Below are 114,351 nucleotides of genomic sequence, written 5' to 3'. Positions count from 1 at the left end.
GCAGCACCGCGAGCTGGCCGAGGCCGCCGCCCAGCAGGTCCGCACCGAGGCCGAGAACTACGCCAAGGACCGCAAGGCCAAGGCGGAGGACGAGGGGCTGCGGATCGTCGACAAGGCGAAGAGCGACTCCGCCCAGCTGCGCGCCGAGGCCAACAAGGACGCCCAGAACAAGCGCGAGGAGGCGGACGCCCTCTTCGAGGAGACCCGCACCAAGGCCGCCCAGGCCGCCCTGGAGTTCGAGACGAACCTGGCCAAGCGCCGCGAGCAGTCCGAGCGCGACCTGGCCGCCCGTCAGGCCAAGGCCGAGAAGCGCCTGGCCGAGATCGAGCACCGGGCCGAGCAGCTGCGCCTGGAGGCCGAGAAGCTGCGCACCGACGCCGAGCGCCGGGCCCGCCAGACCGTCGAGACGGCCCAGCGCCAGTCCGAGGACATCGTGGCGGACGCCAACGCCAAGGCGGACCGCATCCGCAGCGAGTCCGAGCGCGAGCTGGCGGCGCTGACCAACCGTCGCGACAGCATCAACGCCCAGCTGACCAACGTCCGCGAGATGCTGGCGACGCTGACCGGCGCGGCCGTGGCCGCCGCCTCGCTGCCGAACGACGACACCATGGGCGTGCCCGCCCAGCAGTCGCGCTGACGCAGCCGCTGACGCGGTCGTACGACAGGCCCTCACCCGCCCGGGTGAGGGCCTGTCGTACGACCACCCGTCATCACCTCGGGGGCAATTACCGGGGGTACGCCCCGTCGGGCCGCTGGTGCCCGCTGCTGAGCTGGTTCCCCTCGTCGTCCGACACGGTGCCGTACCAGGAGGTGCACCAGACCGACACCGAGTCCGGCCAGTACTGCACCTCGAAGGGGTGCCCGGAGCCGTAGTCGCCGTACGAGGTGACGATGAAGGTCTCGCCGGGGCGCATCCAGTAGTCCTCGCCCAGCGGCTCCAGGGTCAGCTCCACCAGCCCCTCGCCGCGGTTGGTCACCGGCATCCGGCCGGTGACCTCCAGCGCGGAGAAGTCCCAGCCCGCCGCGTCCGGGCTCATCCGGCGGCCACCCGGGCGAGCAGCCGGCGGACGGCGGCGTCGAACGCGCCCGGGGACTCCATGGCGCTCAGGTGGCCCACGCCGGGGACGACGGTCAGCTCGTCGTCCGGGCGGGCCCGGTGCATCAGTTCGGCCTCCTCGGGCGCCACCAGGGCGTCCTGGGCGCCCGCGAGGAACGCCACCGGCACCCGGAGCCCGGCCAGCACCTCCAGGGAGTCCGGACGGGCCGCCATGGCCCGCTGGGCCCACGCGACGGAGGCGGGCGGCGCGGCGGCCACCATCGCCTGCACCCGCTCCACCAGGTGCTGGGAGTCGGGGCCCAGCTGCCCGGCCGCGACCTGCTCGTCCAGCAGCAGCTGGACGCTGCCCCGGGCGGTCACGGCGGCGGCGATCCGCTCCCGGTTGGCCCGCACGGCGTCCGGGTCCGCGGTGGCGCGGGTGTTGGCCAGCAGCAGGCCGGACAGCCGGTCCGGGTGGCGGCGGGCGAAGGCGAGCGCCACGTAGCCGCCCATGGAGAGTCCGCCGACCACCGCGCGGTCGATCCCGGCCGCGTCCAGCAGCAGCGCCAGGTCGTCGGCGACGAGGTCCAGCGAGGGTTCGTCGGTGCCCAGCTCGGTCCCGCCGAAGCCCCGCTGGTCGGGGGCGAGCACCCGGACCTCGTCCCCGGTCAGTCCGGGCAGCGCGTCCAGCTGGGCGGACCACATCGAGGCGTTCAACGGGAAGGCGTGCAGCAGCACGAGGGGTGTTCCGGTACCGCTCTCGCGGACGGACACTGCGGAGGGGAGCTGGCTCATGCAGCCACCGTATTGCGGCGCGCCCGACGGGCCCACTCAGCGGGCCGCGATATCCGCTTTGTCCTAGCCTGCCAGAGAGCAAGGGAGCGCCAATGATCGAGTTGCACGACCTGACGAAACGTTACGGCAAGACGCTCGCGGTGGACCGGCTCAGCTTCTCGGTCCCCCAGGGAGTGGTCACCGGCTTCCTCGGGCCCAACGGCGCGGGCAAGTCCACCACCATGCGCATGATCCTCGACCTGGACCGCCCCACCAGCGGCCGGGTCACCATCGACGGCAAGCGCTACGGGCAGCTCAGCGAGCCGCTCAAGTACATCGGCGCCCTGCTGGAGGCCAAGGCCGTCCACCCCGGCCGCACCGCCCGCGACCACCTGCTCTGGCTCGCCCAGAGCAACCGGATCCCGGTCGGACGGGTGGACGAGGTACTCGCCCTGGTCGGCCTCACCCCGGTCGCCCGCAAGCGCGCCCGCGGCTTCTCGCTCGGCATGGGCCAGCGCCTGGGCATCGCCTCCGCCCTGCTCGGCGACCCGGAGATCGTCATGTTCGACGAACCGGTCAACGGCCTCGACCCGGAGGGCATCCTCTGGATCCGCAACCTGATGAAGCGCCTGGCCGGCGAGGGCCGGACCGTCTTCGTCTCCTCCCACCTGATGAGCGAGATGGCCGTCACCGCCGACCACCTGGTGGTCATCGGCAAGGGCCGGCTGCTCGCCGACCTGGCGATGCCGGAGTTCATCCGGCGCAACTCCCGCTCCGCCGTCCGGCTGCGCACCCCGCAGCCCGAGCGCCTGCTCGACGTGCTGGCCGGCGCCGGCCTGCGGTACGAACCAGGCCCCGACGGCTCGTACGAGGTGGTCGACGGCGACATCGCCCGGCTCGGCGAACTGGTCGCCGCGCACGGCGTGGTGCTGCACGAACTCAGCCCCCAGCAGGCCTCGTTGGAGGAGGCGTTCATGCAGATGACGGCGGACTCGGTGGAGTACCACGCGGGCGACGGCCCCGGCCGGGACGCCGCCGGCGCACCCGGCGAGTGGGGCGCGGGCTGGAAGGCGGACGGCGCCCGGCCGACCGCGGCGGCGCGGCAGGAGGAGAACTGAGATGACGTCCTTCCCGGCGATCCTGCGCTCCGAGTGGACGAAGATCCGCAGCGTCCGCTCCACCGTCTGGACCCTCGCGCTGGCCTTCGTGGTCACCGTCGGCATCGGCGCGCTGCTGTCCCTGCTCACCAACAACAACTTCACCGAGTTCAGACGCCACGAGGTGACCCCGTTCGACGCCACCGGCACGGCGTTCTCCGGCATCATGCTCGGCGAGCTGGCCATCATCGTCTTCGGGGTGCTGGCGATCGGCAACGAGTACAGCAGCGGCATGATCCGGGTCACCCTGGCCGCCGTCCCCCAGCGCGGCACCCTGCTGGCCGGGAAGGCACTGGTGCTCGGCGGGCTGGCCCTGGCGGTCTCGCTGGTGACCGCCTTCGTCACCTTCTTCGTCGGCCAGGCGCTGCTCGGCTCGCACTCCACCACCCTGGGCGAACCGAACGTGCTGCGCGCGGTGCTCGGCGCCGCGCTCTACCTGACGATGCTCTGCCTGTTCTCGGCCGGCGTCACCGCCATGCTGCACAACCAGACCCTCGCCCTGGGCGTGCTGGTGCCGTTCTTCTTCCTGCTCTCGCCGATCCTCTCGGCGGTGCCGAAGGTCAAGACCCTGGCCCACTACTTCCCCGACTACGCCGGCTCGCGGATGCTGCTGGTGTACGAGCAGAACGGCCAGCCGTACGGGCCGTGGGCGGGCTTCACGATCTGCCTGGCCTGGACCGCGGCCGCGCTGGTCGGCGGCGCACTGGTGCTCAAGAACCGGGACGCGTGACGGCTCGGCGGACTCAGTAGCGCGGAGCGCCGCGGCCCCGGAGCAGGTTGGAGGCCCGGCGCTCCCGCGCTCCCCAGCACGCCCGGTGCCAGTGCCGCCGGTCGTCCACCCCGGCGCCGTGCATCGGCCAGGCCACCACGTGGCCCACCCCGGGCGGGATCTCCTGGTCGCAGCCCGGGCAGCGGTAGAACCGCCCTGAGGTCCCGGCGACCGTCTGCACCACCCAGTCGTCGCCCTGGTAGTTCTCGGTGCGGCGCAGCGAACCGCCGAGCGGGGCGGCGGCCGGTTCGGCGTTCTCGCGGTCGGCGGCGCTCTTGATCCGGTTGCGGCGGGGCACGGCGGTCTGCCTCTCTTCCGGGGGCTCGAAGTCGCTCCAGCCTAAGGGTGTCAAACCCTTTTATCGGCCTCTATCACGGCTTCGGCCGGCCCGTCCGGGGTTTTTGCCGAGATCCACCCGATCATCGGGGAAATCGGGGGTTCCGCGTGCCATTGGCACATGACATCGGATACCCACGAGTGGACAGGCGGGGCCCGCAGACCCTGCGTGCACCCGAGGAGGCCCCCAGGATGACCAAGACCAGCCCGCGCGCCGAGACCCGCCGCCCGGTCGGCGTGCGCCCGCCCGCCCCGGGCCCGGCGCTCACCTCCGTACCGCCGCTGGCCGTCACCGGCGAACCGCTGACCGCCGCCCAGCGCACCGGCGCGCTGCCGCCGGACACCGCCCCGGTACGGGTCGGCGCGTTCCTGCTGTCCGCGCAGTTCCCCGGGCAGAGCCACGGCGAGGTGCTGGAGCGCACCGTCCGGGCCACCGTCGAGGCGGAACGCGCGGGCCTGGACAGCGTCTGGCTGGCCGAGCACCACTTCGTCCCGTACGGAGTCTGCCCCGATGCCGCGACGCTCGCCGCGCTGCTGCTCGGCCGCACCCGCCGGATCGGCATCGGCACCGCCGTCAGCGTGCTCTCCACCAGCCACCCGGTGGCCCTCGGCGAGCAGGCCGCGCTGCTGCACCTCACCTCCGGCGGGCGCTTCACGCTCGGGGTGGGCCGCGGCGGGCCGTGGATCGACCTGGACGTGTTCGGCAGCGGGGTGGAGGCCTTCGAGACCGGCTTCCCGGAGCGGCTGGACCTGCTATTGCGCTGGCTGCGCGGCTCCCGGGTCGGCGCGGACGGACCGCAGTTCTCCTTCCCCGAGGTCGCGGTGGTGCCGCGGGCCACCGAGTCGGTGCGCCGACCGGGCCTGGGCAGCTGGCTCGGCCTGGACGAGCCCTCCGGCCCGGTGCGCTTCCCCCGCCAGCGCCAGGACGCCGACGGCCTCGCCGAGGAACGCGACCGCAGCGGACGGCCGCTGGCCGGCCCGCCCGTGGTGGTCGCCTGCACCTCCCCGGGCGGGGTGCGGCTGGCCGCCGAGCGCGGCCTGCCGATGCTGCTCGGCATGCACTCCGGCGACGACGACAAGATGCGGATGCTGGAGCTCTACCGCGCCGCCTGGCTGGCCGCCGGGCGGGGCGAGGAGCAACTGCGCCGGGTGACCCGCCAGCACGTCGCGGCCGGCGTGGCCCAGGTGGACGACCGCACCTCGGCGGCCCGGGCCACCCTGCTGAACGCGATGCCCGGCTGGTTCGAGTACGGGCTCGGCGCCCACCGCACCGTGGACGGCCGCGAACGCAAGATGCGCGACCCGCACCAGTACACCGAACTGCTCTGCGACCTGCACGCGGTGGGCACCCCCAAGCAGTGCGCCGACCGGCTGCTGGCCACCGCCGAGCGCACCGGGATCCGCCGCTTCGCCCTGCTCGCGGAGGGCAGCGGCGACCGCGAGGCGACCCTGCACAACATCGCCCGGCTCGGCTCCGAGGTGCTGCCGCAGCTGGGCTGACCCCCGGACCCGGACCGCCGCCCCTCCCCCCGCACCGGGGGACGGGACGGCCGGCTCCGGCCGGATCAGCAGTCCCGCAGCTCCTCGGACTGGTTGAGCAGCTGCTCCCGGACGGAGGTGAAGCGGTCGTACCGCGCCTCGTTGGCCTCCGACGGCACGAACACCGCCACCCGGTGACAGTTCTGGAAGGCCAGCCGGACGCCGAAGTGGCGCTGCAGGGCGCCCCGGATGGCATCGCTGGCCAGGGCGCGCAGCAGCTGGCCACGGGCCTGCTCGCTGGGCGGCGGCACCTGGTTGTCGGCGAAGTCGGTACCGTCGACCTTGGCCTGCGCGACCAGCGAGCTGATCAGGTCCCAGGCGTACGGCAGCGAGACGCGGACGCAGTCGACGAATTCCCGCTCGTCGACCTCGCCCCGCTCGGCCTTTTCCAGCAGGGCCGGTGAGACGTCGAGCGACATGGATTCTCCTCTCGCGGTCCACCCGCGCGGCGCCCGGGTGGTCGTGCGTAGTCCAAGCTCACAGGGAGGGTGGGCGAAATCGCAGGCGGTGTCCGGAACACCGTCGAACGGGGGGTTTCCGGCACCTGTTGCGAAGGCGGCGGCGCCACGGGACGTGACGTCCTGAACACCGACCGCGTCAGAACAGCGTGGCAGTCAACGGCGGAGCAGGCCGGTCGTTCCTACGGATTGCTCCGGAAATACGCCGTGGTGCACCAGATTGGCCTGATCCCGTCGGATCGTTCATCTGAAGTCTCCATCCCCGTTGACAGCGACCCCGCATCCGTAGCGTCACACACCGTAGCGACCCCAGGGGGGCGTACGCCAGAGCGCGGCGAGCGGCGTCGGGTCCGCCGAACCTCCATGTTCGCGGGGTTCGCGCTTTCTTCACCCGGTCGTCTCGGAATCGCATCAACTGGCCCCGGTGGGCTAGCGTGGTCGACCGTGCGTCTCGTAATTGCCCGCTGCTCAGTCGACTATGCCGGTCGGCTCTCCGCCCATCTGCCCTCCGCCACCAGGCTGATCCTGGTCAAGGCCGACGGCAGCGTCAGCATCCACGCCGACGACCGCGCCTACAAGCCGCTCAACTGGATGTCCCCGCCGTGCGTCCTCAAGGAGGCCGACGGGGTCTGGACGGTGGAGAACAAGGCCGGCGAGAAGCTCATCATCACGCTGGAGGAGGTGCTGCACGACTCCTCCCACGAACTCGGGGTGGACCCGGGCCTGATCAAGGACGGCGTCGAGGCGCACCTCCAGGAGCTGCTCGCGGACCGGATGGAGGTGCTCGGCACCGGCTGGTCGCTGATCCGCCGCGAGTACCCGACCGCGATCGGCCCGGTCGACATCCTCTGCCGCGACTCCGACGGCGCCACGGTGGCCGTGGAGATCAAGCGCCGTGGCGAGATCGACGGCGTCGAGCAGCTCACCCGCTACCTCGAACTCCTCAACCGGGACCCGCTGTTGGCCCCGGTCAAGGGCGTCTTCGCCGCGCAGGAGATCAAGCCCCAGGCCCGCGTCCTGGCCACCGACCGGGGCATCGGCTGCGTGGTGCTGGACTACGACGAGCTGCGCGGCATCGACGACGACAAGCTCAAGCTGTTCTGACCGGTCAGCCGGACGTGCTCGACGTCGGGCTGGGCTGACCGGTCGGACTGGCGGACGCGGTCGACGTCGGGCTCGGCTTGGCCGTCGTCGCGGACGGGCTCGGCGACGGCGAGTTGCCGGTCCCGCCACCGCTGCCGCCACCGGTCTGACCGCCGCCTCCCCCGCCGTTGCCGCCCCCGCCCGACCCGCCGGGCTTCGGCCCCGGCGGCTGCTCCGACGGCTGCGGCTGCCCCGGGACGGGCTGCTGCGACTGCTGCGGGGCCGCCGAGCCGGTGGCCCCCGGCGAGGAGCTCGGCCGCTTCGACGGCGTGGCGCTCGGCGAGTGCGAGGCGCTCCCGCTCGCCGAGGGCTCCGCACCGGCCCCCGTCGCCGGGCCGCCCGGCTCGGTGCCGCCCGCCCCGGCCGTGCCCTGGGAGGCGTCGGCGGAGGGCACCGGCATCGGCGCGTTGCCGGTGTCGCCGACCTGGTCCAGCTGACCGTGCGGGTCCTTCGCCTTGTGCTCCTCGGGCCCGGTGAGGCTCATCGCCACCGCCGTACCGAGCACCCCGAAGGTGAGCAGGGCCGCGGAGGCCACCACCACCTTGCGCCGCCGCCCGGCCCTGGCCTTGAGGCCGGCCGGCACCCGGGCGGCGATCTTCCGGATCACCGGCCCGCGGCCCGACGCCGCCGCGGCGGTCGCGGCGGCCGGCAGCTGACGGCCGTCGGCACGCAGCAGGTCGAGCATCCGGCCCGCAGTGGCGACCCCGCGCGGCTCCCCCGCGGTGGCCCGCAGGGTGAGGGCGGTCTCCAGTTCGGCGATCGCCCGGGAGGGCTGCTGGAGGCAGATCGCGAGCACGCCCGCCTCGTGGTGGAACCAGGCCTGGTCGACCGTCGATCCGGTCCGCCGGGCCGCCTCCAGGCCGAGCTGGAGGACCCGCTCCCAGGCGCCCCAGCGCAGCGCCAGCGCCAGGGCGGGGGCGGCCGCCCTGGCCAGGCGGACGACCGCCTCGTGCCGCCCGGCCGTACGGTCCGCGAGCAGCACGCCGATCAGGACCTCGGCCTCGGCGGCGATCTGCGCCAGCGACACCGAGCTGTGCCCGACCCACCAGGCGAAGTGCTGGGCGGCGCCGTCCACGCAGCCGCGGGCCGGCCAGTGCGGGGCGAGCAGTTCGAGCGCCCCGGCGGTCAGCCGGTGGTGCCCGCCGATGGACACCGCGAGCCCGGCGTCGGCGAGTTCGGCCAGCGCGCTCTCGCCCTGGCCGACGTCGATCAGCGCGGGCAGGTGCGGCGCGGTGGGGCATTCGCCGCCGAGCGCGACGGCCAGCCGCAGCACGGCCTGCGCGGACTCACCGAGCCCCTCGGCGAGCCGGACGGCGGGCGAGGCGGTCTCGGCGACCGAGGGCAGCGGCACGGTGCGCCGCAGCGCGTTCTCCCGGATCGCCGGGTCGGGGTCGTGGGCGGGCTCGTCGACCGCGCCGAAGACGTCCAGCCGGTCCTCCTCGGCGGCGACCAGCGCGTCCACCGCGACGTCCCGCTGCCGCAGCAGCGCGGCGGCCTGGACGAAGCGCAGCGGCAGCCCCTCGGACTCGAACCAGAGGTCGACCGCCCAGGCCTTCTCGGCGGCGTCCAGCGGCCGTCCGGCGAGCCGGGCGGTGAGGGCCAGGCAGGCGGGCCGGGAGAGGCCGGGGACGAGGTGGTCGCGCAGCCGGGAGTCGGCGGGCAGCGGCGGGCAGCCGGGGGCGACCGAGATCAGGAAGGCGCAGCCGGGGGCGGCGGCGAGCAGCTGCTCCAGCTCGTCGCCGGCGGGCTCGGCCTCGTCGATCACGACGACCGCGGCGACCCCGGCGAGGTGGGCGGCCAGCCGGGCCGGGTCGGGGCGGTAGCCGGGGGCGTGGTGGGTGGCCGCGAAGAGGTCCTGGAGCAGGTCGGCGGCGGTGCGGCGGTGGCCGCAGAGCTGGACGACGCCGCCGGGGGCGAGGTCGGCGGCGGCCTCGGCGACGGCGGACAGCAGGGTGCTGCGGCCCGAGCCGGCCTGGCCGACCAGGCGTATCGAGCGGCCCTCGGCTAGCAGGCCGAGGAGTTCGGCGATGTCGGCCTCGCGGTCGAGCAGCGGCAGGTCGGTGGGGCCGGCGCCGAGGGCGAGCGGGCCGACCGCCCGGCCGACGCCGCCGACCGGGCCGCGGGCGGGCTCGCTGCGTTCGATCCGGCGCGGGCGGGGCCGCCACTCCTCCGGACAGGGCCGGGCCTCGGAGCCGTCCGGGGCGCCGACGCCGACCAGCAGGGCGCCGGAGACCAGTTCGCCGCCGCGGGTGCGGGCGGCCTCCTGCCGGAACTCCCCGGATGGCTGTGCCACGTTCTGCTCCGCATCGTGTTCGGCCGCCGGCGCCCCGCGCCGGCCGGCACACGTCTCGGTCGCGGCCGCGGGCGGGCTGTGGGCAGCCGGCCCCGGGCGGCCGTCGTCTGACGGGCAGACTCTTGCACATCCGGGCCCGGCCGTGCAGTGCGGTCCGGTGCGGGGAAGGTGAAGGCCGGCGGGGCCGGTCGGGCCCGGCCCGGTCGCGGCGGGCGGCCCGAGGGCGCGTGAACAGGCGTGCGGAACGTTCCGCGAGCCGCTCCGTACGCCCCCGGAACGGGCGTCAGGAGGCCTGGACCTCGGGGATCCCGCCGTCGACGGTGAGGATGCGGTGCAACTTGGTGGCCACCAGCAGCCGCTGGAGCTGGGCGGGGACGGCCCGCAGCACGAGCCGGCGGCCGATCCGGCCGGCCCGCCGGTGGGTGCCCATGATCACGCCGAGGCCGGTGGCGTCCCAGAACTCCAGCCGGCCGAGGTCGAGCACGAGGTCGCCGAGGCCGCCGTCCACGGCCTGGTGCAGCCTTGCCCGCGCGTCGGCGGCGGTGCGCACGTCGAGGCGGCCTTCGATGGCCAGCGCCGTGTGGTCGCCGGTGATGCGCATGCTCTCCTCCTTCGCCTGGGTGGCCTGGTGCGGGGCGGGTCCGGCCCCGGCCGGCACGGACCGGGAGGCGGGACGGCCGCTGGATCGGAGTGGGACAACCCGGGCGGAACGCCTGCGTCGGCTCGGCTCGCGCCCGGCCCCGGTCGGAGTGCCGGGTTCCCTCATCTGACGGTGGAGCAGCGCCGCAGGTTGCTGTTTTCCGCCCTGATCTGAAGCAACTTCACTCGTCCGAGGGAATATACGCAGGAACTCTCCACACCTACGCTCGATTACCGCCCAAATCACCCGTCTGCGGCACCCGGCGTGAGGAAACTCACCCGCCCCGGTACGGCGGGCCGTACGATGCCCCGATCGCACGGCCCACCAGGGCGTTCAGCCCCGCGGGCTCACTTGCCCTCGTACGGGTAGAAGCCCCGGCCGCTCTTGCGGCCGAGGTCACCGGCGGTGACCATGCGGGCCATGATCTCCGGGGCGGCGAACTTCTCGTCCTTGGTCTCGGTGTAGATGTTGTGGGCGGCGTGCAGCAGGATGTCGACGCCGGTCAGGTCGGCGGTCTGCAGCGGGCCCATCGCGTGGCCGAAGCCGAGGCGGCAGGCGGTGTCGATGTCCTCGGCGGTGGCCACGCCCGACTCGTACAGCTTGGCGGCCTCGACGACCAGCGCGGTGATCAGGCGGGTGGTGATGAAGCCGGCCACGTCGCGGTTGACCACCACGACGTCCTTGCCGACGCCCTCGGCGTAGGCGCGGGCGGCGGCCAGCGTCTCGTCGCTGGTCTTGTAGCCGCGGACCAGCTCGACCAGCTTCATCATCGGGACGGGCGAGAAGAAGTGGACGCCGACGACCGACTCCGGCCGCTGGGTAACGGCCGCGATCCGGGTGATCGGGATGGCGGAGGTGTTGGAGGCGAGGACGGCGCCGTCCTTGGCGAGCTTGTCCAGCTCGCGGAACACGCCCTCCTTGACGTCCAGGTTCTCGAACACGGCCTCGACCACGATGTCGGCCTCGGCGACGGCGCCCAGGTCGGTGGTGGTGGTGATCCGGCCGAGCGCGGCCTCGGCGTCCTCGGCGCTCAGCCTGCCCTTGGAGACGAACTTCTCGTACGAGGCGCGGATGCCGGCCAGGCCCCGCTGCAGCGCCTCCTCGGTCACGTCCCGCAGCACCACCGGGTGACCGGCCTGCGCGGACACCTGGGCGATACCGGCGCCCATCAGGCCGGCACCGATCACGGCGATCTGCTTGCTGGACGCATTGCTCATGGCTGGGTCTCCCGATGCCGTCGCCGCCCTGCGGGCGGGCCCTGAAGGCGGCTCAGGGCAGGGATCACCCACCGGCAGCCGCTTTGCTCTGGCGGGGACTCTAGTGCCCAGACCGTCCGTGCCATAGCAATCGGGAGTGTGATCTGCAACCGACCTGGTCACCCGACCAGGATGGTCGTCAGATGGTCAGACCGAGGTCCTGGGCGAGGATCGCCGCCTGCACCCGGCTGCGCAGCCCCAGCTTCGCCAGGATCCGGCTGACGTGGGTCTTGGTGGTCGCCTCCGCCATCTCCAGCCGGCGCGCGATCTCCCCGTTGGACATCCCCGCCCCGACGCAGGCCAGCACCTCCCGCTCCCGCCCGGTCAGGCCCGCCACCGCCGTCCGGGCCTCCGGTCCGACCGGGCGCCCGGGACGGGCGAAGGCGCCGATCAGCCGCCTGGTCACCGAGGGCGCCAGCATGCCGTCCCCGCGCGCCACCGTGCGGATGCCCTCGACCAGGGTGTCCGCCTCCAGGTCCTTGAGCAGGAAGCCGGCGGCGCCGGCCCGCAGTGCGCCGTAGACGTACTCGTCCAGGTCGAAGGTGGTCAGCACCAGCACCTGGGCCGCCCCGGCGTCCACCACCTGACGGGTCGCCGAGACGCCGTCCAGCCGGGGCATCTGGACGTCCATCAGCACCACGTCGGGCCGCAGTTCCAGGGCCAGCCGGACGGCCTCCTGCCCGTCGGCGGCCTGCCCGACCACCTCGAACCCGGGCTCCGCCCGCAGGATCATCACCAGCGCCGCCCGCACCGCCGCCTGGTCCTCGGCCACCAGTACCCGGATCGTCATGCCCGTCCCTCGCTCTCCCGGCGGCGCGGCAACTCCGCGCGCACCCTCCAGTACCCGTCCCGCGGCCCGGCCTCGAAGCTGCCACCGAGCAGCGCGGCCCGCTCCGACATCCCCACCAGCCCGGCCCGGGCGCCGGGCAGTTCACGGCCCGGTTCGCCGCGGAACGGGCTGTCGACCGCGATCCGCAGCGCGTCCGGGCCGAACTCCAGCCGCAGCGCGACCAGTCCGGGCCCGGCGTGCTTGAGCGCGTTGGTCAGCGACTCCTGCACGATCCGGTAGGCGGCCAGCCCGACCGGCACCGGGAGGTCACCGCGCTCGCCGTCCTCGGTCAGCTCGAAGTCCAGTCCGACGCCCTGCCCGGCGGCCCGGGCCTTCTCCAGCAGGGCGTCCACCGCGGCGAGGTCGGGGGCCGCGTACGACTCGTCGGCCTCTCCCCCGCCGCTGTCCCGAAGCAGTCCGATCATGCGACGCATTTCGGCCAATCCCTGGACGCTGTTCTCCCGGATCACCGCCAGCACCTCGACCAGCGGATCGCCCTCGGGCAGGCTCCGCCGCCGGGCGGCCGACTGCGCGCCGGTGGCGTGGATCGCGATCGCCGACAGGTGGTTGGCCACCACGTCGTGCAACTCCCGTGCCATCCGGGACCGTTCGGCGACGACCGCCTCGCGCCGGTCCATCTCCGAGAGCAGCGCGGTCTGTTCGGCCCGCAGCCGCTCGCTCTCCGCCTGCTCCCGGTGCTTGCGCACCAGGTCCCCGGTCCACACCGGCGCCAGGAACACCAGCGAGCTGACCACCACGATCAGCAGCCCGGCCGAGGTCCCGGCCACGTACCAGGCCAGGCTGGACAGCACCAGCACGGTCGCGCCGCCGCTCAGGTGCAGCACCCGCGACATCCGGCTGGTGCCGTAGAGCACCGCCGCGTACAGCAGGTCGGTGTACATGATCGTCGTCGCCAGCAGGCTGCCGGCGAAGATGCTCCCCGCGAAGGCCAGCCCGCCCAGCGACACCGCCAGCACCGGCCGGGTGCGCCGGACCAGCTCCAGCCCCGCCGTCACCAGCAGCGGCGCCACCACGGCCCACAGCGGCACCCGGTCCGCCCGGTCGTACACCTTGAAGACGATCAGCACCGCACCGCCGAGCACCCCGCACAGGGCGATCAGCCGGTCCAGTTGCCGCGGGGGGAGGGACGGTACGAGCACGCCCCCATCTCACCATCCCCGGCCACCCGCCCGGCTCCGATCCGCGGAGGAGCCCACTACATCGAAAGGTGCAGGCCAGGACGGCACCGGGCGACGACGACAGCACCGCGCCCGCGCACGAGGCTGGGGGCACCGCCGAAAACGACCGGGAGCAGAAGTGATCGTCACCCTCATCGTCGCGGCCGAGATCTCCTGGTGGATCGTGCTCGGCCTCGCCCTCTCCGCCCGCTACCTGCTGCGGTGGCGCCGCGCCAGCACCGTGCTGCTGATCGGCCTGCCGGTGGTGGACCTCGCCCTGTACGCCCTCACCGTGCTGAACCTGCGCGGCGGCGCGCAGGCGAGCTGGATGCACGCCCTGGCCGCGAGCTACGCCGGCTTCTCGGTCGGCTACGGGCCCTCGCTGGTCGCCTGGGCCGACCGGCACTTCCTGCACCGCTTCGCCGGCGGCCCCAAGCCGCTGCCCTCCCCCAAGTACGGCCCGGAGCGGACGGCGTACGAGTGGCAGATCGCCAAGCGGACGGTCGTCTCCGCCGTGATCACCCTGGCGCTGATCAGCCTGCTCGTCCCGCTGTCGGCCGGCTCCGCCCACTTCGGCACCTTCGCCCAGTGGTACTGGAGGCTGGGCATCGCGGCCGTGGTCAACGTGATCGTGGCCGGCTGCTTCTCGCGCTGGCCCAAGGAGCCGCCGGCGGGCGTCACCGTGGTGGACGGCCGGGTGGTCGAGCAACCCGCCCCGGAGAAGGTGTCCCAGGACGCCTCGTAGGGTCCGTCGACGACGGGCCCTAGCGGTTCTCCCCCGGCACCCAGAGCACGTCGCCGCGCTCCTTGTTGGCCACCCGGGCCAGGATGAACAGCAGGTCGGACAGCCGGTTGAGGTACTTCGCGGTCAGCGGGTTGACGGAGTCCCCGTACGCGTCGATCGCCGCCCAGGTCGAGCGCTCGGCCCGCCGCACCACCGTGCAGGCCAGGTGCAGGTGGGCCGCGCCGGGCGTGCCGCCGGGGAGGATGAAGCTGCGCAGCTTCTCCACCTGCTCCAGGTAGTGGTCGCAGTCCCCCTCCAGCCGGTCCACGTAGGACTGGAGCACCCGCAGCGGCGGGTACTTCGGGTCCTCGACCACGGGCGTGGAGAGGTCGGCGCCGACGTCGAACAGGTCGTTCTGGACCCTGACGAGCACGGCCGCGACGTCCTCCGGCAGTGCGCCGACCGCGAGGGCCACCCCGATCGCCGCGTTCGCCTCGTTGGCGTCGGCGTACGCCATCAGCCGCGGGTCGGTCTTGGTGGTCCGGCTCATGTCGCCGAGCGCGGTGCTGCCGTCGTCCCCGGTACGGGTGTAGATGCGCGTCAGATTGACCATGCGGCCAGCCTAGCCGGGGAGGTCAGGCGACGTTGACCCTTTGCCCGGGCGGGGCCGCCTCCAGCCAGGCCAGGAAGCCGGTGAGCGCGTCCTCGCTCATCGCCAGCTCCAGCGGCGCCCCGTTGTGCAGGCAGCGCAGCACCACCGAGCCGGAGAGCAGCGCCAGCTCCTCCTGGCCCTCCGGGTAGCGCCGGCCCAGGACCTCGATCTCCCGGCGGGGCAGGACCTTGCGCGGCCGCGGGGCGTACGAGAAGACCCGGAACCACTCGATCGAGTCGCCGCTGTACCGCCCGATACCGAAAACCCACCCCTTGCCGTCGGTCGGGGGGACCGGGGCTGAGGTGGGTTTGCCGTTCTCGTCGAGGTCGGGCTGCGTCGAGGCGTCGGCGGGCATTTTGAGCCGGTAACTGCAGTCGAACGTGCCGCCGACCCGCTGGATCAGGCGGCGGCGTACGGCGAAGGCCATCAGGCCGATCACTCCCAGCGCCACGACCGCCGCACACACCACAAGCGCGAGGACCATGCTCACCTACCTCCTCGCTACCCGCGTTCCCCGTTTTGCGGCCGTCCCGGACGACCACGCTGACCTACCAACTACGACGACAGTCCCGGGGTCACGCTCAGGCGTCCCCGGGACCGTCGGTCGACCCCGCGAAGTCGGGGTCCGGCACACTCAGGCGTGGGCCTTGAGGCCGCGCGCCGCGAACAGCCGGACCTCGGCGCGACGCTCGGCGTGCGCGTCCAGGTCGGACTTGGCCGCCTCCAGCGCGCGCTCGGCACGCGCGACATCGATCTCGTCCGCCAGCTCGGCGATCTCCGCGAGCAGAGACAGCTTGTTGTCGGCGAAGGAGATGAAGCCGCCGTGCACCGCGGCGATGACGGTGCCGCCGTCCACCGTGCGGATGGTGACCGGACCGGTCTCCAGCACGCTCAGCACCGGGGTGTGGCCCGGCATGATGCCGGTGTCACCGGAGGCCGTACGGGCGACGACGATGGTGGCCGCACCGGACCACACCTTGCGGTCGGCTGCGACCAGCTCGACGTGCAGCTCAGCCAACGTGGGCTCCTAGGCTCATGCAACCCCCGATTACTCGGGAGTTTCGGTAAGAATAACGGCCCCGCGCCCCCGGCATGAAACCGGCGGCACGGATTTGACCGGAATCACAGCCGATGTGCCGCGAGGGGTGGTCCCCAGGCTCGGGGGCCACCCCTCACGGTCACTCAGCTGCTACCGGCCGCGACTACTTCTTCGCCAGCTCGGCGGCGTTCTTCTCGAGGTCCTCGATGCCACCGCACATGAAGAAGGCCTGCTCCGGGACGGAGTCGTACTTGCCGTCGGCGATCGAGTTGAAGGCCTCGATGGTCTCCGACAGCGGCACGGTCGAGCCCTCGACACCGGTGAACTGCTTCGCCACGTAGGTGTTCTGCGAGAGGAAGCGCTCGATGCGACGGGCGCGGTGCACCGTGATCTTGTCCTCTTCGGACAGCTCGTCCATACCGAGGATGGCGATGATGTCCTGGAGGTCCTTGTACTTCTGCAGGATCCCCTTGACGCGGATGGCCGTCTCGTAGTGGTTCTGCGCGATGTACCGCGGGTCGAGGATGCGGGACGTGGAGTCCAGCGGGTCGACGGCCGGGTAGATGCCCTTCTCCGAGATCGGGCGCGACAGAACGGTGGTCGCGTCCAGGTGGGCGAAGGTGGTGGCCGGGGCCGGGTCGGTCAGGTCGTCCGCGGGGACGTAGATCGCCTGCATCGAGGTGATCGAGTGACCGCGGGTCGAGGTGATGCGCTCCTGGAGGAGGCCCATCTCGTCGGCCAGGTTCGGCTGGTAGCCCACCGCGGAGGGCATGCGGCCGAGCAGGGTCGACACCTCGGAACCGGCCTGGGTGAACCGGAAGATGTTGTCGATGAAGAGGAGCACGTCCTGCTTCTCGACGTCACGGAAGTACTCCGCCATGGTCAGCGCGGAGAGCGCGACGCGCAGACGGGTGCCCGGCGGCTCGTCCATCTGGCCGAAGACCAGCGCGGTCTTGTCCAGAACGCCCGAGTCGACCATCTCGTCGATGAGGTCGTTGCCCTCACGGGTGCGCTCGCCGACGCCGGCGAACACCGACACACCACCGAAGTTCTCGGCGACGCGGTAGATCATCTCCTGGATCAGAACGGTCTTGCCGACACCGGCACCACCGAACAGACCGATCTTGCCACCCGTGACGTACGGGGTGAGCAGGTCGATGACCTTGATGCCGGTCTCGAACATCTCGGTCTTGGACTCGAGGTCCTTGAAGGCGGGCGCCTTGCGGTGGATCGGCCAGCGGACCTCGACCTGCTTGTCGAACTCCGCCTTGTCGACGTTCAGCACGTCACCGAGGGCGTTGAACACCTTGCCCTTGGTGATCTGGCCAACCGGCACGGAGATCGCGGCACCGGTGTCGGTGACCTGCGAACCGCGGACCAGGCCGTCGGTCGGCTGCATCGAGATGCCGCGGACCAGGCCGTCGCCGAGGTGCTGGGCGACCTCGAGGGTGAGGGTCTTCTTGCCCGTGCCGTCGGGGTTGTCCACCTCGACGTGCAGGGCGTTGTACATCTCCGGAATCGCGTCGACGGGGAACTCCACGTCGACGACCGGGCCGATGACCCGCGCGACGCGGCCCGTCGCCGTGGTCGGCTCAACAGTGGTGGTCATTCTCATTCGCTCCCGCGGCTAGCGTCGGCGAGGGCGTTGGCGCCGCCGACGATCTCGCTGATTTCCTGGGTGATCTCGGCCTGACGGGCCGAGTTGGCAAGCCGCGTGAGCGACTTGATGAGCTCGCCGGCATTGTCCGTCGCGCTCTTCATCGCGCGGCGGCGGGCGGCGTGCTCGGAAGCGGCCGACTGCAGCAGCGCGTTGTAGATCCGGCTCTCGACGTACCGCGGCAGCAGCGCGTCGAGCACGCCCTCCGCCGACGGTTCGAAGTCGTACAGCGGGAAGATCTCCGACTTGGCCGGCGACTGGTCGCTGAGCTGGACCTCGTCCAGCTTCAGCGGCAGCAGCCGCGCCGCGACCGCGTCCTGCGTCAGCATGGACACGAACTCGGTCGAGACCACGTGGAGTTCGTCCACGCCGCCGGTCTCGGCCGTGAAGGCCTCGATCAGCTCGGCCGCCACCATCTTCGCGTCGCCGTAGGTCGGCTTGTCCGAGAAGCCCGTCCACGAGTTCCCCACCGCCAGGTTGCGGAAGGTGTAGTACGACAGACCCTTCCGACCGACGACGTAGGTCACGACGTCCTTGCCCTCGCCGCGCAGGCGCTCGGAGAGCGTCAGCGAGGCCTTGATGGCGTTGGACGAGTAACCGCCGGCCAGGCCGCGGTCCGCCGTGATCAGCAGGACCGCCGCGCGGGTGGCGTTCGGGTTCTCGGTGGTGAGCGGGTGCTTGGCGTTGGACCGGGTGGCCACCGCCGTCACCGCCCGGGTGAGCTCATCGGCGTACGGAGCGGAGGCCGCCACCGCGCGCTGCGCCTTGCCGATGCGCGCCGCGGAGATCATCTCCATCGCCTTGGTGATCTTCTTCGTCGCGGTGACAGAGCGGATCCGGCGCTTGTAGACCCGAAGCTGTGCTCCCATGGGTCGTTACGTCCTTTCCCTCGCTACCGGACTCAGGCCTGCTCGGAGAGCAGCTTGCCGTCGGCGGTCTGGTAACCCTGCTTGAAGGCCTCGATCGCGCCGGTCAGGGCGTCGACGGTGCCGTCGGCCAGCAGACCGGTCTCGACGATGCCGGCGAGCAGGTCCTTGTGCTGCAGGCGGACGTGGTCCAGGAACTCGCGCTCGAAGCGGCGGATCTCGGCGACCGGGACGTCGTCCAGCTTGCCGGTGGTACCGGCCCAGATGGAGACGACCTGCTCCTCGACCGGGAACGGCTGGTACTGGCCCTGCTTGAGCAGCTCGACCATGCGCGCACCGCGCTCCAGCTGGGCCTTGGAGGCCGCGTCCAGGTCGGAGCCGAAGCCGGCGAAGGCCTCCAGCTCACGGTACTGGGCGAGGTCCAGGCGCAGACGGCCGGCGACCGAGCGCATGGCCTTGATCTGGGCGGAACCACCGACGCGGGAGACCGAGATACCGACGTTCACGGCCGGGCGGATGCCGGCGTTGAACAGGTCGGACTCCAGGAAGCACTGGCCGTCGGTGATGGAGATGACGTTGGTCGGGATGTACGCCGAGACGTCGTTGGCCTTGGTCTCGATGATCGGCAGACCGGTCATCGAGCCGCCGCCCAGGGCGTCGTTCAGCTTCGCGCAGCGCTCCAGCAGGCGGGAGTGCAGGTAGAAGACGTCACCCGGGTAGGCCTCGCGGCCCGGCGGGCGGCGCAGCAGCAGGGAGACGGAACGGTAGGCCTCGGCCTGCTTCGACAGGTCGTCGAAGATGATCAGGACGTGCTTGCCGTCGTACATCCACTCCTGGCCGATGGCCGAACCGGTGTACGGGGCCAGGTACTTGAAACCGGCCGGGTCGGACGCGGGAGCGGCCACGATGGTGGTGTACTCCAGCGCGCCGGCCTCCTCCAGGGCGCCGCGGACGGACGCGATGGTGGAGCCCTTCTGGCCCACGGCGACGTAGATGCAGCGGACCTGCTTCTCCGGGTCGCCCGAGCGCCAGTTGTCGCGCTGGTTGATGATCGTGTCGACGGCCACCGCGGTCTTGCCGGTCTGGCGGTCACCGATGATCAGCTGACGCTGGCCACGGCCGATCGGGGTCATCGCGTCGATGGCCTTGATACCGGTCTGCAGCGGCTGCTTGACCGACTTGCGGGCCATGACGCCGGGGGCCTGCAGCTCAAGGGCGCGACGGCCGGTGGCGGCGATCTCGCCGAGGCCGTCGATCGGGTTGCCCAGCGGGTCCACGACGCGGCCGAGGTAGCCGTCGCCGACCGGAACCGAGAGGACCTCGCCGGTGCGGCGCACGGTCTGGCCCTCTTCGATACCGCCGAACTCACCGAGGACGACGACACCGATCTCGCGGGTGTCGAGGTTCAGCGCGAGGCCGAGCGTGCCGTCCTCGAACTTCAGCAGCTCGTTCGCCATGACCGAGGGCAGGCCCTCGACATGCGCGATGCCGTCCGCCGCGTCAGTGACCGTGCCGACCTCTTCCACAGAAGCGGCGTCCGGCTGGTACGACTGGACAAAGTCGGCCAGCGCGTCCCGGATCTCCTCCGGACGGATCGTAAGCTCCGCCATCAGGCTTCCCTGCTCTCCTAGTTTGCGATCCTCGGCCCGCCGTTGAGGGCCGGCCGCAAGTACTCGACTCTCGGCCGGGTCGTATGAACCGGCCGTACGTTTTGCCGACTCCATGGGGAGCCGGTTTCCCGACCGAGGGTCGGATGGGCTGCTCGGTGCTGCTCGGTGCTGCTCAGCCTTCGAGCGACTGACGAGCGCCTTCGAGGCGGCTCGACACGGTGCCGTCGATGATCTCGTCGCCGATCTGCACCCGCACACCGCCGACGACCTCGGGGTCGACGTCGATGTTCAGGTGGACCTGGCGGCCGTACATCCGGCCCAGAGCACCGGTGAGGCGCTCCTTCTGGGTGTCCGACAGCGGCACCGCGCTGGTGACCAGGGCCACCATGCGGCCGCGGCGCGCGGCGGCGAGCTTCGAGTAGGACTCGAGGCCCTGCTCCAGGCTACGGCCGCGCGGCGCGTTGACGAGGGCGGTGACCAGCCGGACGGTGCCGGCGTTGGCGCGGCCGCCGAGCAGCTTGTTGATCAGCCCGGCCTTCGCGCCGGTGCCGGCCTTCGGCTCGGTGAGCGCGGCGCGCAGCTCGTGCGAGCCGCTGACCACCCGGCCGAAGCGGAACAGCTCGTCCTCGACGTCGTCCAGGGCGCCGGCCTTGTCCGCGGCGATGACCTCGGCGTAGGCGGCGAGCTCCTCGGTCGCGTCCACCAGGTCACGCGCACCCGACCAGCGGGACCGGACCAGGCCGGAGACCAGGTCGACGGTCTCGCCGGAGACCTGACCGGTCAGCAGCGAGGTGACCAGCTGGGCCTTGTCCTGCCCCGACCGGGACGGGTCGGTCAGCACGCGGCGCAGCGACACCTCGCGGTCCAGCACGGCCGTGACGGCGGTGAGTTCCTCGGCGAGCTTGGCCGCGTCCACCGAGGTGGAGTCGGTCAGGCTGTCCAGGTTCTGCCGGCCGGCGGCGAGCGCCTCGCGGCTGGCGCCGATCACTTGGCCGCACCCTGAGCCACGGCGGCCTTGGCCTCGAGCTCGTTCAGGAAGCGGTCGATCACGCCGCTCTGCCGGGCGTTGTCCTCGAGGGACTCGCCGACGATGCGGGAAGCCAGCTGGGTGGCCAGCGAACCCACGTCCTGACGCAGGGCGGCAGTCGCCTGCTTCTTGTCGGCCTCGATCTGGGCGTGGCCGGCGGCGACGATGGCCTCGCGCTGACGCTGGCCCTCCTCGCGCATCTCGGCGAGCTGGGCGGCGCCCTGCTCGCGAGCCTGCTCGACGATGCGGGCAGCCTCGTGGCGCGCCTCGGCGAGCTCGGCGCGGTACTGCTCAAGCAGGGCCTGGGCCTCCGCCTGGGCGGCCTCGGCGCGCTCCATGCCGCCTTCGATGGCGTCCCGGCGCTCCGACAGCACCTTCTCGATGCTGGGGAGGAGCTTCTTGCCGAGCAGACCGAAGACGATGAAGAAGCAGAGCAGGCCGATGATGATCTCGGGCCACGCGGGAAGCAGGGGGTTCATCTTCTCCCCCTCCTCCGCGAGCTGTGCCGCGAAACTCATATCTGGACCTTCCTCGAAAGGGTCTACGGCGTGGGAATTACTTGCCGGCGCCGAAGACGAACGGCATGACGATGCCGATGAGGGCGAGCGCCTCGGTCAGCGCGAAGCCGATGAACATGTTGGTGCGGATCAGACCGACAGCCTCGGGCTGACGGGCCATGGCCTGGACACCGTTACCGAAGATGAGACCAACACCGATGCCGGGGCCGATCGCGGCGAGGCCGTAACCGAGGGAGGCGACGGAACCGTAGACCTCAGCGAGGTTCTGCATTTCAGCTTGTCCTTTGCGGGGTGGTGGACCGGTGGTGGTTGGCCACCGGGCGTTCGGGAGGGGTGGCAGCCGGAGCTGCGTGGCTCAGTGCGCCTCTTCCAGGGCACCGGCGATGTAGCTGCTGGCCAGCATCACGAAGATGTAGGCCTGCAGGAACTGGACCAGCAGCTCGAAGGCGGTGAGGCCGACGGCGACCACGAAGGAGGCCGAGCCGTACAGCGCGCCCAGGGTCGGGCTGAGCAGGTACCAGGAGGCGACGGAGAACATCACGACCAGCAGGTGGCCGGCGAACATGTTCGCGAAGGCTCGGACCGCCAGGGTGAAGGGGCGCACGAAGATGTTCGAGAAGAACTCGATCGGGACCAGGATGAACATGACCCAGCCCGGGATGCCCGACGGCCAGCAGAGGTTCTTCATGCCGCCGACGAACCCGTGGGTCTTGAAGGTCAGCGTCATGTAGGTGATCCACACGACCGCGGCCAGACCGGCCGGGAACGCGATCGCCGCCGTCACCGGGAACTGGGCGAACGGGATGATCGACATGATGTTCATCAACCAGATGAAGAAGAACATCGAGACCAGCATCGGGACGTACTTCTCGCCCCGCTTGCCGATCGTCTCCAGCGCGATCGAGCGCTTGACGAAGTCGTAACCGATCTCGGCGACCAGCTGCAGCTTGCCGGGGACCAGGCGCGGCTTGGCGAAGGCGGCCCAGAAGAACACGACGATCAGGAGCGCGACGATGATCGACAGCAGCATCGGCTTGTTGAAGTCGACGCCGCCGACCGAGAAGATCGGCTTGAACTGGAACTCGTTCAGGCCCGGGGCCGGGAAGCCGCAGCCAGCGTCCCCGAAGTGGCAACTGCCTGAGGCGAGCGAGGACGTGAGTTCAGCACTCACCACGGACTCCTTCGTCGTGACGCATGGTTACGGCAACCTCGGTGTGTCGGCGTGGCCTGCGACCACGGAGCGGCACTGGAACTTGATGGGTTTCTCGCCGACCCCGCGCGACGGCGCGCTGCGCGACCACGGGATCATCGAAGACTGCGCGGGTCCGGGGGGCGATCCGTCCAATGTCCGGACAGACCTGGCCTCTTCCCGTACTCCGTTGTTGCGACGGACGATAGCAGCCCGTCAGTGCGGCATAAACACCGCCCCCCTCGTTGGGGGGACAGCTGGGCCTCGTCACTGTTGACGACCCTTGTCGGAGGGCTTGTCACCCTTGCTTTCCGAGGCGTGGGGGTCGACGTAGAACATCTTGGCCTTGAGTGCGCCGCGCACCTGGAAGCCGGTGAAGACCAGCACGCAGCCGATCAACGTGAAGGCGAAGGTCTGCCGGTTGAAGAGCTCGGTGTCCTTGAACACCGCGAGCACGATGCCGACCAGCAGGATCTGGGTGGTGTACACCATCAGCGCCGCGGCCATCATGATCTGCGGGTTCGACCTGGTCAGCCGCTCGAGCGCGAACTGGCCGGAGCTGAAGAAGGCCAGCACCAGGATGGCGCCGAAGAAAGCGCCGAGCAGGCCCTTCCCACCGGCGACGGCGAAGGAGATCGCCATGGCGATGATCCCGGCGACCGCAGTGGGAATCGCGGCGCCCCGGAGGATCTGGGCGTCGGTGGACGGCATGTCGGCAGCTCCGGCGGCATGTCGATGTGGCGGGGGACGGGCACAGATGGTGGCGGGGTGACACCGGACCGAGTGGCCGCCGCCGGACCGCCCGCGGTGAGCGGCGGATCCGTCGAGGGAGACCGACCAGGGACGGAAGTCCTCCACCTGTCAGGTCTTTCGGCGTGTTCTCGGTACTCGTGAACGGTATCACAAACTATTTGATGAGAGCTTTACCATGAATGTGTGGCTCCTGTCACACCGACGGCGCAACGAATCCGCCGTACGGGTGAGCCCATCTGGCGGGTCGTCAACTTCGCTGTCACCGGCGGCCGGTGGCCTTGTGGTGGTCGGTGGACGCGGTGGACCCCCGGCTGGCTTCACCCAGAAGTTGCTTGTCCTTCGCCGACAGTTCGGCCATCGGGGCGGACGGCGAGCGCCGCCGGTACCGCGGCGGGACGAAGGACTGCACCGCCCGGGGCGCCCGCGGCCGGAACCGCGGCGTCAGCAGGACCACCAGGCCGACCAGGCAGAGCCCGGCGAGGGTCAGCACCACCGTGCGGCCGGTGTTGGTCACCGAGAAGGCGACCGTGCCGAAGGCGATCAGCGCGGCCCAGAAGTACATGATCAGCACGGCCCGGCTGTGCGAGTGCCCGACCTGGAGCAGCCGGTGGTGCAGGTGGCGCTTGTCGGCGGCGAACGGGGACTGGCCGGCCCAGGTGCGGCGCACCACCGCGAGCAGCAGGTCGGCCAGCGGCAGCGCGATGACCGTCAGCGGCAGCAGCAGCGGGATGTAGATCGGCACCAGGGTGTGCACGGTGGCGGTCTGCGAGCCGGTCTCGCTGTTGATCAGGTCCGGGTCGACCCGGCCGGTGATCGAGATCGCCGCGACGGCCAGCATCAGGCCGAGCATCATCGAGCCGGAGTCGCCCATGAAGATCCGCGCGGGGTGCATGTTGTGCGCCAGGAAGCCCAGGCACATGCCGATCAGCAGCACGCTGAACAGCACGGCGGGGGCCGCGTCGGAGATCGTGTAGCCGTACCAGAGCCGGTAGCTGTACAGGAAGAAGGCCATCGCGGCGATGCAGACCATGCCGCCCGCCAGGCCGTCCAGTCCGTCGATGAAGTTCACCGCGTTGACCATGACGACGACCAGGGTGACCGAGATGACCATGCCCTGGGTCGGGCTCACCGCGACCGAACCGACACCGGGCACCGGGAGGCTGATCACCGTGACGCCCTGCCAGACCATCACGCCGGCGGCGATCATCTGGCCGCCCAGCTTGACCAGGGCGTCCACGCCCCACTTGTCGTCCAGCACCCCGAGCAGGAACATGATCCCGGCGCCGGACAGCAGCGCGCGGATGTCGCTGCCCCCGTTGAACACCTTGCTCAGGTTGTCCAGCTGGGAGGCGACCAGGATGCCCGCGCACAGTCCGCCGAACATCGCGATGCCGCCGAGCCGGGGAGTGGGCTCGCGGTGCACGTCGCGGGCGCGGACCGGGGGCATCGCGCCCGCCGCGATGGCGAACTTCCGGACCGGGCCGGTCAGCAGGTAGGTGACGGCGGCGGTGCAGAACAGCACCAGCAGATACTCACGCACCACTGGCCTCCTGCATCACTGTCGAACGGGGAGGTACCGAAGGTACTCCCCTGCCTTCCCGGGGTTCGAGGTGCGTCGCCACGGCACACACCTTATTGAGTCGGACGCCCGGGACGTGCATCGCGGTTCGCTCTCCCGGGTAGGAGATCCGAATCCCCGCGGCCGCCCGGGCCTCAGGCCCGCCCCGCGAAGGCCGCCGCCAGCTCCCGGACCTGCGCCGCGACCGGCCCGGGGGGCTCCCCGGCGAGCAGCCGGCCGATCAGTGCGGCGATCCCGGCCAGCTCCGCCTCCCCCATCCCCTGGCTGGTCACGGTGCCCGTGCCCAGCCTGATCCCGGAGGCGTCGGCGGGCGGCGCCGGGTCGTACGGCAGCGCGCACTTGCCGAGCAGCAACCCGGCCGCCGCGCAGCGCCGTTCGGCCTCCGCACCGGTCACGCCGAGCGGGCTGACGTCGGCGGTCACCAGGTGGGTGTCGGTACCGCCCGTCAGAGGGCGCATTCCGGCCTCTGCGAGCCCCCTGGCGAGCGCCTGCGCCCCGGACACCGTCCGCTGCGCGTACGCCCGGTAGGCGGGCGTCCCGGCCTCCGCGAGGGCCACCGCCTTGCCGGCCACCTCGTTCATCGCCGCGCCGCCCTGGCTGAACGGGAACACCGCCCGGTCGATCCGCTCGGCCAGCTCCGCGGTGGACAGCAGCAGGCCGCCGCGCGGGCCGCGCAGCAGCTTGTGGGTGGCGGCCACCGTGACGTCCGCGTACGGCACCGGGGAGGGCGCCACACCGGCCGCGATCAGGCCGGTGGTCTGCGCGACGGAGGCGATCAGATAGGCGTCCACCTCGTCGGCGATCTCCCGGAAGGCCGCCCAGTCCGGGTGCCGGGGGTAGGAGATCGAGCCCGCCACCACGGCCTTCGGGCGGTGCCGCCGGGCCAGCTCGCGCACCTGGTCCAGGTCGATCAGGCCGTCGTCCTCGCGCACGCCGTAGCCGGTGAACTCGAACCAGCGGCCGGAGAAGTTGGCCCGCGAGCCGCAGCTGAGGTGGCCACCGTGCTCCAGCGACATCGCCAGCACCCCGTCACCGGGCCGCAGCAGCGCCGCGTAGGCCGCGAGCATCGCCGAAGTCGCCGACCGGGGCTGGACGTTGGCGTGCGGCGCGGCGAACAGCTCGCGCGCCCGGTCGATCGCCAGCAGCTCCGCGGCGTCCGCCAGCGCGCAGCCGGTGTGGTGCCGGCGGCCGGGGTAGCCCTCGGCGTACTTGTCGATCAGCGGCCCGGTCAGCGCCGCCAGCACGGCGGGCGTGGTCAGGTTCTCCCCCGCCAGCAGCTGGATCGTTTCGGCGCGCCGCTCGGACTCGGCGGCCAGCAGGTCGGCGATCTGCGGATCCGCCCGGTGCAGCGCCTCGGACGCCCACGGGCGCCCCGTCGTCGCGGTCGGGCCGGTCGCGGCATCGGTGACGGTCATGGCAGGGCTCCCGGGCGCGGCAGGGACGGTGCCCCCAGCGTAGGACGGTCGCCCCCGTCCGGCCCGCCGAGAAGGGGCCGTTCGGCCGTCAGCGCGGCGCGGGCAGGCGTCAGCGCGGCGCGGGCACGCCCGTCAGCGCGGTGACCACCGGGTCGACCGCGTGGAATATCTCCTCGCCGCAGTTGCGGAACATGCCGATCGGAGCGCCGTACGGATCGTCCACCTCGTCGGACTCCGGGGTCGCGGCCAGCAGCCAGCCGCGCAGCGCGGCGGCGGCCCGCACCAGGGCGCGGGCCCGCTCGGTGACGTCGGCGCCGCGGCGCGGGTCGGGCAGGGTGCCCGGGTCGATCGTCCGGACCAGCCGGGTGAACTCCTTCATCGTGAAGGTGCGCAGGCCCGCCTCGTGGCCCATCGAGATCACCTGGGCGCGGTGGTCCAGGGTCGCGGTCAGCACCAGGTCGGCCTCGACCACGTGCTCGTCCAGCAGTTCCCGGCCGGTGAAGCCACCGCTGTCGGCGCCGTACTCGTCGAGCACGGTCGCCGCGTGGTCCTCCATCGGCGCGCCCACGTGGCCCCAGGTGCCGGCGCTCTCCACCAGGATCCGCCCGGCCACCCGGGGGCTGAGCCGGGTGTCCAGCTCACGCCGGGTGAGCCGCTCGGCGATCGGCGAGCGGCAGATGTTCCCCGTACAGACGAACAGGATCCGGAAGTGGTCCAGCGGCCTGGGACCCACGCTCAGGTACGGCGCTATGCCGGGCCCGTCATGGAGCGAGGCGGTGGGTGTCAACTTCCGGCCTCCAGGTCGGGGACGACCTCCCTCAGCTGCTCGATGCTGATCGCCCCGGCCCGCAGGAGCACGGGCACCTTGCCGGTGACGTCGACGATGGACGAGGCGGTGGCGTGGTCGGCGGTGCCGCCGTCCAGGTAGACCGAGATGGCGTCGCCCAGCTGGGCCTGCGCCTCGTCACAGGTCGCCGGGGACGGGCCGCCGGTCTTGTTGGCGCTGGAGACGGCGAGCGGGCCGGTGCTGTTCAGCAGCTCGATGGCGACCGGGTGCAGCGGCATCCGGACCGCGACGGTGCCGCGGGTCTCGCCGAGGTCCCAACGCAGCGAGGGCTGGTGCTTGGCGACCAGGGTGAGACCGCCGGGCCAGAACGCGTCGACCAGCTCCCAGGCCTGCTCGGAGAAGTCGGTGACCAGGCCGTGCAGGGTGGTCGGCGAGCCGACCAGGACGGGCGAGGGCATGTTGCGGCCGCGGCCCTTGGCAGCCAGCAGCTCGCCGACGGCCTCCGGGGAGAAGGCGTCCGCACCGACCCCGTACAGGGTGTCGGTGGGCAGCACGACGAGTTCGCCGCGGCGGATGGCCGATGCGGCCTCGCGCAGGCCGGTGGCGCGGTCCCCGGCGTCGGCACAGTCGTAGCGGCGGCTCATCGGTGCGGTCCCCTTCCGGAAAGGCTCATGACGTTCACGGCGGTGTTCACGACCCGGCCCCGCGGCCGGTCGTGCGGTGCTCGACGTTCACGACCCGACCCTGCGGGCCGTCGTGAAGCGGGGCCGGTTGTTCAGGTCGCGGTGGTCGGCCGTGTCCGTCCAACCGCGTTCCTCGTTGAAGATCCACGGCACCTGGCCGCCCTGCTGGTCGGCGTGCTCGATCACCACCGCGCCGCCCGGGCGGAGCAGCCGGGCGGCCACCCGCTCGATGCCGCGGATGGTGTCCAGGCCGTCCTCGCCGGAGAACAGGGACATCTGCGGGTCGTGGTCGCGGGCCTCCGGCGCGACGTACTCCCACTCGGTGAGCGGGATGTACGGCGGGTTGGAGATCACCAGGTCGAAGCGGCCGTCCCAGGAGCGGTCGTCCTCGAAGGCCTTGGTGGCGTCACCGGCGTGCAGGGTGACCCTGGCCCGGTCCGGGCTGGCCTCGATGTTGCGCCGGGTGTACTCCAGCGCCCCCGCGTCCAGCTCGAAGGCGTGCACGGTGGAGCGCGGCAGCTCCTGGGCCAGGGCGAGCGCGATGGCGCCCGAGCCGGAGCACAGGTCGACCACCAGCGGCTCGGCGACGTCCATGTCGCGCACCGCGTCTATCGCCCACTCGACGACCGTCTCGGTCTCCGGCCGGGGCACGAACACCCCGGGGCCGACCGCCAGTTCGAGGTAGCGGAAGAACGCCCGCCCGGTGATGTGCTGCAGCGGCTCGCGGGCCTCGCGGCGCGAGACCGCCTCCCAGTAGCGGGCGTCGAAGTCGGCGTCCTGCACGGTGTGCAGCTGGCTGCGCTTGACGTTGTGGACGTAGGCGGCAAGTTCCTCCGCGTCGAAGCGCGGCGACGGCACGCCGGCCGCGGCCAACCGCTGGGTGGCCTGGGCCACCTCGGCGAGCAGCAGGTTCATCCGTACGACCTCATGTTTCTGCGCTCCGGCTTCGGTCTTGCGTCGGGCTGGGGCGCGCCGGTCTCAGTTCTCTTGGGCCGCGGCGAGCTTGGCCGCCGCGTCCTTGTCGACGCAGGACTGGATCACGGCGTTCAGGTCGCCGTCCAGGACCTGGTCCAGGTTGTACGCCTTGAAGCCCGTGCGGTGGTCCGAGATGCGGTTCTCCGGGTAGTTGTACGTCCGGATCCGCTCGGAGCGGTCCACCGTGCGGACCTGGCTGCGACGCGCGTCCGAGGCCTCCCGCTCGGCCTCCTCCTGCGCGGCGGCCAGCAGCCGCGAACGCAGGATGCGCATCGCCTGCTCCTTGTTCTGCAGCTGGCTCTTCTCGTTCTGGCAGGACGCCACGATACCGGTCGGCAGGTGGGTGATCCGGACCGCCGAGTCGGTGGTGTTGACCGACTGGCCGCCCGGGCCGGAGGAGCGGTAGACGTCGATCCGCAGGTCGTTGGCGACGATCTCGACCTCGACCTCCTCCGCCTCGGGGGTGACCAGTACGCCCGCCGCGGAGGTGTGGATGCGGCCCTGCGACTCGGTGGCGGGGACGCGCTGCACGCGGTGCACGCCGCCCTCGTACTTCAACCGGGCCCAGACGCCCTGGCCGGGCTCGGCGCTGCCCTTGGTCTTCACGGCCACCGAGACGTCCTTGTAGCCGCCGAGGTCGGACTCGTTGGAGTCGATGATCTCGGTCTTCCAGCCGATCCGCTCGGCGTAGCGCAGGTACATCCGGAGCAGGTCGCCGGCGAACAGCGCGGACTCCTCGCCGCCCTCGCCCGCCTTGATCTCCAGGATGACGTCCTTGTCGTCGCTCGGGTCGCGCGGGACGAGCAGCAGCCGCAGTTCCTCGGTCAGCTCGTCGCGGCGCGCCTCGGAGTCCTTCACCTCGGAGATGAAATCCGGGTCCTCGGCGGCGAGTTCGCGCGCGGCCTCGATGTCCTCGCCGGCCTGCCGCCACTGCCGGTAGACCCGGGTGATCGGGGTCAGCTCGGCGTACCGCTTGGCCAGCTTGCGGGCGTTGTTCTGGTCCGCGTGGACCGACGGGTCGGCCAGCCTCGTCTCGAGGTCGGCGTGCTCGACGAGGAGCTCTTCGACTGCCTCGAACATGGGGTGGCCTTCTTCCCGGGGACTCGGAACGTGCGGGGGGTGCGGAACGGGGCGGAGCTGCGCGGTTCGCGCTGGGACGCGAACGGCGCCGGTCCCCTGCGCCCCCGACAACGAGTAGGGGGCACCGGGAACCGGCGCCGAGGGAGCGCTAGGCCTTCGCGCTGTGCTGCTTGCCGAAGCGGGCCTCGAAGCGGGCCACGCGGCCACCGGTGTCGAGGATCTTCTGCTTGCCGGTGTAGAACGGGTGGCACTGCGAGCAGACCTCGGCGCGGATCTCGCCACTGGTCTCGGTCGAGCGGGTGGTGAACTCGGCGCCGCAGGTGCAGGTCACGCGGGTGACCACGTACTCCGGGTGAACGTTGGACTTCAAGGGGTTCTCCTAGTTTTCGGGAGGGCACCGGGTCGGCGGCTGGGAATGCCGCACGTGAACCGGGACCGACGGACCAGTCTGCCAGGACCGGCCGCATCTTCCCAAACCGGGTCCCGCCGCGGCTTATTCCGGGGACGTCGGGCCGACGGCTCAGCGGGCCGCGGAGGCCTTCGCGGTGGGCTTCACGGACGGCTTCGCGGTGGGCTTCACGGACTGCCCGGCGGCGCCCGTCGCCGGGGCCGTGGGGGCCGCCTGGGCGGGGTTCTCCGGCTGGGCCGAGACCACCGCCTGCGGGAGGGGCTGGTCGGCCCTGAGCGCCGCCCAGAGGCTCCCGGCCTGCGGCTGCTGCTCGACCACCCGGTTGGGGTCGCTGGGCGCGGTCACCACCGGCAGGGTGACCATGCTCAGCTGGTCCGGCCCGATCCCCTTGAGCTCCTGCACCAGCCCGACCAGGGAGTTCACCGAGCCGAGCGCGGAGTCGGTGGTGACGCTCTTGGTCATGGTGTCGCCGATCGACCACAGCTTGACCGGGTTGGAGAACAGCCCGAGCCCGCCGGCCTGCTGGAGCAGCGACTTGACCATCTGCTTCTGCAGCTCGATCCGGCCGAGGTCGCTGCCGTCGCCGACGCCGTGCCGGGTGCGCACGAAGGCCAGCGCCTGCTGTCCGTCCAGGTGGTGCTGGCCCGCCGGCAGGTCGAGCCCGCTGTCCTTGTCGTGGATGGCCACCGTGGTGGTCACGGTGGCCCCGCCTATCGCGTCCACGACCCGGGCGAAGCCGGCGAAGTCCACCTGGAGGTAGTGGTCCATCCGCAGCCCGGTGAGCTGCTCGGTGGTCTTGACGGCGCAGGCCGCGCCGCCCGCCTCGAAGGCGCTGTTGTACATCGCGCGCTTGGCCGCCGGGACGGCCTTGCCGGCGCCGTCGGTGCACTGCGGGCGGTCGACCAGGGTGTCGCGCGGGATCGAGACGACCGAGGCCCTGGAGTGGTCCTGGTAGACGTGGACCACCATCGCGGTGTCGGAGCGGGCGGAGTCACCGGTGTCCCCGCCGGCCAGGTCGCCGTTCTCGCCGACCCGCGAGTCGGAGCCCAGCACCAGGATGTTGAAGGAGCCGTCGGTGGCGGCCGGGGGCCGGGCGTCGCCGAGCCGGGAGTCGATGTCGACGCTCTTGATGTTGCCGTTGAGCTTCAGGTACGCGTACGCCCCCGCACCGCCGCCGGCGACGACGAGCGCGGCGACCGCGCAGGCGGACCACCGCAGGACCTTGCGGCGGCGACTCGGGACCCTCTTGTGCTCGGCCATACGGTCCAGAGTAAATCGGACAAGAAGATCAAATAGTCCCAAGCTGTCCCAACTCTGGAACAAAGCGGCCACGGACGCACGGAACCCCGGACCGCTCGCGCGATCCGGGGTTCCGTGCTGTGCAGCCGGTCCGACTACGGTCAGTCGCCCGAGCCGGGGGTGGTCTTGGCGATCTGCATCAGGAACTCGGCGTTGCTCTTGGTCTGCTTCATCTTGTCCAGGAGCAGCTCGATCGCCTGCTGCGAGTCGAGCGCGTGCAGCACCCGGCGCAGCTTCCAGACGATGGCCAGCTCCTCGCTGCCGAGCAGGATCTCCTCCTTGCGGGTGCTGGAGGCGTCCACGTCGACGGCCGGGAAGATGCGCTTGTCCGAGAGCTTCCGGTCGAGCTTGAGCTCCATGTTGCCGGTGCCCTTGAACTCCTCGAAGATCACCTCGTCCATCCGCGAGCCGGTCTCGACCAGCGCGGTGGCCAGGATGGTCAGCGAGCCGCCGTTCTCGATGTTGCGCGCGGCACCGAAGAACTTCTTCGGCGGGTACAGCGCGGTCGAGTCGACACCACCGGACAGGATGCGGCCGGAGGCCGGCGCCGCCAGGTTGTAGGCGCGGCCCAGGCGGGTGATCGAGTCCAGCAGGATGACCACGTCGTGGCCCAGCTCGACCAGGCGCTTGGCGCGCTCGATGGCCAGCTCGGCGACGGTGGTGTGGTCCTCGGCCGGGCGGTCGAAGGTCGAGGAGATGACCTCGCCCTTGACCGACCGCTGCATGTCGGTGACCTCTTCCGGACGCTCGTCGACCAGGACGACCATCAGGTGGCACTCGGGGTTGTTGTGGGTGATCGCGTTGGCGACCGCCTGGAGCACCATGGTCTTGCCGGTCTTCGGCGGCGCGACGATCAGACCGCGCTGGCCCTTGCCGATCGGCGACACCAGGTCGATGATCCGGGTGGTCAGCACGCCCGGGTCGGTCTCCAGGCGCAGCCGCTCCTGCGGGTACAGCGGGGTGAGCTTGTTGAACTCGGGGCGGCCGCGGCCGGTCTCCGGGTCCATGCCGTTGACGGAGTCCAGCCGCACCATGGCGTTGAACTTCTCGCGGCGCTCGCCCTCGCGCGGCTGGCGCACGGCGCCGGTGATGGCGTCACCCTTGCGCAGGCCGTTCTTGCGGACCTGGGCGAGCGAGACGTAGACGTCGTTCTGGCCCGGCAGGTAGCCGGAGGTGCGCACGAAGGCGTAGTTGTCCAGGATGTCGAGGATGCCCGCGACCGGGATCAGGACGTCGTCCTCGCCGATCTGGGTCTCGACCGGACCGGCCTCGAAGCCCTCGCGGCCACGACGGCCCCGACGGTCGCGGTAACGGCCGCGACGGCCGCGACGGCCCTCGCCGAACTCGTCGTCGTCGTAGCCGCCCTGCTGGGCCTGCGGCTGCTGGGCCTGCTGGCCCTGGCCGCCCTCGCGGCGCTGCTGGCCGTCGCCCTGGCCCTGCTGCTGGCCCTGCTGGCCCTGGCGGTCGGTGCGCTCGCGGCGGTTGCGGCGGTCGCGACGCGACTCGCGGCCGTCGGCGTCCTGCCCGGCCTGGGCCTCGCCGGCGTCCTGGCGCTCGGTGCGCTCCGTGCGCTCGCCGCCGTCCCGGCGGTCACGGCGCTCGCGGCGGTCGCGACGGGTCTCGCGACCCTCCTCGCGGCCTTCGAAGGCGCGGGTCTCGGCCGGACGGTCGGCCTGCTTGGGCTCGGCCACCGCGACGGTGGCGGCCTCGGCGACGGTCTCCGCGGCCGCGACGGGCGCGGTCGGGGCGCCGGCGGCCGAGGTGGCGCGGCGGCGGGTGCGCTCGGCACGGGCCGGCGCGGCGGTCTCGGCGGCGGCCTGGACCGGGATCTCGATCTGGGCCTGCGGCTCGGCGGCCGGGGCCGCGGCAGCGGCGGCGGCGGCCTTGGTGCGGCGGGCCGGCTTCTCGGCCGGGGCCTCGGCGTCCGCCTTGGCGGCGGTGCGCTTGGCGGCCGGGGCGCCACCGGCGGCGAGCAGCGGGTCCCCGCCGCTCTTCTCCTTGATGGTCTCGATCAGCTGGCTCTTGCGCATGCGTCCGGTACCGGTGATGCCCAGGTCCGCGGCGAGCTTCTGCAGCTCGGCGAGGACCATTCCGTCCAGGCCCGCGGCGGCACTGCGGCGGCGGCGGGCCGGGGCAGCGGGGGCGGCGGTCGCGTCCGACGCTTCGGCGTCCGGGCGCGCGCCCATCAGATCGGTGGAGTCGCTCACTAAGGGTCCTTCCCTGGAGCGGACGTCGGCCTGTCTGGCTCGGCGACCGGTTGTGCTGTCCTGACCAACGCTCGACTGCGTCGGTCCGAGGCGGTGATCCCTCGAATGGCGGGAGCCCGTCGAGGGAGAGCTGCGAGGTGCGGTGCGTGAAGCACGGTGGTGCTGAGGTGGCGCGTGGGCCGGTCGTGGGTCGACCTCCCCAGAGGGCGTTGCGCCCACGCTGCCTGCGAATCCCGGGCCCCCGTCGCGTGACGGTGGCCCGCGCTCCGCCCGTCCTGGCCTCTAGGTGGGAGACCGCGGGTGGGAGTCAGGTGCCGTCACGGCTTCGGGATGCGACCGCTTGTCGCGCAGGCAGGCTGCGTACGCGCTGCGGTGGGCTCCCGGAGAATCGTCGCCCCGGACATCGCGGCGGTTCCACGGCAGTGGAACGCTGGGATCGGGACGCGGCGCACCTAGCCCCGGAGGGCACCTGGTGCAGCAATGAGGTTAACACTACCGACCCCCTCAGACATTCCCCGACCTCGAGCTTGCCAATCGTGTCCGGACGGCCCGGCTCCACGCCGGGCCGAACCGGCAGCTCAGACGCCCAGCGGGAGCACGGTGGCCCCGGTGCGGTCGACCTCGAGCCGGTGCGCGGCGAACGCCGGATCGCCGCCGTGGCCGTGGTGCCCGGCGAAGGAGAGCACCTTGTCGACGCCCGCCTCGTCGGTGAGCGCCAGCACGGTCGGGCCGGCCCCGGAGATGACCGCGGGGACGCCCTCCGCGCGCAGCGCGCCGACCAGCGCGGCGCTGTCCGGCATGGCGGAGGCGCGGTAGTCCTGGTGCAGCCGGTCCTCGGTGGCGGCGAGGAGCAGTTCGGGGCGCCTGGTCAGGGCCTCCACCAGCAGCGCGGAGCGGCCCGCGTTGACGGCGGCGTCGGCCAGCGGGACGGTCTTCGGCAGCAGGCCGCGGGCGGTCTCGGTGAGCACCTCGCCGGCCGGCACGAACACCACCGGGACGACCTGCCCGGAGGGCTCCAGGGCGACCGCCTTGGCCGACTCCTCGTCGGTCCAGGCGATGGTGAAGTTGCCGCGCAGGCAGGCCGCGACGTTGTCCGGGTGGCCCTCCAGCTCGGAGGCGAGGGCCAGCAGCGCGTCGTCGTCCAGCGCGGACGGGCCGCCGATGGTGACGGCGCGGGCGGCCACGATGCCGGCGCAGATGGCGGCCGAGGAGGAGCCCAGGCCGCGGCCGTGCGGTATCCGGTTGGCACAGACCACTTCGAGGCCGCGCGGCTGGCCGCCGAGCCGGTCGAAGGCGGCCCGCATCGAGCGGACCAGCAGGTGGCGCTCGTCCCGCGGCAGCGTCTGCGCGCCCTCACCGGCGATGTCGACGGAGAGGCCGGAGTCGGAGACCCGGACGACGACGTCGTCGTACAGACCCAGCGCGAGCCCGAAGGCGTCGAAGCCAGGGCCGAGGTTGGCGCTGGTCGCGGGAACCCGGACCCGGACGGCGGCGGCACGGAACGCAGGACCGGCCATGCGGTGGACTCTCCTGGGGAAATCGGGCGGCGCGGAGCGCGTCGTCGGTGCGAGGTGGGGAAAGGGCCGCGGGCCCCTCGGGCCTGGCGGTCGCTGTCGTCGGCGCGGCCCGTACCAGGACGGGCCCGGGGCATGTGCCACACGGCCGGACCCAGAGTATCGAAGAGAGGTTCCCCAGTGGTACACCCCGTGGGCCTTCGATCTGGTGTGTTGCCGGTTCTGGCCGGAATGCGCACCCCCCGCGGTCAGGGAACGGGGTGGAATCGGATCGGAATGCGCCGCGGAATTGACACAAAAGTGTCACCCGAGAACTTCGACGGGCCGACCCCCGAAAGGGTCGGCCCGTCGCAGTGTCAGGCCCCGCCGTCAGTCCAGCAGTCCGAGCCGCCGGGCCGCGGCCTCCGGGTCGACCGGGACGACCTGCGGCTGCGGCGCACCGGCCACCGCCCAGTCCGGGTCCTTGAGACCGTTGCCGGTCACCGTGCAGACGATCCGCTGGCCCGGGTCGACCAGTCCGGCCTCCGCCTTGGCCAGCAGGCCGGCCACCGAGGCGGCCGAGGCGGGCTCCACGAAGACGCCCTCCTGTGCGGCCAACAGCCGGTAGGCGGCGAGGATCTGACGGTCCGTCACCTTGTCGATGAGGCCGCCGGACTCGTCCCGCGCGGCGAGCGCGAAGTCCCAGGAGGCCGGGTTGCCGATCCGGATCGCGGTGGCGATGGTCTGCGGCTTGAGGACGGGCGCGCCGTCCACGATCGGGGCCGAGCCGGCGGCCTGGAAGCCCCACATCCGCGGGGTGCGGGCGGCCATCCCGTCGGCGGAGTACTCCCGGTAGCCCTTCCAGTAGGCCGTGATGTTGCCCGCGTTGCCGACCGGCAGGACGTGGATGTCCGGGGCGTCGCCGAGCATGTCGACGATCTCGAAGGCCGCCGTCTTCTGGCCCTCGATCCGCACCGGGTTCACCGAGTTGACCAGCGCCACCGGGTACTTCTCGGACAGTTCGCGGGCCAGCGTCAGGCAGTCGTCGAAGTTCCCGTCGACCTGGAGGATCTTCGCGCCGTGCACCAGCGCCTGGCCCATCTTGCCCAGGGCGATCTTGCCCTGGGGGACGAGCACGGCGCAGACCATCCCGGCCCGCACCGCGTAGGCGGCGGCGGAGGCCGAGGTGTTGCCGGTGGAGGCGCAGATGACGGCCTGGGCGCCCTCCTCCTTGGCCTTGGAGATGGCCATCGTCATCCCGCGGTCCTTGAAGGAACCGGTCGGGTTGGCGCCCTCGACCTTGAGGTAGACCTCGCAGCCGGTGCGCTCGGAGAGCACCTGGGCCGGTACCAGGGGCGTGCCGCCCTCCAGCAGGGTGACCACCGGGGTGGCCGCGGTGACCGGCAGGCGGTCCCGGTACTCCTCGATCAGGCCGCGCCACTGGTGGGTGTGCGCGCCTCGGACGACGTTCTCGGCAACGGCGTTCATGGCTGGTTCCTTATTCCCCTTCGACCCGCATGATGCTGGCCACGTCCCGCACGCTGTCCAGCGCGCGGAGCTTGTCGACCGTCGCCGACAGCGCGGCGTCGGTGGCACGGTGGGTGACCACGACGAGCGAGGCGTCGCCGTCGCGGCCCTGCTGGCGCACGGTGTCGATGGAGACGCCGTGCTCGGCGAAGACGGACGCGACCTGGGCGAGCACACCCGCCCGGTCGTCCACGTCCAGGCTGACGTGGTAGCGGGTGACCACCTCGTCCATCGGCTTGGCGGGCAGCTGCGTGTACACGGAGTCACCGGGACCGGTGGCCCCGGCCAGCTTGTTGCGGCAGACCGCGACCAGGTCGCCGAGCACCGCGGAGGCGGTCGGCGAGCCGCCCGCGCCCGGGCCGTAGAACATCAGCCGGCCGGCCGCCTCGGCCTCGACGAACACCGCGTTGTACGCCTCGCGGACGGACGCCAGCGGGTGCGAGAGCGGGATCATCGCGGGGTGGACGCGCGCGGTGACGGACTCGCCGTCGGCGGCCCGCTCGCAGATCGCCAGCAGCTTGACCACGCAGCCCATCGCCTTGGCGGAGGCGATGTCGGCGGCGGTGACCTCGGTGATGCCCTCGCGGTAGACGTCCGCCGCGGTGACCTCGGTGTGGAACGCGATCCCGGCCAGGATGGCGGCCTTGGCGGCGGCGTCGAAGCCCTCGACGTCGGCCGTCGGGTCGGCCTCGGCGTAGCCGAGCGCGGTGGCCTCCTCCAGCGCCTCCGAGTAGCCGGCGCCGGTGGTGTCCATCTTGTCGAGGATGAAGTTGGTGGTGCCGTTGACGATGCCCAGCACCCGGTTGACCTTGTCCCCCGCGAGGGACTCGCGCAGCGGGCGCAGCAGCGGGATCGCGCCCGCCACCGCGGCCTCGTAGTACAGGTCCACGCCGGCCGCGGCGGCCGCCTCGTGCAGCTCGGTGCCGTCCTTGGCGAGCAGCGCCTTGTTGGCGCTGACCACCGAGGCGCCCTGCTCGAAGGCGGACAGGATCAGCGATTTGGACGGCTCGATGCCGCCCACCACCTCGACCACGACGTCGATGTCGCCCCGGGTGACCAGGGCCTCGGCGTCGGTGGTGATCAGGTGCTCGGGCACCCCGGGGCGCACCCGGCCGGCCCGGCGGACCGCGATCCCGGCGAGCTCGACCGGGGCACCGATGCGAGCGGCGAGGTCGTCGGCCGTCGTCGTCATGATGCGCGCCACCTCGGAGCCCACCACACCACAACCCAGCAACGCCACCTTCAGCGGGCGCGTACGCATCATCCGACTCCGCTCTGCATTCTTCGTGCTTCGGTATTTCCGGCGGTTTTCAGGGGCCGCCGGAGACTTCGGTCCGTACCAGTCTCGGGGACTTTCCGCACGGATCTACGGTCGTTCCATGATCTGAGACGAGAATTTCGTCATCCGATATCCAGGCGCAGGAGATCCTCCTCCGTCTCGCGCCGGACGATCACCCGGGCCGCGCCGTCCTTGACGGCGAGCACCGGCGGCCTGAGGGCGTGGTTGTAGTTGCTCGCCATCGAGCGGCAGTAGGCGCCGGTGGCGGGCACCGCGATCAGGTCGCCCGGAGCCAGGTCGGACGGCAGGAAGGCGTCCCGGACGACGATGTCGCCGGACTCGCAGTGCTTGCCGACCACCCGCACCAGCATCGGCTCGGCTTCGCTGGTGCGCGACACCAGGGCCACCGAGTACTCGGCGTCGTACAGCGCGGTGCGGATGTTGTCGGACATCCCGCCGTCCACGCTGACGTAGGTGCGCAGGCCCTCCAGCGGCTTGACGGTGCCGACCTCGTACAGCGTGAACGCGGTCGGGCCGACGATCGCCCGGCCCGGCTCCACGCTCAGCCGGGGGGCGTTCAGGTTCGCGGCGGCGCACTCCCGGCGGACGATCTCGGCCAGCGCGGCGGCGATCTCGGCCGGCTCGCGCGGGTCGTCCTCGCTGGTGTAGGCGATGCCCAGGCCGCCGCCGAGGTCGATCTCGGGCAGCTCGACGCCGTGCTCGTCGCGGATCCCGGCCAGCAGGCCGACCACCCGGCGGGCGGCGACCTCGAAGCCCGCCATGTCGAAGATCTGCGAGCCGATGTGCGAGTGGATGCCGCGCAGCTCCAGGCTGTCGTGGCCGAGCACCCGGCGCACCGCCTCGGCGGCCGCTCCCCCGTTGAGGGACAGGCCGAACTTCTGGTCCTCGTGCGCGGTGGCGATGAACTCGTGGGTGTGCGCCTCGACGCCGACGGTGATCCGGATCAGCACCTGCTGGCGCACGCCCTGGCGGGCGGCGATCGCGGCCAGCCGCTCGATCTCCTCGTAGGAGTCGACCACGATGTGCCCGACGCCGGTCTTCACGGCGTGTTCCAGCTCGTCCACCGACTTGTTGTTGCCGTGCAGCGCGATCCGCTCCGGCGGCATCCCGGCGGCCAGCGCCACCGCCAACTCGCCCACGCTGCACACGTCGAGGTTGAGGCCCTCCTCGTGCAGCCAGCGCACGACCGCCTTGGAGAGGAAGGCCTTGCCGGCGTAGTAGACGTCCGCGTCGGTGCCGAAGGCGTCCCGCCAGGCGCGGGCCCGGCTGCGGAAGTCCTCCTCGTCCAGCACGTAGGCGGGGGTGCCGAACTCGGCCGCCAGCCGCTTGACGTCGATCCCGCCGACGGTGGCCACGCCCTCGGCGTCGCGGGCGACGGTGCGCGACCAGACCTTGGGGTCGAGCGCGTTGAGGTCGGCCGGCGGGGCCTGGTAGTGGCCCTCGGGCAGGACGTCGCCGTGCCGGGGGCCTGCGGGGTGTGCGGAACGACTCATGTCCGGGTTCCTTCGAGACCTATGGCGAGGGGCGGCGACGGTCCCCGTTGACCGTCAGCCGCCCCCCGCTGAGCGCTTGGGGGTGGTGCCTACATCCGCTCGGGCGCCGTCACGCCCAGGAGCGTGAGGCCGTTGGCGATGACCGTGCGCGTGGCGTCGGCCAGCCAGAGGCGGGCGCGCGTGAGGTCGGTGACCTCCTCGTCGCCCCGGGGCAGGATGCGGCAGTTGTCGTAGAAGCGGTGGTACTTGGCGGCCAGGTCCTCCAGGTACACGGCGACCCGGTGCGGCTCGCGCAGCTCGCCGGCCGCGGCCAGCACGCGCGGGAACTCGCCGAGGTGGCCGAGCAGGTCGGACTCCCACTCGGTGGCCAGCAGCTCCGGTTTGAAGTCCTCGGCCGCACCGCGCGTGATGCCCTGGTCGTCGGCGTTGCGCTGGACCGCGCACATCCGCGAGTGGGCGTACTGGACGTAGTAGACCCGGTTCTCGTTGGTCTGGCTGGTCAGGATGTTGATGTCCAGCGTGATCGTCGAGTCCGTGGAGGAGCGCGCCAGGGTGTAGCGGGCGGCGTCCACGCCGATCCACTCGACCACGTCGTCGATCGTGATGATGTTGCCGGCCCGCTTGGACATGCGGACCTCTTCGCCGTCGCGAAGCATCTTCACGAACTGGCCGATCTTCACCTCGATGTTGTGGCCCATGTCGTCGCCCGCGCAGGCCGCGATGGCCTTGAGGCGGTTGACGTAGCCGTGGTGGTCGGCGCCCAGCATGTAGAGCGCGACCTCGGCGCCGCGGTCCCGCTTGGACAGGTAGTACGCGGCGTCGGCGGCGAAGTAGGTCTTGTCGCCGTCGGCCTTGATCAGGACGCGGTCCTTGTCGTCGCCGAAGTCGGTGGTGCGCAGGAAGACCGCGCCGTCCTGCTCGAAGACGTGGCCCTGCTCGCGCAGCCGCTCGATGGCCTTCTCGACGGCGCCCGAGTCGTGCAGCGTCTTCTCCGAGAACCAGACGTCGAAGTGGGTGCCGAACTCGTCCATCGAGCGCTTGATCTCGGCCACCATGAGCTTGAGGCCCTCGGTGCGGAAGACCTCCAGCTGCTCGGCCTCGGGCAGGTCGAGCACGCCCGGGATCGCGTCGGTGAGCGCCTTGGCGATGTCGACGATGTACTCGCCGACGTAGCCGCCCTCGGGGACCTCACGGCCGTTCGCGGCGGCCTGCAGCGAGGCGGCGAACTTGCTGATCTGCACGCCGGCGTCGTTGAGGTAGTACTCGGTGGTGACGTCGGCGCCGGAGGCCCGCAGCACCCGCGCCAGCGAGTCGCCGACGGCGGCCCAGCGGACGCCGCCGATGTGGATCGGGCCGGTCGGGTTGGCGGAGACGAACTCCAGGTTGATCTTGAGGCCCTTGAGCGCCTCGTTGCGGCCGTACGCCTCGCCCGCCTCGACGATGGTGCGGGCGAGCGCACCGGCGGTGGCGGTGTCCAGGGTGATGTTCAGGAAGCCCGGACCGGCGATGTCGACCTTGGCGACGCCGGTGATCCCTCGCAGGCGCTCGGCCAGGGCCTCGGCAACGGCTCGCGGCGGCTTGCCGGCCGCCTTGGCGAGCTGGAGGGCCACGTTCGTCGCGTAGTCGCCGTGGTCCCGGTTCTTGGGCCGCTCGACCGTCACGTGCTCGGGCACGGCGACGGCCAGTTCGCCCGCCTCGACGGCGGAGCTCACTGCGGCCTGGATTGCCTGGGAAAGGTCTGCGGGGGTCACGACGCCAAGCGTAGGCGAGACGGGGTGCCCGCCCGCCACTCGGTTTGCCGGTTGAGACGGCGCGGGACGGCGCCCCCTGGGGTGTCAGCCGTGATCCGTACGCTCTGTTCGCTCAGGGCGAAACCCGCCGGACCGTTCCGCGGCCCGCATCAGCCGGCGGACCAGGGCCACCAGATCGGCGGGGTCGAAGGGCTTGCCGAGGTAGCCGTCCACCCCGACCGCCTCCCCCAGGTCGAGGTCCGCCGGGGTGCAGGCGCTCACGATCGCGATCGGCAGCCCGCTGGTGTCCGGGGTCGCGCGCAGCCGGGCCGCCGTCCGCAGGCCGTCCAGCCGCGGCATCACCACGTCCAGCGTCACCACGTCGGGCTTCACCCGGCGGATGACCTCCAGGCACTCGGCGCCGTCGGCGGCGGTCACCACCTCGAAGCCCTCGAGCTCCAGGTTGACCCTGATCAGCTGGCGGATCACCTCGCTGTCGTCCACCACGAGGACCCGCCCGGACACTCCCGACACCTCACCGAGGGTATCGGCGGCCCCGTCGCCCCGTCCGGCCTTTGGACACTTCCGCCCGTCGGGCGGCCGGCGGCACCCCGACGATCTTTCCGGAAACCCGTGCACGGACCCCGCCGGAAGCCTGGTAGTGTTCATCCCGTCGGAACGCGCGAGTGACCGACAGGCCAACCGGCCCCCGTAGCTCAGGGGATAGAGCACCGCCCTCCGGAGGCGGGTGCGTAGGTTCGAATCCTACCGGGGGCACTTCGCAGGAAGTGCAGTTGAGGCCCAGATCAGTGGAGTTGATCCACGGATCTGGGCCTTCGTCATGTCCGGGCACGGCTGCCCCGGGAGGGGTGCCGACGGGCCCGGGCCCCGGGGGGACGGGCCCGGACCCGTCGGGTCAGGGGGCGCTGCCCTCGACCTGGGTGTACAGGGCCGCGATGGTGTGGTCGAAGTAGGCGCTGTACGAGGTGTCGTCGCTCTCGCCGCCCTGCTGGTAGCCGCCGATCGCGCCGACCACGTCCCCGGTCGCGGTGTTGATCCAGGGGCCGCCGCTGGTGCCGGCCGGGTAGGACGGGCAGTCGATCACCCGCTGGTAGGCGCTGTGCTGGGCGGTGGTGTTGGTGCAGAGGCTGGGCGTCTCGGCGTCGGCCGGGTAGCCGTAGAGGCGGACGGTGGCGCCGAAGGACTCGTCGGTGCCGAGCTTGTTGCCGCCGACCACGTCCTCGACGTTGCGGCCGTTGTTGGGGGCGGTCTCCAGGATCGCGAAGTCCTCGTCCACGTCGCCGTTCTGGGCCCAGCCGTCGGCGGTGTGGACCGCGGTCACCTGCCAGGTGCCGTACGGCGCGGAGCCGTCGCGGTAGCCGGGGGCGAAGGTCACGCCGCCGGCGCTGCTGACGCAGTGCGCGGCGGTCAGCAGCAGGTTGCCGGTGGCGCTGTGCAGCACGCTGGCGGAGCAGAAGTGGTTGCCGGGCCCGACCGGACCGCTGAACAGGGCGCCGACGGTGGAGGACTCCCGGTCGTCGGCGGGGGCGGCGGCCGTCCTCCCGAGCGCGACGCTGCGCACGTCGGGTGCGGCGGACGCGGTCGGCGACGGAGTGTCCGTGGCGGTCGGTGTCGGGGTGTCCGTCGGGGTGGGGGTGTCCGTCGGGGTCGGGGTCGCGCTCGGGGTGGTGTCAGCGGCCGGGCCCGGCGAGGCCGGCGCCGCGCTGGCGGTGGTCGGGGCGGGCACGACGGCCCGGGTGCTGCGGGCCACCTTCCCGGCGGCCGTCGCGTCCGACAGGCCGAACCCGTGCGTCCCGGCGACCACGCCGGCCACCAGGAGGGCGGACAGCGCGGTGAACAGCGAAGGGGCGAGCAGACGGTGACGGCGTGACCTCGCGCGGCTGTGCTGGCCCATTCCCTGACTCCCCTGCCCTGGTCGGTGGCGCCTCGTTCGGTCAATGACTATGGCGCCTCAGCCTGGAAGGCTCGTTACCGTCGGCTTGGAGCTCGATGAGAAAGCGCCCACCGGAGCAGGAGCGTAACCGGAACGGGCTCCGCGATGAAGGCGGTGGAGGTCGAAGCCGGTGGATGTCGCGGCACGGCGGCGCCCCCGCGCTCCCCGGGCGGGTGGCCCGGGGAGCGCGGGGGCGCCGGGGTTGCGGTGCGCCGTCGCGGTCAGTCGGCCGGTGGCCGGTCCCGCCCCGCCTCCGCGCGGACGTCCGCGGCCGGCTTCACGTTGGCCTTCACGTCGGCCATGGCCGCGGCCCGCGGGCTCGGCCGGCCGTCCACGGCCGCCTGCGCGGCGGCCGGCGCCTGCGCGCCGCCCGGGACGGCAGTCGCCTCGGCGGGCGACGGCCGGTGGTCGATCATCAGGAAGGCGACCAGTGCGGCCAGCAGCAGCACGCCCATCGCGACCCAGGTGGCGACCACGTAGCCGTGCACCGCGCCCTGGGCCCGCACCAGCGGATCGCTGGTGATCCGGGTGGCCAGGTAGGTCGCGGTGGCACTGGCGGCGATCGTGTTCAGCAGCGCCGTACCGAGCGAACCGCCCACCTGCTGGGCCGAGTTGATGGTCGCCGAGGCCGCGCCGGCCTCGTGCGGGGCGACCCCGAGGGTGGCCAGGCTCATCGCCGGCATGAACACCAGGCCCATGCCGAAGCCGATCAGCAGCACCGAGGGCAGCACCATGGCGGCCCACGGGCTGTCCACCTTCATCTGGGTCAGCCAGGCCATGCCGCCCGCGGCCAGCAGCAGCCCGGGGGTGATCAGGTTCCGGGACGGCACCCTGGTCATCAGCCGCGCCGCCACCCCGGTCGAGCTCAGGATGATGGCCGCCGTCATGGGCAGGAAGGAGACGCCCGAGACCACCGGCGAGAAGTGCTTGATCGCCTGCATGTAGTAGGTGAGGAACAGGAACAGGCCGAACATGCCGACCATGGCCAGGCCCACCGAGAGGGCGCCGCCGCCGCGGTTGCGCTCGGCCACGATGTGGATCGGCAGCAGCGGGTGCGCGGAACGCCTCTCGACCAGCACGAACACGGCCAGCAGGGCCAGGCCCAGCAGCAGCGAGCCGATCACCAGGCCGTCGCTCCAGCCCCGGGTGACGGCCTCGGAGGTGCCGAACACGATGGCCAGCAGGCCGCCGCAGCCGAGCAGCGCCCCGGGCAGGTCCAGCTTGATCCGGCGGCCCTTCTCGACGTGGTCGCGGTTGAGCACCCGGAATGCCGCGAAGGCGGTCACCGCGGCGATCGGGGCGTTCACGAACAGGCACCAGCGCCAGTCCAGGTACTCGGTGAGCAGCCCGCCGGCGATGAAGCCGATCGCGGCGCCGCCACCGGCGATCGCCCCGAAGATGCCGAAGGCCGTACTGCGTTCCTTCGGATCGGAGAAGGTGGTGGAGAGCAGCCCCAGCGCGGAGGGGGCGAGCAGGGCGCCGAACGCGCCCTGGAGGGCGCGGGCGCCGAACAGCATGGCCGGGTCGACCGCCGCGCCGCCGAGGGCGGAGGCGAGGGCGAAGCCCAGCAGGCCGAGGATGAAGACGCGCTTGCGGCCGAAGAGGTCGCCCAGCCGGCCGCCGAGCAGCAGCAGGCCGCCGAAGGCGAGGGTGTAGGCGGTGATCACCCACTGCCGGTCCGCGTCGGAGATACCCAGGTCCCGTTGGGCCGACGGCAGCGCGATGTTCACGATGGTGATGTCGAGGACGATCATGAGCTGGGCGATGGCGATGACCGTCAGCGCCCACCAGCGGCGACTGTCGGCGGTCCCATGACCGATGGCGGCGGGTTGAGCAGACACTGGTCGAGCCTTCCGGAGGGGGTACGGAGAGGTCACGCAGTCGCCTTCCAGCCAAACGCCGACATCGGGGAATGGCAAGGAAAAACCTGACAAAATCGACCTTTGTCGGACAAAAGGACCAGGGCCCCGGGACTTCTGACCGAGTCCCGGGGCCCTGGTCCCCGCCGCGCGCCTCAGCGTGCCGGGAGCTCCACCCAGCGTGGCGGGAGCCCCGCTCAGAGCCCCACTCAGAGCGCCGCTCAGAGCGCCGAGAGCTCCTCGACCAGGTCGTCCAGCCCCAGCGAGCCCTGCGAGAGCGCCGCCATGTGCCAGGCCTTGAGGTCGAACTCCTCGCCGCGCGCCTCGTGCGCCGCCCGCGCCGCCGCCCGGCCCCGCAGCCAGGCGCGCTCGCCCAGCTTGTAGCCGATCGCCTGGCCGGGCATGCCCAGGTAGCGGACCAGCTCGCTGTCCAGGAAGTCCGCGGACAGGCCGCAGTAGCGGCCGAAGAACTCCCGCCCGTGCTCCGGGCTCACCGGCTCGCCCGGCCGGTACGGGGAGTCCGCCGGGAAGTCCAGGCCGACGTGCATGCCGATGTCGACGATGACCCGCAGCGCCCGCATCATCTGGGCGTTGAGGAAGCCCAGCCGGTGGCCCGGGTCGGTGAGGTAGCCGAGCTCGTCCATCAGGCGCTCGGCGTACAGCGCCCAGCCCTCCAGGTTGGCGCTCACCCCGCCGAGGCTCACCTGGTAGCTGGAGAGCCGGTCGGCGACGTACACCCACTGCGCGAGCTGGAGGTGGTGGCCGGGGACGCCCTCGTGGTACCAGGTCGACACCAGGTCCCAGACCGGGAAGCGCTCCTCGCCGAGGACCGGCAGCCAGGTCCGGCCGGGGCGGCTGAAGTCCAGGGCGGGCTGGGTGTAGTACGGCGCGGCGGCGCTGCCGGGCGGGGCGATCCGCGACTCGACCCGGGTGACCGGCTCGGCCAGGTCGAAGTGGGTGCCCTGGAGGTCCCGGATGGCCTGGTCCATCAGGCCCTGGAGGTACTCCCGGGCCGCCTCGGCGCCCTCGATCGCCGGGCCGTCCGTCTCCAGCCACTTCATCGCCGCCATCGGGCCGACGCCCGGGCGGACCTTCTCGGCCTCGGCCTCCATCTGCGCGAGCAGGTCGTGGAACTCGCTCCAGGCCCACGCGTACGCCTCGTCCAGGTCCAGGTCCGCGCCCGTCCAGTAGCGCACCCAGCGGGCGTAGCGCTCCCGCCCAGCGGTGTCCGGGGCGTCGGCGGCGGCCGGGCCGTACACGTCGCGCAGCCAGTCGCGCAGCGCGGCCAGCGCCTCGGCGGCGGCCACCGCGTGCACGGACAGCTCGGCCCGCACGCTCTCCGGGGCGTCCTGGACGAACTCGCCGAACCAGCCGCCCGGGACGTCCCCGGCCAGCCAGTCGCCGAACTGGCCGACCACCGTCTCGACCTGGCGCGGGCCGGACAGCAGACCGCGCTCGATGCCCTCGGCCAGCGTCCGCCGGTACTGCTCCAGCGCCAGCGGGAAGCGGGCCAGCCGACGGCCGATCAGCTGCCACTCGGCCTCGGTGCCGGTGGCCATCAGCGTGAAGGCCTCCCGCGTGTTGTGCACCGGGGAGCCCAGGTTGCGCACCGCGCGGTAGTCCTCCCCGGCGTCGTGCACGGCGAGTTCGGCGGTCAGCCGCTCGCGCAGCAGGCGGGCGCAGCGGCGCTCGGCCTCGTCGTCGGCGGCTCCGGCCCGCTCGGCCTCGTCCAGCCGGGCCAGGGTGCGGCGGGCGAGGTCGGCGATCCGCTCGGCGCCCTCCGGGGAGAGGTCGGGCAGCCGGTCGTCCTCGGGGTTGAGGCCGAGGTAGATGGCGGTCAGCGGGTCGAGGTCGGCCAGGGCCTGGACGTAACCGTCGGCGATGCGGCGGGGAGTGTCGCCGCCGGTGGTGATCAGTTCTTCAACCATTCGGACATCATGGCGGTGCCCGGGCCGATTGCAAGCCTCCGTCATCGACCGTTGACGGGCTGGGGTCCACGGTCTGACCCAGCGTGAGCGAGGCAAACGCCCGTTCGGAGAGATCCGGTGCGCGACAGGCCCCGATCGGTACCACGCCCATTACGCTGACGGCCATGGAAGCCCGCCCCACCTCGGCAACCGACCCGGCCGCCCCCGGACCGCGCCCGCGCCGCGCCGGCTACCGGCGGCTGCCGGTCGAACAGCGGCGCGAGCAGCTGATCGCGGTCGCCCTGGAGCTGTTCGCCGCCCGGCCGCCCGAGGAGGTCAGCCTGGACGACGTCGCCGAGGCCGCCGGCGCCTCCCGGCCACTGGTCTACCGCTACTTCGCGGGCGGCAAGCAGCAGTTGTACGAGGCCGCGCTGCGCACCGCGGCGGACGAGCTGACCGGGCGGTTCGCCGTCCCGTCGGCCGGGCGGCCCTCCGAGCAGCTGGCCGCGGCGCTGGACGGCTACTTCGCCTTCGTGGCCGAGCACGACGCGGGCTACTCGGCGCTGCTGCGCGGCGGTTCGGTGGTGGAGACGGCCCGGACCACGGCCATCGTGGACGACGTCCGGCGGGCGGCGCTCCGGCGGACCCTGCGGCACCTGGGGGTGCGGGAGGCCGGGCCGCGGCTGACCCTGCTGGTGCGCTCCTGGATCGCGGTCGTCGAGGGCGCGTCGCTGAGCTGGCTGGACGAGGGGCGCGCGCTGCCGGTGGAGGGGCTGCGGGACTGGCTGGTCGACCAGTTCACGGCGATGGCGGCGGCGACGGCGCTGCACGATCCGCAGACGGCGGAGGTGTTGGCGGGGCTGCTCGCGCTGGAGGGGCCGCGGGCGGAACGGGCCGAACGACTGCGGGCGGTGCTGGGCGGCGCTCGCCCGGACGGGGCCTGACGGCCTCCCGACCCCCGTGCCAAGGGTCGGGCCTCAGGCCGCGGGCCTCAGGCCTCAGGCCTTGCCGAGCACCTGGCGCTGCCGGCCGAGGCCGTCGATCTCGATCTCGACGACGTCCCCGGGGGCCAGGAACGGCTTGCCCGGGTGGCCCAGGGTGACCCCGGCCGGAGTGCCGGTCACCATCACGTCGCCGGGCTCCAGCACCATGAACTGGCTGGCGTAGCGAACGAGTTCCAGCACCGGGAAGATCATCTCCGCGGTGCTGCCGTGCTGCCGCCGCTCGCCGTTGACCCAGAGCCGCAGCGCCAGGGCCTGCGGGTCGGCCACCTCGTCCGCGGTGACCAGCCAGGGCCCGAGCGGGGTGAAGGTCTCCGCCGACTTGCCCTTGTCCCACTGGCCGCCGCGCTCGAACTGGAAGGCCCGCTCGGTGACGTCGTTGGCGATCGTGTAGCCGGCGATCACGGCGGCGGCCTCGGCGTGCGAGTCCAGGTAGCGGGCGGTGCGGCCGATCACGATCGCCAGCTCGGCCTCGTAGTCGGTCTTCTCACCGCCGCGCGGCACCAGCACCTCGTCGTAGGGGCCGACCACGGTGGAGCTCGGCTTGAGGAAGATCACCGGCTCCTCCGGGATCGCGGCCCCGGCCTCGGCCGCGTGGTCGCGGTAGTTGAGCCCGATGCCGACCACCTTGCCCGGCCGGGCCACCGGCGCGCCCACCCGCTGGCCGGCCAGGTCCACCACCGGCAACGCACCGGCGGCCACCTCCCGGGCCAGCTCGGCGGTGTCCAGCCCGGCGAGGAAGGCCCCGTCGAGGTCGCGGGCCCGTCCGGAGAGGTCGTACGCGGTGCCGTCCTGGCCCAGTACGACCGGGCGCTCGGCGCCCGGGGGTCCGACGCGGAGGAGCTTCATCGATCCGTCACCAGCCTTTCGTCGCAGCTCACCGGGGCGGCGCGGACACCGCTCCCGAGTCTGGCAACGAGGTATATCAACGGGCCGGGCCGGTGGACCAGACCGTCCCGATGGGCGGATTCCCATCAAATCGCACGAAGCCACGGGGGCCCGAATAGGTGGCCCGTACGGTTGACAGACCTCCCGGGCCGCCGGATCCACCGGACGGACGTGGTGTCCAACGTCCAGGGGCAGACCCGGCCGGGGGTGTTCCACACCGACCCGGGACTGGCCCTCGCCTCCTTCCACCGGCTCGCCGCGCTACCGGTGGAGACCGCCGTCTTCGGGCACGGCGACCCGATCGCCGCCGGTGCCTCAGCCGCGCTGCGGGCCGCCGCCGAGCAGCACCCGCAGGTCTAGCGAGGGCCCCTGGCCCGGGCCGAGCCGCTCGGCCTCCCGCCGCCAGTGCGCGAGGTCGCGGCGCAGGTCGGCCCGGGCCTCCGGGGCGGTGCCGGGCTGCTCGGCCAGCGCCTCCAGCAGGGCGACGGCGGCGGCCCGGCCGCCGTCCCGGGCCAGCCAGAGGGCCAGGTCGTGGCAGGTGCGCAGAGTGCGCGGGTCGGCCGGGCCGCAGGTCCGGGCGAAGTCGGGGACGAGCTGGAGCAGCATGTCCACCGCGTCCCCGGGCCGGCCCTCGGCGCCGTGCTGCCAGGCCTGGTCGGCCCGGCGGCGCAGCTGCTCCGGGCTGGGCCCCGGCCCCTGCAGCCCGGGCCGGACCGCGCGCAGCAGCTCCAGCACCTCGGCGGCGTCGGCGGGCCGGTCCGCGGGCCGCTTGGCGAGCAGCCGGGCGACCAGCTCGGCCAGCGCCGGGTCCGTGCCGCGCAGCCGGGGCGGGGTCTCGTCCATGTGCTTGCGCATGTACTCGTACGGCGAGTCGGCGCGGAACGGCCGGCGGCCGGTGCTGACCTCGTACAGCATCACGCCGAAGGCGTAGAGGTCGGCCCGGCCGTCCACGGTGCCGCCGGACCAGCACTCGGGCGCCAGGTACGGGACGGTGCCGACCACGCTGCCGGTGGAGGTGAGCCCGACCGACTGGGTGAGCAGCCGGGCGATGCCGAAGTCCAGCACCTTGGCCCGGCCCCCGCCGTCCTGGATCATGACGTTCTCCGGCTTGATGTCCCGGTGGATCACCCCGCTGCGGTGCGCGACGTCGAGCGCCTCGCAGACCTGGGTCATCCAGGCCAGCGCGAGTCCGTGCTCCGGCAGGCCGTCCTTGAGCACCGCGGACAGCGGGCGGCCCCGGACCAGCTCCATCACCAGGTAGTGGAGCTCCCCCTCGGCACCGGCGACCCGGCCGTAGTCGTGCACCGTGACGATGTGCGGATGGGACAGGTTCCCGGCCAGCTTGGCCTCGCGGACGAACCGGCCGACGGCCTCCCGGTCGGCCGCGTGCTCGGCCAGCAGCAGCTTGACCGCGACCGGCCGGTCCAGCACGGTGTCGGTCGCCCGCCAGACCTCGCCGAAGCCGCCCTTGCCCAGCCACTCCTCCAGCCGGAAGCGGCCGCCGAGCACCTCACCCTTGCGCATGCCCTCCCCCAACGTGCCCCCGCCCGAACGGCGTTCGCCGTCGGAGGGGTCACCATAGCGGCGGTCGGGGACGAACGGGTGAACGACGGAGGCTCATGCCTTGGGCTTCGGAAGGCCCAGCGGGTTGATCTCGGAGGTCTGGACGGCCTCGTTCTCCAGGCCCCAGCGCTTGAGCACCTGCCCGTACGTCCCGTTCCTGATCAGCTCGTTGATGGCGCCGTTGAGCGCCTTGACCAGGCCGTTGTCCTTGTGGGTGGTGGCCGCGATCTTGCCGAGGACGTCCGCGCCGCCGCCCGAGTAGGTGCCGACCACCTCGGTCTCGCCGGTCTGCACGGCGTGGAAGGCCAGGCTGGGGTTGGGGCCGGTGTAGACGTCGATCCGGCCGGAGGAGAGCGCCAGGTAGTACTCGGTGCCGGAGAAGTACTTGATGTCGATCGGCTTGAGGCCGTTGCGGACGTTCTCCTCGCTCCAGGAGATCAGCAGCTTCTCCTGGTTGGTGCCGGTGGCGACGCCGACGGACCGGCCGGCCAGGTCCTTGGCGCCGGTGACCTTGATCCCGCTGCCCTTCTTGGTCTCGAAGCCGAGGACGTCCAGCCGGTAGGTGGCGAAGTCGTACTTCTCCTTGCGCTCCTCGGTGACGGTGATGTTGGACAGGCCGGCGTCGTACTTGCCGCTGTCCAGGCCGACGAAGATGTTCTCCCAGGAGACCGGGTTGAACTCGACCTTGAGGCCGAGCACGTCGCCGATCAGCGAGGCGATGTCCGGCTCGATGCCGATGATCGTCTTGTCGTCGTTGGCGTAGAAGTCCAGCGGCGGGGTGGTGCCGATCGAGTCGACGACCTTCAAGGTGCCTCTCTTCCGGATCTCCTCCGGGACGAGTGCCGCGATCGCGTCGACCTTCGCCGTCGAGACCCGGTTCTGCTGCGGCGACAGGTTCACCACGGTGCCGTTCGGCGCCGTGCTGCCCTTGGCCGGGGCGAGTTCCGCCGAGGCGCCGTTCGCGCCGCTGCCGCAGCCGGCCAGGACGAGGGCGGCGGCGAGCGAGCCGGCGGCGGTCACGAGGGCGCGACGGGGTAGGGACATGGCGGAACTCCTGCTCGGGTGAAGGGGGTTCGGTTCGGGGAGATTCGGGCGGGGTGCTACAGCACCTTGGCCAGGAAGGCCCGGGTGCGCTCCTGCCGCGGACGGTCCAGGACCTCGGCGGGCGGGCCCTGCTCGACCACCACGCCGCCGTCCATGAAGACCACGGTGTCGGCGACCTCGCGGGCGAAGCCGATCTCGTGGGTGACCACGATCATCGTGGTGCCGCTGCGGGCGAGGTCCTTGATGACGTCCAGCACCTCGCCGACCAGTTCGGGGTCGAGCGCCGAGGTCGGCTCGTCGAACAGCAGCACCTTGGGCTCCAGGGCCAGCGCCCGGGCGATCGCCACCCGCTGCTGCTGGCCGCCGGACAGCTGCCGGGGGTAGGCGGCGGCCTTGTCGGCCAGGCCGACCCGTTCCAGCAGCGCCAGCGCCGCCGCCCTGGCCTCGGCGCGCGGGCGGCCCAAGGCGGCGATCGGCGCCTCGACCAGGTTCTCCAGCACGGTCAGGTGCGGGAACAGGTTGAAGTTCTGGAACACGAAGCCGATGCCGGTGCGCTGGCGCAGCACCTCGCGCTCCTTGAGCTCGTACAGCCGGTCGCCGGAGCGGCGGTAGCCGATCAGCTCACCGTCGATGGCGACATGGCCGCGGTCCAGCTTCTCCAGGTGGTTGATCGCCCGCAGCAGGGTGGACTTGCCGGAGCCGGACGGGCCGAGCACCACGGTGACCGAGCCGGCCGGGACGTCCAGGTCGACCCCGCGCAGCACCTCCAGCCGGCCGAAGCTCTTGTGCAGGCCGCGGACCTGCACCATCGGGGCGGCCCCGGCCCCGGCGCCGTCGGTGCGGTCGGCCGGAGGGGTCGGGTCGGCCTTGGTCAGCGTGGTCACGGGGTTCCTCCGGGGGTGCGAACGGCGGTACGAGCGTCGGTACGGGCACCGGCGCGGGCGTCGGTGCGGACGGGCAGGCTGCGCAGCAGCGTCCGCAGGCGGTGCAGCGGGCCGGGCGGCGGGGTGCGCCGGGAGCCGCGGGCGAAGTAGCGCTCGACGTAGTACTGGCCGATCGACAGCACCGTGGTCAGCACCACGTACCAGACCGTGGCCACCATCAGCAGCGGCACCACCCGGCCGGTCCGGCCGTAGATCACCTGGGCCTGGTAGAACAGCTCGCCGATGGCCATCACATAGACCACCGAGGTGCCCTTGAGCAGCGAGATCACCTCGTTGGCGGCGGCCGGCAGGATGCCCCGCATGGCCTGCGGCAGCACGATCCGCCAGGCCTGCCGCCAGCGCGGGATGCCGAGCGCGGCGGCGGCCTCGCGCTGGCCGGCCTCCACCGCGATGATGCCGCCGCGGATGATCTCGGCGGCGAACGCGGCCTGGTGCAGCCCGAGTCCGAGCACCGCGGCGCCGAGCGCGCCGAGCACCCCGACCGTCTCGAACTCGCCGAAGGTCGGGCCGAACGGGATGCCGAAGCCGAACCGCTTGTAGAGGTAGGAGAGGTTGAACCAGAACACCAGCTGGACGATCAGCGGGATCGAGCGGAACACCCAGACGTACGCCCAGGCGATGGTCCGCAGCACCGCGCTGCGGGACAGCCGCATCCCGGCCACCACGGCGCCGAGCGCGAAGCCCAGCACCGTGCCGTAGGCGGTGAGTTCGAGGGTGCGTCCGATCGCCTGGAGGATGGTGTCGGCGGTGAAGTAGAGCCGGAAGGTGGCCCAGTCCCAGCCGGGGTTGGTGGCCAGGCCGTGCAGGAACTGGAGCAGGACGACGAGGGCGGCCGCCCCGGCCGCCCAGCGCCACGGGTGCCGGGCGGGGACGGTCCGCAGGCCGGCCAGCTCGGCGGCGTCGAGGCCGGGGCCGGGGGCGGGGCTGGGGCCGGGCGCGGGGGCGGGTCTCGGCGGGGACGGCGGTGCCGGGGTACTGGTGGTCATCGGAGGACTCCTTCGACAGGCCCTGCGGTCACGGGTGTTCGGGCGGGCTGATCTGCGACTCCTTGATCGCCGAGTCGGTGAGCCCCCACTTCCGGAGGATCCGCTCGTACGTCCCGTCCTTGATCAGCTGGTTGACCGCCGCCTGGAAGGCCGGGGTGAGCGGGGAGCCCTTCTTGAAGGCGAAGCCGACGTCCAGGCGGTGGAACTCGTTGAGGAAGCGCACCCCGGCGGCCTCCTGCGCGGCCTGGTGGCGCAGTCCGTTGATGGTGGACATCTCGACGTCCACCCGGCCCTGCTGGAGGCCGGTCAGCAGGGCGCCGCCCTCGCTGAACGCCTTCACCTCGTACGGCTTCTTCCCGGCGTCGGTGCAGACGTTCTTCTTGCTGTTGAGCGTGGTCTCGAAGGTGGTGCCGGCGCCGGTGCCGATGGTCAGTCCGCAGAGCTGGGCCAGGTCGGTGACCGGCTGGACGGACGTGTTGTCCTTCTTCACCGCGAAGCCCTGGCCGTCGTCGATGTAGGTGACGAAGTCGATGGTCTTCAGGCGGGCGGTGGTGACCCCGAAGTTGCCGGTGCCGACGTCGAACTTGCCGCTGTCCAGGGCGGGCAGGATGGTCTCGAAGGCGGCGTCCTGGCGCTGGACGGTCAGGCCGAGGACCTTGGCGACGGCGTCGGTGAAGTCCACGTCGACCCCGACCGGCTTCTTGGTGGTCTGGTCGGCGTAGTAGGCGCTGGGCGGGGCGCCGAAGGACGAACCGAACTTCACCACCCCGGACTTGCGCACCTCCTCGGGCAGCAGCGCGGCGGCGGCCTCCGACTTGCCGAGGCCGGAGACGACGTCCTCGGTGGCGGTGGCGGCCGGTCCGCCCGCCCCGGCCGCGCCCGCGATCTTCGGGTCCGAGCCGCAGGCGGCCAGTGCCAGGACCGGCAGCAGCGCGGTGGTCGCGAGGAGACGGCGGCGGACGGTGGTGGTTCTCACGGGGGGCCTTTCAGTGGGTCGGGACCAGCGTCGACGGGGCAGGGGCCGACGAGGCAGGGGTCGCGGGGGCAGGGGTCGCGGGGGCAGGGGTCGACGGGGCAGGGGCCGGCAGGGGCTTCTCGAACGGGAGCGGGCCGATGGTCAGGGGGTCGGCGCCGACGTCGAACAGCGGGGTGTAGCCGGCGGCCAGGTAGAGGCCCTTGGCCTCGGGCTGGCGCGGGCCGGTGGTGAGGTAGATCCGCCGGTAGCCGGCGGCCGCGGCGGTCCGCTCCAGCTCGGCGAGCACCCGGCGGGCCAGGCCCCGGCGGCGGTGCGCGGAGTGGGTCCACATCCGCTTCACCTCGGCGGTCCGCTCGTCGTACCGCTTGTACGCGCCGCCGGCCACCGGCTCGCCGTCCTCCAGCAGGAGCAGCAGCACTCCGTGCGGCTCGGCGAAGGCGTCGTCCGGGTAGCGGGTCATCTCCTGGTGGGCCTCGGGGCCGTAGCGGGTGACGTACTCGTGGGTGAGCTCGCGCAGCAGCGGCTCGACCAGCGGGTCCGCCAGGGTGACCCGGCGGAACTCCCACCCGGGGACCGGGCTCACGCCTGCACCGCGATCAGCTGGTGCCGGTCCCGCTCGGCGCGGGCCGCCGCCTCGGCCGCTACCTCGGCCTTGGCCGCGTCGCGCTTGGCGACCTCCTCGCGGACGATCGGGATCACGTACCGGCCGAAGTCGATCGCGTCGTCCAGCAGGTCGTAGCCGCGCGCGGAGAGGATGTCCACGCCCAGGTCGTAGTAGTCCAGCAGCGCCTGGGCGACCGTCTCCGGGGTGCCGACCAGCGCGTTGGAGTTGCCGGCCCCGCCGGTGGCCGCGGCGGTCGGGGTCCACAGCGCGCGGTCGTAGCGCTCGCCGGCCTCGGCGATCTCGATCAGCCGCTGCGATCCGGTGTTCTCCGGGGCCCCGCCGACCGGGCGGCGCCTGGTCACCGGCTCCCCGCTCTCGCGGCGGGCCCGGATGGCGGCCACCGTGCGGTGCGCCTTCTCCCAGGCCAGTTCCTCGGTGGGCGCGATGATCGGCCGGAACGCCACCTGGATCCGCGGCAGGTCGGTCCGCCCGGCGGCCCGGGCCGCCTCCCGCACCCGCTCGATCTGCTCGGCGGTGCGGGCCAGCGGCTCGCCCCACAGGCAGTAGATGTCGGCCTCGGCCCCGCCGGCCGCGTAGGCGGCGTCCGAGGAGCCGCCGAAGGAGACCGCCGGGCGCGGCTGCTGGACCGGGAAGACGTCGGAGACGAAGTCGTTGAAGCGGTAGTGCGGGCCCTCGTGGTCGAAGGGCTCCCGGCTGGTCCAGGCCTTCTTCACGATGCCGATGTACTCGCGGGTGCGCTCGTAGCGCTGGTCCTTGGTGAGGAAGTCGCCCTCGCGCTGCTGCTCGTGGTCGGTGCCGCCGGTGATGAAGTGGACGGTCAGCCGGCCCTCGCTGATCTGGTCGAGGGTCGCGAAGGTCTTGGCGGCGAAGGTCGGGTAGGAGACGTTCGGCCGGTGGGCGAGCAGGATCTGCAGCCGGTCGAGGTGCGAGGCGAGGAAGGCCGCCGCGGCCGCGGGCTCCGGGGAGCCGGAGCCGTACGCGAAGAGCACCCGGTCCCAGCCGTGGTCCTCGTGCGCCCGGGCCAGCCGCAGGGTGTAGTCGCGGTCGAAGGCGGCGGTGGTGCGCGGGTTGGTCTCCGAACCGTCGCCGGTGGCGGCGATGCCGAGGAATTCGACGGGCATGGCGGAACCTTTCGGGTGGGCTGACTCCGGTGGGCTGCGGGTGGGCAGGCCGGAGGCGGCCGCGGCGGGGCGCGGCCGTCGGGCACGGGGCGGTGGAGCGGTGACGCGGGCGTACAGGCGTACGGGCGTACGGACGCGGGAGGAGGGACGCGGAAGGACGGCGGATGCGAGCGGAACTGCCGGAGCGCAGAACGAGGGCGGTGGAGGGCGAGGCGGCAGCGTGCGCCTGACGATCCGTCAACTAGCGTGACGGACCATGGTTCCCGGCCCGCGACGGGGCACACCGAGGGAGGTCTCCCCGAAGGGATGCAGGGCCGGACGGGCGGCCCGCTGCCGGGTCAGCCGCGACACGCCGCGGACCACACCCGACCGAAGTCGATGTGGTCGCGGGTGACCAGGGGCTGCTCGGCGTACATGGCTCCAAGTTGAGCAGTCGGCCGAGCAGTACGTCAACCGTGCATCATTGCCGCACTGTTGCGATCTCCTGTCGCTTCTCCCGCCGCCCCCGAGCGGCCCCGACCGCGCCCCTACCGCCCCCCGATCACCCTTGACAGCCGTCGATCGCGCATGCGTACGATCGAGGTGGAGTGCAGTGCGTTGCGCCGGCCGCGTTGAGGGACGCGGGCCGGTGCGCGAGGGCCCGTACGTGATCACACCCGTACCTCTCCCCGCCCGCACTCCGCCCAGGAGCCGCCGCCATGGCCACCCCGCAGGACGTCCTGCCCGCCCCCGCACCCGCCGCCGCGCCCGCCCTCACCGAGAGCCCGCCGGCGCCCCCCGAGGCCCGGATCGTCGCCCGCCGCAGGCCCGGGCAGTGGATCGCCGCGGCCGCCGCCCTGCTGCTGGCCGCGATGGCGGTCGGCTCGGTGGTCCGCAACAAGGCCTTCCAGTGGGGCGTGGTCGCCGAGTGGTTCACCGCCCGGTCCGTCCTCGACGGCCTGACCCTCACCCTGTGGCTGACCGCCGTCACCCTCGCCCTCGGCTTCGTCCTCGGCACCGTCCTGGCCACCATGCGGCTGTCCACCAACCCGGTGCTGCGCACGCTCAGTTGGGGCTACATCTGGATCTTCCGCTCCACCCCGCCGCTGGTGCAGCTGCTGTTCTTCTTCAACATCGGCGCGCTCTACCCGACCCTCGGCCTCGGCATCCCCTTCGGCCCCGAGTTCGTCACGGTCAGGACCGTCAACCTGATCGGCCCGACCCTGACCGCCGTCATCGGCCTCACCCTGCTGGAGAGCGCGTACGCCGCCGAGGTGATCCGCGGCGGCATCCTCTCCGTCGACCGCGGCCAGCTGGAGGCGGCCGCCGCGCTCGGGCTCGGCCGGTGGCGGGTGCTGCGCCGGATCGTGGTGCCGCAGGCGATGCGCGCGATCGTGCCGAGCGCCGGGAACATGCTGATCGGGGCGCTCAAGGGCACCAGCATCGTCAGCGTGCTGGCCGTCTCCGACCTGCTCTACTCGGTGCAACTGGTCTATCTGCAGTCCTACCAGGTCATCCCGATGCTGATGGTCGCCACCCTCTGGTACCTGGTGGTCACCACCGTGCTGTCGATAGGCCAGTACTACGTCGAACGCCACTTCGCCAGGGGCGCCACCCGGGACGGCCTGCCGCCCACCCCGCTGCAGCGCGCCCGCGCCGCCCTCGCCCGGGTGGTCCGGGCATGACGACGACGCTCGTGATCGTCGGCGCCGGGCCGCGCGGCACCGGACTGCTGGAGCGGATCGCCGCCAACGCCGCCGAACTCCTGCCCGCCGACCGGCCGTTGGAGATCCACCTGGTCGACCCGTACCCGCCCGGCGCGGGCCGGATCTGGCGCCGCGACCAGTCCCCGCTGCTGCGGATGAACTCGATGGCCGAGGACGTCACCATGTTCACCGACGAGCGCTCCACCATCGAGGGCCCGGTCCGCCCCGGCCCCTCACTGGCCGAATGGGCCCTGCGGCAAAGGGAGTTCGCGCCCTACCGGGAGGTCGCCGACCCGGCCGTACGGGCCGAGCTGGCCACCCTGGCGCCCACCGACTTCCCCACCCGGCGCGCCCAGAGCGCCTACCTGGACTGGGTGTTCCGCCGCGCCGTCGCCGACCTGCCGGCCCACGTCACGGTCACCGTCCACCGGGGCACGGTACGGCGGATCGACGGACCGGCCGACGGCCCGCAGACCGTCCACCTGGACGGCACCACCCTCACCGCCGACCACGTCACCCTCACCCTCGGCCACCTCGACTCCGCCCCGCACCCCCGGTACGCCGCCGACGCCGCCTTCGCCGCCCGGCACGGCCGCTTCCACCTCCCGCCCGCCTACTCCGCCGACATCGAGGCCGAGTTGGCCCGGATCGCCCCCGGCGAGCAGGTGGCGCTGCGCGGCTTCGGCCTGGCCTCCGTCGACCTGGTCGCGATGCTCACCGAGGGGCGCGGCGGCTGCTTCGAACCCATCGGCGAGGGGCCCGCCCTGCGCTACCTCCCGTCCGGCCGCGAACCGGTGCTGCACCTGGGCTCCCGGCGCGGCGTGCCCTACCACTCCAAGACCGACTACCGGCTCCAGGGGCCGCCCGCCCCGCTCCCCCGGTACTTCGACGCGGCCGCCGTGGACGCCCTGCTCGCCACCGGCCGGCCGCTACGGCTGCGCCGCGACGTCTGGCCGGCGATGGCCAAGGAGGTCGGCTTCGGGCACTACCACGAGCTGTTCCACGCCCACCCGGAGCGCACCGCGCTGCCCTGGCCCGAGTTCCTCGCCCGGTACGACCGGCACGACTGGTACTCCCCCGAACTGGCCGCACTCGTCGCCGAGGCCGTCCCCGACCCGGCCGACCGGATCGACTTCGAACGGCTCGACCACCCGCTGGCCGGGCTCCAACTCGGCTCCGCCGAGGAGCTCCAGGCCCACCTGCGCGACTACGTCACCGCCGACGCCGACCGCCGCGCCGACCCGGCCCACAGCGCCGACCTGGGCGCCTTCCTCGCCCTGCTGTCGCTGTTCGGCCAGCTCCCGCGGATCCTCGCCTCCGGCCGGCTCACCGCCCGCTCGGTCGCCGAGGACGTCGACGAGTGGTTCTTCGGCTATTTCAGCTTCCTCGCCTCCGGCCCGCCCGGCTTCCGGCTGCGCCAGCTGCTCGCGCTCTCCGAGGCCGGGGTGGTGCGCTTCCTCGGCGCGGGCGTACGGATCGAGCGGGACGAGGCCACCGGCACCTGGCGGGCCTCCGGCAGCACCGTGCCCGGCCACGCCGTCACCGTCACCGCGCTGGTCGAGGCGTACCTGCCCAAGCACGCGCTGGCCCGCACCCTCGACCCGGTGCTGGACTCGCTGCACCGCGCCGGACGGGTGGCGGAGGAGGTGGTGAGCGACGCGGAGCACACCCACCGCTCCGGACTGGTCACCATCGACCCCGCCGACAGCCGCCTGATCGACCCGGCCCTGGGCAGCGCCCCGCACCCGCGCCGCACCGCACTCGGCCCCCACACCAGCCTCCGGGCGGCCGCCGCCTTCGCCCGGCCCCGCACCAACGCCCCGGCCTTCCGCCAGAACGACGCCGCCGCCCGGGCCCTGCTCCGCGCCCTGGCCGCACTCCCGGCGGCGGCCCTGGTGGGGTGAGGCCGGGGGCGGGGCGTCACGGCCCGAAGACCTCCACCAGCAGGTCCTCGTCCGAGACGAAGGGCGGCGCCGAGGCCACCCGCTCCGCGAGGCCCTTGACGCCCGTCCCGCGCTCCAGCTCGCGGGACAGCTCCGGGACGGGCTCCCCGGCGGTCCGGATCCACCGGACCAGCCGCAGCGCCTGGTCACGGTCGATCCGCACCCGCCAGGCGCGGACGGCCCGGTGCGGCGCGCGGTGGAACCGGGCCCGCTTCCGGTACTCCGCCAGGTCGGCCCCGGCCTGCACGCAGCGCCGATGGGCCGGGCCGAAGGCCTCCACCAGCTGGGGCAGCAGCTCCTCCAGGCGGGCCGCGGCGGCCGGGAAGTCGCCCAGCTGGGCGGAGCACGCCGCGAGGTCGACCCCGGCCTGGAGGACGAGCGGGCCGCGCGGGCCCCGGGCGCTCCGCAGCGCGGGCAGCAGCGCGGTCAACAGGCGGACGGCGGTGGCCGGATGGCCGCTCCTGCGGACCATCCCGGCCAGGTCGTACCGCACCTCCAGCACCTGCGGATCGAGCTGCCCGAGGACGGGCTGGAGGTCCGCCAGCAGGTCCTCCAGCAGCCCGACGGCCTGCGCCGGGCGGCGGTCCCGGTCGAGGTGCCGGGCGAGGTCCCGCCGGGCGGCGACGACCTCCGGGTCGGTCCCGCCGAGCGAGCGCACGGCCGCCTCGACCACCGGCCGGAGCCGGTGCACGGCCGCCGCGGGCCGCTCGTCCTGCACGGCCCCCACGGTCGCCGCCAGCCGGGCCCGGACGGCCACCGCGTCCTCGACCGGCCCGGGCGGTTCGACGGGGCGGCCGACCGGCCGGGGCGCCGGGTACAGCAGCGCGGGCCGGCCCACCGGCCGGAGCTTCGGCTGCCGGGCCGGGGCACGCCGCCGGACGGGTGCGGGCCGCTTCGCCAACTCCGCTTTCGGGGCGGCCGGTTCGGGGGTCGTCGGCTCCGGGCCCGTCGGCTTCGGGCCCGTCGGCTCCGGGCTCATCGACTCCGGGGCCGCCGGTTCCGGGGCAGCCGCGTCCGGCCCGACCCGGTCGACCGGTGTCGCCGTCGGCGGCAGCTCCCGGCCCTCCGCCAGGTCCGCGAAGCGCTGGGCGACCGCCCGGGCGTCGGCCGGCCGGTCCGCCGGCTCCTTCGCCAGCAACTGGACCAACAGGTCGGGGAGTTGGCGCGGCAGACCGTACTTCACCGGGTCCACCGCCGGGGGCGGCTCGTTGAGGTGCTGGTACATCAGCACCGGCGTCGAGTCCCCGGTGAACAGCCGCTTCCCGGTGAAGAGTTCGACCAGGACGCAGCCCAGCGCGTAGAGGTCCGCCCGGCCGTCCACCCGGCCGCCGGTCCACCGCTCCGGCGCCATGTACGGCGGACTGCCGATCACCGTGCCGACGGTGGTCAACCCGCTTGCCCCGACGTCCAGTTGGGCGATGCCGAAGTCCAGCACCTTGGCCAGGCCGTCCTCGGTGATCATCACGTTGTCCGGCTTGACGTCCCGGTGCACCATCCCCGCGTCGTGCGCGGCCGCCAGCGCCTCGCAGATCTGCCGGGCCCAGCGCAGGCCCACCTGCGGATCCGGCCGGCCCTCCCGGATCACCTGGGTCAGGGTGCGGCCGGTGAGCAACTCCATCACCAGGTAGGTGACCTGCTGGTCGTCGGCCTCGCTGTGGCCGAGGTCGTGCACGGTGACGATGTGCGGGTGCGACAGGTTGCCCGCCGCCGAGGCCTCCCGGGCGAACCGCAGCGCGGCCTTCGCCTGGTCTCCGTCGTCGTGCCGGATGACCTTGACCGCCACCGGCCGCCCGACCCGGGTGTCCTGGGCCCGCCAGACCACCCCGAATCCACCCTGGCCGAGCTTCTCCCGGAGCTCGTACCGGTCGTCGAGGACGTCACCGACCCGCACCTGCCCTCCCCCCAATCGGCTGTGTACCCACCGACTCTAGCGAGCGGCCCGGGCAGCGGCGCGCCCCGCCCTCACGGGCCGAAGATCTCCTCCACCACGTCCTCGTCCGAGACGTGGTCCGGCGCCTCGAACACCACGTCGGCGACGCCCTTGAGGCCGATGCCCCGCTCCAGCGCGCCGACGCAGGCGGCCGCCTCCTGGTCGGTGGCGAAGTCCCACACCCGCAACCGGCGGACCAGCACCAGGGCCTCGATCGGGCTCATCCGCGGCGCCCGGCGGCGGTGGTGGCCGCCCTTGCGGCCGGACTGGGCCAGCCGCTGCTGGTAGCCGGCCAGGTCCTGCCAGGCCTGGACGGTGTTCGGGTGGTGGTCGCCCAGCGCCCGGGCCAGCTCGGGCAGCAGCGCGTGCAACTGCACCACCGCGCCCTGGAGGTCGCCGCGGTTGGCCTGGTGGACGGCGAGGTCGTGCCGGGCCTTGAGGACCCGGCTGTCCTGCGGGCCCCAGGCCGCGGCCAGGTCCGGCAGGAGTTCGCGCAGCAGCCGGATCGCGGTGACCGCCGAGCCGCTCTCGCCGATGCACCAGGCGAGGTGGTAGCGGGCGCCGAGGGTGTCCGGGTCGGTCGGGCCGAGCGCGGAGCGCATGTCGGCCACCACACTGGAGAGCAGCCGGATCGCGCCGTCCAGGTCCCCGGTCCGGCTGAGGTACCAGGTGAAGTCCCGCCAGGCTCCCAGGGTGTCCCGGTCGCTCGCGCCGAGCGCGGTGACGCTCTCCTGGGCGACCGCCTGCAGCAGGATCGCCGACTCGCCCGCCGTCGCGGCCCGGTACGCGGCCGCACGGCGCTCGCGCAGCCCGGCCCGGACGGCGTCCCCGGACGCGGGGGCCGCGACCACCGGCGGGGTGGTCAGCGGGGACAGCACGGAGGGCGCCGCAGGAGCCGCGGGCGGCGCCGAAGGCACGGGCGGCGCGAGCGGTGCGACGGGCGGCGCCGGAGGCGGCGCGGGCGGCGCGACCGGCGCTGGCGGAACAACCGGAGCAGCGGGCACAGCAGGAGCCACCGGAGCGACCGGAACCGCCCGGTCCGCCCCCGCCGCCACCCCGTCGACCGGCCACCCGGCCAGCTCGGCGAGCCGCCGCTCGACCGTACGGGCGTCGGCCGGCCGCTCCGCCGGGTCCTTCGCCAGCAGCTCCGCGACCAGCCCGGCCACCTGGGGCGGCAGCCCGAACTGGGCCGGATCGAGCGCCGGGGGCGGCTCGTTGAGGTGCTGGTACATCAGCACCGGCGTCGAGTCCCCGCCGAACGGCCGTGCCCCGGTGAAGAGTTCGACCAGGACGCAGCCCAGCGCGTAGAGGTCCGCCCGCCCGTCCACCCGGCCGCCGGTCCACCGCTCCGGCGCCATGTAGGCGGGGCTGCCGACGATCGTCCCGGTGGTGGTCAGCCCGCCGGCGCCGGTGTCCAGCTGGGCGATGCCGAAGTCCAGCACCTTGAGGTGCCCGGCGTCGGTGATCATGACGTTGTCCGGCTTGATGTCCCGGTGCACCATGCCCGCGTCGTGGGCGGCCGCCAGGGCCCCGCAGATCTCCCGCCCCCAGCGCAGGCTGAGCGCGGGCTCGGGCAGTCCGGCCCGGAGCACCTCGGTCAGGGTGCGGCCGGTGAGCAGCTCCATCACCAGGAAGGTGACCTGCTGGTCGTCGGCCTCGCTCTGCCCCAGGTCGTGCACGGTGACGATGTGCGGGTGCGAGAGGTTCCCGGCCGCGCAGGCCTCCCGGACGAAGCGCAGTGCGGCCTTCGCCTGGTCGCCGCCGTGGTGCCCGATGACCTTGACGGCCACCGGCCGCTGCATCCGGGTGTCCTGGGCCCGCCAGACCACTCCGAAACCGCCCTGGCCGAGCTTCTCCCGCAGCTCGTACCGGCCGTCCAGAACGTCCCCGACTCGCACGCGCCCCTCCCCCACCCGTTGTGACGCCCAGACTCTACCGACGGCCGACAGCCCTCCCCACCTGACGGGCCTCCCCACCCGACGGCCCAGGTGGAAGGATGAGCGGAGAGCCCGCAACGGTGCGACGGCTCGGACCCGTACAGCCCCGAGGAGCGCAGTCATGGCCAAGCAGGCCCCGCAGAGCGACCCGGTGCAGGACGCCCCCGAGGTGTCCGCGCCCCAGCACGCGGCCGCCGGCCTGCCCGCCGTCGGTCACAGCCTGCGGATGGCCGCCGAGCAGATGGGCGCCCGGCGCACCCTCGCCACCCTGCTCAAGGTCAACCAGCCGGACGGCTTCGACTGCCCCGGTTGCGCCTGGCCGGAGCCCGGCAAGACCCACACCGCCGAGTTCTGCGAGAACGGCGCCAAGGCCGTCGCCGAGGAGGCCACCGAGCGCCGGATCCGGGCCGAGTTCTTCGCCGCCCACCCGGTCGCCGACCTGGCCGAACGCTCCGGCTACTGGCTGGGCCAGCAGGGCCGGCTCACCCAGCCGATGCTGCTGGACGAGGGCGCCACCCACTACACCCCGGTCTCCTGGGACGACGCCTTCGCGCTGATCGCCGAGGAGCTGCGCGCCCTGGAGACCCCGGACGGCGCCGCCTTCTACACCTCCGGCCGCACCAGCAACGAGGCCGCCTTCGCGTACCAGCTGTTCGCCCGCCGGTTCGGCACCAACAACCTGCCGGACTGCTCCAACATGTGCCACGAGTCGTCCGGTTCGGCGCTCACCGAGACGCTCGGCGTCGGCAAGGGCAGCGTCAGCCTCAAGGACCTCTACCAGGCCGACCTGATCATCGTGGCCGGCCAGAACCCGGGCACCAACCACCCCCGGATGCTCTCCGCGCTGGAGCGCGCCAAGCGGGCCGGTGCCACCGTGGTGAGCGTCAACCCGCTGCCGGAGGCGGGCCTGGAGCGGTTCAAGAACCCGCAGAACGCCCGCGGCCTGCTCGGCCACGGCACCAAGCTGACCGACCTCTTCCTGCAGATCCGCCTCGGCGGCGACCTGGCGCTGTTCCGCGCGCTCAACCGGATGATCCTGGAGGCGGACGGCGTGGACCGCGCCTTCGTCGCCGAACACTGCCACGGCTTCGAGGAGTTCGAGGAGCAGGCCCGGAAGACGGACCGCGAGGAGGTGCTCGCGGCGACCGGCCTGCCCTGGGAGCAGATCGAGGAGCTCGGCCGGCTGGTGCTGGCCTCGAAGAAGATCATCGTCTGCTGGGCGATGGGCCTCACCCAGCACAAGCACGCGGTGCCGACCATCCGCGAGGTGGTCAACTTCCTGCTGCTGCGCGGCAACGTGGGCCGCCCCGGCGCCGGGGTCTGCCCGGTGCGCGGGCACAGCAACGTCCAGGGCGACCGCACCATGGGCATCTTCGAGCGGCCCGCCAAGGCCTTCCTGGACGCGCTGGAGAACGAGTTCGGCTTCGAGCCGCCGCGCGCCCACGGCCTCGACTCGGTGGACACCATCCGGGCGATGCGCGACGGCAGGGTCAAGGTGTTCTTCGCGATGGGCGGCAACTTCGTCGCCGCGACCCCGGACACCGAGGTCACCGAGGCCGCGATGCGCCGCTGCCGGCTGACCGTCCACGTCTCCACCAAGCTCAACCGCTCGCACGTGGTCACCGGCGCCCGGGCCCTGATCCTGCCCACCCTGGGCCGCACCGACCGGGACGTCACCGCCGCCGGCGCCCAGTTCGTCAGCGTCGAGGACTCGATGGGCCAGGTCCACTCCTCGCGCGGCGGACTGCGCCCGCCCGCGCCGGGGCTGCTCTCCGAGACGGCGATCGTCTGCCGCCTCGCCCGCACCGTCCTCGGCCCGCGGGACACCGTGCCGTGGGAGGACTTCGCGACCGACTACGACACCCTGCGCGCCCGGATCGCCCGGGTGGTGCCGGGCTTCGAGGACTTCAACGAGAAGGTCCGCCGCCCCGGCGGCTTCACCCTCCCGCACGGCCCCCGGGACACCCGCACCTTCCCCACCGCCACCGGGAAGGCCAACTTCACGGTCAACCCGCTGACCGCCCCCGAGGTCCCGCCGGGCCGGCTACTGCTGCAGACCCTGCGCTCGCACGACCAGTACAACACCACGATCTACGGCCTGGACGACCGCTACCGCGGGATCAAGGGCGGTCGCCGCGTCGTCCTGGTCAACCCGGCGGACGCCGCCGAACTCGACCTCACCGAGGGCCGGTACGTCGACCTGGTCAGCGAGTGGACGGACGGCACCGAGCGCCGCGCCCCGCACTTCCGGGTCGTCCACTACCCCGTCGCCCGCGGCGGCGCGGCGGCCTACTACCCGGAGACCAACGTGCTGGTGCCGCTCGACTCCACGGCCGACATCAGCAACACCCCGACCTCCAAGGCCGTGGTGATCCGCTTCGAGCCCGACACCGGCGCGGCCGGGTAACGGCACCCCCGAACGGCACGGAGGCCGCCCGGCGTCCTGGGACGCGGGGCGGCCTCCTCGTGCCGGAGCCGTACGCGGTACCGGAGCCGAACGCGGTGCCGTAGCCGTACGCGATCAGTGCAGCAGGCCGCCGAGCGGCAGCGTGGCCGTGGGGCTGCCCGGCACGGGGGCGCTCGCCGAGCCGGTGCCGCTCGGGGTGCCGGTGCCCGACGGCGTCCCGGTGCCGGACGGCGTGCCGGTAGGGGTGCCCGTCGGCGTCTGGGTGGGCTTGTCGCTCGGCGTCTGGGTCGGCGTGCCCGTCGGCGTCTGGGTCGGGGTCCCGGTGGGCGTACCGGTCGGCGTGCCCGGGCCGGTCGGCGTCGTCGGCGTGCCGGTGCCGGACGGCGTCCCGGTCGGCGTGCCGGTGCCGCCCGGGGTGGGCGTGGCCGGGGTGCCGCCGGTGGCCGGCGGAGCCGGGGTCCGGTCGACCGGACTGGGCGCGATCGGGGTGACGGTGTCCCAGCCCTTCGGCAGGTCCGGCACCTTCCAGGCGCCGCCGGCGTCGTCGGCCGTGCCGTCCGGGTCGGGGCGGACGGCGCCGAGGATCGCCATCGAGCCGATCGGCGAGACCTTGATGAACGCGCCCGGCCGCGGCGCCTGGACGATCAGCCCGCCGCCGATGTACATCGCGACGTGCGAGGCGTCCTGGAAGTAGACCACCAGGTCGCCGGGCCGCAGCTGGTTCAGCGGGACGTGCTGCAGCTGCGCCCACTGCTCCTGGCTGGTGCGCGGGATCGCCTTCCCCGCGTGCAGCCAGGCCTGCGAGGTGAGGCCGGAGCAGTCGTAGGAGTCCGGGCCGGTGCCGCCCCACAGGTACGGCTTGCCGAGCTGGGCGAGTGCGAAGGCGACGGCGCCGCGGCCGGCCAGCGAGGGGGTGCGCTCGCCCTTGCCGAGGGCGCCGGAGGCGAGGAAGGCGAGCTGGGCCTCGTCGGCCTTGGCCTTCTCCAGCTGTTCGAGTTCGGTGCGCTGGGCGCCGGTGAGCGAGGAGACCAGCTGTTCGACCGAGGCGAGGTCGGCCGTGACCTTGGCCTTGGCGGCGTCCTGCTGGACGACCAGCGCCTGCGAGGTCTTGAGGGCTTCCTCGGTCTGCTTCTTCAAGCCGTCGAGCGCGTCCCGGTCGGCCTTGAGCTTGTCCAGGAACTCGGACTGCGAGCGGCTGGCCGCGGCGAGCAGCTCGGCGATGGTGACGGCCTCGTACGGGTCCTTGGAGAGCAGCAGCTCGGCGTAGGCGGAGGAGGCGCCGTTGCGGTACTGGGCGGCGGCGAGCTGGGAGGCGATGTCCGTCCCGGCGTCGACCTGCTTCTGCTGCTTGTCGAGCCTGCCCTGGAGGTCGGTGAGCGTGGTCTGCTGCTCGGCGACCTTGGCGACCGCGCCGTTGTACTGCTCGGTGGCGGCCTCGGCGCTCTGGTAGAGCCCGTGCAGCTGGTCGAGCAGCGGGCCGAGGGTGGCCTTGGCCGCGGCGAGCGGGTCGGCTCCGGGGGCGACGGCGGCGCCGGCGCCCGGGTCGGGTGCCGCGTAGGCGGCCTGGGTGGCGACCGGCAGCGCCAGCGCGGCGGCCGCGAGGACGGCTCCGCACCGCAGGGCCGCCCGCACCCAGGGGCGTACTCCTGTTGTCTCCGTGCGCTGTGCAGCCCCGCCCATGGGTGGTCCTCCCCGCCCTTGCCCTGTCCTGCCGGTGCGCCGCCCGCGGGCTCCCCCGGGAACGATCCCGCAGATCCTCCCACGGGTTACTCGTCGGAAACAGAGCGCACGCGGACCGGGAGGTTAATTCTCGATTGAACTGTTGATCTGCCGACCCGTTGATCCGCGCGGCAGCTGTGAGACAGGTCTCAGCAAACGGGGGCGAAACAGGACGTTCTCCGCCAATGCCCAGCTCAGCGCGGCCCAGGACACCCCTCCGAAAGCTCCCGGACACCGGTGGGTCACCGGCGGAACCACGATTCCCGGCTCAGTTCACCTTCCGTTTACCCAACAGACCTACGGTCGCGAGGTCATCAACGTCCGTGCGACAACTACGACGATTGTTTGGGTATGGAACACATCTCGTTCCTGGTAGCCGTTGTGATCATCACGGCGCTCGCCTTCGACTTCACCAACGGGTTCCACGACACCGCCAACGCGTCCGCCACCGCGATCGCGACCGGGGCCCTCCGTCCGAAGGTCGCGGTCACCATCGCGGCCCTGCTCAACTTCGCAGGCGCGTTCCTGTCGGTGAAGGTCGCCACCACCATCTCCGGTGGCATCGTCAACGAGAAGGCCGGCATCCACCCCGAGGTGATCTTCGCCGCCCTGGCCGGCGCGATCCTCTGGAACCTGCTGACCTGGCTGCGCGGTCTGCCGTCCAGTTCCTCGCACGCCCTGTACGGCGGCCTGATCGGCGCCACGATCGTCGGCGTCGGCATGAACGGCGTCAACTTCGACACCGTGATCACCAAGATCATCATCCCGGCGGTCGCCTCCCCCCTGGTCGCCGGCCTCGCCTCCTGGGGCGCCACCAAGCTGGCCTACGCGATCACCCGCAGGGGCAACGGCGCCGCCACCGACAAGGGCTTCAAGACCGGCCAGATCTTCTCCTCCTCGCTGATCTCGCTGGCGCACGGCACCAACGACGCCCAGAAGACGATGGGCATCATCACCCTGACCCTGGTCTCGGTCGGCGCCCTGCCGCACGGCGCGCTGCCCCCCACCTGGGTGATCGTCTCGGCGGGCGCCGCGATCGCGCTCGGCACCTACATGGGCGGCTGGCGGATCATCCGCTCGATGGGCAAGGGCCTGGCGGACATCAAGCCGCTGCAGGGCTTCGCCTCCGAGTCGGCCGTCTCCACCGTCATCCTGACCTCCTCGCACATGGGCTTCGGCCTCTCCACCACCCAGGTCTGCACCGGCGGCATCATGGGCGCCGGCCTCGGCGGCCCGAAGCCGGAGCTGCGCTGGAGCCTGGTCCGCCGCATGGTCTACACCTGGGGCCTGACCCTGCCGGCCGCCGGCCTGGTCGCCGGCGGAGCGGCCGTACTGGCCCGCCAGGGCGCCTGGGGCGTCGCCCTGGTCGGCGCCGTGCTGGTGGCCGGTTCGGCCACCATGTGGGTCATCTCCCGCCGCCAGCCGGTCGGCGCGGACAACGTCAACGACGTCCCCGAGGTCACCCCGGTCGAGGTCACCCCCGTCGAGGTCGCCGCCACCCCGGCCACCGCCGCCCCCACCCCCGCCTCGACCACGGTCGCGGCCTGAGCGCCGCAGACCGAGGAGCACTCCCATGCACATCAAGTGGAACGCCCTGGCCCAGACCGCCGGCATCAGCTTCGGCGTCACCGTCGCCGTGGTCGCCGTCTTCGCCCTCGGCATCCTGGCGCTGTCCCGCCGGGAGGCCGCGCTGAGCTCCCGCGAGGCGGGCGGTCAGGCGGCCGGCGGCGGCAAGCCCGCCCTGCTGGCCGGCGCGTACGCCTGTTTCGCGCTCTGCGCCTGCGCCGTGGTCTACGGCCTGGTGCTGATCGCCGCGCCGTAAGGCATCGCGGCTCGGTGCCGCGCCGTAAGGCACCACGGCACCGAGCGACGCCGACGGGCCGGGGAGAGTCGAACTCTCCCCGGCCCGTCGGCGTTCGTGCCTGCGCGCTTCCCCGCCCCGGTCAGCTCTCCTGGGTGGTCCGCAGCGCGGTCTCCCGGATGAACAGCACGGTGATGAAGGACAGCGCCGCGAAGGGCGCGGCCCACAGGAAGACCGTGCCGACGCCGTGGCCGAACGCGTCGGTGACCAGCGGCAGGATCGGGGCCGGCAGCTTCGCCAGGTCCGGGATGCCGCCGCCGGAGGCCGCGGCCCCGGCCGGGATGTGCGCCGCGGCGAGGTTCTCGGCCAGGTAGTGGCCGACCTTGTTGGACATCAGCGCGCCCAGCGCGGAGACGCCCATCGCGCCGCCCATCGTGCGGAAGAAGGTGACGACGGAGCTGGCCGCGCCGAGCTCGTGCCGGGGCACCGTGTTCTGCACCGCGAGCACCAGGTTCTGGCTGGTCAGGCCGAGGCCGATGCCGGTGAGCGCCATGTAGAGCGAGAGCAGCCCGTAGTTGGTGTCGACCCGGGCGGTGCCGAGCAGGCCGAAGCCGATCGCGAGCAGCGCGGTGCCGGCGACCAGGTAGGCCTTCCACCTGCCGTACTTGGTGATCAGCCGGCCGGCCACCGCGGAGGAGACCGCCAGGCCGATGATCATCGGCAGCGTCATCAGGCCGGCCGTCGTCGGGGACTTGTCCCGGGCCAGCTGGAAGTACTGGCTGAGGAAGGTGGTCGCGCCGTACATCCCGACGCCGACCAGCACGCTGGCGATCGCGGCCAGGGTGACGGTGCGGTACTTGAACAGCGACGGCGGGATGATCGGCTCGGCGGCGCGGCGCTCGACCACCACGGCCAGCGCGGCCAGCAGCACGCCACCGCCGACCATGGCCGCGGTCTGCCAGGACAGCCACGGGTAGTCGGTGCCGGCCAGCGTGATCCAGATCATCAGCAGGCTGACGGCGCCGGTGATGACCAGCGCGCCCAGGTAGTCGATCTTCGCCGGGCGCTTGACCACCGGCAGCTTGAGGGTGCGCTGCACCACCAGGATCGCGGCCAGCGCGAACGGGATGCCGACGTAGAAGCACCAGCGCCAGCCGAGCCAGGAGGTGTCGACGATGACGCCGCCGATCAGCGGGCCGCCGATGGTGGCGAGGGCGAACACCGCGCCGAAGTAGCCGCTGTACCGGCCGCGCTCGCGCGGCGGGACCATCGCGGCCAGGCAGATCTGGCCGAGCGCGACGACGCCGCCGGCGCCGATGCCCTGGAGGGCGCGGCAGGCGATCAGCTCGCCGGTGTTCTGCGAGAGGCCGGCCAGCGCGGAGGTGGCGATGTAGATCAGCAGGGCTATCTGGAGCAGCAGCTTCTTGCTGGCCAGGTCGGAGAGCTTGCCCCAGATCGGGGTGGAGGCGGTCAGCGTGAGCAGGGCCGCGGTGATCACCCAGGTGTAGGCGGACTGGCCGCCGTGCAGGTCGGTGAGGATGTGCGGCAGGGCGTTGGAGACGACGGTCGACGAGAGCACGGCCACGAACAGGCCGAGCAGCAGGCCGGACAGTGCCTCCATCACCTGCCGGTGGGTCATCGGACGGTCGTCGACGGCGGCTGCGGCGCCGGTCGAGGCCTGGGTGGTCACGGTCATCTGGGTCCTTCGGCGAGGCGGACGGCTACGGGGCGGGGCGCAGGGCGCGGCGTGCGGGGTACACGGGCAGGAAAATTCGTTGCCTTAAGCAACCATACGACTGATAGTTGAGTAAGGCAACCTTCTTCAAGCCCAAGTAAAGCCCCGCCCGGCGTGAGAGTTCCGCCACTTCGGCGCGGCCCGCCGGGCCCTCGCCCCGACCCGACGCCCCGTCACCACCAGGCACTCCTCGTCCGCCGCGGCGCCGGCGCCGCCCAGCGGCAGTGGCCGAGAACCGGCGCGGGAGGTAGGAAGAGCAAGTTAGTTCATGGTATTAAGTATCCGTTTTCCGCCGATACGCAAGGAGATGTGGATGACCGCCCCGGGGCAGGGATTCGTCGCCGAACTGAAGGGCGCGGTCACACCGCGTGCGGCACTGCTGGTGATCGGCGTGCTGCTGCTGCAGCTCGGGTTCATCACCTCGTACGTCGGGGCGCTGCACCACCCGACGCCGCACAAGCTGTCGATCGCGGTGGTCGCCCCGCCGCAGGTCACGCCCAAGCTGGTCCAGGCCCTGGAGTCGGTGCCGGACGAGGCGGTCAAGCCGGTCACCGCGCCGGACACCGAGACGGCCACCCAGCAGATCAAGGACCAGAAGATCTACGCCGCGCTGGTCGTGGACCCGAACGGCACCCAGGACACCCTGCTGACCGCCGGCGCCCGCGGCACCTCGGCCGCCAAGGCCGCCGAGAGCATCACCACCGCGCTGGACAAGTCCCAGGGCCGCACCGTCAAGGTCGAGGACGTCGTGCCGCTGGCCAAGGGCGACACCAACGGCCTCACCGGCTTCTACCTGGTCATCGGCTGGTGCGTCGGCGGCTACCTGGTCGCCTCCATCCTCGGCATCAGCGCCGGCTCCAAGCCGGCCAACGTCCACCGCCTGCTGATCCGCCTCGGCGTCCTCGCGCTGTACTCGGTCGGCGCCGGGCTCGGCGGCACGATCATCGCCGGGCCGGTGCTGGACGCGATGCCCGGCTCGATCCTGTCGCTGACCGCCCTCGGCGCCCTGGTGGTGTTCACCGTCGGCGCCTTCACCATGGCCCTGCAGTGCCTGTTCGGCATCATCGGCATCGGCCTCGCGGTGCTGGTCTTCGTGGTGCTCGGCAACCCGAGCGCCGGCGGCGTCTACCCGGCCCCGATGATGCCTCCGTTCTGGCGGGCGATCGGCTCGCTGATCCCGAACGGCGCCGGCACCAGCGCCACCAAGTCGATCGCCTACTTCGGCTCCACCAACCTGGGCATGCCGATCCTGGTCCTGGTGGTCTGGGCGCTGGTCGGCGTCGCCGTCGCCTTCCTGGCCGTCCTGCGCACCCCGCGCGAGGCCGGGCGCGAGCTCGACGCCGAGGCCCCCGCCGCGGCCTGAGCCCCGGCGCACCGCCCACGGCACCGGACGGGCCCCCGACCGCAGTGGTCGGGGGCCCGTTGCTGTTCCGGGGGCCCGCTCCTGTCAGGGGCCGGTCGGCTCAGCCGCCCGCGAGCGGCCCCGGGTCGGCGACGATCGCGCGCACCACGCCCACCGCCGCCCCCAGCAGCGGCCCGCGCCGGCCGAGCCGGGAGACCGTGAGCCGGTCCTCCGCCCAGGGCCGGACCGTCACCCGGGCCGCCAGCTCGTGCCGCATCGCCGGCACCAGCCAGGGCGCCAGCCGGGCGTAGCCGCCGCCCAGCACCACCTCGGCCGGGTCCAGCAGGTTGACCGCCCCGGCGGCGGCGATGCCGAGTGCGGCCCCCGCCCCGGCCAGCGCCGTCCGGACCGGCTCGTCCCCGGCGCCGGCGCGTTCGGCGAGCAGCGCCACCCAGTCGCCGGGCACCCCGGCCAGCCCCGCCGCCCGCAGCACCGCCGCCTCTCCCGCGTACTGCTCCAGGCAGCCGTGCGAGCCGCAGGCGCAGCGCCGCCCCTCGGGGTGGACAGGCATGTGGCCCAGCTCGCCCGCGTAGCCGCGCGACCCGCGCAGCAGCCGGCCGCCGACCACCACGGCGGCGCCGACGCCGGCCTCGGCGGAGACGTACAGGAAGTCCTCCGGGCCCTCGCCCAGCCAGCGTTCGGCCAGGCCGCCGAGGTTGGCCTCGTTGTCCGCGTCGACCGGCAGTTCGGCCAGGCCGTCGCCGACCACGCGCAGCGCCGGGCGCAGCTCGGCGGCCAGCGGGACGTCCTGCCAGCCGAGGTTGGCGGCCCGCTGGAGCACCCCGCCGCTGCCGACCAGCCCGGGCACGGCCAGGGTCAGCCCGGCCGGGCGCAGGCCGGACTCGGCGACGGCCGAGCGCACCAGCCGGGCCAGGTCGGCCATCACGGCGGCGGGTTCCCGGCCGTGGTTGGCGCTCTCCTCGCGCCGCCAGGCCCGGACCTCGCCGCGCAGGTCGACCACGCAGACGCCGAGGTGGCGGACCCCGATCTCGGCGCCGAGGCCGCCGGGCCCGAGCGGGTTGAGGCCGAGCGCGGTGCCGGGGCGGCCGACCTTGCCGCTGGGGGCGGCCGGGCCCTCCTCGACGACCAGGCCGGCCGAGATCAGCTGTTCGGCGAGCGAGGAGACCGCGGCCCTGGTCAGGCCGGTTCCGGCGGCCACCTCGGCGCGCGAGCGGGGGCCGCGCGCGATCAGGCCGAGCACCAGGGCCAGGTTGGCCCGGCGCATCCCCTGCTGGCTGGCGGGCCCGGTCCGGACGCCGTCCGGCTCCCCGCGCATAACCCTCACCTCACGGTCTTTCCGGTACATCCCGTGGCATCTCGGGTGCAGCGTAACCGGGTTCCGGCTCCGCGTGCGTCCGGGCGGCGGGGCTGGTGAAGACCCAGCGCCGCATCGCCCAGAAGCGGAACAGCATGGCGACGAAGGTGCCGACCACCATCCCGCTGAGGAAGTCGGCGACCTCCTGCTGGAACGGGTCGACGTACGGCTCGCGCAGGTCGAGGGCGTACCGGGAGAGCGCAAGCGGGATGTCGTTGACGCCGATCGCCACCACGCTGACCAGGAAGAACAGCAGGGCCTCCGGCCGGCGCCCGTCCGTCCGGAAGGCCCAGCGGCGGTTGAGCACGTAGGAGACGACGGTGGCGATCACCGTCGCCACCGTCAGGGCGACCACCGGCTGGTGCTCCAGGACGGTGAACTTGAGCTCGACGTCGATCACCGTGGTGAGGACGAAGCAGCCGCTGCCGACCGTCAGGAACTTCACCAGCCGGCGGTGCCGCACCAGGAACGGCCGCAGCCTCGCCGGCACCCGGGCCAGGACGCGCTGCGTGGGGGACGGCATCTCCGCAGTGTGGCACGCGGCGGGCCGGTCCGGCGGATCCGCCGGACCGGCCCGGGCCGCCCGCGCCGACCGCGTCAGGCCGCGGCGACCAGCACTCCGGCCGGCTCCAGGGCCAGCTCCAGCACCTCCCGTACGTCGGCCACCGGGTGGACGGTGAGCCGCTCCAGCACCTCGGCCGGGACGTCGTCCAGGTCGGCCTCGTTGCGCTTGGGGATGATCACCGTGGTGACGCCGGCCCGGTCGGCGGCGAGCAGCTTCTGCTTCACCCCGCCGATCGGCAGCACCCGCCCGGTCAGCGACACCTCGCCCGTCATCGCCACGTCGGTGCGCACCCTGCGGCCGGAGAGCAGCGAGGCGAGCGCCGTGGTCATGGTGATGCCGGCGCTCGGCCCGTCCTTGGGGACGGCCCCGGCCGGGATGTGCAGGTGCACGCCGCGGTCGCGCAGCGAGGTGACCGGCAGTTCCAGCTCGGCGCCGCGCGAGCGGAGGTAGGAGAGCGCGATGTGCGCGGACTCCTTCATCACGTCACCCAGCTGCCCGGTCAGGGTCAGCCCGGTGCCGCCGGTCTCGGCGTCGGCCAGCGAGGCCTCGATGTAGAGGACGTCGCCGCCGGCGCCGGTGACGGCGAGGCCGGTGGCCACCCCGGGGACGGCGGTGCGCCGCTCGGCCGGCTCCTGGGCGGACTCCGGCACGTGGTGCGGGCGGCCGATCAGGGCGGGCAGGTCCGCCGCGCCGACCGCGGCGGGCAGCTCGCGCTCGCCGAGCTCGGCCTGGGCGGCGATCTTGCGCAGCACCCGGGCGATCGAGCGCTCCAGGTTCCGCACGCCCGCCTCCCGGGTGTACTCCCCGGCGAGCCGGCGCAGCGCCTCCTCGTCCACGCCGACCTGCTCGCCGCCGAGGCCGGCCTTCTCCAGCTGGCGCGGGAGCAGGTGGTCGCGGGCGATGACGACCTTCTCGTCCTCGGTGTAGCCGTCCAGCCGGACCAGCTCCATCCGGTCGAGCAGCGGCTCGGGGATGGCCTCCAGCACGTTGGCGGTGGCGAGGAAGACCACGTCGGAGAGGTCGAGCTCGACCTCCAGGTAGTGGTCCCGGAAGGTGTGGTTCTGCGCCGGGTCCAGCACCTCCAGCAGGGCGGCGGCCGGGTCTCCCCGGTAGTCGGAGCCGACCTTGTCGATCTCGTCGAGCAGGACGACCGGGTTCATCGAACCGGCCTCCTTGATCGCCCGCACCAGCCGGCCGGGCTGCGCGCCGACGTAGGTGCGCCGGTGGCCGCGGATCTCGGCCTCGTCCCGGACGCCGCCGAGCGCGACCCGGACGAAGCTGCGGCCCATGGCGCGGGCCACGCTCTCGCCGAGCGAGGTCTTGCCGACGCCGGGCGGCCCGACCAGGGCCAGCACCGCGCCGCCCCGGCGCCCGCCGACCAGCCCGAGCCCCTGGTCGGCCCGGCGCTTGCGCACCGCGAGGTACTCGACGATGCGGTCCTTCACGTCGGCCAGGCCGGCGTGGTCGGCGTCCAGCACGGCGCGGGCGCCGGCGATGTCGTACGCGTCCTCGCTGCGCTCGTTCCAGGGCAGCTCCAGGACGGTGTCCAGCCAGGTGCGGATCCAGGAGCCCTCGGGCGACTGGTCGGAGGAGCGCTCCAGCTTGTCGACCTCCTTGAGCGCGGCCTCGCGGACCTTCTCGGGCAGGTCGGCGGCCTCGACCCGGGCGCGGTAGTCGCCCTCCTCGTCGGCCGGGTCGCCGTTCAGCTCGGCCAGCTCCTTGCGGACGGCCTCCAGCTGGCGGCGGAGCAGGAACTCCTTCTGCTGCTTGGCCACGCCCTCCTCGACGTCCTTGCGGATGGTGTCGTTGACCTCCTCCTCGGCGAGGTGGTCGCGCAGCAGGGTGAGCGCGTACTCCAGGCGGGCGACCTGGTCGGCCTCCAGCAGCACCTTGAGCTTCTGCTCGGCGGTGGCGAAGGGCGCGTAGCCGATGTTGTCGGCGAGCTCGCCGACGCCCTCGATCTGCGCCACCCGGTCGACGATCTGCCAGGCGCCGCGCTTGCGCAGCCACTGGGTGGACAGCGCCTTGTACTCCTTGACCAGCTCGGCGGCCCGCCCGGCCACCGGCATGCCGACCGAGGACTCCTGGAACGGTGTGGTCTCCACCCAGAGGGCGGCGCCGGGGCCGGTGGTGCCGACCCCGATCCGGACCCGGCGCACGGCGCGCACCAGCGCCGCCGGGTCGCCGTCGGCCAGCCGGCCGACCTGCTCCACGGTGGCCAGCGTGCCGGCCGCCGCGTACGAGCCGTCCACCCGCGGGACCAGCAGGACCTGGGGCTTGCCGGAGCCGGCGGCCGCGGCACGGGCGGCCTCGACCGCGGCACGCACCTCGGTGTCCTTGAGGTCCAGCGGGACGACCATGCCCGGGAGCACCACCTCGTCGTCGAGGGGCAGCACGGGCAGGGTGAGCGGTGTGGACGTCGATGCCATGATCTCTCCCCGGTCAGTGAACTTGAGTCGACCTGACTAAGGATTCACGAGCGCCAGTTGTTCCCCGCATCTTGTTCGCCGTGAGCGAACGGCGACGTCACCGGAACGGCCGGGAGGAGGCGCCGTCAAAAGGAAGCGGAAAGAACGGCCCAAGAGGGCCCCGGCGTCAGCGCGCGGTGGACGGCCGCCGCCCGGCCCGCACCGCCGCGGCGGCGAGGGAGACGACCGAGGAGAGCCCCGAGGAGAGCGCCGAGGAGGCGGACGGGGAAGCGGCGGAGCCGACCGCCCGCAGCCGCGCCGGACGCGACCGCGGCCCGGGCGGGCGCCGCTCGATCCGGTCCAGCCGGCGCCCCAGCGCCATCCCGGTGAGCAGCGCGGCCGGGTGCCCCACCGCCGTGACCAGGTCCTTCTGGGTGGCGATCTGCTGGACGAGCATCAGCCCGACGCCGGCCAGCGCCACCGCACGCGCGCGCGGCGGCAGCGCCCCGGCCGCCGCGCCCAGGCAGGCGAGCACGCCGTAGCTGACGCCGATGTCCAGCTGGTCCATCGCCGCCGGGGCCAGCCGTCCGGTCTCCACCGCGGTGATCACCACACCCTGGGAGAGCAGGGTGGCCGCGACGTGCCCGGCGGCGAGCACCGCCGCCGTCCGGGCCGGCCCGACCCGCCGCTCCAACGGGGCCAGGGTGAGGGCGAACCCCCACAGGTAGGGCAGCCACGATCCCCCGGCCACCCAGAAGCCGCTGAGCAGCAGGGCGCGCAGCGGGTGCTCGAGCAGGTTGTGGCCGTCAGAGCTGGAAGCTTCCTGCAAACGCCGGACGAGTTCCGGATCGGCGATCCCGGCGAAGGTCGAGGTGGCTCCGACGACCGCGAGATATCCGATCGTGAACGGAGTACGCCGCGGTGTCGGCACGCGTTCCAGCAGCCATTCGACGGCACCGCCGCGCAGCCGGCCCGGAAGCATTCCGTACGGCGCCCCCGAAGGCGCGCGCCCGCCGGCACCCCACCGCAGTCCAGCCATGACGCCTCCGCTCCCACACCCGCAGCCGCACGGCGCCCGGAGGCACCCGACGCCCCGGCGCGGAGGCCGGATTCCGCCCTGCGGGGCGTTGTCGCGGCCACGCTACGTCGAGGTTCTGAGAGGCACCTGAGAAAAGCCCGTGAAGACCGTCGACGGCGGGACCGGCCGGATTCCCGGCATTGGTCCAGACCTACTTCCTATTAACGCGTCAGTAGGGCCTCTGACCGGCGACTTGGCGTCAACTGAACTGCATACGTACCGTTACGCAGTGAAAATTCGCCGGGTAAGGTATCGGCCCGTGCCCACTCGTGCGGTGGGCCCGAGGGTGGCCGGACAGCCGGCCCAGCGGGCCGGAAACGTCCGGTCCGCCTGCCGGGAGGCATCCGCTGTCCGTACGCTGCGAAGTGCGTGGGAGGAGTGGACGGAAGACCATCCGTCCGCCACTCCCCGGTGCACGAACGGGACGGCGGACCCGGCACAGTCCACGACGGAACAAGACTACGAGCGGAGCCCCGCCATCCCCACAGGTGGCCGGCCCGCAGCCCTGGGGGCGGTGGCGTGACCGTGACAGAAATTCAGCAGGACAACCCCAACACCGGCGGCACTGTGAGCAGCCAGCGCAGAGTGCTGGTGGTGGAGGACGAACCCACGATCGCCGAGTCGATCGCGGCGCGACTGGGCGCCGAGGGGTTCAAGGTCGCCGTGGCCCACGACGGCCCCGGCGCGGTGGACGGCTTCCACACCTGGCAGCCGGACCTGGTGGTCCTGGACATCATGCTGCCCGGCTTCGACGGGCTGGAGGTGTGCCGCCGGATCCAGGCCCAGCGCCCGGTGCCGGTACTGATGCTGACCGCCCGCGACGACGAGACGGACCTGCTGGTCGGCCTCGGCGTCGGTGCCGACGACTACATGACCAAGCCGTTCTCCATGCGCGAACTGGCCGCCCGGGTCAACGTGCTGCTGCGCCGCGTCGAGCGTGCCCAGCAGGCGGCCCGCACGCCCGCGCTCGGCAGCCTGCGCTTCGGCGAGCTGGAGATCGACCACGTGCAGCGCCGGGTCCGGCTCGCCTCGGGCGACGTCCACCTGACGCCGACCGAGTTCGACCTGCTGGCCTGCCTGGCCGCCCAGCCGCGCGCGGTGCTCACCCGCGAGCAGCTGCTGGCCGAGGTGTGGGACTGGACCGACGCGTCCGGCACCCGCACCGTGGACAGCCACGTGAAGGCGCTGCGCCGCAAGATCGGCGCCAGCTGGATCCGCACCGTCCACGGCGTCGGATACGCGCTGGAGGCCCCGCTCTCCTGACGGGGGCTTCGGGCGACGGGCCACCGGGGGGCCCGTGTCCCGGCACCGCCGTGACAACACGCGGGGATCACAGGGGACCAATGACCTTTCCACAGCAACGCAACGGGGACGCCGACGGCGCTCGCCCGCAGACCCTGGCCGCCCGGGCGGCCAGCCGGGTCTGGGCCGACATCCGTCCGCTCGACCCGGTCCGCTCGATCAAGGGCAAGCTCGCCCTGCTGGTGATCGTCTCCGTGTTCCTGGCCACCGGGATGGTGGTCGTGGCGATCCGGTCCGAGACCCAGATCCGGATCATCATGGTCTTCTCCATGATCGCCTCGCTGCTGTTCATGCAGTTCCTCGCACACGGGCTGACCGCCCCGCTGCGCGAGATGACGGACGCCGCCCGCGCGATGGCCTCCGGCGACTACAGCCGCCGGGTCGAGGTGAACTCGCGCGACGAGATCGGCGAACTGGCGGCCGCCTTCAACGGCATGGCCGCCGACCTCCAGGCCGCCGACCGGCACCGCCGGGAGCTGGTCGCCAACGTCTCGCACGAGCTGCGCACGCCGATCGCGGCACTGCGCGCCGTGCTGGAGAACGTGGTGGACGGCGTCGTCCAGCCCAACCCGGCGACGCTGGGGGCCGCGCTGGAGCAGACCGAGCGGCTCGGCCGCCTGGTCACCCACCTGCTGGACCTCTCCAAGATCGACGACGGCGTGGTCGACCTGGACGCCCGCCCCTTCGAGGTGCGCGAGTTCCTGGACGGCGTGCTGCGCGGGGTCACCGTGGACGGCGCGACGGCCGGCGGGGCCTTCTCCCGGCGCGGCGACGTCCGGCTCGCCCTGGAGGTCAGCCCGGCCGGCCTGACCGCCGTGGCGGACCCGGAACGCCTCCACCAGGTGGTCGCCAACCTGGTCGACAACGCCTGCAAGCACTCCCCGCCCGGCGGCACCGTGACGGTGCGCGCCCGGCCCGACGGCGAGGACGGCGGCCTGCTGCTGGAGGTCCAGGACGAGGGCCCCGGCATCCCGCCGGCGGACCGCGGCCGGGTCTTCGAGCGGTTCAGCCGCAGCGGCACCGCGACGGCCTCCGGGCCGGGCTCGGACGGCGGCACCGGGCTGGGCCTGGCGATCGCCCGCTGGGCGGTGGACCTGCACGGCGGACGGATCGCCGTCGCCGAGTCGCCGCGCGGCTGCCGGATCGAGGTCCGGCTGCCCGGGCAGTCCTGAGCCGGCCGGGACATTTGTCACAGATCCGACACAGACGCATACGAAGATCGTCGACGGATGAACCCGGGTGTTTGTCCGCTTTCGCCCCGATTTAGGGGGTGATCGGGCGCGATCGTTTCCCCTCAGATACGGCTTTCTAACGTGCTTTTTCAGCCAATCTGCAGGTCAGGACTGTGATCTGGGCGACGCCTGGGGCCCGGGGACTGCGCGATCACTGGTCAGGGGCGTAGCCTTAATCCCCGCTGTCCAAACATCCCAAAAGGAAGCGGAAGAGGGCGGTTGCCGCCGTGTCGCCACAGTCCCCTGAAACCCCCAACAGCTCGGCAAGCTCCACTGGCTTCGGCCCCAATGAGTGGCTCGTCGATGAGATCTACCAGCAGTACCTCCAGGACCCGAACTCGGTAGACCGAGCCTGGTGGGACTTTTTCGCCGACTACAAGCCCGGTACCGAGGTGACCCCAGTGACCCAGGCCGCGACCCAGGCCGGCCCCACGCCGACCCCTGCCGCTGCCCCCGCGCCCGCCGCAGCTGCTGCGCCGGCCGCACCCGCCGCCGCCCCGGCCGCTCCGGCCCCGGCCGCCGCCGCCCCGCTCGCCGCCGCGCCCGCCGCGCCCCCGGCCCCCAAGGCCGCCGCCCCGGCCGCGCCCGCCGCCCCCGCCGCGGCCGGCCCCGAGCTGGTCCAGCTGCGCGGCCCGGCCAAGGCCGTCGCCACCAACATGGACGCCTCGCTGGAGGTGCCGACCGCCACCTCGGTCCGCGCCGTCCCGGCGAAGCTGTTGATCGACAACCGCATCGTCATCAACAACCACCTGCAGCGCGCCCGCGGTGGCAAGGTCTCCTTCACCCACCTGATCGGTTACGCCCTGGTCCAGGCCATCAAGGCCGCCCCGGGCATGAACCACAGCTACAAGGTGGAGGACGGCAAGGCCTTCCTGGTCAAGCCGGAGCACGTCAACCTCGGCCTGGCGATCGACCTGGTCAAGCCGAACGGCGACCGCCAGCTCGTCGTCGCCGCCATCAAGAAGGCCGAGACCCTCGACTTCTTCGGCTTCTGGCAGGCCTACGAGGACATCGTCCGCCGGGCCCGCGCCAACAAGCTGACCATGGACGACTTCACCGGCGTCACGGTCTCGCTGACCAACCCCGGCGGCATCGGCACCGTGCACTCCGTGCCGCGCCTGATGCAGAACCAGGGCACCATCGTCGGCGTCGGCGCCATGGAGTACCCGGCCGAGTTCCAGGGCTCCGCCCCGGAGACCCTGTCCCGCCTGGGCGTCTCCAAGATCATGACGCTGACCTCGACCTACGACCACCGCGTCATCCAGGGCGCGGCGTCCGGCGAGTTCCTGCGCGAGATCCACCGCCTGCTGCTCGGCGAGAACGGCTTCTACGACGAGATCTTCGAGTCGCTGCGGATCCCGTACGAGCCGGTCCGCTGGGCCACCGACGTCGCCACCACCCACGACGACGAGGTCAACAAGACCGCGCGCGTCATGGAGCTGATCCACTCCTACCGGGTCCGCGGTCACCTGATGGCCGACACCGACCCGCTGGAGTACAAGCAGCGCAAGCACCCCGACCTGGACGTCACCACCCACGGCCTCACCCTGTGGGACCTGGAGCGCGAGTTCGCGGTCGGCGGCTTCGGCGGCCAGAAGATGATGAAGCTCCGCGACATCCTCGGCCTGCTGCGCAACACCTACTGCCGCACCGTCGGCATCGAGTACATGCACATCCAGGACCCGAAGCAGCGCAAGTGGCTGCAGGAGCGCCTGGAGAAGCCGTACTCGAAGCCGGAGCGCGAGGAGCAGCTGCGGATCCTGCGCCGGCTGAACTCGGCGGAGGCCTTCGAGACCTTCCTGCAGACCAAGTACGTCGGCCAGAAGCGCTTCTCGCTGGAGGGCGGTGAGTCGCTGATCGCGCTGCTGGACGCGACCATCGACTCCGCCGCCGAGCACCGCCTGGACGAGGCCGTCATCGGCATGGCCCACCGCGGCCGCCTGAACGTGCTGGCCAACATCGTCGGCAAGCCGTACGGCAAGATCTTCGGCGAGTTCGAGGGCAACCTCGACCCGAAGTCGATGCACGGCTCCGGCGACGTCAAGTACCACCTGGGCGCCGAGGGCACCTTCACCGGCCTGGACGGCGAGACCATCAAGGTCTCGCTCGCCGCGAACCCCTCCCACCTGGAGGCCGTGGACCCGGTCGTCGAGGGCATCGCCCGCGCCAAGCAGGACATCCTGGACCAGGGCGGCACCACCTTCCCGGTGCTGCCGATCCAGATCCACGGCGACGCGGCCTTCGCCGGCCAGGGCGTCGTCGCGGAGACCCTGAACATGTCGCAGCTGCGCGGCTACCGCACCGGCGGCACCGTGCACGTCGTGGTGAACAACCAGGTCGGCTTCACCGCCGCCCCGGCGTCCTCGCGCTCCTCGATGTACTGCACCGACGTGGCCCGCATGATCGAGGCCCCGATCTTCCACGTGAACGGCGACGACCCGGAGGCCGTGGTCCGCGTCGCGCGGCTCGCCTTCGAGTTCCGCCAGGCGTTCCACAAGGACGTCGTGATCGACCTCATCTGCTACCGCCGCCGCGGTCACAACGAGGCCGACAACCCGTCGTTCACCCAGCCGCTGATGTACGACCTGATCGACAAGAAGCGCTCGGTGCGCAAGCTGTACACCGAGGGCCTGATCGGTCGCGGCGACATCACCATGGAAGAGGCGGAGCAGGCGCTCCAGGACTTCCAGGGCCAGCTGGAGAAGGTCTTCGCCGAGGTCCGCGACGCCGCCCAGGCGCCGGCCCCGACGGCCGGCGGCAAGCCGCAGGCCGACTTCCCGGTCAACATCCAGACCGGCATCTCCCAGGAGATGGTCAAGCGGATCGCCGCCTCGCAGGTCAACCTGCCGGACTGGCTGACCGTCCACCCGCGCCTGCTGCCGCAGCTGCAGCGCCGCGCCGCCTCGGTCGAGGACAACACCATCGACTGGGCGATGGGCGAGACCCTCGCCATCGGCTCGCTGCTCATGGAGGGCCACCCGGTCCGCCTGGCCGGCCAGGACAGCCGCCGCGGCACCTTCGGCCAGCGGCACGCCGTGCTGATCGACCGCAAGACCGGCGAGGACTACACCCCGCTGCAGTACCTCACCGAGGACCAGGCCCGCTACACCGTCTACGACAGCCTGCTGTCGGAGTACGCGGCCATGGGCTTCGAGTACGGCTACTCGCTGACCCGCCCGAACGCGCTGGTCATGTGGGAGGCGCAGTTCGGCGACTTCGTCAACGGCGCGCAGACCATGGTGGACGAGTACATCGCCTCCGCCGAGCAGAAGTGGGGCCAGCACTCCGGCGTCACCCTGCTGCTGCCGCACGGCTACGAGGGCCAGGGGCCGGACCACTCGTCCGCCCGCCCGGAGCGTTTCCTGCAGATGTGCGCGCAGGACAACATGACGGTCGCGATGCCGACCCTGCCGTCGAACTACTTCCACCTGCTGCGCTGGCAGGCGCACAACCCGCACCACAAGCCGCTGGTCGTCTTCACCCCGAAGTCGATGCTGCGTCTCAAGGCCGCGGCGAGTGCGACCGAGGAGTTCCTGTCCGGCTCGTTCCGCCCGGTCATCGGCGACACCACCGTCGACCCGGCGCAGGTCCGCAAGGTGGTCATCACCGCCGGCAAGTTCTACTACGACGTGGCGGCCGCCCGCGCCGAGCGCGGTGTCACCGACACCGCGATCGTCCGGGTCGAGCGGCTCTACCCGCTGCCGGTGGCCGAGCTCCAGGAGGAGCTGGCCCGCTACGGCGACAACGTCCAGTTCGTCTGGGCGCAGGAGGAGCCGGCCAACCAGGGTGCCTGGCCGTTCATCGCGATGAACCTGGTCGACCACCTCCAGGTCGTCATCGGCCGCAGCGGCGGCGACGCCCGCCTGCGCCGGGTGGCCCGCACCGCGGCCTCGTCGCCGGCGGTCGGCTCCGCCAAGCGGCACGCGGCCGAGCAGCAGGCGCTGCTGGAGGAGATCTTCGCGCTCTGACGCGCGCAGGCTCCACGGCACCACCGACGCCCGCGGCCCCGTCCCCCGACCAGGGGGGGCGGGGCCGCGGGCGTACCGGCCGACCGCCGCCGCACCGGTCGGCCGGCCCCGACTATCCTGACCGGGTCAATCCCCATCCGACCGGAGCGAACCGTGTACTTCACCGACCGAGGCATCGAGGAGCTGGAGAGCCGGCGCGGCGAGGAGGAGGTCACCTTCGAGTGGCTCGCCGAGCGCCTGCGCGAGTTCGTCGACCTCAACCCGGACTTCGAGATCCCGGTCGAGCGGCTGGCCACCTGGCTGGCCCGGCTCGACGACGAGGACGACGACGAGTGAGCCCCGGCGGCCGCTCGTAGCAGGGCCCGGGAGGCGACCGCCTCCCGGGCCCTTCGCACGTCTCCCGTAGGGGACGGCTCCGGGACGGCTCCGGGATGCGTCCGGGGTGGGTTCCGGGGTGGAACCGCTTGCTTTTCCCGGCACGCGATATATCGTCTTTGGAAGAGAACGCGATACATCGCGATCCGCTACGGGAGGCGGCAGAGATGAGCCAGTGGACGATCGAGGAGCCGGGCAGGACCACGTTCGAGGACGAGGTCCGCGCGCTGCACGTGCGCGTCATCGACGGCACGGTGAACGTGGTCGCGGCCGAGGGCCCGGCCCGCCTGGAGGTCACCGACCTCACCGGTGACCCGCTGCACCTGACGCTGGTCGACGGCGTCCTGACCGTCACCTACAAGGACATCAACAGCTGGGGCGAGTTCGGCAGCTGGATCAAGTCGGTCGGCTCGGTCCGCAGCTTCTTCGACTCCTTCAAGCGCAAGCGCTCGGTCGGCGTCACCCTGACCGTGCCGGCCGGCACCGAGGTCAAGGTCGGCACCGTGTCGGCGCACGCCACCGTGACCGGCATCGACGGCCAGGTCTCGGTGCAGAGCGCCAGCGGCGACACCACCCTGGCCGGGGTCACCGGCCGGATCGACGCGAGCACCGTCACCGGCGACGTGGACGCCCAGGCGGTCGGCGGCCGGCTCAAGGTCAACACCGTCTCCGGGCAGCTCACCGTGATCGCCGGCACCGCCGACCGGGTCCAGGCCAACACCGTCACCGGCGCCGTCACCCTGGACCTCGACGTGGCCGGCGAGACCGACGTCAAGGTCAACACGGTCAGCGGCCCGGTCGTGGTCCGGATCCCCTCGCTGGCCGACGCGACCGTCGAGGCCGGCTCCACCAGCGGCGACGTCTCCAGCACCTTCGACGAGCTCAGGATGAGCAGCACCTGGGGCGCCAAGAAGATCACCGGCCAGCTCGGCGAGGGCCGCGGCAGCCTCAACGTCACCACCGTCTCCGGCGCGGTCACCGTGCTGCGCCGCCCCGAGTCGGAGGACGACGCCCCGGTGGTGGTCCGGGAGCTCCCGGCCGGCCCCGCCTCCGACGGGCCCACCGGCCCCGACCTCAGCAAGGAGGCCTGAGATGAGCCCCGTGTTCGGCCACGGCCGGCTCCGGCTCTACCTGCTCAAGCTGCTGGACGAGGCCCCGCGGCACGGCTACGAGGTGATCCGCCTGCTGGAGGAGCGCTTCCAGGGCCTGTACGCGCCGTCCGCCGGCACCGTCTACCCGCGACTGGCGAAGCTGGAGCAGGAGGGCCTGGTCAGCCACAGCACCGAGGGCGGCCGCAAGGTCTACCGGCTGACCGACGCCGGGCGCGCCGAACTCGAAGCCCGGCGGGTCGAGTTGGACGAGCTGGAGCTGGAGATCCACGACTCGGTGGCGCAGCTCGCCGGGGCGATCCGGGAGGACGTCCGGGACAGCGCCAAGGACCTGCGCGAGGAGCTCTGGCAGGCCGCCAAGCAGGCTCCCCGGCCGGACCGCGCCGAGACCGGCGGCGACCCGTGGGCCGGGCCCTGGGGCGACAACGACTCCTGGCAGCGCGCCAAGGAGGAGTTCGCCCAGTTCAAGCGGCAGGCCAAGGAGCAGGCCAAGCGCGCCCGGGAGCAGGAGCGGGCCGCCAAGGCCAAGGCGAAGGCCGCCGAGGAGGAGGCCCGCCGGCTGCGCGAGCAGGCCAAGGCCTCCCGCACCGCCGCCCAGCAGGAGGCGCTGCGGATCAAGCGCCGGGTCGAGCAGCAGGTGCGCGAGCACGCCGCCAAGGGCGACTGGCCGACCGGGCTGGCCGAGGGCCTGTCCGAACTGACCAAGGGCCTGGCCGGGCTGGCCGACGCGGCCCGCTGGGGCCATCCGACCGGTGAGGCCGGCGAGGGCGCCGGGGCGGCCGAGTCCTCCGAGCCGTCCGAGCGGGTCACCGTCACCCGGATCGACCTGGACAAGGACTCGGGCGAGGACTCGGGCAAGGGCCAGGACGGACCGACCGCCACCGCGGACCTGCCGCCGTGGGCGCGCACCGATCCGGACGGCGACCCGGCCCGCGAACTGGAGCGGCTGCTCGACCGCTTCCGCGACCAGGTCCGCGACGCGGCCCGGGACGGCGCGGTGAGCGCCGACCGGCTGGCCGAGGCCCGCTCGGTGCTGGGCGCCGCCGGCGAACGGTTGAAGCGGCTGCTCGGCTGACCAGGCCGCCCGCCCGGGCCCGGTGCCCCCGACCAGGGGGCGCCGGGCCGCCGCGCGTCAGGGGTTGAGCACGATCTTGCCGAAGACCTCGCCCTTGGCGAGCCGGGCGAAGCCGTCCCGGGCCTCGGCCAGCGGCAGCACCGAGTCGATCACCGGACGGACCCCGCTGTTGGCGCACAGGGACAGCAGCCCGGCCAGCTCCTCCTTGGTGCCCATGGTCGAACCGACCACCTTGAGCTCCAGGAAGAAGATCCGGTTCAGCTCGGCGGCCTTCGGGCTGGGGCCGGAGGTGGCACCAGAGATGACGATGGTGCCGCCCGGGCGCAGCGACTTCACCGAGTGCGACCAGGTCGCGGCGCCGACCGTCTCCATCACCGCGTCCACCCGGTCGGGCAGCCGGGCGCCGCTCTCGAAGGCCGCGTCCGCGCCGAGCCCGACCGCCCGGTCGCGCTTGGCCTCGTCCCGGCCGGTGACCCAGACCCGCAGGCCGGCCGCCTTGGCGAGCACGATCAGCGCGGTCGACACCCCGCCGCCGGCCCCCTGCACCAGCACCGTGTCACCGGGCTTGACCCCGGCGTTGGTGAACAGCATCCGGTACGCCGTCAGCCAGGCCGTGGGCAGGCAGGCGGCCTCCTCGAAGCTCAGCTCGGCCGGCTTGGGCAGCAGGTTCCAGGTGGGGACGGCCACCCGCTGGGCGAAGGTGCCCTGGTAACGCTCGGTCAGGATGGACCGGGGCTCCTTCGGGCCCACCCCGTGGCCGGACTGGCCGATCACCGAGTGGACGACCACCTCGTTGCCGTCCTCGTCGACGCCGGCGGCGTCGCAGCCGAGGATCATCGGCAGCTTCTCGGCGGGCAGGCCGACTCCGCGCAGCGACCACAGGTCGTGGTGGTTGAGGCTGGCGGCCCTGACCGTGACCACGCTCCACCCGGGACGGGCCTGCGGCTCGGGGAGTTCGCCCAGCTCCAGCCCGCTCAGCGGGTCGTCGGCGTCGATACGGGCGGCATAGGCAGCAAACATGACCCGGACACTAGCCGGGACGGCCGGGGCCGGGAACCACGCGTGAGTGTGACGCGTGTCCCGGCTGTTAGTCCCCCGCTTGTTACTCCCCCGCTCGCCTCCGGGCGCTCGGACCCGCTGCGGCTCGGGGGGGCGGGGGAGCGGCCGTCGTGGCCGGCACGCTCCCCCGGCCCCGGGGGCCGGTGCCCGATCGTCAGATCCGGGCGACGCCCTCCGCGCGGGCGGCGTCGGCCACGGCCTTGGTGACGGCCGGGGCGACCCGCTCGTCGAACGGCGAGGGGATGACCTTCTGCGGGGTCAGCTCGTCGGCCACCACGGCGGCCAGCGCCTTGGCGGCGGCCAGCTTCATGCCCTCGGTGATCCGGGAGGCCCGCACCTGGAGGGCGCCGGCGAAGATGCCCGGGAAGGCCAGCACGTTGTTGATCTGGTTCGGGAAGTCGCTGCGCCCGGTGGCGACGACAGCCGCGTACTTGTGCGCCACCTCGGGGTGGATCTCCGGGTTGGGGTTGGCCATCGCGAAGACGAACGCGCCCTCGGCCATGGTCGCCACGACCTCCTCCGGCACGGTGCCGCCGGAGACGCCGATGAACACGTCGGCGCCGGCCAGCGCGTCGGCCAGCGAGCCCTTGAGCTCCGAACGGTTGGTCAGCTCGGCGATCTCGGCCTTGACGTCGGTCAGGTCCTCACGGCCCCGGTACACCACGCCCTTGCGGTCGCAGACGGAGACGTCGCCGATGCCCGCCGCCAGCAGCATCTTGGCGATGGCGATACCGGCCGCGCCGGCGCCGGAGATCACGGCCCGCAGCGAGCCGATCTCCCGGCCGGTCACCTTGGCGGCGTTCCACAGGGCGGCCGTGGTGACGATCGCGGTGCCGTGCTGGTCGTCGTGGAAGACCGGGATGTCCAGGGCGTCCTGGAGCCGGCGCTCGATCTCGAAGCAGCGGGGGGCGGAGATGTCCTCCAGGTTGACGCCGCCGAAGGACGGGGCCAGCCGGACCACCGTCTCGACGATCTCGTCCACCTCGGTGCAGGCCAGCGCGATCGGCACCGCGTCCACCCCGCCGAACTGCTTGAACAGGATGGCCTTGCCCTCCATCACGGGGAGCGAGGCCTCCGGGCCGATGTCGCCCAGGCCCAGCACGGCGGTGCCGTCGGTGACCACCGCGACGGTGTTGGACTTCCAGGTGTAGTCGTTGACCAGCTCCGGCTGCTCGGCGATGGCCGTGCAGACCCGGGCGACACCGGGGGTGTAGGCGAGGGACAGGTCGTCCGCGTCGCGCACCGGCACGGTCGCCCGGATCTCCATCTTGCCGCCGCGGTGGAGCGCGAAAACGGCGTCGACCGGATCGTCGGTGTCCTGGGTGCTGCTGATGATCTCCGCTGCCACGATGACCTCTTCGTCATTGTTCCGGCGAGGTGCGCGGCCGACGGACTGGGCGCCCCGGCCGTAAGCCGGAAACCGGGTACGCCTGAGCGGACCCGGGGTCGGGGCGGGGGCGCTGCCGTCGGGTGGCGCCCTCGGATGAGGGTTTTTTATGGGGTCTTGTGTTGTCCGCTTGTGCTACCGGGCCGAGCGTAGGTCGGACCAAGGCATCGCACCTATGCCTTTTCGTCCTCGTCGCGCGCAGTTCATCGCCGTGCTGTCGCGTCGGCTGGGGCCCGGTGTCGGAAGCGCCGGGCTCCGGCGGCGGCAACGGCGCTGAGGCACGCGCACCCGCAAGTGTGAACGCAGATCCACGGGGGATCGGTGCCCCGGATACGGAGCCACGTGATGACTTCCGGTCCTGGGCACCCCGAGCCTGTCGGGGCTCGTCGGTCTGGTTCGAGCGTTCGGGGGTCACCCGGTACCGAATTCTGACACACCCGCTGCCGGGCCCGGCAGGGCGGGATGGCAGGATCGCTTGTCCGCCGTTCCGCGTACACCCGCGCGACACCGCAGCGACCACGGTTCCGCCCTCAGGAGCACCCTCATGCCTCACCTCACGCCCGCCCGTCGCCCGGCCTTCGCCGCGGCCGCCCTGGCCGCCGCCGGCGCCCTGCTGCTCACCGGTTGCGGCGGTGGCGGGCAGGCCGCCGCGAGCGACCCGGTCAAGGACATCCGCGGCAAGCTGCCGAAGGCCCAGCGCTCCGCCGGCGTGCTGCGCATCGGCATGGACGTCAACTACGCGCCGGTGGAGTTCCGCGGCCCGGACGGCAAGCCGACCGGCCTCGACCCGGACCTCGCCGCCGCCCTCGGCCGGATCCTCGACGTGCGGGTCGAGTTCGTGGACACCCCGTTCGACAAGCTGATACCGAACCTCCAGGGCAAGCAGTTCGACGTGGCGATGTCCGCGCTCAGCGACGTCCGCACGCGCCGCGACGGCCTGGACGACGACGGCAAGCAGGTCAACCCGGGCGTCGACTTCGTCGACTACTTCATCGCCGGGACCTCGATCGTCGTCCCGAAGGGCAACCCCAAGGGGATCCGGACCCTGGACGACCTGTGCGGCAAGACGGTCGCCTTCCAGCAGGGCACCACCCAGGACGAGATCGCCACCCGGCAGGTCGCCGTCTGCTCGCGCGCCGGCAAGCAGCTGACGGTGCACCGTTTCGACACCGACGCCAAGGCGCTGGCCGAGGTCGCCGCCGGCACCGCCGCGGCCGGGCTGAACGACTTCCCGGTGGCCGCCTACGCGGCGAAGACCACGGACGGCGGGGGCCGCTTCGAGGTGACCGGGGCCCAGTCCACCTCCAACCCGTACGGCATCGCCGTCCGCAAGGAGGACACCGAGCTGCGCGACACCGTGTCCAAGGCGGTGGACCAGCTGATCCGCAGCGGCGAGTACGACAAGATCCTCGCCAAGTGGAACGTGAGCGCGGGCGCGGCGCAGAACGCGGTGGTCAACGGGGGCATCTGACCCGCGCGCAGCGGCGGGGCACGGGTCGGGAACGGGCGGGGCCGCGGGGCAGCGGCGGGGCGTCCGGGAACAGCACAGCCGGATCTGCATACTTATACGCAGGGTGACAGGGGCACGCGATCCGTCCGAATAGCGGACAGCACGAGCCCTCGTTATCCGATTTTGATCTGGATGAGGGCCCCCTGACCGTCATCAGATGGCAGGATTCCCCCCATCTCGGATCGAGCCGACCACCGGTCGAGGCGGTTCAGGTCGACGTCCACCTCGGCGGAGGGTGGCGGAAGCAGTACCCCGCACCACCCTGGGCGGCCACCTGCGCCCAGGCAACTGCACCACCCGGCAACGCACGTACGAAGACGTACCGCGAGTGACCACCCGTACGGCTCCGTACGGCCAGCTGCCCCGGTGCGCCGCTCCCGCGGCGCGCTCCGCCCGATTTCTCTCCCCAGGAGGAGATCCCCCTCATGACCGTCCGTACCCAGCGCACCCGCCTCTTCGCGGCCGGCGTGGCTGCCGTGTCCGTGTCCCTGGTGCTGACCGGCTGTAGCAGCAGCAAGAGCAGCGACGGCAGTGGCGCCCCCAACGCCTCCGCGACCGTGAACACGGTCAAGGCCGACGACAAGCTGGCCGCCCTCGTCCCCGCCGACGTCAAGTCGGCCGGGAAGCTCCTGGTCGGCGCGGACGCCTCGTACGCGCCGGACGAGTTCAAGGACGACAGCGGCAAGGTCATCGGCATGGACGTCGACCTCGCCAACGCGATCGCCGCCAAGCTCGGCCTCACCGCCGAGGTCCAGGACTCCGGCTTCACCGCGATCATCCCCGGCATCCAGTCGAACAAGTTCCAGCTCGGCATGTCGTCCTTCACGGACAACAAGGAGCGCGAGCAGGTCGTCGACATGGTGACCTACTTCAACTCGGGCAGCGCCATCGCGGTCAAGAAGGGCAACCCCGGCAAGGTCGACCCGAAGGACCTCTGCGGCAAGAAGGTCGCCGTCCAGACCGGCACCACCCAGGCCGACGAGATCAAGGACACCCGCAACCCGGACTGCGCCAAGGCCGGCAAGCCGGGCATCCAGAACGACGGCGACAAGTTCGACCTCCAGACGGACGTCACCAACGCCGTGGTCTCCGGCCGCGACGACGCGATGATGGCCGACTCCCAGGTCGTCGACTACGCGATCAAGCAGTCCGGCGGGCAGCTGGAGAAGCTCGGCGACACCTACGGCGTGGCCCCCTACGGCGTCGCCCTCGCCAAGGGCTCCAAGCTCACCCCGGCCATCCAGGGCGCCATCCAGTCGCTGATCGACGACGGCACCTACAAGCAGATCCTCACCAAGTGGGGCGTCGAGAGCGGTGCCATCGACAAGTCGACCGTCAACGGCGCCGTCAGCTGACCCCTCGTACGCTTCATCTCTCCCCCGAGGCCACACCGTGAACTCTCTGGACAAGGGGACGGCGCCGAAGGGACGGCCTGAGACCATCAAGGCCGTCCCGGTCCGCCACCCCGGACGCTGGGCGGGCGCCGTCGTCATCGCCCTGCTCGCGGCGATGCTGCTGAGCGCCCTCCTCACCAACCCCGCCTTCAAGTGGGACATCGTCGGGCAGTACCTGTTCCACGACAGCATCATGCACGGGCTGCTCGTGACGCTGGAGCTGACCGCCCTCTCCATGCTCATGGGTGTGGTCGGCGGCATCATCCTCGCGGTGATGCGGCTCTCCCCGAACCCGCTGCTGGCCGGCACCGCCTGGGTCTACATCTGGGTCTTCCGCGGCACCCCGGTCCTGGTGCAGCTGGTGTTCTGGAACTTCCTCGGCCTGATCTGGGCCAAGCTGTCGATCGGCGTCCCGTGGGGTCCGGAGTTCTGGTCCGGCGAGACCAACGTCCTGATCCCGACCTTCGTCGCCGCGCTGCTGGGCCTCGGCCTCAACGAGGCCGCCTACATGGCGGAGATCGTCCGCGGCGGCATCCAGTCGGTCGACGAGGGCCAGACCGAGGCCGCCCACGCGCTCGGGATGAGCCGGTTCCAGACCATGCGGCGGATCGTCCTGCCGCAGGCCATGCGGGTGATCATCCCGCCGACCGGCAACGAGACCATCTCGATGCTCAAGACCACCTCGCTGGTCTCCGTGATCTCCCTGGAGGAGATCTTCCGGGCCGGCCAGGTCATCTACTCCCGGAACTACCAGAACATCCCGCTGCTGATCGTGGTCAGCCTCTGGTACCTGTTCTTCACCTCGGTGCTGACCATCGGTCAGTACTACATCGAGCGCCACTACGCCCGAGGTTCCAACCGAACCCTCCCGCCCACCCCGCTGCAGCGACTGCGGGGCCTGTTCGCCGGGAAGCCCGCCCCGAAGACCACCGCCGACGTCGTCCCGGGGCTCGAGGGAGGTGGTCACGTATGACCGATCTGAGCAAGACCCCCACCGACTCCGCGCCCACCGGCGAGCCGATGGTCCGGGCCGAGAACGTGCACAAGTCCTACGGCCTGGTCGAGGTGCTCAAGGGCATCGACCTGGAGGTCAAGCAGGGCGAGGTGTTCTGCCTGATCGGCCCGTCCGGCTCCGGCAAGTCGACCTTCCTGCGGTGCATCAACCACCTGGAGAAGATCAACGGCGGCCGCCTCTGGGTGGACGGCGAACTGGTCGGCTACCGGCAGAAGGGCGACAAGCTCCACGAGCTCAAGGACCGCGAGGTCGCCCTCAAGCGGCGCGACATCGGCATGGTCTTCCAGCGCTTCAACCTGTTCCCGCACATGACCGCCATGGAGAACGTCATCGAGGCGCCGGTCCAGGTCAAGGGCGAGAGCCGGGCCGAGGCCCGGGAGCGCGCGATGGCCCTGCTGGAGCGGGTCGGCCTGGCCGACAAGGCGAAGAACTACCCCTCGCAGCTGTCCGGCGGCCAGCAGCAGCGCGTGGCGATCGCCCGCGCGCTGGCCATGAAGCCCAAGCTGATGCTCTTCGACGAGCCCACCTCGGCGCTCGACCCGGAGCTGGTCGGAGACGTCCTGGACGTCATGCGCGGCCTGGCCGAGGAGGGCATGACGATGGTGGTCGTGACCCACGAGATGGGCTTCGCCCGTGAGGTCGGCGACGCACTGGTGTTCATGGACGGCGGTGTGGTGGTCGAGTCCGGCAACCCCCGCGAGGTGCTCACCAACCCCCAGCACGAGCGCACCAGGGCCTTCCTCTCCAAGGTGCTCTGAGCCCGTACGCCCGGCGCCCGGCAGACGACTTCCTGCCGGGCGCCGACGTTTTCCCCGGCCGGGTAATAGGCTGGAAGCGCCCAGCCCGTTACCGCAACGGTCCGGGCCCGTTACCGCAACCACTGGAAGGACCGCCGTGGAGCTCGCCTCGTACGCCGATCTCGCCGTTCGGCTGGTGAACACCGAGGAACCCGAGCGCGGCACCGACACGCTGACCTCGGTGGACGCCGTACGCGCCCTGTTCTCCGACTCCTCCCGCGCCGCCGCGCTGGCCGACGAGTCCGACGTGCCCCGGCTGCGGGCGGTGCGGACCAGGCTGCGCGGAGTGTTCGAGGCCGCCGCCGAGGGGGACGAGATCCGGTCCGTCGACCTGCTGAACAGCCTGCTGATGGAGTACCCCGTCAGCCCGCTGGTCTCCGGGCACGACTACCTGGACGACGCCGGCCGGCCGCGCTGGCACCTGCACCTGGCCGACAACTCGCCCACCGCCACCGCGCACTTCAGCGCCGTCGCCTGCATGGGCCTGGCCGTGCACCTCACCGAGCTGGGCGCCGACCGGCTCGGCATCTGCCAGGCCGCGCCGTGCCGCAACGCCTACCTGGACACCTCGACCAACCGCTCCCGCCGCTACTGCTCCGACCGCTGCGCGACCCGCGCCAACGTCGCCGCGTACCGGGCCCGCAAGCGCCAGGAGGCCGAGGCGGCGCACACCGCCGGGAAGTAGCGGCGGCCTCAGGGCTCGTCGACGAAGACCCCGAACCGGCGGGCCAGGCCCGGCACCCGGGCCAGCCGGGGGCCGAGCAGCAGCCGCTCCAGCCCCCGGCCCGGCGCCAGCCAGGCGGGGCTCGGCCGCAGCCGCAGCAGCACCCGGCCGAGCACCAGCTCGTCCGGGACCGGGCCGTAGCTGCGGCTGTCGCTGTCCACCGGACGGTTGTCGGACAGCAGCCACCAGCCCTTCGGACGGCGCTCGGCGGCCCGCTTCACCACCAGCAGGTCCTGCTGGAACGGGTGCCGGAACAGCACCACCGCACCGGGCCTGATCGGCGCGCCGTAGCGGACCAGCAGCTGGTCGCCCTCGCGCAGGGTCGGGACCATCGACGGGCCCGAGACGTCCACCAGCCCGAACGGCACCGCGCCGCCCGGCCCGCCGCCCTGCGGCTCCGTGCTCCGCGCCATGGCTCCTCCTCCCGGGGACCGACCGCCCCCAGTCTGCCGTACGGACCGTCATCCGTTCGATGTCCGGACGACCCCGGTCACAGGTCCGTTCGATGTCCGGATTACCCCGGTTCCGGGTCCGTCTTTTGCCCTAGGCCCACCGCCCGGCCGCGAAACCCGGAGGCCGGAAGGGTAATCTCGGGCGCGGGAAGACGATCTAAGGAAGGACTCCCATGTTCTCTCGTCTGTTTGCACCGCGTGCCACTGCTCACGCCCACTGCGACCTGCCGTGCGGTGTCTACGACCCGGCCCAGGCCAAGCTGGAGGCCGAGTCGGTCAAGGCCACCCAGGAGAAGTACCAGGCCAACGAGGACCCGCACTTCCGCGCCCGCGCCATCATCATCAAGGAGCAGCGCGCCGAGGCCGTCAAGCACCACATCTCGGTGCTGTGGAGCGACTACTTCAAGGCCCCGCACTTCGAGAAGTACCCGCAGCTGCACCAGCTGATCAACGACACCCTGAAGGCCGCCTCGGCCGCCAAGGCGTCCACCGACCCGGCCACCGGCCAGGCCCTGCTGGACCTGATCGCCGAGGTCGACAAGATCTTCTGGGAGACCAAGCAGGCCTGAGCCTGACGCGTCGCCACCCGGCCGCCCCCGTCCGCACCGTCGGACGGGGGCGGTCGTGCGTTTCCCGGGCCGGTCCGGGTCTCCCAGGCCTGCCACCCCGGGAACGGATCCCGGTAAGGGTTGCCTGCCCTGAGTGGCTGTTATGCTGCCAGGGCGTCCGAGGGGGAAGTCCGGTGAGAATCCGGCGCTGACCCGCAACGGTGAGCACGGCCCGCGGTTCCGGGGCCGGGCCAGCCCGATCGCCCCCGGCCGCTGAACTCCCGACAACTCGCCGTGGACTGCGAGGGGAAGGCGCCCGGGCCCGCCCCCGACCGGCGCCCGCCCCGGCACACCCGCGGCCCGAGGCAAGGCGCGCCCGCACGTGAGTGACCCCGTTCGCCGAATACCGACCCTCCCGCTCGCCCTCGGCCTCGCCGCCGCCCTGCTGCTCTCCCTGGTCTGCGGAGTCGCGCTCGGCGCCTCCGGGATCGAACTCCCGGACGTCCTGCGGCTGTTGGGCGCCGGGCTGACCGGCGGACGGCTGGACGCGGGCGACGCGGCGGCGTACGCGATCGTCTGGGAGCTCCGGCTGCCCCGCACCCTGCTGGCCGCCGTGGTCGGCGGCGGGCTGGCCGCCACCGGGGTCGCCGTCCAGGCCCTGGTGCGCAACGCCCTCGCCGACCCCTTCGTGCTCGGCATCTCCTCCGGCGCCGCCGTCGGCGCCAACGCCGTCCTGCTGCTCGGCGCCTTCGCCTCGCTCGGGGTGTGGGCGATCTCGGTCTCCGCGTTCGGCTCCGCGCTGCTCGCCATGGTGCTGGTCTACCTCGCCGCCCGCACCGCGTACGGGCTCACCCCGCTGCGGCTGGTGCTCACCGGCACCGCGCTCTCCTACGGCTTCTCCGCCGTGACCACCCTGATGGTCTTCTCCGCCGACCACGCCGAGGCCGCCCGGGACGCCATGATGTGGCTGCTCGGCAGCCTCGGCGGCGCCACCTGGGGCTCGGTGCCGATCGCGGCCGGCACCGTACTGGCCGGACTGGCCTACCTGGCCTGCGCCGCCGGGCGGTTGGACGCGCTCGCGATGGGCGACGAGACCTCCGCCTCGCTCGGGGTCGACCCGGACCGGCTGCGCCGGGAACTGTTCGTGGTCACCGCCGCCGTCACCGGCACCGTGGTCGCCGTCAGCGGGGCGATCGGCTTCGTCGGCCTGCTGATGCCGCACCTGGCCCGGATGCTGGTCGGCGCCGGGCACCGCCGGGTGCTGGTGATCGCGCCGCTCGCCGGCGCGCTGCTGCTGGTCTGGGTGGACATCGCCTCCCGCACCCTGCTGGCGCCCGCCGAACTGCCCGTCGGGGTGTTCACCGCGGTGCTCGGGGTGCCCGCCTTCCTGCTGATGATGCGCCGCCGCGGCCAGGCCTTCGGAGGCCGGCGATGACGGCGATGACGGCCCCGACCCCTTCGACCGGCGCCGAGGAACTGCGCGTCGACGGCGTCTCGGTGGAACTGGCCGGCGCCCGGCTGGTCCACGAGGTGAGCCTGGCGGCCGCCGCCGGGCAGGTGGTCGGGCTGATCGGCCCGAACGGCAGCGGCAAGTCGACCCTGCTGCGCTGCGTCTACCGGGTGCTGCGCCCGGCCGGCGGGACCGTCCGGCTGGCCGGCGACGACCTGCACGCGCTCACCGCCCGCGACACCGCCCGCCGGGTGGCCGCGCTGACCCAGGAGCACCCCGCCGAGTTCGAGTTCACGGTGGCCGAGGTGGTCGCCATGGGCCGGCTGCCGCACCGGCGCGGACTCGCCGCCGGCCCGACCGCCGGGGACCGGGAACGCTGCGCCGCCGCGCTGCGCCGGGTCCGGGCCGACCACCTCGCCGAACGCGCCTTCCCGAGCCTGTCCGGCGGCGAGAAGCAGCGGGTGCTGATCGCCCGCGCCCTCGTCCAGGAACCGCGCCTGCTGGTGCTGGACGAGCCCACCAACCACCTCGACATCGCACACCAGTTGGAGGTGCTGGCGCTCGCCCGCGAGGCCGGGCCGACGGTGCTCACCGCCCTGCACGACCTCAACCTGGCGGCGGCCCACTGCGACCGGCTGTACGTGCTGGAAGCCGGCCGGATCGTCGCCGCCGGGGAGCCCCACGAGGTGCTCCGCCCCGAGCTGCTGGCCGAGGTGTTCGGCGTCCGGGCCACCCCCGTCCGCCACCCCGCGACCGGCGCCCTCCAGCTGCTGTTCGACCGTCTCGTCTGACCGACCCGTGAATCCCCGAGCCGATCCGTGAATCCCCGAGGAACTCGTATGCGCACCAAGGCCGTTGCCGCCACCGCCCTGCTCACCCTCGGGCTGACCGCCTGCGGCGCCGAGATCGCCCCCGGCCCGGGCGCCACCACCGCCTCCGCCCACTACCCGGTGACCGTGACGAACTGCGGCGAGCGGCTCACCTTCGCGCAGAAGCCCGCCCGGGTGGTGACCAACGACGTCAACATCACCGAACTGATGCTCTCCCTCGGCCTCGCCGACCGGATGGCCGGCTACGTGATGCCCGACGACAAGGGGAAGGTCGACAAGGTGGCCTGGAAGGACGGCTACCAGCAGACCGCCTGGCTCTCCAAGAAGGTGCTCACCAAGGAGATCGCCCTGGACGCCAAGGCCGACCTGGTGTTCGCCGGCTGGCACTACGGCTTCGACGAGGGCAGCGGGGTCACCCCGCAGGCGTTCAAGGCGCTCGGCGTGGACTCCTACGTGCTCAGCGAGTCCTGCCGCAGCGGCAAGGGCTCCGAGCGCGGGGTGATGGACCCGCTGGAGGCGCTCTACACCGACCTGGCCAACCTGGGCGCGATCTTCGACGTCAAGGACCGCGCCGACCGGCTGATCGCCGAGTCCAGGGCCACCATCGCCGCCGTGCCGCAGCCGGAGCGCCGCCCGTCCGTCTTCCTGTACGACAGCGGGCAGGACAAGCCGTACACCGCCGGGAAGTTCGCCGCCGCGGACGAGATCATCGCGAAGGCCGGCGGGACCAACATCATGGGCGACCTCGCGGACACCTGGGTCACCGCCGGCTGGGAGAGCGTGGTGCAGCGCGACCCCGAGGTGATCGTGATCAACGACTACGGGACCCCGGGCGCCGAGGAGAAGCGGCAGTTCCTCAAGTCCTTCCCGCCGCTGGCGAACGTCGCCGCGATCAGGAACGACCGGATCTTCGTCATGGACTACGCCGACCTGGTCGAGAGCCCGCGCAACCCGGCCGCGATCAGCACCCTGGCCGAGTTCCTGCGGACCGTCCCGGCCCGCTGAACCGTCCACCGACCGGTCGGCCCTGGGCCCGGGCGGGGCCCGCGCAGTAGGCTCGCGGCATGATCCGCACCGCCGTAGTCACCGACGTCCCCGTCATCCTGGCCATGATCCGCGAACTCGCGGAGTACGAGAAGGCCCCCCAGGAGGCGGTGGCCACGGAGGAGCAGCTGCGCGAGGCCCTGTTCGGCGCCGCCCCGGCGCTGTTCGGCCTGATCGCGGAGGACCCGGCCACCGGCGAGCCGGTCGGCTTCGCGCTCTGGTTCCTCAACTTCTCGACCTGGCGCGGCACCCACGGGATCTACCTGGAGGACCTCTACGTCCGCCCGGAGGCCCGCGGCGGCGGCCACGGCAAGGCGCTCCTGCTGGAGCTGGCGCGGATCGCCGTCGAGCGCGGCTACGCCCGGGTCGAGTGGTCGGTGCTCGACTGGAACCAGCCCTCGATCGACTTCTACCGCTCGCTCGGCGCGGTGCCGATGGACGGGTGGACGGTCTACCGGCTCACCGACGAGGCACTCACGGCCGCCGGGAAGCGTTGAACCCACGCACGGAGTACGGGCAAAGCCCCTGCCACCCTGCGTCGCAATGCCTTACCATGAGTAACTCCCGCACCGGGTGCGGAGGACGCCCCCTCGGGGGACCAAGCAAGCACAGCGCGTCACCCAGGAGGCAAGGGTGTCCCAGATCGACAGCGATCTCGGAGTTCAGGACTTCGTGGAGGTCCGGCTGCCCGCGGCGGGGGCCTACCTCTCCGTGCTGCGAACAGCGACGGCCGGGCTTGCCGCCCGGCTGGACTTCACCCTCGACGAGATCGAGGACCTGCGGATCGCGGTGGACGAGGCCTGCGCCATCCTGCTCCAGCAGGCGGTGCCCGGCTCCGTCCTGTCCTGCGAGTTCCGGCTGGTCGGCGACTCGCTCAAGGTGACCGTCTCCGCTCCCACCACGGACGGCAAGGCGCCCGAGCGCGACACCTTCGCGTGGACGGTGCTCTCCGCGCTGGCCGGCGAGGTGGACTCCTCGGTCGCCGAGGACAACACCGTGACGATCAGCCTGCACAAGAAGCGCGGCGGGTCCGCCGCCCACTGACCGGGCACCGAGCAGCACCCTGCAAGGGCCGTCCGCCGCACCCCGCCCGGGGCCGGCGGGCGGCTCCCGGTACCGCCCCACCGGCGGTACGACCAACGAGACGATGCCGGGGCCGACGGCCCCGGTGCTCCCGGAACGGAACGGGGGAATGGCCGTGAGTGATCTGGACCGTACCGGCCTCGCGACGGCGGGACCTGCCGTACCGACCCAGGCGAGCGTTTCCGGCCTCGCCGCCAACGACGAAGCGCACCCGAAGGACGCCCACCGGATGAGCCACCCGACCGAGCCGACGTCTGAGCCGACGCCTGCCTCCCCTCCCCCGGCGGAACCGGCGGAGGAGGGCGCGGACCTGCACGGCGCCGTGCCCGCCCAGGGCTCGCACCGCACCGGCGCGCCGGACCGGGAGGCCGCCCGCGCGCTGTTCGTCCGGCTGGCCGCGCTGCCCGAGGGCTCCCCGGAGCGCGTGGAGCTGCGCAACCAGCTGGTCCGGATGCACATCCCGCTGGTCGAGCACCTGGCCCGGCGGTTCCGCAACCGGGGTGAGCCGCTGGACGACCTGACCCAGGTCGCCACCATCGGACTGATCAAGTCGGTGGACCGCTTCGACCACGAGCGCGGGGTCGAGTTCTCCACCTACGCGACGCCGACCATCGTCGGCGAGATCAAGCGGCACTTCCGCGACAAGGGGTGGGCGGTGCGCGTCCCGCGCCGCCTCCAGGAGCTGCGGCTGTCGCTCACCACGGCGACCAGCGAGCTCTCCCAGCGGCACGGCCGCTCCCCCACGGTGCACGAACTGGCCGAGCACCTGGGCATCTCCGAGGAGGACGTGCTGGAGGGCTTGGAATCCGCCAACGCGTACTCCACGCTGTCCCTGGACGTCCCGGACAGCGACGACGAGTCGCCGGCCGTGGCGGACACCCTGGGCGCCACCGACGAGGCGCTGGAGGGGGTCGAGTACCGCGAGTCGCTCAAGCCGCTGCTGGCCCAACTGCCGCCCCGGGAACAGAAGATCCTGGTGCTGCGGTTCTTCCGGAACATGACCCAGTCGCAGATCGCCGCCGAGGTGGGGATCTCCCAGATGCACGTGTCCCGACTGCTGGCCCGGACCTTGGCCCAGCTGCGGGAGAAGCTCCTCGTGGAGGAGTAGCAGGCGCAGGACGAACGGACGGCCGCCGCAGCGGGTGCTGCGGCGGCCGTCCGTTCGCGTTCGGGGCACTGCGGTGCGGGGCACTGCGGCGCGGGTGCGGGGCGGTGCGGGTGCGGGGCGGTGCGGGCGCTCAGCCCTCCTGCTGCTGCGCGTACAGGGCCGCCGTCGACCGCGGGTTCAGCAGCGCGCCGATGCCCACCAGGCCGAGCAGCCCGACCAGCACACCGACCGCGATCATCGCGCCGCCGCTCTGGATCATGTAGTAAGCGACCGGCAGGCAGATCGAGTTGGTCAGCACGGCGGGGCTGCGGCCCCAGCGGCGCTCCTTGAGCAGCGCCCGGGCGGCCAGTATCGGCAGCACCCCGAGCAGCACGATGACCAGGCCGCCGAACTCGTTCAGGGCCAGCTGCTTGGCCTGGCCGGACAGCGCGGAGACCATGTCCGAGACGCCGACGACGGCGAGCGCCGCGCCCTCCAGGGCGGTGATGGCGGCGCCCAGAGTGAGCGGGACCGGACGGGCGGGTGCGGGTGCGGAGGATTCTGCGGTCACTCCAGCAGGGTAGCCGCCGGTCGGTCCGTACCGCCCCGTAGGCTTTCCCCATGCGCGCTCTCCTGGTCGTGAACCACAAGGCCACCACCACCAGTGGCCGGACCAGGGACGTACTGATCCACGCGCTGCGCAGCGACCTCAAGCTGGACGTCGCCGAGACCCAGTACCGGGGGCACGCGCACGACCTGGCCCGGGACGCCGCCCAGGACGGCACCGTCGACCTGGTGGTGGCGCTGGGCGGGGACGGCACCGTCAACGAGGTGGTGAACGGGCTGCTGGCGCACGGCCCGGGCGAGAAGGTCCCGCGACTGGCCGTGGTGCCGGGCGGTTCGACCAATGTCTTCGCCCGCGCGCTGGGCCTGCCCAACGACCCGGTGGAGGCCACCGGCGCCCTGCTGAACGCGCTGGAGCGCGGGCACGAGCGGCCGATCGGACTGGGCAAGGCGATGACCGAGGGGCTGCCGGACCGCTGGTTCACCTTCACCGCCGGCCTCGGCTTCGACGCCGGCGTGGTGGGCCGGGTCGAGGAGCAGCGCAGGGCCGGGCGCAAGTCCACCCACGCCCTGTACGTCGGGCAGGCCCTCCGGCACTACTTCACCCAGCGTGAGCAGCGCCGCTCGGGCCCGGTGGCCTTGGAAATCCCGGGCCACGAGGCCGTTCCGGGCCTGGCGCTGACGATAGTCAGCAACACCTCGCCGTGGACGTTCCTCGGCAACCGACCGGTCTACCCCTCGCCCCTCGCCTCCTTCGACACGGATCTGGACGTCTTCGGCATCACCCGGATGACGGCGTTCGGTACGGCTCGAACGATCCGTCAGATCCTGCGGTCGTACGCGCCTTCGAGCGACGGCGCCCCGGTGGCCGGACCGTCCGGAAAGCACGTCGTCTCCTATCACGACGTCAGACACTTCACCTTGGTTTCCCAGGAACCCGTGCCGTTCCAGGTCGACGGGGACCATCTTGGAGACCGGAGTCGCGTCAGTTTCACAGGCGTTCGGCGGGCACTGCGTGTGATTGTGTGACCGGAAGGGGGGTTCGCCCTTCTTCTCGAACGCACAAGCCCCCTTCACTCCATGGAAGTACTGGCTGTGAGCTAGGCGACACCGAAGAATCAAAAATTCCTCCCCGAAGGGGGTTGTATCCGAGCCCGAGGTTTGCGAACCTCTACATGGCGATCGGGACACATCGCAGCGACGGCACCTCCGGAACCACAGGAGCGCCGACCGCGGAGTGCCCCTCGAATCGCCGAATCCCCTCCCAGCACAGACCACCCGGGCCCGGTGGGCCTTTGGTCTCTTTTGCTGTTGTGGGATTCGTGAAAGCGTTCACATTCACAAGCCATTCGATTATGCCGATCGGGCCACCCCCCGCGGCAGGAGGAGTTGGACGACCATGGACTGGCGCCACCGCGCTGTCTGCCGCGAAGAGGACCCGGAGCTGTTCTTCCCGATCGGGAACACCGGTCCTGCTCTGCTGCAGATCGAGGAAGCCAAGGCCGTGTGCCGCCGCTGTCCGGTGATGGAGCAGTGCCTCCAGTGGGCCCTCGAGACCGGCCAGGACGCCGGCGTCTGGGGCGGCATGAGCGAGGACGAGCGTCGCGCGATGAAGCGCCGTGCCGCCCGCAACCGCGCCCGCACCGCCTGATCAGCAGCATCCGGTCACACGCCGTAGCACCAGCAGTAACCGTAGTACCGATCAACAACCGATCAACACATGATCAAAGGCTTCCCTGCTCCTCCTGGTGAAGCCTTCCGCACCAAGGGCCTTGCCTTGCGAGGTCCCGCGACACCGAACCGTCCAGCCACTTGATACTGTTCACTTAGAGCAATATCGTGGAGCTGAGGCGCTCACCGTGTGCAACGCACATGCGAGGTGCCGCACCACCCAGAGCCCCCGTTCCGGCCGACTCCCCCCGACGGCCGGAACGGGTTGAGAGGCCCTGTCGACCCACCCCCCCCGGTCGACAGGGCCTCGTTTCTGTTTCCGCGCGCCTCCGCTGCGCCTGCGCCGCGCCCGCGCCCGGTCTCCACTCCGGCTCCGCCACACCTGCGCCCCGCCTCCGCCCCGGCTCAACCCGCCGGGCGCGCGGAGCGTGCACCCGGCGCTTCCACCACGCGCACGCCCCCGACGCGCAACCCGACGCATCAGCGCACCGGGATCTCCAGGATCACCTTGGTGCCGCCGTTCGGACCGGCCACCATGTCGAAGGTCCCGCCCAGCTCGCCGGTGGCGAGCGTCCGGACGATCTGCAGACCGAGGTTGCCGGCCGTCTTCGGGTCGAAGCCCTCCGGCATGCCGCGCCCGTCGTCCTGCACGGTGATCAGCAGGTACTCCTCCGGCCGGGCGCCGCCGTTCCAGCTGTCCGACCAGCCCTTGCCGGTCGCCGGGGCCCGCCCGCGCAGCGCGCTGACCTCCAGGTTGCCGGAGGCCGTAGGACCGAAGGCGTGTTCCAGCGCGTTCTGCAGCAGCTCGGTCAGCACCATCGACAGCGGCGTGGCCACCTCGGCGGAGAGGATGCCGAAGCTTCCGCTGCGGCGGGTCGCCACCCGGCCGTCCTGGGACAGCTCCATCGCCATCGCCAGCACCCGGTCGGCGATCTCGTCGAAGGCCACCTGCTCGTCCAGCGCCTGGGAGAGCGTCTCGTGCACGATCGCGATCGAGCCGACCCGGCGCACCGCCTCGTCCAGCGCGGCCCGGGCCGGCTCGGACTCCATCCGGCGGGACTGCAGCCGCAGCAGGGCGGCGACCGTCTGCAGGTTGTTCTTCACCCGGTGGTGGATCTCCCGGATGGTGGCGTCCTTGGTCATCAGCTCGCGGTCACGGCGGCGCAGCTCGGTGACGTCCCGGCAGAGCACCAGGGAGCCGGTCAGCGTCCCCTTCGGCTTGAGCGGGATCGCGCGCAGGGTCACCACTCCCCCCTGCGCCTCCACCTCGGTCTGCCGGGGCGCCCAGCCGCTGGCCAGCTTCACCAGCGCCTCGTGGACGGCCGAGCGGGAGGGCGGGGCGAGATCGGCGGTGGCGCGGCCGAGGTGGCTGCCGACCAGGTCGGTGGTGAGGCCGAGCCGGTGGTAGGCGGAGAGCGCGTTGGGGCTGGCGTAGGTGACGATGCCGTCCGCGTCCACCCGGATCAGGCCGTCGCCGACCCGGGGGGCGGCGTCCATGTCGGCCTGCTCGACGCCGTGGTACGGGAAGCTGCCGGCCGCGATCATCTGGGCCAGGTCGGATGCGCTCTGCAGGTAGGTGAGCTCCAGGCGGCTGGGGGTGCGCACGGTCAGCAGGTTGGTGTTGCGGGCGATCACCCCGAGCACCTTGCCCTCGCGCCGGACCGGGATCGACTCGACCCGGACCGGGACCTCCTCGCGCCACTCCGGATCGCCCTCGCGCACGATCCGCCCCTCGTCGAAGGCGGCGTCCAGCAGGGGGCGGCGCCCGCGCGGGACGAGGTGGCCGACCATGTCGTCCTGGTAGGAGGTCGGCCCGGTGTTGGGCCGCATCTGTGCCACCGAGACGTAGCGGATGCCGTCCCAGGTGGGGATCCACAGCACCAGGTCGGCGAAGGAGAGGTCGGAGAGCAGCTGCCACTCCGAGACCAGCATGTGGAGCCAGTCCACGTCGGCCCCGGTCAGGGTGGTGTGGCGGCGGACGAGTTCGTTCAGCGAGGGCACATGGCGAGCGTAGCGCCGCGGCCCGGTGGGGGGCTCGGCGGACTGTCCGCTGGCGCCGGATGACTGTCCGGAGTTGTTTAGACCAATTCGCCGAGCTGCCTGGACAACCCAGATTGGTCTAGTCCACAATGAAAGGGCACCAAGGAGAGGCCCACCGCGCAACTGCCCTGACCGCGCGCGGCTTCTCCTCGGTCGGACGCCGCCGAACGAGGACCCCGCACAGTCCTCGATCGACACCGGCGCCCGACGACAGCTCCGGGCTGCGGTGCCGCATGGGTTGAGGGTCCCGTGTCGGCGCCGTGGCCCGTAGTGCTTTCCGGACCCGTTTCCGCCGCTCAGCGAACCGGCCCCCGTCCACAGCCTGTGGACGGGGGCCGGTTCCGTCCCCGAACGGCGAGCCCCCGCCCCGAGCCGAAGGGGCGCGCCGGTGCCGAAAGGGAGAAGGGCCAAGCCACCGACGAAGGAGGTGGCGCAGTGCCCGCCGACCGTCGGCACCGGGTCAGAGCGCCCCGGAGGCGAGCGGGCGAGTCCCCGCCCCGAGCCGAAGGGGCGCGCCGGTGCCGAAAGCGAGGAGCGAGGAGGCCCCGAGGAACGAGGGGCATCGGAGCGACGACCGTCGGCACCGGGTCACAGCGCCCCGGAGGCGAGCGGGCGAATATCAGCGCGTCTCGGTGACCTTGGCCAGGGCGCGCGGGGCGTCCGGGTCCTGGCCGCGGGCGATGGTGACCTCGTAGGCGAGCTGCTGGAGCGGCAGGATCTCCAGGATCGGCTGGACCTCCTCGGGCACGCCGGCCGGCAGCGCGAAGCCCGCCGAGGCGGCGTCCACCTGTGCCTGCTGGCCGATCACCACGAGGTCCGCGCCGCGGCCCCGCAGTCGGTCCAGCACCGGCTGGAGGGCCTCGCCGCCCTTGCCGTCCGGGACGATCGCGATCACCGGCGAGACGTTGTCCACCATGGCCAGCGGCCCGTGCAGCAGGTCGGCGCCGGAGAACGGGGTGGCCGGGATGTAGGTGGTCTCCATCAGCTTGAGCGCCGCCTCGCGGGCGGTCGGGTAGCCGTAGCCGCGCGAGGTGATGACCAGGCGCTGGGCGAAACGGTAGCGCTCGGCCAGCGCCTTCACCTCCGCCTGGCGGGCCAGCACCCCGGCGGCCAGGCCCGGCAGCTCCTTGGCCGCCGAGCCGTCCCCGCCGCGCAGGCCCTCGACCAGGAGGTAGAGCGCCAGCAACTCGGCGGTGTAGGTCTTGGTGGCCGGCAGCGCCTTCTCCGGCCCGGCCAGCACGTCGATGTGGAACTCGGACACCTCGGCGAGCGGGGAGTCGGGGTTGTTGGTGACGGCGAGGGTGATCGCCCCGGCCTCGCGGGCGGCCTTGGTGGAGGCGACCAGGTCCGGCGAGCCGCCGGACTGGCTGACGGTGATCACCAGGACGTCGGTGAGGTCGGGCCGGGCTCCGTACGCCGTGGTGGTGGACATCGAGGTCAGGCCGGCCGGCTTGCCGAGCAGGATCTCGATCAGGTACTTGGCGTAGAGCGCGGCGTTGTCGGAGGTGCCGCGCGCGGTCAGCAGGACGAAGCGCGGACTGCGGGCGGCGATCCCGGCCGCGATCTCGCGGATCTTCGGGGCTCCCTCGTCGAGGATGCGCTGGAGGACGGCCGGCTGCTCGGCCATCTCCGCCGCCATGATCCGGCCGGGGACGGAAACAGTCTGCGGGTCGGACATCTGGATTGCCTCCGATGAGATGGGTCGACCCCGCCCGGGCGGGCTGCCCGACGGGGACCTCTACGGCGGCGAGTCCGCACACTCGCTGCGATTCCTGCTGGGCAATCCTACGAGTGGGCCCCCGCCGCGGCACCCCCGAACCGGAGGGTGGACGGGGGCGGGCGGGGGCGGCGGGCGGACCGGGTGTCAGGACGGGTTGTTGATCAGCTGGTCGATCGCCGCGTCGGCGTCCTTGGTGGCCTGGTCGACGGACTTGCCCTTGAGGATCGCGGTCAGCATGTCGGGGATGATCTTCTGCTTCTCGACCGCGCCCCAGCCGGGGGCGAGCGGGGTGAACCAGGCGTCCGGGACGGCGTTGGCCGCGGCGGCGGTGTTGGGCTTGTTCTTCAACGGGTTCAGCTGGTTGAGGTTGTTCGGCAGGATGTCCTTGTCGGCCAGCGCCTGTTCGGACTTGGTACTGGTGAACATCCGGATCCAGTCGGCGGCCGGCGCCGCCTGCTGGGACTTGGCGGTGACGGCGAGGTCCGAGCCGCCGATGAAGGTGGGCAGCGGCTTGCCGTCCGGGCCGGGCATGGTGGCGACCTTGACGCTGTCCTTGAGGCCCGAGTCACCGGTGACCGGCGCGATCACGCTGGCGGCCTCGAAGCCGTTGCCGTAGAAGGACGCGGCGTGCCCGCGCGCCATCGCCTCGAACTGGTTCTGCTCGTTCTGCGTCAGGTCGCCCTTGTTGTACTTGCGGACGAGGTCCACGAAGTGGCTGATGCCCTGCTGGGACTTGGCGTCGTGCAGGGTGCCGTGCCAGTTGCCGGAGCTGTCGAACTTGGCGATGCTGCCGCCGTACGCGGCCACGTAGCTCATCGCGGCGTACCAGTACGGCCCGGGCAGGTAGAGCGGGGAGAAGGTGCGGTCCGATCTGTTCTTGTCCGCGATCTTGTCCAGGGCGGTCATCAGCTCGCCCTCGGTCCTGGGGAACTCCGCGCTGCCGGTGGCCTGTTGGAAGACGGTGGAGTTGTAGACCGCGACCCGGGCGCCCGCGTAGTAGGGCACGCACCACAGCTTGTCCTGGTAGGTGCAGGTGTTGGCGAGCGCCTTGATCCAGCTGTCGGAGTTGTCGAAGGTGGTGCGGTCCACCGGGGCCAGCGCGCCGGAGAGCACGTACTTCATCGTCTCGGTGTTGCCGAGTTCGACCACGTCGGGGGCGTTGCCGTCGGCGATCGCCTTGTCGAGCTTGCCGACCTTGTCGGCCCAGCCCTGGTAGACCAGCTTGAGGGCGACCTTGGGGTACTTCGCCGCGAACTCGTCGTTGACCCGCTGGACCAGGTCCGGCCAGTTCTTCTGGGCGTCGTCCATCAGCCAGACGGTGACGGTGCCGGCGGCGGCCTTCGGATCCGCGGCGGAGCTCCGGCCGTCGCCCGAGGGTGATCCGGTCGAGGAACAGGCCGTCAGTGCGACGGCCAGCGCCACGATCCCGAGCGTCGAAACGAGCTGACGCTTCTTCACGCCATCCTCCGAGGGTTGTCCAAGAACGGTGGTGCCCGCCGACAGCGTGATTGGCGCCCGCGGCGGAGAGTCCTGGCGGGGGCGGCGAAGAGCTTCGAGGAGGGCGCAATACCACAACCGGTGAGTTCGATTTCGAACCGGTTGCATGGACTCTGGCCTAGACCAACTGTGGTGTCAACGGCCAACAGGCCTTGTTACCAAGGCTGTTGCCGACCCGTTGTACCGCGTGGCGATCAGTCGTCGGGCTGTCACCCTCAGTGGGACTTAAGGTGGATTTAAGGCTGTCTTGAGGGAGCACGGTCATTCGGCGGACGCCCGGGTCGACACCGGGGAAACGCGACGGGCCCGCCATGCGACATGCGCATGACGGGCCCGTCGGCGGACGCCCCCGGCTGCGGCCGGCGGCGTCCGTACGGTCTCAGCCGACCGCTCCCGGCTGCCCGGTGAGCACCTCCACGGCCGCCAGCCCGCAGACCCGGGCGGCGCCGTGGGTGGCGATGTACAGCGCGCCGACCGGCTCGGACTGGGGCAGCCCCATCTCCACCACCGCGGCGTCCGGCCGGGCCGCCACCAGACGGGCCAGCGCGGCGGCCATCCAGGCGTGCCGGTGGGCGTCCCGGACCACCAGCACCAGGCGGCGGCCCTGCGCCCCCGCCACCAGCTCGGCGACCAGGGCCTCCAGCAGCTCCGGCGCGGCCTCGGCCGCGGACACCGCACGGGTGCGGGTGCCCGGGAAGCGGTCGGCCAGCATGCCGGCCACGCCCCACGGGGTCACGTCGCCGACCGCGATGTTCGGCTCGTCCGAGAACGAGGCCACGTACGGGCGCTCGCTCACCGGCAGCACCTCGCGGCCCGGCGCCCGGACCACCTTGAGCGCCCGGCGCGCGGCCCGCAGGCCCACCGCGAGGTCCGGTTCGGCCTGCTCGCCCTGGGCCGCGATCCGGCCCCAGCTGCCCAGCGCCCGGACCCGGTCGGCGGCGTCCGCCAGCCGCTCCTCGGTGAGCCGGCCGGAGCGCACGCCCGCCACGATGGCGTCGCGCAGCATCAGCACGGTCTCCTCGTCGGCCAGCCCGCCGCCGACGCAGATCGCGTCCGCGCCGGCCGCCAGCGCCAGCACGGTGCCCTCGCCCATCCCGAAGGTGTCGGCGATGGCGCCCATCTCGATCGCGTCGCTGACGATCAGGCCCTGGTAGCCGAGGCCGCCGTCGGCCGGGGCGGCGCGCAGCAGGTCGCGCAGCACGGTCGGGCTCAGGGTCGCGGGCAGCTTCGGGTCCAGCGCCGGGACCATGATGTGGGCGGTCATCACGGCCTTGGTGCCGGCCGCGATCGCGGCCTGGAACGGGATCAGGTCGCGGGTGCGCAGCACGTCCAGGTCGACGTCGATCACCGGCAGGCCGTGGTGCGAGTCCACCGCGGTGTCGCCGTGGCCGGGGAAGTGCTTGGAGCAGGCGGCCACGCCGGCCGACTGCAGGCCCTCCACCCAGGCCGCGGTGTGCCGGGCGCACAGCTCGGGGTCGGCGCCGAAGGAGCGCACGCCGATGACCGGGTTGCGCGGGTTGGAGTTGACGTCCGCGGTGGGCGCCCAGTTGTAGTTGACGCCGGCCGCGGCCAGCGCCCGGCCCAGCTCGCGGGCGACGTCCCGGGTCAGCGCCGGGTCGTCGATCGCGCCGAGGGCGAGGTTGCCCGGCCAGGACGAGCCGGAGCCGGCCTCCAGGCGGGTGACGTCGCCGCTCTCCTCGTCGATCGCGATCAGGAGGTCGGGGTTCTCCGCGCGCAGCGCGCCGGTGAGGGCGGACAGCTGGTCGAGGTCGACCACGTTGCGGTCGAACAGCGCGACCGAGCCGAGCCCGGCGGCCAGGTGGCGGCGCAGCCAGGCGGGCGGCTCGGTGCCGACGAAGCCGGGCTGGAGGACGGTCAGGGCGTCCCGGTGGAGCTGGTCGCTGTCCGGGGCGGTGGGTACGAGGATGCTCACGGTGGCTCAGCCCTTCACGGCGCCGTCGGTCAGACCACCGACCGCCTTGCGCTGGAGGAAGACGAACAGGATCAGCACGGGGACGGCGAACATCGTGGAGGCCGCCATGGTGGCGCCCCAGTCGTTGCCGAAGGCCGTCTTGAAGGAGGTCAGCCAGAGCGGGAGGGTCTTGCCCTGCTCCTTGTTCAGCCACAGGACGAGCGGGAACTCGTTCCAGGCCGTGATGAAGCCGAACAGCGAGGTCGACATCAGGCCCGGGGCCAGCAGCGGGAAGATCACCTTCACGAAGGCCTGGGTGCGGGTGCAGCCGTCCACCATGGCCGACTCCTCCAGCTCCTTCGGCACCGCGGCGATGAAGCCGCGCAGCGTCCAGATGGTGAAGGGCAGGATCATCATCATGTAGAAGAACGTCAACGGCAGCAGGCTGTTCAGCATGTCGTTGTCGCGGGTGATCATGTAGGCGCCGACGGTCATGACCTCCCAGGGCGCCATCTGGGCCAGCATGATGACCAGCACGAAGCTCTTGCGGCCGCGGAACTTCATCCGGGCGACGGCGAAGGACGCCAGGGTCGCGATCACCAGCGAGATCAGCACCGCGCCGACGGTGACGGTGATGCTGTTGGTGACGTACGTCCAGAAGTTCGGCGCGTCCACCGCGGTGGTGAAGTGCTCGAAGGTCGCGTCGAGGGGCAGGAAGACCGGCGTCTTGCTGATGATGTCGCGGTTCTGCTTGAACGCGGTCGCGATCATCCAGTAGACGGGGAAGATGAAGAAGACGACGAGGACGACCGCGATCACGTTCGGCCAGGTACGTCCGAAGAGAGAGCGCCTCACAGCTCGTCCTCCTGCTTGATCACGATGCGGAAGTAGTAGGCCATCAGGACGCCCAGCATCAGGATGGTGAGCACCGCGATCGCGGCACCGACGCCGTAGTGCTGGCTGCCCTGGCCCTCCAGGAAGGCGTGCACGGGCAGGGTCCGGGTGAGCTTCTCGGGGCCGCCGCCGTTGATCGCGTAGATCTGGGTGAAGGACTTGAACACCCAGATGACCTCCAGGAAGGTCGTGGCCAGGAAGAAGGGCTTCAGGTTCGGGAAGATCACCGAGCTGAAGATCTTCGAGGAGCCGGCGCCGTCCATCCGGGCGGCCTCGTAGAGCTCCTTGGGGATGGTGGTCAGGCCGGCGTACATGTTGAACGCCACGAAGGGGATGGACTGCCAGACGATCAGCAGGATGACGACGAAGAAGGTCGAGTACTCGTCGCTCATCCAGTTGTAGTTCGCCATCGAGTGCCAACCGAGCTTGTCCAGGCCCCAGTTGACGACGCCCCACTGCTCGTCGAACAGCCAGGTGTAGACGGTGGTGGCGGCGACCACGGGCATCGCCCAGGCCATCAGCAGGGCGATCGACAGCGCCAGGCGCATCTTCTTGCCGAGGTGGTTGAGCAGCAGGCCGACCAGGGTGCCGCCGACCATGATCAGCACCACGTTGACCAGGGTGAAGACGACGGTGCGACCGGTGACCGACCAGAACTCCGGGTCGCTCAGCTGGTCCTTGTAGTTGTCGAAGCCGGTCCACTCGGTCAGGTGCATCACCAGCTGGCGCCGGTTGAGGTTCTGGAACGACAGCAGGAAGGTCTTCAGCAGCGGCCAGCCGAGCAGGACGATGGTCGCCACGATGGCCGGCAGCAGCAGCAGGTACGGCGCGGAGCGGGCGCCGAGACCGGGGCCGCTCGCGGGTCTGGTGCCCTTCGGCGCGGTGCCCCTGGCTCCGCCGCCGGCGGCACTGGTGTCAATCTCGGCCACCACAGCCTCCCCTGACTCCGGGGACTGCGTCCGCACCCGGTCCGAATGCACAGCCATCGTTCTCACTTCCTCACAGCCCGGCCACGACGGACGGGCGCCGCCCACCGGCCCCCCGCCGGGGGCCGGTGAGCGACGCCGCTCGATGCACTAGTTCTTCTGGTTGAGCCGCTTGGCGATCTCGTCGTCGTACTTCTTCGCGGTGGACGCGTAGTCGGCGCCCTGGAGGACCGCGGTCAGGAAGTCCTTGATCGGGTTCGGGGTGTTCTCGACGCTGGCCCAGTTCGGGGTGTTCGGGGTGATCCCGCCGACCGCGGTGGCGGCCTGGGCGGCCTTCGCGAAGTCACCGGTGAGCTGGCTGTTCAGCGCCGGCTTGTTCGGGATGTTGCCGGCCGCGGCGACCATGCCCTCGTTCTTGTCGTTGAGGGCGATCTTCAGGAAGTCCTTCGCCATGGCGGTGTTCTTGCTCTGCGCGGAGATCGCGAGGTTCGAGCCGCCGATGAAGACGCCGGAGGGCTTGTCGGCGGTCTTGCCCGGGATCGGGAAGAAGCCGATCTTGTCCTTCGGCATCTCCTTCTCCAGCGGGAGCTCCCAGCCGAGGGCGATCATGGTGCCGACGTTGCCCTTGGCGAAGACGTCCTTCTGCTGCGGGGTGGCCTCGTCCTTGTCCTTCGGACCGGTGAGCGAGTGGCTCTGCAGCGTCTTGTAGGTCTCGAAGGCGCGCTGCGCCTCGGGCGACTCCAGGCCGCCGACCCACTTGCCGCCCTCCTGCTTGGCGATCTTGCCGCCCTCGCCGGTGAGCAGACCGAAGTAGGTGTACCACTCCTGGCCCGGCAGGTAGATCGGGTCGACGACGCCCGGGGTGGCCTTGAGCTTGTCCAGGTCGGCGTAGAACTCGTCCAGGGTCTTCGGCGCGTCGGTCAGGCCGGCGGCCTTCCAGAGGTCCTTGTTGTAGGCGACCACGCGGTTGGAGACCCACCACGGGGCGGCGTACTGCTTGCCGTCCAGCATCGCGGCCTCGTTCTGGTTGGCGGCCCAAGCGTCGCCACCCAGCGCGGACTTGTCCTTGGTGATGTCGAGCAGACCGCCGGTGGCGGCGTAGCCGGAGGTCTGGGTGTTGCCCAGCTCCAGGACGTCGACCGAGCCCTCGGACAGGGCGGCGGTGATCTTCGGGCCGATGTCGGTCCACTCCTGGGCCTGGAAGTCGACCTTGGAGCCCGGGTAGGTGCTCTCGAACTCGGCCTTGACCGAGTCGGTCCAGCCCTTGGGGGCGGAGCCGGTCATGGTCCACACCTTGAGCGTCTTGCCCTTGTACCGGTCGGCCGACGTGGAGGACGAGGAACCGCCGTCGTCCTTCTTGCCGTCCGAGCCACAGGCCGCGAGACCGACGACCATTGCTGCGACGCCGACCGCCGCGATGAGCTGACGCTTCACGCCATCCTCCTGAGGGATGCCTGGGTTACCCCCGTCGGG

General features: G+C 72.4%; 99 protein-coding genes, 1 tRNA gene and 1 riboswitch (1 of these 101 running past the window's edge). Of the genes, 35 read left to right on the top strand and 65 right to left on the bottom strand.

Annotation, left to right across the window (positions count from 1 at the left end):
* A protein-coding gene (locus tag AB0F71_RS16150; protein ID WP_188306039.1) for a cellulose-binding protein crosses the window boundary here: on the top strand, positions 1-637 show its 3' portion. It extends 293 nt beyond the left edge of the window; 637 of the gene's 930 nt are visible here — the last part of the coding sequence; its start codon lies beyond the left edge, outside the window; the stop codon is at positions 635-637.
* Positions 638-725: 88 nt separating this feature from the next.
* Here AB0F71_RS16150 and AB0F71_RS16145 read toward each other — a convergent pair whose 3' ends face one another.
* On the bottom strand, positions 726-1,037 hold the full coding sequence (locus AB0F71_RS16145; RefSeq protein ID WP_360233680.1) for a hypothetical protein: 312 nt from the start codon (positions 1,035-1,037) through the stop codon (positions 726-728).
* A complete protein-coding gene (locus AB0F71_RS16140; RefSeq protein ID WP_360233677.1) occupies positions 1,034-1,831 on the bottom strand; it encodes an alpha/beta hydrolase in 798 nt (265 codons plus the stop codon). Before AB0F71_RS16140 ends, AB0F71_RS16145 begins: the two co-directional genes overlap by 4 nt.
* Before the next feature lie 92 nt (positions 1,832-1,923).
* Between AB0F71_RS16140 and AB0F71_RS16135 the strand changes: the two genes are divergently transcribed.
* Entirely contained in the window at positions 1,924-2,928 is a 1,005-nt protein-coding gene (locus AB0F71_RS16135) for an ABC transporter ATP-binding protein (RefSeq protein ID WP_360233674.1), read from the top strand.
* Between the two features lies 1 nt (position 2,929).
* The gene (locus tag AB0F71_RS16130; RefSeq protein WP_360233671.1) at positions 2,930-3,697 is read left to right on the top strand and encodes an ABC transporter permease subunit; all 768 of its coding nucleotides are present in this window, start codon (positions 2,930-2,932) and stop codon (positions 3,695-3,697) included.
* Positions 3,698-3,710: 13 nt separating this feature from the next.
* Here the strand turns inward: AB0F71_RS16130 and AB0F71_RS16125 are convergent, their stop codons facing one another.
* Entirely contained in the window at positions 3,711-4,034 is a 324-nt protein-coding gene (locus AB0F71_RS16125) for an ATP/GTP-binding protein (protein WP_360233668.1), read from the bottom strand.
* 230 nt (positions 4,035-4,264) lie between these two features.
* On the opposite strand from AB0F71_RS16125, the gene AB0F71_RS16120 reads away from it, so the two are divergent.
* Positions 4,265-5,572 carry an LLM class flavin-dependent oxidoreductase gene (locus AB0F71_RS16120; protein WP_360233665.1) on the top strand — a complete coding sequence of 436 codons (1,308 nt, stop codon included), beginning with the start codon at positions 4,265-4,267 and terminating at the stop codon, positions 5,570-5,572.
* A 65-nt stretch (positions 5,573-5,637) separates the two neighbouring features.
* Here the strand turns inward: AB0F71_RS16120 and AB0F71_RS16115 are convergent, their stop codons facing one another.
* A complete protein-coding gene (locus AB0F71_RS16115) occupies positions 5,638-6,030 on the bottom strand; it encodes an SCO5389 family protein (RefSeq protein ID WP_350504362.1) in 393 nt (130 codons plus the stop codon).
* Positions 6,031-6,513: 483 nt separating this feature from the next.
* Here AB0F71_RS16115 and nucS point away from each other — a divergent pair, with 483 nt between their 5' ends.
* A complete protein-coding gene (nucS, locus tag AB0F71_RS16110; RefSeq protein ID WP_360233661.1) occupies positions 6,514-7,173 on the top strand; it encodes an endonuclease NucS in 660 nt (219 codons plus the stop codon).
* Between the two features lie 4 nt (positions 7,174-7,177).
* Here nucS and AB0F71_RS16105 read toward each other — a convergent pair whose 3' ends face one another.
* From AB0F71_RS16105 to AB0F71_RS16085, 5 genes are all read right to left on the bottom strand, one after another.
* Complete coding sequence (locus AB0F71_RS16105; RefSeq protein WP_360233658.1) at positions 7,178-9,505, bottom strand: ATP-binding protein; 2,328 nt, start codon at positions 9,503-9,505, stop codon at positions 7,178-7,180.
* Positions 9,506-9,788: 283 nt separating this feature from the next.
* Positions 9,789-10,106, bottom strand: coding sequence for an STAS domain-containing protein (locus AB0F71_RS16100; protein WP_360233655.1), 318 nt, complete (start codon positions 10,104-10,106; stop codon positions 9,789-9,791).
* Between the two features lie 386 nt (positions 10,107-10,492).
* A complete protein-coding gene (locus AB0F71_RS16095; RefSeq protein ID WP_360233652.1) occupies positions 10,493-11,362 on the bottom strand; it encodes a 3-hydroxyacyl-CoA dehydrogenase family protein in 870 nt (289 codons plus the stop codon).
* Positions 11,363-11,540: 178 nt separating this feature from the next.
* The gene (locus AB0F71_RS16090; protein ID WP_360233649.1) at positions 11,541-12,191 is read right to left on the bottom strand and encodes a response regulator transcription factor; all 651 of its coding nucleotides are present in this window, start codon (positions 12,189-12,191) and stop codon (positions 11,541-11,543) included.
* Positions 12,188-13,390, bottom strand: coding sequence for a histidine kinase (locus AB0F71_RS16085; RefSeq protein WP_360233646.1), 1,203 nt, complete (start codon positions 13,388-13,390; stop codon positions 12,188-12,190). Before AB0F71_RS16085 ends, AB0F71_RS16090 begins: the two co-directional genes overlap by 4 nt.
* Before the next feature lie 157 nt (positions 13,391-13,547).
* On the opposite strand from AB0F71_RS16085, the gene AB0F71_RS16080 reads away from it, so the two are divergent.
* A complete protein-coding gene (locus AB0F71_RS16080; RefSeq protein ID WP_360233643.1) occupies positions 13,548-14,153 on the top strand; it encodes a hypothetical protein in 606 nt (201 codons plus the stop codon).
* A 19-nt stretch (positions 14,154-14,172) separates the two neighbouring features.
* On the opposite strand, the gene AB0F71_RS16075 is transcribed toward AB0F71_RS16080, so the two are convergent.
* The 26 genes from AB0F71_RS16075 to AB0F71_RS15950 all read right to left on the bottom strand — a co-directional run bounded on the left by AB0F71_RS16075 (position 14,173) and on the right by AB0F71_RS15950 (position 41,945).
* Positions 14,173-14,745: a cob(I)yrinic acid a,c-diamide adenosyltransferase gene (locus tag AB0F71_RS16075; protein ID WP_360233640.1), complete on the bottom strand. Its 573-nt coding sequence runs from the start codon at positions 14,743-14,745 to the stop codon at positions 14,173-14,175.
* A gap of 22 nt (positions 14,746-14,767) precedes the next feature.
* On the bottom strand, positions 14,768-15,268 hold the full coding sequence (locus AB0F71_RS16070) for a DUF2550 domain-containing protein (RefSeq protein ID WP_030057523.1): 501 nt from the start codon (positions 15,266-15,268) through the stop codon (positions 14,768-14,770).
* Positions 15,269-15,418: 150 nt separating this feature from the next.
* On the bottom strand, positions 15,419-15,802 hold the full coding sequence (locus AB0F71_RS16065) for a F0F1 ATP synthase subunit epsilon (RefSeq protein ID WP_360233637.1): 384 nt from the start codon (positions 15,800-15,802) through the stop codon (positions 15,419-15,421).
* Between the two features lie 184 nt (positions 15,803-15,986).
* Positions 15,987-17,432, bottom strand: coding sequence for a F0F1 ATP synthase subunit beta (gene atpD, locus AB0F71_RS16060; protein ID WP_360233634.1), 1,446 nt, complete (start codon positions 17,430-17,432; stop codon positions 15,987-15,989).
* Positions 17,433-17,434: 2 nt separating this feature from the next.
* Positions 17,435-18,349, bottom strand: a complete 915-nt coding sequence (locus tag AB0F71_RS16055; RefSeq protein WP_360233631.1) for a F0F1 ATP synthase subunit gamma — start codon at positions 18,347-18,349, stop codon at positions 17,435-17,437.
* Between the two features lie 32 nt (positions 18,350-18,381).
* A complete protein-coding gene (atpA, locus tag AB0F71_RS16050; RefSeq protein WP_360233628.1) occupies positions 18,382-19,956 on the bottom strand; it encodes a F0F1 ATP synthase subunit alpha in 1,575 nt (524 codons plus the stop codon).
* Between the two features lie 172 nt (positions 19,957-20,128).
* Positions 20,129-20,944: a F0F1 ATP synthase subunit delta gene (locus AB0F71_RS16045; protein ID WP_360233626.1), complete on the bottom strand. Its 816-nt coding sequence runs from the start codon at positions 20,942-20,944 to the stop codon at positions 20,129-20,131.
* Positions 20,941-21,501, bottom strand: a complete 561-nt coding sequence (locus tag AB0F71_RS16040) for a F0F1 ATP synthase subunit B (protein ID WP_360233623.1) — start codon at positions 21,499-21,501, stop codon at positions 20,941-20,943. The genes AB0F71_RS16045 and AB0F71_RS16040 overlap by 4 nt, the downstream gene beginning before the upstream one ends.
* A 37-nt stretch (positions 21,502-21,538) precedes the next feature.
* A complete protein-coding gene (atpE, locus tag AB0F71_RS16035; RefSeq protein WP_360233620.1) occupies positions 21,539-21,772 on the bottom strand; it encodes an ATP synthase F0 subunit C in 234 nt (77 codons plus the stop codon).
* An 84-nt stretch (positions 21,773-21,856) separates the two neighbouring features.
* Positions 21,857-22,672, bottom strand: coding sequence for a F0F1 ATP synthase subunit A (gene atpB, locus AB0F71_RS16030; RefSeq protein ID WP_360233617.1), 816 nt, complete (start codon positions 22,670-22,672; stop codon positions 21,857-21,859).
* Between the two features lie 285 nt (positions 22,673-22,957).
* Positions 22,958-23,401, bottom strand: coding sequence for a hypothetical protein (locus AB0F71_RS16025; RefSeq protein ID WP_360233614.1), 444 nt, complete (start codon positions 23,399-23,401; stop codon positions 22,958-22,960).
* A 301-nt stretch (positions 23,402-23,702) separates the two neighbouring features.
* On the bottom strand, positions 23,703-24,983 hold the full coding sequence (locus AB0F71_RS16020; protein ID WP_360233611.1) for an MraY family glycosyltransferase: 1,281 nt from the start codon (positions 24,981-24,983) through the stop codon (positions 23,703-23,705).
* Positions 24,984-25,156: 173 nt separating this feature from the next.
* A complete protein-coding gene (locus AB0F71_RS16015) occupies positions 25,157-26,437 on the bottom strand; it encodes a serine hydroxymethyltransferase (RefSeq protein WP_360233608.1) in 1,281 nt (426 codons plus the stop codon).
* Between the two features lie 109 nt (positions 26,438-26,546).
* Positions 26,547-27,188, bottom strand: coding sequence for a protein-tyrosine-phosphatase (locus tag AB0F71_RS16010; RefSeq protein WP_360233710.1), 642 nt, complete (start codon positions 27,186-27,188; stop codon positions 26,547-26,549).
* A gap of 32 nt (positions 27,189-27,220) precedes the next feature.
* On the bottom strand, positions 27,221-27,868 hold the full coding sequence (locus AB0F71_RS16005; protein ID WP_360233605.1) for an L-threonylcarbamoyladenylate synthase: 648 nt from the start codon (positions 27,866-27,868) through the stop codon (positions 27,221-27,223).
* Positions 27,869-27,955: 87 nt separating this feature from the next.
* A complete protein-coding gene (gene prmC / locus AB0F71_RS16000) occupies positions 27,956-28,822 on the bottom strand; it encodes a peptide chain release factor N(5)-glutamine methyltransferase (protein ID WP_360233602.1) in 867 nt (288 codons plus the stop codon).
* A 63-nt stretch (positions 28,823-28,885) separates the two neighbouring features.
* Positions 28,886-29,962, bottom strand: coding sequence for a peptide chain release factor 1 (gene prfA / locus AB0F71_RS15995; RefSeq protein ID WP_360233600.1), 1,077 nt, complete (start codon positions 29,960-29,962; stop codon positions 28,886-28,888).
* 148 nt (positions 29,963-30,110) lie between these two features.
* Positions 30,111-30,332 carry a 50S ribosomal protein L31 gene (gene rpmE / locus AB0F71_RS15990; protein ID WP_030235761.1) on the bottom strand — a complete coding sequence of 74 codons (222 nt, stop codon included), beginning with the start codon at positions 30,330-30,332 and terminating at the stop codon, positions 30,111-30,113.
* Between the two features lie 150 nt (positions 30,333-30,482).
* A complete protein-coding gene (locus tag AB0F71_RS15985) occupies positions 30,483-31,631 on the bottom strand; it encodes an LCP family protein (protein ID WP_360233597.1) in 1,149 nt (382 codons plus the stop codon).
* 140 nt (positions 31,632-31,771) lie between these two features.
* Positions 31,772-33,877, bottom strand: coding sequence for a transcription termination factor Rho (gene rho / locus AB0F71_RS15980; protein WP_360233594.1), 2,106 nt, complete (start codon positions 33,875-33,877; stop codon positions 31,772-31,774).
* 578 nt (positions 33,878-34,455) lie between these two features.
* Entirely contained in the window at positions 34,456-35,394 is a 939-nt protein-coding gene (gene thrB, locus AB0F71_RS15975; protein ID WP_360233591.1) for a homoserine kinase, read from the bottom strand.
* Positions 35,395-35,760: 366 nt separating this feature from the next.
* Positions 35,761-36,858, bottom strand: a complete 1,098-nt coding sequence (gene thrC / locus AB0F71_RS15970; protein WP_360233588.1) for a threonine synthase — start codon at positions 36,856-36,858, stop codon at positions 35,761-35,763.
* Between the two features lie 10 nt (positions 36,859-36,868).
* Positions 36,869-38,161 carry a homoserine dehydrogenase gene (locus tag AB0F71_RS15965; RefSeq protein WP_360233585.1) on the bottom strand — a complete coding sequence of 431 codons (1,293 nt, stop codon included), beginning with the start codon at positions 38,159-38,161 and terminating at the stop codon, positions 36,869-36,871.
* Between the two features lie 137 nt (positions 38,162-38,298).
* Positions 38,299-39,690 carry a diaminopimelate decarboxylase gene (gene lysA, locus AB0F71_RS15960; protein WP_360233582.1) on the bottom strand — a complete coding sequence of 464 codons (1,392 nt, stop codon included), beginning with the start codon at positions 39,688-39,690 and terminating at the stop codon, positions 38,299-38,301.
* Between the two features lie 89 nt (positions 39,691-39,779).
* Entirely contained in the window at positions 39,780-41,441 is a 1,662-nt protein-coding gene (gene argS / locus AB0F71_RS15955; protein ID WP_360233579.1) for an arginine--tRNA ligase, read from the bottom strand.
* A gap of 84 nt (positions 41,442-41,525) precedes the next feature.
* On the bottom strand, positions 41,526-41,945 hold the full coding sequence (locus tag AB0F71_RS15950; RefSeq protein WP_360233707.1) for a response regulator: 420 nt from the start codon (positions 41,943-41,945) through the stop codon (positions 41,526-41,528).
* Between the two features lie 180 nt (positions 41,946-42,125).
* Here AB0F71_RS15950 and AB0F71_RS15945 point away from each other — a divergent pair.
* Positions 42,126-42,197: transfer RNA gene (locus tag AB0F71_RS15945), tRNA-Arg, on the top strand.
* Between the two features lie 139 nt (positions 42,198-42,336).
* Here the strand turns inward: AB0F71_RS15945 and AB0F71_RS15940 are convergent.
* The 3 genes from AB0F71_RS15940 to AB0F71_RS15930 all read right to left on the bottom strand — a co-directional run bounded on the left by AB0F71_RS15940 (position 42,337) and on the right by AB0F71_RS15930 (position 47,161).
* A complete protein-coding gene (locus tag AB0F71_RS15940; RefSeq protein ID WP_360233576.1) occupies positions 42,337-43,335 on the bottom strand; it encodes a trypsin-like peptidase domain-containing protein in 999 nt (332 codons plus the stop codon).
* Positions 43,336-43,595: 260 nt separating this feature from the next.
* Positions 43,596-45,215: an MFS transporter gene (locus tag AB0F71_RS15935; RefSeq protein ID WP_360233573.1), complete on the bottom strand. Its 1,620-nt coding sequence runs from the start codon at positions 45,213-45,215 to the stop codon at positions 43,596-43,598.
* Positions 45,216-45,454: 239 nt separating this feature from the next.
* Positions 45,455-47,161, bottom strand: a complete 1,707-nt coding sequence (locus AB0F71_RS15930) for a DUF885 domain-containing protein (protein ID WP_360233570.1) — start codon at positions 47,159-47,161, stop codon at positions 45,455-45,457.
* Between the two features lie 164 nt (positions 47,162-47,325).
* Here AB0F71_RS15930 and AB0F71_RS15925 point away from each other — a divergent pair, with 164 nt between their 5' ends.
* Positions 47,326-48,084 (top strand): helix-turn-helix domain-containing protein, encoded by a 759-nt coding sequence (locus AB0F71_RS15925; protein ID WP_360233567.1) that lies wholly within the window; start codon positions 47,326-47,328, stop codon positions 48,082-48,084.
* A gap of 54 nt (positions 48,085-48,138) precedes the next feature.
* Here AB0F71_RS15925 and AB0F71_RS15920 read toward each other — a convergent pair whose 3' ends face one another.
* The gene (locus AB0F71_RS15920) at positions 48,139-48,990 is read right to left on the bottom strand and encodes a fumarylacetoacetate hydrolase family protein (protein WP_360233564.1); all 852 of its coding nucleotides are present in this window, start codon (positions 48,988-48,990) and stop codon (positions 48,139-48,141) included.
* Between the two features lie 171 nt (positions 48,991-49,161).
* On the opposite strand from AB0F71_RS15920, the gene AB0F71_RS15915 reads away from it, so the two are divergent.
* Complete coding sequence (locus tag AB0F71_RS15915) at positions 49,162-49,389, top strand: hypothetical protein (protein WP_360233561.1); 228 nt, start codon at positions 49,162-49,164, stop codon at positions 49,387-49,389.
* Here the strand turns inward: AB0F71_RS15915 and AB0F71_RS15910 are convergent.
* The 7 genes from AB0F71_RS15910 to AB0F71_RS15880 form a co-directional block, all read right to left on the bottom strand.
* A complete protein-coding gene (locus AB0F71_RS15910; protein ID WP_360233558.1) occupies positions 49,345-50,553 on the bottom strand; it encodes a serine/threonine-protein kinase in 1,209 nt (402 codons plus the stop codon). The genes AB0F71_RS15915 and AB0F71_RS15910 overlap by 45 nt on opposite strands.
* A gap of 93 nt (positions 50,554-50,646) precedes the next feature.
* The gene (locus tag AB0F71_RS15905) at positions 50,647-51,636 is read right to left on the bottom strand and encodes an ABC transporter substrate-binding protein (RefSeq protein WP_360233555.1); all 990 of its coding nucleotides are present in this window, start codon (positions 51,634-51,636) and stop codon (positions 50,647-50,649) included.
* Positions 51,637-51,692: 56 nt separating this feature from the next.
* Positions 51,693-52,445, bottom strand: coding sequence for an amino acid ABC transporter ATP-binding protein (locus tag AB0F71_RS15900; protein ID WP_360233704.1), 753 nt, complete (start codon positions 52,443-52,445; stop codon positions 51,693-51,695).
* Between the two features lie 71 nt (positions 52,446-52,516).
* Positions 52,517-53,566 carry an amino acid ABC transporter permease gene (locus AB0F71_RS15895; RefSeq protein ID WP_360233552.1) on the bottom strand — a complete coding sequence of 350 codons (1,050 nt, stop codon included), beginning with the start codon at positions 53,564-53,566 and terminating at the stop codon, positions 52,517-52,519.
* Between the two features lie 28 nt (positions 53,567-53,594).
* Complete coding sequence (locus tag AB0F71_RS15890) at positions 53,595-54,542, bottom strand: ABC transporter substrate-binding protein (RefSeq protein WP_360233549.1); 948 nt, start codon at positions 54,540-54,542, stop codon at positions 53,595-53,597.
* 10 nt (positions 54,543-54,552) lie between these two features.
* On the bottom strand, positions 54,553-55,125 hold the full coding sequence (locus tag AB0F71_RS15885; protein ID WP_360233546.1) for a GNAT family N-acetyltransferase: 573 nt from the start codon (positions 55,123-55,125) through the stop codon (positions 54,553-54,555).
* On the bottom strand, positions 55,122-56,288 hold the full coding sequence (locus tag AB0F71_RS15880; protein ID WP_360233543.1) for an LLM class flavin-dependent oxidoreductase: 1,167 nt from the start codon (positions 56,286-56,288) through the stop codon (positions 55,122-55,124). Before AB0F71_RS15880 ends, AB0F71_RS15885 begins: the two co-directional genes overlap by 4 nt.
* 698 nt (positions 56,289-56,986) lie before the next feature.
* Between AB0F71_RS15880 and AB0F71_RS15875 the strand changes: the two genes are divergently transcribed.
* Both AB0F71_RS15875 and AB0F71_RS15870 read left to right on the top strand, forming a co-directional pair.
* On the top strand, positions 56,987-57,952 hold the full coding sequence (locus tag AB0F71_RS15875; protein ID WP_360233540.1) for an amino acid ABC transporter permease: 966 nt from the start codon (positions 56,987-56,989) through the stop codon (positions 57,950-57,952).
* Positions 57,949-59,877, top strand: coding sequence for an FAD/NAD(P)-binding protein (locus tag AB0F71_RS15870; RefSeq protein ID WP_360233537.1), 1,929 nt, complete (start codon positions 57,949-57,951; stop codon positions 59,875-59,877). The genes AB0F71_RS15875 and AB0F71_RS15870 overlap by 4 nt, the downstream gene beginning before the upstream one ends.
* A 16-nt stretch (positions 59,878-59,893) precedes the next feature.
* Here AB0F71_RS15870 and AB0F71_RS15865 read toward each other — a convergent pair whose 3' ends face one another.
* Both AB0F71_RS15865 and AB0F71_RS15860 read right to left on the bottom strand, forming a co-directional pair.
* Positions 59,894-61,807, bottom strand: coding sequence for a protein kinase (locus AB0F71_RS15865; RefSeq protein ID WP_360233534.1), 1,914 nt, complete (start codon positions 61,805-61,807; stop codon positions 59,894-59,896).
* A 71-nt stretch (positions 61,808-61,878) separates the two neighbouring features.
* Complete coding sequence (locus tag AB0F71_RS15860) at positions 61,879-63,744, bottom strand: serine/threonine-protein kinase (protein ID WP_360233531.1); 1,866 nt, start codon at positions 63,742-63,744, stop codon at positions 61,879-61,881.
* A 160-nt stretch (positions 63,745-63,904) separates the two neighbouring features.
* On the opposite strand from AB0F71_RS15860, the gene AB0F71_RS15855 reads away from it, so the two are divergent.
* On the top strand, positions 63,905-66,190 hold the full coding sequence (locus tag AB0F71_RS15855) for an FdhF/YdeP family oxidoreductase (protein ID WP_360233528.1): 2,286 nt from the start codon (positions 63,905-63,907) through the stop codon (positions 66,188-66,190).
* A gap of 114 nt (positions 66,191-66,304) precedes the next feature.
* Here the strand turns inward: AB0F71_RS15855 and AB0F71_RS15850 are convergent, their stop codons facing one another.
* Positions 66,305-67,822, bottom strand: coding sequence for an NlpC/P60 family protein (locus AB0F71_RS15850; protein WP_360233525.1), 1,518 nt, complete (start codon positions 67,820-67,822; stop codon positions 66,305-66,307).
* Positions 67,823-68,260: 438 nt separating this feature from the next.
* Here AB0F71_RS15850 and AB0F71_RS15845 point away from each other — a divergent pair, with 438 nt between their 5' ends.
* Together AB0F71_RS15845 and AB0F71_RS15840 are read left to right on the top strand one after the other, a co-directional pair.
* Positions 68,261-69,457, top strand: coding sequence for an inorganic phosphate transporter (locus AB0F71_RS15845; protein WP_360233522.1), 1,197 nt, complete (start codon positions 68,261-68,263; stop codon positions 69,455-69,457).
* Between the two features lie 25 nt (positions 69,458-69,482).
* Complete coding sequence (locus AB0F71_RS15840; RefSeq protein WP_360233519.1) at positions 69,483-69,731, top strand: hypothetical protein; 249 nt, start codon at positions 69,483-69,485, stop codon at positions 69,729-69,731.
* A gap of 121 nt (positions 69,732-69,852) precedes the next feature.
* Here the strand turns inward: AB0F71_RS15840 and AB0F71_RS15835 are convergent, their stop codons facing one another.
* Positions 69,853-71,406, bottom strand: coding sequence for an MDR family MFS transporter (locus AB0F71_RS15835; RefSeq protein ID WP_360233516.1), 1,554 nt, complete (start codon positions 71,404-71,406; stop codon positions 69,853-69,855).
* Positions 71,407-71,758: 352 nt separating this feature from the next.
* Here AB0F71_RS15835 and AB0F71_RS15830 point away from each other — a divergent pair, with 352 nt between their 5' ends.
* Positions 71,759-72,808: an ABC transporter permease gene (locus AB0F71_RS15830; protein WP_360233513.1), complete on the top strand. Its 1,050-nt coding sequence runs from the start codon at positions 71,759-71,761 to the stop codon at positions 72,806-72,808.
* A gap of 100 nt (positions 72,809-72,908) precedes the next feature.
* On the opposite strand, the gene AB0F71_RS15825 is transcribed toward AB0F71_RS15830, so the two are convergent.
* From AB0F71_RS15825 to AB0F71_RS15810, 4 genes are all read right to left on the bottom strand, one after another.
* Positions 72,909-74,123 carry an ROK family transcriptional regulator gene (locus AB0F71_RS15825; RefSeq protein ID WP_360233510.1) on the bottom strand — a complete coding sequence of 405 codons (1,215 nt, stop codon included), beginning with the start codon at positions 74,121-74,123 and terminating at the stop codon, positions 72,909-72,911.
* Positions 74,124-74,133: 10 nt separating this feature from the next.
* Complete coding sequence (locus AB0F71_RS15820) at positions 74,134-74,685, bottom strand: GtrA family protein (RefSeq protein WP_360233507.1); 552 nt, start codon at positions 74,683-74,685, stop codon at positions 74,134-74,136.
* Positions 74,686-74,759: 74 nt separating this feature from the next.
* On the bottom strand, positions 74,760-77,156 hold the full coding sequence (gene lon, locus AB0F71_RS15815) for an endopeptidase La (protein WP_360233504.1): 2,397 nt from the start codon (positions 77,154-77,156) through the stop codon (positions 74,760-74,762).
* 166 nt (positions 77,157-77,322) lie between these two features.
* Positions 77,323-78,174, bottom strand: coding sequence for a rhomboid-like protein (locus AB0F71_RS15810; RefSeq protein WP_360233501.1), 852 nt, complete (start codon positions 78,172-78,174; stop codon positions 77,323-77,325).
* A 564-nt stretch (positions 78,175-78,738) separates the two neighbouring features.
* Between AB0F71_RS15810 and AB0F71_RS15805 the strand changes: the two genes are divergently transcribed.
* The 6 genes from AB0F71_RS15805 (at position 78,739) to AB0F71_RS15780 (ending at position 87,274) form a co-directional block, all read left to right on the top strand.
* Positions 78,739-79,476, top strand: a complete 738-nt coding sequence (locus tag AB0F71_RS15805) for a response regulator transcription factor (protein ID WP_094742879.1) — start codon at positions 78,739-78,741, stop codon at positions 79,474-79,476.
* Between the two features lie 80 nt (positions 79,477-79,556).
* Entirely contained in the window at positions 79,557-80,687 is a 1,131-nt protein-coding gene (locus AB0F71_RS15800; RefSeq protein ID WP_360233498.1) for an ATP-binding protein, read from the top strand.
* A 287-nt stretch (positions 80,688-80,974) separates the two neighbouring features.
* Positions 80,975-84,715, top strand: coding sequence for a multifunctional oxoglutarate decarboxylase/oxoglutarate dehydrogenase thiamine pyrophosphate-binding subunit/dihydrolipoyllysine-residue succinyltransferase subunit (locus AB0F71_RS15795; RefSeq protein WP_360233495.1), 3,741 nt, complete (start codon positions 80,975-80,977; stop codon positions 84,713-84,715).
* Positions 84,716-84,868: 153 nt separating this feature from the next.
* A complete protein-coding gene (locus tag AB0F71_RS15790; protein ID WP_350504423.1) occupies positions 84,869-85,051 on the top strand; it encodes a DUF6104 family protein in 183 nt (60 codons plus the stop codon).
* 206 nt (positions 85,052-85,257) lie between these two features.
* Complete coding sequence (locus AB0F71_RS15785; protein WP_360233491.1) at positions 85,258-86,181, top strand: DUF4097 family beta strand repeat-containing protein; 924 nt, start codon at positions 85,258-85,260, stop codon at positions 86,179-86,181.
* A gap of 1 nt (position 86,182) precedes the next feature.
* Complete coding sequence (locus AB0F71_RS15780) at positions 86,183-87,274, top strand: PadR family transcriptional regulator (protein ID WP_360233488.1); 1,092 nt, start codon at positions 86,183-86,185, stop codon at positions 87,272-87,274.
* A 57-nt stretch (positions 87,275-87,331) separates the two neighbouring features.
* Here AB0F71_RS15780 and AB0F71_RS15775 read toward each other — a convergent pair whose 3' ends face one another.
* Both AB0F71_RS15775 and AB0F71_RS15770 read right to left on the bottom strand, forming a co-directional pair.
* The gene (locus AB0F71_RS15775; RefSeq protein ID WP_360233485.1) at positions 87,332-88,294 is read right to left on the bottom strand and encodes a zinc-binding dehydrogenase; all 963 of its coding nucleotides are present in this window, start codon (positions 88,292-88,294) and stop codon (positions 87,332-87,334) included.
* 193 nt (positions 88,295-88,487) lie between these two features.
* The gene (locus tag AB0F71_RS15770; protein WP_360233482.1) at positions 88,488-89,681 is read right to left on the bottom strand and encodes an NADP-dependent malic enzyme; all 1,194 of its coding nucleotides are present in this window, start codon (positions 89,679-89,681) and stop codon (positions 88,488-88,490) included.
* 583 nt (positions 89,682-90,264) lie between these two features.
* Between AB0F71_RS15770 and AB0F71_RS15765 the strand changes: the two genes are divergently transcribed.
* The 5 genes from AB0F71_RS15765 (at position 90,265) to AB0F71_RS15745 (ending at position 95,121) form a co-directional block, all read left to right on the top strand.
* Positions 90,265-91,191, top strand: a complete 927-nt coding sequence (locus AB0F71_RS15765) for an ABC transporter substrate-binding protein (RefSeq protein WP_360233479.1) — start codon at positions 90,265-90,267, stop codon at positions 91,189-91,191.
* Positions 91,192-91,655: 464 nt separating this feature from the next.
* The gene (locus tag AB0F71_RS15760) at positions 91,656-92,585 is read left to right on the top strand and encodes an ABC transporter substrate-binding protein (protein ID WP_360233476.1); all 930 of its coding nucleotides are present in this window, start codon (positions 91,656-91,658) and stop codon (positions 92,583-92,585) included.
* Positions 92,586-92,622: 37 nt separating this feature from the next.
* Positions 92,623-93,597: an amino acid ABC transporter permease gene (locus AB0F71_RS15755; RefSeq protein WP_360233473.1), complete on the top strand. Its 975-nt coding sequence runs from the start codon at positions 92,623-92,625 to the stop codon at positions 93,595-93,597.
* A 47-nt stretch (positions 93,598-93,644) separates the two neighbouring features.
* Positions 93,645-94,397, top strand: a complete 753-nt coding sequence (locus AB0F71_RS15750; protein WP_360233701.1) for an amino acid ABC transporter ATP-binding protein — start codon at positions 93,645-93,647, stop codon at positions 94,395-94,397.
* A gap of 136 nt (positions 94,398-94,533) precedes the next feature.
* A complete protein-coding gene (locus AB0F71_RS15745; protein WP_360233470.1) occupies positions 94,534-95,121 on the top strand; it encodes a CGNR zinc finger domain-containing protein in 588 nt (195 codons plus the stop codon).
* A gap of 8 nt (positions 95,122-95,129) precedes the next feature.
* Here AB0F71_RS15745 and sodX read toward each other — a convergent pair whose 3' ends face one another.
* Complete coding sequence (gene sodX / locus AB0F71_RS15740; RefSeq protein WP_360233467.1) at positions 95,130-95,573, bottom strand: nickel-type superoxide dismutase maturation protease; 444 nt, start codon at positions 95,571-95,573, stop codon at positions 95,130-95,132.
* A 212-nt stretch (positions 95,574-95,785) separates the two neighbouring features.
* On the opposite strand from sodX, the gene sodN reads away from it, so the two are divergent.
* The 7 genes from sodN to AB0F71_RS15705 all read left to right on the top strand — a co-directional run bounded on the left by sodN (position 95,786) and on the right by AB0F71_RS15705 (position 101,675).
* Positions 95,786-96,181: a superoxide dismutase, Ni gene (gene sodN / locus AB0F71_RS15735; RefSeq protein ID WP_045699892.1), complete on the top strand. Its 396-nt coding sequence runs from the start codon at positions 95,786-95,788 to the stop codon at positions 96,179-96,181.
* A 120-nt stretch (positions 96,182-96,301) separates the two neighbouring features.
* Positions 96,302-96,447: riboswitch (cobalamin riboswitch) on the top strand.
* A gap of 95 nt (positions 96,448-96,542) precedes the next feature.
* On the top strand, positions 96,543-97,595 hold the full coding sequence (locus AB0F71_RS15730) for an iron ABC transporter permease (RefSeq protein ID WP_360233464.1): 1,053 nt from the start codon (positions 96,543-96,545) through the stop codon (positions 97,593-97,595).
* Positions 97,592-98,401 carry an ABC transporter ATP-binding protein gene (locus AB0F71_RS15725; RefSeq protein WP_360233461.1) on the top strand — a complete coding sequence of 270 codons (810 nt, stop codon included), beginning with the start codon at positions 97,592-97,594 and terminating at the stop codon, positions 98,399-98,401. The genes AB0F71_RS15730 and AB0F71_RS15725 overlap by 4 nt, the downstream gene beginning before the upstream one ends.
* Positions 98,402-98,449: 48 nt before the next feature.
* Positions 98,450-99,445, top strand: coding sequence for an ABC transporter substrate-binding protein (locus AB0F71_RS15720; protein ID WP_360233458.1), 996 nt, complete (start codon positions 98,450-98,452; stop codon positions 99,443-99,445).
* A 59-nt stretch (positions 99,446-99,504) separates the two neighbouring features.
* Positions 99,505-99,981, top strand: a complete 477-nt coding sequence (locus AB0F71_RS15715) for a GNAT family N-acetyltransferase (protein ID WP_360233455.1) — start codon at positions 99,505-99,507, stop codon at positions 99,979-99,981.
* A 136-nt stretch (positions 99,982-100,117) separates the two neighbouring features.
* Positions 100,118-100,528 (top strand): anti-sigma regulatory factor, encoded by a 411-nt coding sequence (locus tag AB0F71_RS15710; protein WP_360233452.1) that lies wholly within the window; start codon positions 100,118-100,120, stop codon positions 100,526-100,528.
* 154 nt (positions 100,529-100,682) lie between these two features.
* A complete protein-coding gene (locus AB0F71_RS15705; protein ID WP_360233449.1) occupies positions 100,683-101,675 on the top strand; it encodes an RNA polymerase sigma factor SigF in 993 nt (330 codons plus the stop codon).
* Positions 101,676-101,805: 130 nt separating this feature from the next.
* Here AB0F71_RS15705 and AB0F71_RS15700 read toward each other — a convergent pair whose 3' ends face one another.
* Positions 101,806-102,225, bottom strand: coding sequence for a hypothetical protein (locus AB0F71_RS15700; RefSeq protein ID WP_360233446.1), 420 nt, complete (start codon positions 102,223-102,225; stop codon positions 101,806-101,808).
* A 50-nt stretch (positions 102,226-102,275) separates the two neighbouring features.
* Between AB0F71_RS15700 and AB0F71_RS15695 the strand changes: the two genes are divergently transcribed.
* On the top strand, positions 102,276-103,247 hold the full coding sequence (locus tag AB0F71_RS15695) for a diacylglycerol kinase family protein (RefSeq protein ID WP_360233443.1): 972 nt from the start codon (positions 102,276-102,278) through the stop codon (positions 103,245-103,247).
* Positions 103,248-103,617: 370 nt separating this feature from the next.
* A complete protein-coding gene (locus AB0F71_RS15690) occupies positions 103,618-103,869 on the top strand; it encodes a WhiB family transcriptional regulator (RefSeq protein ID WP_014138019.1) in 252 nt (83 codons plus the stop codon).
* Positions 103,870-104,369: 500 nt separating this feature from the next.
* Here AB0F71_RS15690 and AB0F71_RS15685 read toward each other — a convergent pair whose 3' ends face one another.
* From AB0F71_RS15685 to AB0F71_RS15655, 7 genes are all read right to left on the bottom strand, one after another.
* Positions 104,370-105,890: a PAS domain-containing sensor histidine kinase gene (locus AB0F71_RS15685; RefSeq protein WP_360233440.1), complete on the bottom strand. Its 1,521-nt coding sequence runs from the start codon at positions 105,888-105,890 to the stop codon at positions 104,370-104,372.
* A gap of 658 nt (positions 105,891-106,548) precedes the next feature.
* Positions 106,549-107,607 carry an SIS domain-containing protein gene (locus AB0F71_RS15680; protein WP_360233437.1) on the bottom strand — a complete coding sequence of 353 codons (1,059 nt, stop codon included), beginning with the start codon at positions 107,605-107,607 and terminating at the stop codon, positions 106,549-106,551.
* 186 nt (positions 107,608-107,793) lie between these two features.
* The gene (locus tag AB0F71_RS15675) at positions 107,794-109,107 is read right to left on the bottom strand and encodes an extracellular solute-binding protein (protein ID WP_360233434.1); all 1,314 of its coding nucleotides are present in this window, start codon (positions 109,105-109,107) and stop codon (positions 107,794-107,796) included.
* 418 nt (positions 109,108-109,525) lie between these two features.
* Complete coding sequence (locus AB0F71_RS15670) at positions 109,526-111,079, bottom strand: glycoside hydrolase family 3 protein (RefSeq protein WP_360233431.1); 1,554 nt, start codon at positions 111,077-111,079, stop codon at positions 109,526-109,528.
* Between the two features lie 6 nt (positions 111,080-111,085).
* Positions 111,086-111,913, bottom strand: a complete 828-nt coding sequence (locus tag AB0F71_RS15665; protein WP_360233428.1) for a carbohydrate ABC transporter permease — start codon at positions 111,911-111,913, stop codon at positions 111,086-111,088.
* A complete protein-coding gene (locus AB0F71_RS15660; protein ID WP_360233425.1) occupies positions 111,910-112,881 on the bottom strand; it encodes a sugar ABC transporter permease in 972 nt (323 codons plus the stop codon). The genes AB0F71_RS15665 and AB0F71_RS15660 overlap by 4 nt, the downstream gene beginning before the upstream one ends.
* A 147-nt stretch (positions 112,882-113,028) precedes the next feature.
* Entirely contained in the window at positions 113,029-114,312 is a 1,284-nt protein-coding gene (locus AB0F71_RS15655; RefSeq protein ID WP_360233422.1) for an extracellular solute-binding protein, read from the bottom strand.
* Positions 114,313-114,351 lie beyond the last annotated feature (39 nt).

It is taken from the genome of Kitasatospora sp. NPDC028055 (assembly GCF_040637885.1).
Lineage (GTDB): Bacteria > Actinomycetota > Actinomycetes > Streptomycetales > Streptomycetaceae > Kitasatospora.
Note: the sequence above shows the minus strand (reverse complement) of the source record. Positions and strands in the feature narration are given on the sequence as shown.

Excerpts from the sequence above, each read along its gene's own strand:
- AB0F71_RS16145 (WP_360233680.1), bottom strand. The coding sequence starts at position 1,037 with ATGAGCCCGGACGCGGCGGGCTGGGACTTCTCCGCGCTGGAGGTCACC.
- AB0F71_RS16140 (WP_360233677.1), bottom strand. The coding sequence starts at position 1,831 with ATGAGCCAGCTCCCCTCCGCAGTGTCCGTCCGCGAGAGCGGTACCGGA.
- AB0F71_RS16135 (WP_360233674.1), top strand. The coding sequence starts at position 1,924 with ATGATCGAGTTGCACGACCTGACGAAACGTTACGGCAAGACGCTCGCG.
- AB0F71_RS16130 (WP_360233671.1), top strand. The coding sequence starts at position 2,930 with ATGACGTCCTTCCCGGCGATCCTGCGCTCCGAGTGGACGAAGATCCGC.
- AB0F71_RS16120 (WP_360233665.1), top strand. The coding sequence starts at position 4,265 with ATGACCAAGACCAGCCCGCGCGCCGAGACCCGCCGCCCGGTCGGCGTG.
- AB0F71_RS16115 (WP_350504362.1), bottom strand. The coding sequence starts at position 6,030 with ATGTCGCTCGACGTCTCACCGGCCCTGCTGGAAAAGGCCGAGCGGGGC.
- AB0F71_RS16100 (WP_360233655.1), bottom strand. The coding sequence starts at position 10,106 with ATGCGCATCACCGGCGACCACACGGCGCTGGCCATCGAAGGCCGCCTC.
- AB0F71_RS16095 (WP_360233652.1), bottom strand. The coding sequence starts at position 11,362 with ATGAGCAATGCGTCCAGCAAGCAGATCGCCGTGATCGGTGCCGGCCTG.
- AB0F71_RS16090 (WP_360233649.1), bottom strand. The coding sequence starts at position 12,191 with ATGACGATCCGGGTACTGGTGGCCGAGGACCAGGCGGCGGTGCGGGCG.
- AB0F71_RS16075 (WP_360233640.1), bottom strand. The coding sequence starts at position 14,745 with ATGGTCAATCTGACGCGCATCTACACCCGTACCGGGGACGACGGCAGC.
- AB0F71_RS16070 (WP_030057523.1), bottom strand. The coding sequence starts at position 15,268 with ATGGTCCTCGCGCTTGTGGTGTGTGCGGCGGTCGTGGCGCTGGGAGTG.
- atpD (WP_360233634.1), bottom strand. The coding sequence starts at position 17,432 with ATGACCACCACTGTTGAGCCGACCACGGCGACGGGCCGCGTCGCGCGG.
- AB0F71_RS16055 (WP_360233631.1), bottom strand. The coding sequence starts at position 18,349 with ATGGGAGCACAGCTTCGGGTCTACAAGCGCCGGATCCGCTCTGTCACC.
- atpA (WP_360233628.1), bottom strand. The coding sequence starts at position 19,956 with ATGGCGGAGCTTACGATCCGTCCGGAGGAGATCCGGGACGCGCTGGCC.
- AB0F71_RS16040 (WP_360233623.1), bottom strand. The coding sequence starts at position 21,501 with ATGAGTTTCGCGGCACAGCTCGCGGAGGAGGGGGAGAAGATGAACCCC.
- atpE (WP_360233620.1), bottom strand. The coding sequence starts at position 21,772 with ATGCAGAACCTCGCTGAGGTCTACGGTTCCGTCGCCTCCCTCGGTTAC.
- AB0F71_RS16025 (WP_360233614.1), bottom strand. The coding sequence starts at position 23,401 with ATGCCGTCCACCGACGCCCAGATCCTCCGGGGCGCCGCGATTCCCACT.
- AB0F71_RS16015 (WP_360233608.1), bottom strand. The coding sequence starts at position 26,437 with ATGACCGTCACCGATGCCGCGACCGGCCCGACCGCGACGACGGGGCGC.
- AB0F71_RS16005 (WP_360233605.1), bottom strand. The coding sequence starts at position 27,868 with ATGAGCCGCCGCTACGACTGTGCCGACGCCGGGGACCGCGCCACCGGC.
- prmC (WP_360233602.1), bottom strand. The coding sequence starts at position 28,822 with ATGAACCTGCTGCTCGCCGAGGTGGCCCAGGCCACCCAGCGGTTGGCC.
- prfA (WP_360233600.1), bottom strand. The coding sequence starts at position 29,962 with ATGTTCGAGGCAGTCGAAGAGCTCCTCGTCGAGCACGCCGACCTCGAG.
- AB0F71_RS15985 (WP_360233597.1), bottom strand. The coding sequence starts at position 31,631 with ATGGCCGAGCACAAGAGGGTCCCGAGTCGCCGCCGCAAGGTCCTGCGG.
- thrB (WP_360233591.1), bottom strand. The coding sequence starts at position 35,394 with ATGGCCGGTCCTGCGTTCCGTGCCGCCGCCGTCCGGGTCCGGGTTCCC.
- thrC (WP_360233588.1), bottom strand. The coding sequence starts at position 36,858 with ATGAACGCCGTTGCCGAGAACGTCGTCCGAGGCGCGCACACCCACCAG.
- AB0F71_RS15965 (WP_360233585.1), bottom strand. The coding sequence starts at position 38,161 with ATGATGCGTACGCGCCCGCTGAAGGTGGCGTTGCTGGGTTGTGGTGTG.
- lysA (WP_360233582.1), bottom strand. The coding sequence starts at position 39,690 with ATGAGTCGTTCCGCACACCCCGCAGGCCCCCGGCACGGCGACGTCCTG.
- AB0F71_RS15940 (WP_360233576.1), bottom strand. The coding sequence starts at position 43,335 with ATGGGCCAGCACAGCCGCGCGAGGTCACGCCGTCACCGTCTGCTCGCC.
- AB0F71_RS15930 (WP_360233570.1), bottom strand. The coding sequence starts at position 47,161 with ATGGTTGAAGAACTGATCACCACCGGCGGCGACACTCCCCGCCGCATC.
- AB0F71_RS15925 (WP_360233567.1), top strand. The coding sequence starts at position 47,326 with ATGGAAGCCCGCCCCACCTCGGCAACCGACCCGGCCGCCCCCGGACCG.
- AB0F71_RS15920 (WP_360233564.1), bottom strand. The coding sequence starts at position 48,990 with ATGAAGCTCCTCCGCGTCGGACCCCCGGGCGCCGAGCGCCCGGTCGTA.
- AB0F71_RS15910 (WP_360233558.1), bottom strand. The coding sequence starts at position 50,553 with ATGCGCAAGGGTGAGGTGCTCGGCGGCCGCTTCCGGCTGGAGGAGTGG.
- AB0F71_RS15905 (WP_360233555.1), bottom strand. The coding sequence starts at position 51,636 with ATGTCCCTACCCCGTCGCGCCCTCGTGACCGCCGCCGGCTCGCTCGCC.
- AB0F71_RS15900 (WP_360233704.1), bottom strand. The coding sequence starts at position 52,445 with ATGGTGCAGGTCCGCGGCCTGCACAAGAGCTTCGGCCGGCTGGAGGTG.
- AB0F71_RS15895 (WP_360233552.1), bottom strand. The coding sequence starts at position 53,566 with ATGACCACCAGTACCCCGGCACCGCCGTCCCCGCCGAGACCCGCCCCC.
- AB0F71_RS15880 (WP_360233543.1), bottom strand. The coding sequence starts at position 56,288 with ATGCCCGTCGAATTCCTCGGCATCGCCGCCACCGGCGACGGTTCGGAG.
- AB0F71_RS15875 (WP_360233540.1), top strand. The coding sequence starts at position 56,987 with ATGGCCACCCCGCAGGACGTCCTGCCCGCCCCCGCACCCGCCGCCGCG.
- AB0F71_RS15870 (WP_360233537.1), top strand. The coding sequence starts at position 57,949 with ATGACGACGACGCTCGTGATCGTCGGCGCCGGGCCGCGCGGCACCGGA.
- AB0F71_RS15855 (WP_360233528.1), top strand. The coding sequence starts at position 63,905 with ATGGCCAAGCAGGCCCCGCAGAGCGACCCGGTGCAGGACGCCCCCGAG.
- AB0F71_RS15845 (WP_360233522.1), top strand. The coding sequence starts at position 68,261 with ATGGAACACATCTCGTTCCTGGTAGCCGTTGTGATCATCACGGCGCTC.
- AB0F71_RS15840 (WP_360233519.1), top strand. The coding sequence starts at position 69,483 with ATGCACATCAAGTGGAACGCCCTGGCCCAGACCGCCGGCATCAGCTTC.
- AB0F71_RS15835 (WP_360233516.1), bottom strand. The coding sequence starts at position 71,406 with ATGACCGTGACCACCCAGGCCTCGACCGGCGCCGCAGCCGCCGTCGAC.
- AB0F71_RS15830 (WP_360233513.1), top strand. The coding sequence starts at position 71,759 with ATGACCGCCCCGGGGCAGGGATTCGTCGCCGAACTGAAGGGCGCGGTC.
- AB0F71_RS15825 (WP_360233510.1), bottom strand. The coding sequence starts at position 74,123 with ATGCGCGGGGAGCCGGACGGCGTCCGGACCGGGCCCGCCAGCCAGCAG.
- AB0F71_RS15820 (WP_360233507.1), bottom strand. The coding sequence starts at position 74,685 with ATGCCGTCCCCCACGCAGCGCGTCCTGGCCCGGGTGCCGGCGAGGCTG.
- lon (WP_360233504.1), bottom strand. The coding sequence starts at position 77,156 with ATGGCATCGACGTCCACACCGCTCACCCTGCCCGTGCTGCCCCTCGAC.
- AB0F71_RS15810 (WP_360233501.1), bottom strand. The coding sequence starts at position 78,174 with ATGGCTGGACTGCGGTGGGGTGCCGGCGGGCGCGCGCCTTCGGGGGCG.
- AB0F71_RS15800 (WP_360233498.1), top strand. The coding sequence starts at position 79,557 with ATGACCTTTCCACAGCAACGCAACGGGGACGCCGACGGCGCTCGCCCG.
- AB0F71_RS15785 (WP_360233491.1), top strand. The coding sequence starts at position 85,258 with ATGAGCCAGTGGACGATCGAGGAGCCGGGCAGGACCACGTTCGAGGAC.
- AB0F71_RS15780 (WP_360233488.1), top strand. The coding sequence starts at position 86,183 with ATGAGCCCCGTGTTCGGCCACGGCCGGCTCCGGCTCTACCTGCTCAAG.
- AB0F71_RS15775 (WP_360233485.1), bottom strand. The coding sequence starts at position 88,294 with ATGTTTGCTGCCTATGCCGCCCGTATCGACGCCGACGACCCGCTGAGC.
- AB0F71_RS15765 (WP_360233479.1), top strand. The coding sequence starts at position 90,265 with ATGCCTCACCTCACGCCCGCCCGTCGCCCGGCCTTCGCCGCGGCCGCC.
- AB0F71_RS15760 (WP_360233476.1), top strand. The coding sequence starts at position 91,656 with ATGACCGTCCGTACCCAGCGCACCCGCCTCTTCGCGGCCGGCGTGGCT.
- AB0F71_RS15750 (WP_360233701.1), top strand. The coding sequence starts at position 93,645 with ATGGTCCGGGCCGAGAACGTGCACAAGTCCTACGGCCTGGTCGAGGTG.
- sodX (WP_360233467.1), bottom strand. The coding sequence starts at position 95,573 with ATGGCGCGGAGCACGGAGCCGCAGGGCGGCGGGCCGGGCGGCGCGGTG.
- sodN (WP_045699892.1), top strand. The coding sequence starts at position 95,786 with ATGTTCTCTCGTCTGTTTGCACCGCGTGCCACTGCTCACGCCCACTGC.
- AB0F71_RS15725 (WP_360233461.1), top strand. The coding sequence starts at position 97,592 with ATGACGGCGATGACGGCCCCGACCCCTTCGACCGGCGCCGAGGAACTG.
- AB0F71_RS15720 (WP_360233458.1), top strand. The coding sequence starts at position 98,450 with ATGCGCACCAAGGCCGTTGCCGCCACCGCCCTGCTCACCCTCGGGCTG.
- AB0F71_RS15715 (WP_360233455.1), top strand. The coding sequence starts at position 99,505 with ATGATCCGCACCGCCGTAGTCACCGACGTCCCCGTCATCCTGGCCATG.
- AB0F71_RS15695 (WP_360233443.1), top strand. The coding sequence starts at position 102,276 with ATGCGCGCTCTCCTGGTCGTGAACCACAAGGCCACCACCACCAGTGGC.
- AB0F71_RS15690 (WP_014138019.1), top strand. The coding sequence starts at position 103,618 with ATGGACTGGCGCCACCGCGCTGTCTGCCGCGAAGAGGACCCGGAGCTG.
- AB0F71_RS15680 (WP_360233437.1), bottom strand. The coding sequence starts at position 107,607 with ATGTCCGACCCGCAGACTGTTTCCGTCCCCGGCCGGATCATGGCGGCG.